The sequence below is a fragment of the Affinundibacterium seohonense genome, assembly GCF_014284305.1.
In the GTDB taxonomy this organism is placed as follows: Bacteria; Pseudomonadota; Gammaproteobacteria; order Burkholderiales; family Burkholderiaceae_D; genus Undibacterium; species Undibacterium seohonense.
In genome coordinates, this window is the sequence record NZ_JACOFW010000008.1 from 1 (window position 1) to 115,343 (window position 115,343).

General features: G+C 46.0%; 92 protein-coding genes, 1 tRNA gene and 2 pseudogenes (1 of these 95 running past the window's edge). 37 read left to right on the forward strand and 58 right to left on the reverse strand.

What is annotated here, in order from left to right:
* Positions 1–168: 168 nt before the first annotated feature.
* The 4 genes from H8K52_RS09040 to H8K52_RS09055 form a co-directional block, all read right to left on the reverse strand.
* Positions 169–984, reverse strand: coding sequence for a ChaN family lipoprotein (locus H8K52_RS09040; protein WP_186922580.1), 816 nt, complete (start codon positions 982–984; stop codon positions 169–171).
* Between the two features lie 484 nt (positions 985–1,468).
* Positions 1,469–1,544: transfer RNA gene (locus H8K52_RS09045), tRNA-His, on the reverse strand.
* 298 nt (positions 1,545–1,842) lie between these two features.
* Positions 1,843–2,862, reverse strand: a complete 1,020-nt coding sequence (gene dusA, locus H8K52_RS09050) for a tRNA dihydrouridine(20/20a) synthase DusA (protein WP_343044167.1) — start codon at positions 2,860–2,862, stop codon at positions 1,843–1,845.
* Between the two features lie 85 nt (positions 2,863–2,947).
* On the reverse strand, positions 2,948–3,535 hold the full coding sequence (locus H8K52_RS09055; RefSeq protein ID WP_186922581.1) for a helix-turn-helix domain-containing protein: 588 nt from the start codon (positions 3,533–3,535) through the stop codon (positions 2,948–2,950).
* 179 nt (positions 3,536–3,714) lie between these two features.
* Between H8K52_RS09055 and kbl the strand changes: the two genes are divergently transcribed.
* From kbl to H8K52_RS09070, 3 genes are all read left to right on the forward strand, one after another.
* Positions 3,715–4,926 carry a glycine C-acetyltransferase gene (gene kbl, locus H8K52_RS09060; protein ID WP_186922582.1) on the forward strand — a complete coding sequence of 404 codons (1,212 nt, stop codon included), beginning with the start codon at positions 3,715–3,717 and terminating at the stop codon, positions 4,924–4,926.
* 132 nt (positions 4,927–5,058) lie between these two features.
* Positions 5,059–6,009 carry an NAD-dependent epimerase/dehydratase family protein gene (locus H8K52_RS09065; RefSeq protein ID WP_186922583.1) on the forward strand — a complete coding sequence of 317 codons (951 nt, stop codon included), beginning with the start codon at positions 5,059–5,061 and terminating at the stop codon, positions 6,007–6,009.
* A 94-nt stretch (positions 6,010–6,103) separates the two neighbouring features.
* Positions 6,104–7,486: an L-serine ammonia-lyase gene (locus H8K52_RS09070; protein WP_186922584.1), complete on the forward strand. Its 1,383-nt coding sequence runs from the start codon at positions 6,104–6,106 to the stop codon at positions 7,484–7,486.
* Positions 7,487–7,602: 116 nt separating this feature from the next.
* Here the strand turns inward: H8K52_RS09070 and H8K52_RS09075 are convergent, their stop codons facing one another.
* Positions 7,603–8,430, reverse strand: coding sequence for a LytR/AlgR family response regulator transcription factor (locus H8K52_RS09075; RefSeq protein WP_186922585.1), 828 nt, complete (start codon positions 8,428–8,430; stop codon positions 7,603–7,605).
* A gap of 6 nt (positions 8,431–8,436) precedes the next feature.
* Positions 8,437–9,474, reverse strand: a complete 1,038-nt coding sequence (locus H8K52_RS09080) for a sensor histidine kinase (protein WP_186922586.1) — start codon at positions 9,472–9,474, stop codon at positions 8,437–8,439.
* Positions 9,475–9,725: 251 nt separating this feature from the next.
* On the opposite strand from H8K52_RS09080, the gene argH reads away from it, so the two are divergent.
* The 3 genes from argH to H8K52_RS09095 all read left to right on the forward strand — a co-directional run bounded on the left by argH (position 9,726) and on the right by H8K52_RS09095 (position 13,623).
* A complete protein-coding gene (argH, locus tag H8K52_RS09085) occupies positions 9,726–11,129 on the forward strand; it encodes an argininosuccinate lyase (RefSeq protein ID WP_186922587.1) in 1,404 nt (467 codons plus the stop codon).
* A gap of 215 nt (positions 11,130–11,344) precedes the next feature.
* Positions 11,345–11,959 carry a TRAP transporter small permease subunit gene (locus H8K52_RS09090; protein ID WP_186922588.1) on the forward strand — a complete coding sequence of 205 codons (615 nt, stop codon included), beginning with the start codon at positions 11,345–11,347 and terminating at the stop codon, positions 11,957–11,959.
* A complete protein-coding gene (locus H8K52_RS09095; protein ID WP_186922589.1) occupies positions 11,959–13,623 on the forward strand; it encodes a TRAP transporter large permease in 1,665 nt (554 codons plus the stop codon). Before H8K52_RS09090 ends, H8K52_RS09095 begins: the two co-directional genes overlap by 1 nt.
* Positions 13,624–13,694: 71 nt before the next feature.
* On the opposite strand, the gene H8K52_RS09100 is transcribed toward H8K52_RS09095, so the two are convergent.
* Positions 13,695–14,795, reverse strand: a complete 1,101-nt coding sequence (locus tag H8K52_RS09100; protein WP_186922590.1) for a TRAP transporter substrate-binding protein — start codon at positions 14,793–14,795, stop codon at positions 13,695–13,697.
* Positions 14,796–14,961: 166 nt separating this feature from the next.
* The gene (gene pmbA, locus H8K52_RS09105) at positions 14,962–16,314 is read right to left on the reverse strand and encodes a metalloprotease PmbA (protein ID WP_186922591.1); all 1,353 of its coding nucleotides are present in this window, start codon (positions 16,312–16,314) and stop codon (positions 14,962–14,964) included.
* A 77-nt stretch (positions 16,315–16,391) separates the two neighbouring features.
* On the opposite strand from pmbA, the gene yjgA reads away from it, so the two are divergent.
* From yjgA to H8K52_RS09120, 3 genes are read left to right on the forward strand one after another with little or no spacing between them, the layout of a single operon-like run.
* Positions 16,392–17,000, forward strand: coding sequence for a ribosome biogenesis factor YjgA (gene yjgA, locus H8K52_RS09110; protein ID WP_186922592.1), 609 nt, complete (start codon positions 16,392–16,394; stop codon positions 16,998–17,000).
* Positions 16,978–17,610: a molybdopterin adenylyltransferase gene (gene mog, locus H8K52_RS09115; protein WP_425507532.1), complete on the forward strand. Its 633-nt coding sequence runs from the start codon at positions 16,978–16,980 to the stop codon at positions 17,608–17,610. The genes yjgA and mog overlap by 23 nt, the downstream gene beginning before the upstream one ends.
* A gap of 17 nt (positions 17,611–17,627) precedes the next feature.
* The gene (locus H8K52_RS09120; RefSeq protein ID WP_186922593.1) at positions 17,628–18,305 is read left to right on the forward strand and encodes an alpha/beta hydrolase; all 678 of its coding nucleotides are present in this window, start codon (positions 17,628–17,630) and stop codon (positions 18,303–18,305) included.
* A gap of 71 nt (positions 18,306–18,376) precedes the next feature.
* On the opposite strand, the gene H8K52_RS09125 is transcribed toward H8K52_RS09120, so the two are convergent.
* The gene (locus H8K52_RS09125) at positions 18,377–20,038 is read right to left on the reverse strand and encodes a DUF418 domain-containing protein (protein ID WP_186922594.1); all 1,662 of its coding nucleotides are present in this window, start codon (positions 20,036–20,038) and stop codon (positions 18,377–18,379) included.
* A 133-nt stretch (positions 20,039–20,171) separates the two neighbouring features.
* Positions 20,172–21,965 (reverse strand): DUF418 domain-containing protein, encoded by a 1,794-nt coding sequence (locus tag H8K52_RS09130; RefSeq protein WP_186922595.1) that lies wholly within the window; start codon positions 21,963–21,965, stop codon positions 20,172–20,174.
* A gap of 272 nt (positions 21,966–22,237) precedes the next feature.
* Between H8K52_RS09130 and H8K52_RS09135 the strand changes: the two genes are divergently transcribed.
* Entirely contained in the window at positions 22,238–24,700 is a 2,463-nt protein-coding gene (locus H8K52_RS09135) for a penicillin acylase family protein (RefSeq protein WP_343044168.1), read from the forward strand.
* A 213-nt stretch (positions 24,701–24,913) separates the two neighbouring features.
* Here the strand turns inward: H8K52_RS09135 and H8K52_RS09140 are convergent, their stop codons facing one another.
* From H8K52_RS09140 to H8K52_RS09155, 4 genes are all read right to left on the reverse strand, one after another.
* Complete coding sequence (locus tag H8K52_RS09140) at positions 24,914–25,384, reverse strand: hypothetical protein (RefSeq protein ID WP_186922596.1); 471 nt, start codon at positions 25,382–25,384, stop codon at positions 24,914–24,916.
* The gene (locus H8K52_RS09145) at positions 25,384–27,114 is read right to left on the reverse strand and encodes a methyl-accepting chemotaxis protein (RefSeq protein ID WP_186922597.1); all 1,731 of its coding nucleotides are present in this window, start codon (positions 27,112–27,114) and stop codon (positions 25,384–25,386) included. The genes H8K52_RS09140 and H8K52_RS09145 overlap by 1 nt, the downstream gene beginning before the upstream one ends.
* 1 nt (position 27,115) lies before the next feature.
* Positions 27,116–27,304, reverse strand: a complete 189-nt coding sequence (locus H8K52_RS09150; RefSeq protein WP_186922598.1) for a hypothetical protein — start codon at positions 27,302–27,304, stop codon at positions 27,116–27,118.
* Between the two features lie 288 nt (positions 27,305–27,592).
* The gene (locus tag H8K52_RS09155) at positions 27,593–28,234 is read right to left on the reverse strand and encodes an ANTAR domain-containing response regulator (protein WP_186922599.1); all 642 of its coding nucleotides are present in this window, start codon (positions 28,232–28,234) and stop codon (positions 27,593–27,595) included.
* A gap of 400 nt (positions 28,235–28,634) precedes the next feature.
* On the opposite strand from H8K52_RS09155, the gene cysK reads away from it, so the two are divergent.
* Positions 28,635–29,618: a cysteine synthase A gene (cysK, locus tag H8K52_RS09160; protein WP_186922600.1), complete on the forward strand. Its 984-nt coding sequence runs from the start codon at positions 28,635–28,637 to the stop codon at positions 29,616–29,618.
* Between the two features lie 22 nt (positions 29,619–29,640).
* Here cysK and H8K52_RS09165 read toward each other — a convergent pair whose 3' ends face one another.
* From H8K52_RS09165 to purU, 3 genes are all read right to left on the reverse strand, one after another.
* Positions 29,641–33,642, reverse strand: a complete 4,002-nt coding sequence (locus H8K52_RS09165) for a two-component regulator propeller domain-containing protein (protein ID WP_186922601.1) — start codon at positions 33,640–33,642, stop codon at positions 29,641–29,643.
* Positions 33,643–33,937: 295 nt separating this feature from the next.
* Entirely contained in the window at positions 33,938–34,480 is a 543-nt protein-coding gene (locus H8K52_RS09170) for a YaeQ family protein (protein WP_186922602.1), read from the reverse strand.
* A 24-nt stretch (positions 34,481–34,504) separates the two neighbouring features.
* Entirely contained in the window at positions 34,505–35,371 is an 867-nt protein-coding gene (purU, locus tag H8K52_RS09175) for a formyltetrahydrofolate deformylase (protein WP_186922603.1), read from the reverse strand.
* 173 nt (positions 35,372–35,544) lie between these two features.
* Between purU and H8K52_RS09180 the strand changes: the two genes are divergently transcribed.
* Positions 35,545–36,579: an NADP-dependent oxidoreductase gene (locus H8K52_RS09180; RefSeq protein ID WP_186922604.1), complete on the forward strand. Its 1,035-nt coding sequence runs from the start codon at positions 35,545–35,547 to the stop codon at positions 36,577–36,579.
* Here the strand turns inward: H8K52_RS09180 and H8K52_RS21575 are convergent.
* Positions 36,553–36,687 carry a hypothetical protein gene (locus H8K52_RS21575; protein ID WP_281387946.1) on the reverse strand — a complete coding sequence of 45 codons (135 nt, stop codon included), beginning with the start codon at positions 36,685–36,687 and terminating at the stop codon, positions 36,553–36,555. The two genes, H8K52_RS09180 and H8K52_RS21575, sit on opposite strands and share 27 nt — an antisense overlap.
* Before the next feature lie 99 nt (positions 36,688–36,786).
* Between H8K52_RS21575 and H8K52_RS09185 the strand changes: the two genes are divergently transcribed.
* The 8 genes from H8K52_RS09185 to H8K52_RS09220 all read left to right on the forward strand — a co-directional run bounded on the left by H8K52_RS09185 (position 36,787) and on the right by H8K52_RS09220 (position 44,184).
* Positions 36,787–38,112 carry a hypothetical protein gene (locus H8K52_RS09185; RefSeq protein WP_186922605.1) on the forward strand — a complete coding sequence of 442 codons (1,326 nt, stop codon included), beginning with the start codon at positions 36,787–36,789 and terminating at the stop codon, positions 38,110–38,112.
* 28 nt (positions 38,113–38,140) lie between these two features.
* The gene (locus H8K52_RS09190) at positions 38,141–38,587 is read left to right on the forward strand and encodes a hypothetical protein (protein ID WP_186922606.1); all 447 of its coding nucleotides are present in this window, start codon (positions 38,141–38,143) and stop codon (positions 38,585–38,587) included.
* Positions 38,588–38,623: 36 nt separating this feature from the next.
* The gene (locus H8K52_RS09195; RefSeq protein ID WP_186922607.1) at positions 38,624–40,237 is read left to right on the forward strand and encodes a sensor domain-containing diguanylate cyclase; all 1,614 of its coding nucleotides are present in this window, start codon (positions 38,624–38,626) and stop codon (positions 40,235–40,237) included.
* A 320-nt stretch (positions 40,238–40,557) separates the two neighbouring features.
* The gene (locus H8K52_RS09200; protein WP_222613742.1) at positions 40,558–41,031 is read left to right on the forward strand and encodes a hypothetical protein; all 474 of its coding nucleotides are present in this window, start codon (positions 40,558–40,560) and stop codon (positions 41,029–41,031) included.
* 94 nt (positions 41,032–41,125) lie between these two features.
* Positions 41,126–41,656, forward strand: coding sequence for a GbsR/MarR family transcriptional regulator (locus H8K52_RS09205; RefSeq protein ID WP_186922609.1), 531 nt, complete (start codon positions 41,126–41,128; stop codon positions 41,654–41,656).
* A gap of 214 nt (positions 41,657–41,870) precedes the next feature.
* Complete coding sequence (locus tag H8K52_RS09210; protein WP_186922610.1) at positions 41,871–42,350, forward strand: thiol-disulfide oxidoreductase DCC family protein; 480 nt, start codon at positions 41,871–41,873, stop codon at positions 42,348–42,350.
* A 29-nt stretch (positions 42,351–42,379) separates the two neighbouring features.
* Positions 42,380–43,711, forward strand: a complete 1,332-nt coding sequence (locus H8K52_RS09215; protein WP_186922611.1) for an SDR family oxidoreductase — start codon at positions 42,380–42,382, stop codon at positions 43,709–43,711.
* Complete coding sequence (locus tag H8K52_RS09220; protein WP_186922612.1) at positions 43,708–44,184, forward strand: DUF2269 family protein; 477 nt, start codon at positions 43,708–43,710, stop codon at positions 44,182–44,184. Before H8K52_RS09215 ends, H8K52_RS09220 begins: the two co-directional genes overlap by 4 nt.
* A 137-nt stretch (positions 44,185–44,321) precedes the next feature.
* Here the strand turns inward: H8K52_RS09220 and H8K52_RS09225 are convergent, their stop codons facing one another.
* From H8K52_RS09225 to H8K52_RS09270, 10 genes are all read right to left on the reverse strand, one after another.
* Positions 44,322–45,788, reverse strand: coding sequence for a DNA recombination protein RmuC (locus H8K52_RS09225; protein WP_186922613.1), 1,467 nt, complete (start codon positions 45,786–45,788; stop codon positions 44,322–44,324).
* A gap of 302 nt (positions 45,789–46,090) precedes the next feature.
* Entirely contained in the window at positions 46,091–46,489 is a 399-nt protein-coding gene (locus tag H8K52_RS09230; protein ID WP_186922614.1) for a group II truncated hemoglobin, read from the reverse strand.
* A 10-nt stretch (positions 46,490–46,499) separates the two neighbouring features.
* The gene (locus H8K52_RS09235; protein ID WP_246464401.1) at positions 46,500–49,010 is read right to left on the reverse strand and encodes an ABC transporter permease; all 2,511 of its coding nucleotides are present in this window, start codon (positions 49,008–49,010) and stop codon (positions 46,500–46,502) included.
* 110 nt (positions 49,011–49,120) lie between these two features.
* Complete coding sequence (locus tag H8K52_RS09240) at positions 49,121–50,365, reverse strand: cystathionine gamma-synthase family protein (protein ID WP_186922615.1); 1,245 nt, start codon at positions 50,363–50,365, stop codon at positions 49,121–49,123.
* Between the two features lie 279 nt (positions 50,366–50,644).
* Positions 50,645–51,874, reverse strand: a complete 1,230-nt coding sequence (locus H8K52_RS09245) for a hypothetical protein (RefSeq protein WP_186922616.1) — start codon at positions 51,872–51,874, stop codon at positions 50,645–50,647.
* Between the two features lie 62 nt (positions 51,875–51,936).
* Entirely contained in the window at positions 51,937–52,428 is a 492-nt protein-coding gene (locus H8K52_RS09250; RefSeq protein ID WP_186922617.1) for a hypothetical protein, read from the reverse strand.
* A 64-nt stretch (positions 52,429–52,492) separates the two neighbouring features.
* On the reverse strand, positions 52,493–53,095 hold the full coding sequence (locus H8K52_RS09255) for an RNA polymerase sigma factor (protein WP_186922618.1): 603 nt from the start codon (positions 53,093–53,095) through the stop codon (positions 52,493–52,495).
* A 200-nt stretch (positions 53,096–53,295) separates the two neighbouring features.
* On the reverse strand, positions 53,296–54,171 hold the full coding sequence (locus H8K52_RS09260; RefSeq protein WP_186922619.1) for an alpha/beta fold hydrolase: 876 nt from the start codon (positions 54,169–54,171) through the stop codon (positions 53,296–53,298).
* A gap of 137 nt (positions 54,172–54,308) precedes the next feature.
* On the reverse strand, positions 54,309–55,289 hold the full coding sequence (locus H8K52_RS09265) for a flagella assembly protein FlgT middle domain-containing protein (RefSeq protein ID WP_186922620.1): 981 nt from the start codon (positions 55,287–55,289) through the stop codon (positions 54,309–54,311).
* A 13-nt stretch (positions 55,290–55,302) separates the two neighbouring features.
* Entirely contained in the window at positions 55,303–56,166 is an 864-nt protein-coding gene (locus H8K52_RS09270; RefSeq protein ID WP_186922621.1) for a ferritin-like domain-containing protein, read from the reverse strand.
* Positions 56,167–56,222: 56 nt separating this feature from the next.
* Between H8K52_RS09270 and H8K52_RS09275 the strand changes: the two genes are divergently transcribed.
* The 7 genes from H8K52_RS09275 (at position 56,223) to H8K52_RS09305 (ending at position 64,573) form a co-directional block, all read left to right on the forward strand.
* On the forward strand, positions 56,223–56,753 hold the full coding sequence (locus H8K52_RS09275) for a gamma carbonic anhydrase family protein (protein WP_186922622.1): 531 nt from the start codon (positions 56,223–56,225) through the stop codon (positions 56,751–56,753).
* Between the two features lie 42 nt (positions 56,754–56,795).
* Positions 56,796–57,722, forward strand: a complete 927-nt coding sequence (gene hslO / locus H8K52_RS09280; protein ID WP_343044170.1) for an Hsp33 family molecular chaperone HslO — start codon at positions 56,796–56,798, stop codon at positions 57,720–57,722.
* A gap of 97 nt (positions 57,723–57,819) precedes the next feature.
* Complete coding sequence (locus tag H8K52_RS09285) at positions 57,820–59,037, forward strand: efflux RND transporter periplasmic adaptor subunit (RefSeq protein WP_186922624.1); 1,218 nt, start codon at positions 57,820–57,822, stop codon at positions 59,035–59,037.
* On the forward strand, positions 59,034–59,768 hold the full coding sequence (locus H8K52_RS09290) for an ABC transporter ATP-binding protein (protein ID WP_186922625.1): 735 nt from the start codon (positions 59,034–59,036) through the stop codon (positions 59,766–59,768). Before H8K52_RS09285 ends, H8K52_RS09290 begins: the two co-directional genes overlap by 4 nt.
* A 26-nt stretch (positions 59,769–59,794) precedes the next feature.
* Positions 59,795–60,952 carry an ABC transporter permease gene (locus H8K52_RS09295; protein ID WP_186922626.1) on the forward strand — a complete coding sequence of 386 codons (1,158 nt, stop codon included), beginning with the start codon at positions 59,795–59,797 and terminating at the stop codon, positions 60,950–60,952.
* On the forward strand, positions 60,949–62,118 hold the full coding sequence (locus tag H8K52_RS09300) for an ABC transporter permease (RefSeq protein ID WP_186922627.1): 1,170 nt from the start codon (positions 60,949–60,951) through the stop codon (positions 62,116–62,118). Before H8K52_RS09295 ends, H8K52_RS09300 begins: the two co-directional genes overlap by 4 nt.
* Positions 62,119–62,311: 193 nt before the next feature.
* Positions 62,312–64,573: a DUF6600 domain-containing protein gene (locus H8K52_RS09305; RefSeq protein WP_186922628.1), complete on the forward strand. Its 2,262-nt coding sequence runs from the start codon at positions 62,312–62,314 to the stop codon at positions 64,571–64,573.
* Positions 64,574–64,660: 87 nt separating this feature from the next.
* On the opposite strand, the gene aceB is transcribed toward H8K52_RS09305, so the two are convergent.
* Positions 64,661–66,247, reverse strand: a complete 1,587-nt coding sequence (aceB, locus tag H8K52_RS09310) for a malate synthase A (RefSeq protein WP_186922629.1) — start codon at positions 66,245–66,247, stop codon at positions 64,661–64,663.
* 421 nt (positions 66,248–66,668) lie between these two features.
* Here aceB and H8K52_RS09315 point away from each other — a divergent pair, with 421 nt between their 5' ends.
* On the forward strand, positions 66,669–67,577 hold the full coding sequence (locus H8K52_RS09315; RefSeq protein WP_186922630.1) for a LysR family transcriptional regulator: 909 nt from the start codon (positions 66,669–66,671) through the stop codon (positions 67,575–67,577).
* A gap of 78 nt (positions 67,578–67,655) precedes the next feature.
* Here the strand turns inward: H8K52_RS09315 and H8K52_RS21580 are convergent, their stop codons facing one another.
* Both H8K52_RS21580 and H8K52_RS09325 read right to left on the reverse strand, forming a co-directional pair.
* Positions 67,656–69,374 carry a methyl-accepting chemotaxis protein gene (locus H8K52_RS21580; protein ID WP_186922631.1) on the reverse strand — a complete coding sequence of 573 codons (1,719 nt, stop codon included), beginning with the start codon at positions 69,372–69,374 and terminating at the stop codon, positions 67,656–67,658.
* Between the two features lie 244 nt (positions 69,375–69,618).
* Entirely contained in the window at positions 69,619–69,822 is a 204-nt protein-coding gene (locus H8K52_RS09325; protein WP_186889194.1) for a cold-shock protein, read from the reverse strand.
* 317 nt (positions 69,823–70,139) lie between these two features.
* Here H8K52_RS09325 and H8K52_RS09330 point away from each other — a divergent pair, with 317 nt between their 5' ends.
* Entirely contained in the window at positions 70,140–70,583 is a 444-nt protein-coding gene (locus H8K52_RS09330; RefSeq protein WP_246464402.1) for a hypothetical protein, read from the forward strand.
* On the forward strand, positions 70,580–71,590 hold the full coding sequence (locus H8K52_RS09335) for a CapA family protein (protein WP_246464403.1): 1,011 nt from the start codon (positions 70,580–70,582) through the stop codon (positions 71,588–71,590). Before H8K52_RS09330 ends, H8K52_RS09335 begins: the two co-directional genes overlap by 4 nt.
* An 89-nt stretch (positions 71,591–71,679) precedes the next feature.
* Here H8K52_RS09335 and H8K52_RS09340 read toward each other — a convergent pair whose 3' ends face one another.
* From H8K52_RS09340 to H8K52_RS09360, 5 genes are all read right to left on the reverse strand, one after another.
* The gene (locus H8K52_RS09340) at positions 71,680–71,988 is read right to left on the reverse strand and encodes a 2Fe-2S iron-sulfur cluster-binding protein (protein WP_343044172.1); all 309 of its coding nucleotides are present in this window, start codon (positions 71,986–71,988) and stop codon (positions 71,680–71,682) included.
* 18 nt (positions 71,989–72,006) lie between these two features.
* Positions 72,007–72,303, reverse strand: coding sequence for an SCP2 sterol-binding domain-containing protein (locus H8K52_RS09345; protein ID WP_186922632.1), 297 nt, complete (start codon positions 72,301–72,303; stop codon positions 72,007–72,009).
* A gap of 13 nt (positions 72,304–72,316) precedes the next feature.
* Positions 72,317–72,970, reverse strand: a complete 654-nt coding sequence (locus tag H8K52_RS09350; protein ID WP_186922633.1) for a class I SAM-dependent methyltransferase — start codon at positions 72,968–72,970, stop codon at positions 72,317–72,319.
* 74 nt (positions 72,971–73,044) lie between these two features.
* The gene (locus H8K52_RS09355) at positions 73,045–73,986 is read right to left on the reverse strand and encodes a CysB family HTH-type transcriptional regulator (protein WP_186922634.1); all 942 of its coding nucleotides are present in this window, start codon (positions 73,984–73,986) and stop codon (positions 73,045–73,047) included.
* A 174-nt stretch (positions 73,987–74,160) separates the two neighbouring features.
* Positions 74,161–75,150, reverse strand: a complete 990-nt coding sequence (locus H8K52_RS09360) for a fumarylacetoacetate hydrolase family protein (protein WP_186922635.1) — start codon at positions 75,148–75,150, stop codon at positions 74,161–74,163.
* Between the two features lie 199 nt (positions 75,151–75,349).
* On the opposite strand from H8K52_RS09360, the gene H8K52_RS09365 reads away from it, so the two are divergent.
* A complete protein-coding gene (locus H8K52_RS09365; RefSeq protein WP_186922636.1) occupies positions 75,350–75,880 on the forward strand; it encodes a GNAT family N-acetyltransferase in 531 nt (176 codons plus the stop codon).
* A 78-nt stretch (positions 75,881–75,958) separates the two neighbouring features.
* On the opposite strand, the gene H8K52_RS09370 is transcribed toward H8K52_RS09365, so the two are convergent.
* Together H8K52_RS09370 and H8K52_RS09375 are read right to left on the reverse strand one after the other, a co-directional pair.
* Positions 75,959–76,426, reverse strand: a complete 468-nt coding sequence (locus H8K52_RS09370) for a cyanophycin metabolism-associated DUF1854 family protein (RefSeq protein ID WP_186922637.1) — start codon at positions 76,424–76,426, stop codon at positions 75,959–75,961.
* A 2-nt stretch (positions 76,427–76,428) separates the two neighbouring features.
* Positions 76,429–78,693 (reverse strand): cyanophycin metabolism-associated ABC transporter, encoded by a 2,265-nt coding sequence (locus H8K52_RS09375; RefSeq protein WP_186922638.1) that lies wholly within the window; start codon positions 78,691–78,693, stop codon positions 76,429–76,431.
* 416 nt (positions 78,694–79,109) lie between these two features.
* Here H8K52_RS09375 and H8K52_RS09380 point away from each other — a divergent pair, with 416 nt between their 5' ends.
* Complete coding sequence (locus H8K52_RS09380; RefSeq protein WP_186922639.1) at positions 79,110–81,290, forward strand: cyanophycin synthetase; 2,181 nt, start codon at positions 79,110–79,112, stop codon at positions 81,288–81,290.
* Between the two features lie 101 nt (positions 81,291–81,391).
* Positions 81,392–83,962: a cyanophycin synthetase gene (gene cphA / locus H8K52_RS09385; RefSeq protein WP_186922640.1), complete on the forward strand. Its 2,571-nt coding sequence runs from the start codon at positions 81,392–81,394 to the stop codon at positions 83,960–83,962.
* A 58-nt stretch (positions 83,963–84,020) separates the two neighbouring features.
* Here cphA and uvrB read toward each other — a convergent pair whose 3' ends face one another.
* The 3 genes from uvrB to H8K52_RS21810 form a co-directional block, all read right to left on the reverse strand.
* Positions 84,021–86,114, reverse strand: coding sequence for an excinuclease ABC subunit UvrB (gene uvrB, locus H8K52_RS09390; protein ID WP_186922641.1), 2,094 nt, complete (start codon positions 86,112–86,114; stop codon positions 84,021–84,023).
* 143 nt (positions 86,115–86,257) lie between these two features.
* On the reverse strand, positions 86,258–86,611 hold the full coding sequence (locus tag H8K52_RS09395; protein WP_186922642.1) for a TFIIB-type zinc ribbon-containing protein: 354 nt from the start codon (positions 86,609–86,611) through the stop codon (positions 86,258–86,260).
* A 577-nt stretch (positions 86,612–87,188) separates the two neighbouring features.
* On the reverse strand, positions 87,189–90,512 hold the full coding sequence (locus H8K52_RS21810; protein ID WP_222613743.1) for a S41 family peptidase: 3,324 nt from the start codon (positions 90,510–90,512) through the stop codon (positions 87,189–87,191).
* A gap of 373 nt (positions 90,513–90,885) precedes the next feature.
* Here H8K52_RS21810 and H8K52_RS09405 point away from each other — a divergent pair, with 373 nt between their 5' ends.
* A complete protein-coding gene (locus tag H8K52_RS09405) occupies positions 90,886–93,312 on the forward strand; it encodes an alpha/beta hydrolase family protein (protein ID WP_186922643.1) in 2,427 nt (808 codons plus the stop codon).
* Between the two features lie 60 nt (positions 93,313–93,372).
* On the opposite strand, the gene H8K52_RS09410 is transcribed toward H8K52_RS09405, so the two are convergent.
* Positions 93,373–94,065, reverse strand: a complete 693-nt coding sequence (locus H8K52_RS09410; protein WP_186922644.1) for a hypothetical protein — start codon at positions 94,063–94,065, stop codon at positions 93,373–93,375.
* A 574-nt stretch (positions 94,066–94,639) separates the two neighbouring features.
* On the opposite strand from H8K52_RS09410, the gene H8K52_RS09415 reads away from it, so the two are divergent.
* On the forward strand, positions 94,640–95,014 hold the full coding sequence (locus H8K52_RS09415) for an energy transducer TonB (RefSeq protein WP_186922645.1): 375 nt from the start codon (positions 94,640–94,642) through the stop codon (positions 95,012–95,014).
* A gap of 106 nt (positions 95,015–95,120) precedes the next feature.
* On the opposite strand, the gene H8K52_RS21065 is transcribed toward H8K52_RS09415, so the two are convergent.
* The 6 genes and pseudogenes from H8K52_RS21065 to H8K52_RS09440 form a co-directional block, all read right to left on the reverse strand.
* Positions 95,121–95,987, reverse strand: coding sequence for a putative bifunctional diguanylate cyclase/phosphodiesterase (locus tag H8K52_RS21065; protein WP_281387949.1), 867 nt, complete (start codon positions 95,985–95,987; stop codon positions 95,121–95,123).
* Positions 95,961–96,341: pseudogene (locus tag H8K52_RS21585) on the reverse strand (diguanylate cyclase domain-containing protein); the annotation flags it as partial. The pseudogene H8K52_RS21585 and the gene H8K52_RS21065, both read right to left, overlap by 27 nt.
* Before the next feature lie 12 nt (positions 96,342–96,353).
* The gene (locus tag H8K52_RS21280; RefSeq protein ID WP_246464407.1) at positions 96,354–98,021 is read right to left on the reverse strand and encodes a GGDEF and EAL domain-containing protein; all 1,668 of its coding nucleotides are present in this window, start codon (positions 98,019–98,021) and stop codon (positions 96,354–96,356) included.
* A gap of 179 nt (positions 98,022–98,200) precedes the next feature.
* A complete protein-coding gene (locus H8K52_RS09430; RefSeq protein ID WP_186922646.1) occupies positions 98,201–99,631 on the reverse strand; it encodes an amidohydrolase family protein in 1,431 nt (476 codons plus the stop codon).
* Entirely contained in the window at positions 99,631–102,789 is a 3,159-nt protein-coding gene (locus tag H8K52_RS09435) for an amidohydrolase family protein (RefSeq protein WP_222613744.1), read from the reverse strand. The genes H8K52_RS09430 and H8K52_RS09435 overlap by 1 nt, the downstream gene beginning before the upstream one ends.
* Before the next feature lie 401 nt (positions 102,790–103,190).
* A complete protein-coding gene (locus tag H8K52_RS09440) occupies positions 103,191–103,964 on the reverse strand; it encodes an AraC family transcriptional regulator (RefSeq protein ID WP_186922648.1) in 774 nt (257 codons plus the stop codon).
* Between the two features lie 434 nt (positions 103,965–104,398).
* Here H8K52_RS09440 and H8K52_RS21965 point away from each other — a divergent pair.
* Together H8K52_RS21965 and H8K52_RS09450 are read left to right on the forward strand one after the other, a co-directional pair.
* Positions 104,399–104,557: pseudogene (locus H8K52_RS21965) on the forward strand (dihydrodipicolinate synthase family protein); the annotation flags it as partial.
* A 466-nt stretch (positions 104,558–105,023) separates the two neighbouring features.
* On the forward strand, positions 105,024–105,686 hold the full coding sequence (locus H8K52_RS09450) for a GntR family transcriptional regulator (protein WP_186922649.1): 663 nt from the start codon (positions 105,024–105,026) through the stop codon (positions 105,684–105,686).
* An 85-nt stretch (positions 105,687–105,771) separates the two neighbouring features.
* Here H8K52_RS09450 and H8K52_RS09455 read toward each other — a convergent pair whose 3' ends face one another.
* From H8K52_RS09455 to H8K52_RS09500, 10 genes are all read right to left on the reverse strand, one after another.
* The gene (locus tag H8K52_RS09455) at positions 105,772–106,317 is read right to left on the reverse strand and encodes a BRO-N domain-containing protein (protein ID WP_186922650.1); all 546 of its coding nucleotides are present in this window, start codon (positions 106,315–106,317) and stop codon (positions 105,772–105,774) included.
* 23 nt (positions 106,318–106,340) lie between these two features.
* The gene (gene ylqF, locus H8K52_RS09460; RefSeq protein WP_186922651.1) at positions 106,341–107,276 is read right to left on the reverse strand and encodes a ribosome biogenesis GTPase YlqF; all 936 of its coding nucleotides are present in this window, start codon (positions 107,274–107,276) and stop codon (positions 106,341–106,343) included.
* Positions 107,277–107,483: 207 nt separating this feature from the next.
* Entirely contained in the window at positions 107,484–108,593 is a 1,110-nt protein-coding gene (locus H8K52_RS09465; protein ID WP_186922652.1) for a tetratricopeptide repeat protein, read from the reverse strand.
* Positions 108,594–108,600: 7 nt separating this feature from the next.
* Positions 108,601–109,524 carry an ExeA family protein gene (locus tag H8K52_RS09470; protein ID WP_186922653.1) on the reverse strand — a complete coding sequence of 308 codons (924 nt, stop codon included), beginning with the start codon at positions 109,522–109,524 and terminating at the stop codon, positions 108,601–108,603.
* A 55-nt stretch (positions 109,525–109,579) separates the two neighbouring features.
* The gene (gene mshL / locus H8K52_RS09475) at positions 109,580–111,310 is read right to left on the reverse strand and encodes a pilus (MSHA type) biogenesis protein MshL (RefSeq protein ID WP_186922654.1); all 1,731 of its coding nucleotides are present in this window, start codon (positions 111,308–111,310) and stop codon (positions 109,580–109,582) included.
* A 71-nt stretch (positions 111,311–111,381) separates the two neighbouring features.
* Entirely contained in the window at positions 111,382–111,750 is a 369-nt protein-coding gene (locus H8K52_RS09480; protein ID WP_246464411.1) for an MSHA biogenesis protein MshK, read from the reverse strand.
* Positions 111,735–112,451 carry a hypothetical protein gene (locus H8K52_RS09485; RefSeq protein WP_186922655.1) on the reverse strand — a complete coding sequence of 239 codons (717 nt, stop codon included), beginning with the start codon at positions 112,449–112,451 and terminating at the stop codon, positions 111,735–111,737. Before H8K52_RS09485 ends, H8K52_RS09480 begins: the two co-directional genes overlap by 16 nt.
* Entirely contained in the window at positions 112,448–113,122 is a 675-nt protein-coding gene (locus tag H8K52_RS09490) for a PilN domain-containing protein (RefSeq protein WP_186922656.1), read from the reverse strand. The genes H8K52_RS09485 and H8K52_RS09490 overlap by 4 nt, the downstream gene beginning before the upstream one ends.
* Positions 113,119–114,069: a type IV pilus biogenesis protein PilM gene (locus H8K52_RS09495; RefSeq protein ID WP_186922657.1), complete on the reverse strand. Its 951-nt coding sequence runs from the start codon at positions 114,067–114,069 to the stop codon at positions 113,119–113,121. The genes H8K52_RS09490 and H8K52_RS09495 overlap by 4 nt, the downstream gene beginning before the upstream one ends.
* Before the next feature lie 143 nt (positions 114,070–114,212).
* A protein-coding gene (locus H8K52_RS09500) for a DUF6701 domain-containing protein (protein WP_186922658.1) crosses the window boundary here: on the reverse strand, positions 114,213–115,343 show its 3' end. The gene runs 1,881 nt beyond the window's last position; 1,131 of the gene's 3,012 nt are visible here — the last part of the coding sequence; its start codon lies beyond the right edge, outside the window — the gene reads right to left on this strand; its stop codon occupies positions 114,213–114,215.

The window sequence follows — 115,343 nt, forward strand, 5'->3', positions numbered from 1 at the left end:
TTGAGTCTTCGTTTGAAAAATACGTGGCGAAGTTCTTTTATTTTTAAAGTGCCTACTAGAGACGCAATCATTACCCAATAAAAAACCCCGCTTTTAATAAAAGACGGGGTTTGTCAGCGATCTGAAATGGCGCTCTGATATGAGCGCCATTTTTTTACCAAGCACAGCTTACTGCGCAGCCTTACCTTTGACATCGGCACAATAGTCTTTCGATTCCGTCGCAGCCGTAAACCAATAAAGATCTGCCTTCCCTGCTTTTTCCATGTAACTCTTCAAATCTTCATTGCCCTCTTGCACCTCGATCATTTGAATAATTAACACATCAGATTCAGGTTTCCCTCTGCGTAAATGCCAGGGCGCACCCGTCTCAGTACGCGCATGTTCACCACCTGCAATTAACATCGCTGCTGAAGTGCGCAACATGGCGCTCGCCATACTCGCATCTTTAGCCAATTGAATATGCAACATGGGCATGAGAGTTTCGCGACTTTGCAGACCACAATGCGACTTAAAAATCTGATCAAGCAAATAGTCCTTCAAAAACAGAGGCGGGTTTAAGGCTGTTGCGAATCGATCATTACCTACAAAACTTTTGTCTCCATTTTTGTATACGTTGGAAATAAACGCCCTATCAATATTGCCAGCCGCAAGTGCCGAATTTTTCAAAGCTTCTTGAAACAAAGGCGCATAAACACGCCAATCCCAACTGCCCTTCTTTGGCCAATTCAAACTAACTTGCATTTGTTCGATCGTGTCGGATGCCTTTAACTGAGAAATCGCCGTCTGATGGCTATCGTCCAACATTTCAAATACCACACGCCCCTGACTACCTAGCGACTCGAATTTAAAACGCTCCTGAATCAGACGTAGTTCAATCTGGTGATGCTCAGGATTATCATGCTTTTCCCCAACAAACACGTACCGATGCTGACGCACCAAATTCATCACTGCGCTTTCACTTAGGAAATTAGATTGAGCATTCACGACTTTCCCCCTTAAGGGATGTGTAGTCGATTTCAATTCTTGTCCAAGCACGAGTCCAGACAACATAGAAATACATAGAAACAACAATGAGCTTAAATACATAATCTTCTCGCACAATTGAAAAGACGAATATATCGCGCCAGATAAATTACAGCAAGACTGTAATAAAAATGCCGACGTTCGGAGAGGAAGGAGATAAAGAAGAAGAGATCTGGTCGGTGAGCTGCCCGGCAAAGCCGAGCAGTACACACCTGTCTACCGTCATACATATCGGTTGTATGTACAGCAGATAGGTCATATTCTATTGACTAAATATGACCTCATAATGACATCGACGAATAAAGCCATGTTCGAGCCATACCTATTCAACACCACCTCGACAGCATAAATCGTCTATCCGAAAATTGATATTCGAGTAGAAGCAACACTATCTTCGAGAAAAAGAAAAAGCCCGCTAAAAAACGGGCTTTTTCTTTGAATTTAGTGGGGTGGACGATGGGGCTCGAACCCACGACAACAGGAATCACAATCCTGGACTCTACCAACTGAGCTACGACCACCACTGAATTTCACTTTTTAACATCGTCATCAAGTGAGCCTCGCATTATACGAGAAATACTCGGTTCAAGCAAACATTTTCAGGGTTGAGAGCTTTTCGTTAATTAAAGCAAGAATCTACTCAAAAAAATGCCCACCAAAACTTGGCGGGCAAATATCCGGTTAAGGACAGGACTACAACATAAACACGAAATACAAGGTGACTATATTCAATCCTGATCTGATCATTTCAAATTATTACAAATTATTACGACTTCGCTAAGAAAGATACAAAATCAAAAAACTTGATCGGTTAAATCGTTAAATCGACATACCTTGATTTGCGTCTTTCACCTTCAATAGAGCTTCTAATAACAAATCCGGATTCCCTACCGCGAGCTTTTTTGTATCTGACAATGTCTGACGAAAGGCGCGGGCACCGACAAGACCAAAAGTCAGTCCCAGCATGTGGCGAGTAATACTATTCAGTTTTAGGCCTTTACCATTGTCCCCAAATCGCTGTAACTGGGCGCGAATATATGGCAACATCGCGATCACGACCTCTTCACGCGTTTTCGCAGGGGAACTATCACCATAATAACGTGCGTCAAAACTCGTCATTAGGTAGGGATTATGATATGCCTCACGCCCCAGCATTACGCCATCGACATGCAACAAATGCAGATCGATTTCCTCGCTTGTTTTGATACCGCCATTAATAATGATTTCTAACGCCGGAAAATCTTTCTTTAATTGATAAGCGTAGTCATATTTGAGCGGTGGCACTTCGCGATTTTCTTTTGGTGACAGTCCTTTCAAAATCGCATTACGGGCATGCACGATAAAAGTGCTGCATCCAGCTTCAGAAATCTGCCCGACGAAATCTCGCACAAAAGCATAAGAATCGACATCATTAATACCAATACGATGTTTGACGGTAACGTCAATATCAACCACGTCCCGCATCGCCTTGACGCAATCGGCAACCAAAACTGGCTCGGCCATAAGGCAAGCACCAAATGCGCCCTTTTGCACCCGTTCAGAAGGACAACCACAATTGAGATTGATTTCATCATAGCCCCATTCTTGGCCACGCTTGGCTGCAAGCGCAAGTTCCGCCGGCTCACTGCCTCCCAACTGCAAAGCAACTGGGTGCTCCTCCTGATTGAAATCCAAATGACGTGCGATATCTCCATACAGAATCGCACCTGTAGTGACCATTTCTGTATAGAGCCAAGTATGGCGAGAAATATAACGGTGAAATAAGCGACAATGGCGGTCAGACCAATCCATCATGGGAGCCACGGACAAGCGGCGCGAAGGCAAAACAGGAGAATTCACAGTAGTAGGGAGCAAAAAATCAAACAGGCCGTATTGTACAACCTGTCTCTTCGATGTGCTCCTTTGACGTATCGAAACGAGAGTTTTATCGATGAATCACTACCATCAAAGCTTTTGCTTCCGTCTTACCAACATTGCGTATCGCATGGGCTCTATCAGCTTCGTAACGTGCAGTGCCACCGATCTTCAACTTCTTTTTACTTCCATCAACTTCCACCTCGACACTTCCGGCGATCAGCGTCAAGTGTTCCGTGGTGCCCGGATCGTGAGCATTTGACACTAAAGCACCGCCCGCGGCTAGCGTCAATTCGTACCATTCAAAGCGCCCCGCCAGCTCCATAGGACCGAGTATCTTTAGAATGTACCCCGAATGCTCACCCGGCAAAGTCGGCGTTTCGTGTGGCTCTAGCATACGAATGAGGTCGACCTTGGGAACTTCGGCAGTGAGCAATTCAGCAATCCCTATCCCAAGTGCGTTCGCTAAGCGCCATGCCACTGCAATAGTTGGGTTGGCCTTTTCTCTTTCGATTTGCGACAACATGGACTTCGACACTCCCGCAGTGCGGGATAAGTCTTCCAAAGTTAAACCTCTTTCCAACCGTAAACGCTGTAGAGTTGCTCCTACCTCTGGTGGTGTGGCGGGCGTTGTCACGGGGGCAATCACTTTTTTCATAGTTTCGCTTGCAAAAGTAAATAAGCATAGATAATATTCGCTATATTGAATTTTAGTTCGATATATCGAATTTTTATAAAAATAAGAAACTGTAAGTATTTCGATATACCTTGAACCAAAAACAAGAGTTCAGCATTTTTTCATCATACCAGAAGCCCCTTTCCTCTCAGGAGATAAATATGAGCACAAGCGTAAGCGCCAAGAAGAATTCTTTTTTCACTGGTTTAGCCAGCAATCTGGACGGATTGCGTGAACAAGGTTTATATAAGCCCGAACGCGTCATTTCATCCCGCCAGGGATCCTTAGTGCAATGCGATGACGGTCGCCACTTGATCAATCTCTGCGCTAATAACTATCTGGGCTTATCTGGTGACGAAGAAACAGTGCAGGCGTCAATCAAAGCGACAGAACAATATGGCTATGGCTTATCATCTGTACGTTTTATCTGTGGCACACAAACTGTACACAAACAATTAGAACGCGCGATTGCGGACTTTCTCGGCATGGAAGACACGATTTTGTATGCCGCTGCTTTTGATGCCAACGGTGGTGTTTTCGAGCCGTTGTTCGATGAAAACGATGCGATTATTTCTGATGCCTTGAATCACGCCTCCATCATTGACGGCATTCGTTTGTGTAAAGCGGCGCGTTTTCGCTATGCACATAACGACATGGCCGATCTGGAAAAACAATTACAGGCCGCAGCGGATAAACGTCATCGCGTGATCGTTACCGACGGCGCATTCTCTATGGATGGCACAATTGCTCAACTCGACAAGATCTGCGATCTGGCAGATAAATATGATGCATTAGTGATGATCGATGAATGTCATGCTTCTGGCTTCCTTGGCAAAACTGGTCGCGGAACACATGAACATCACAATGTCATGGGTCGCATCGACATCATTACTGGAACTTTAGGTAAAGCTCTAGGCGGCGCGATGGGTGGATTTACCGCTGCACGTAAAGAGGTCATCGACACGCTACGTCAAAAATCCCGTCCGTATTTATTCTCAAATACCTTGGCTCCATCCATTGCTGGCGCGTCTTTAGCTGTACTGGAACGCTTATCCAAATCCACAGAATTGCGTGATCGTTTGCACGAGAACACAGCTTTCTTCCGTAAAGAAATTGAAGCGCTTGGTTTCACCATCAAACCTGGCACACACCCTGTCGTTCCTGTGATGTTATTTGATGCGCCTGTCGCACAAAAATTTGCAGCGCGCATGTATGAACTCGGTGTGTTGGTGACAGGCTTCTTCTATCCAGTCGTACCTATGGGACAAGCGCGTGTGCGAGTACAGTTATCTGCTGCACATACTAAAGAACAATTAGAAACAGCACTTGCTGCGTTTGCGCAGGCTGGTCGTGAATTGGGTTTAATTAAGTAAAGAATGAAGTGCTTTAGCCGCAGAGGCGCGGAGTACGCAGAGTTGATTTGTACAAAACTTACTCTGTGATCTCTGCGCCTCTGCGGCAAAAAAATAGAGCAACAACAGTCAATTGAATAGTAAGGAATACAAATGGAACGTATTTTAGTCATCGGTGCAAACGGTCAAATCGGAAGTGAATTAGTCGATGCTTTAGCTGCCAAGCATGGCGCAGAAAACGTCGTTGCTGCCGACATCAGCCATGCGAGCTTGTACGGCGCAAAGATCTACGAAGTGGTCGATGTATTGAATACTGATCGTCTAGCAGAAATTCACGACAAGTATGAGATCACGCAGGTTTACCAACTCGCAGCCTTGTTGTCCGCCACTGGTGAAAAAGCACCATTGAAAGCCTGGACATTGAACATGGATGGTCTGCTGAACATTTTGGAGTTGGCGCGGATCCGCGGCGAAGCTGGCAAGCCTTTGAAAGTTTTCTGGCCATCGTCGATCGCTGCATTTGGCCCAAATACCGAAGCTGTCAACACGCCGCAATACACAGTGATGGATCCAAACACCATTTACGGCATTAGCAAATTAGCTGGCGAACGTCTGTGTGAATACTACTTCCAGAAATACAATGTGGATGTACGCAGCATTCGCTACCCAGGTATTATCAGTTACAAGTCGCCCCCAGGTGGCGGCACTACCGATTATGCGATTGCAATTTTCCATTCAGCATTGAAGGGCGAAACTTATTCATGCTTCTTGGAAGCGCAGCAATCCCTACCAATGATTTACATGCCCGATGCGATTCGTGCCACAATCAGTTTAATGGAAGCGCCAATCGAGAATATCAAGATTCGCTCTTCGTATAACGTCAGTGGTATGAGTTTTAACCCACAAGAACTCACAAGTGAAATTACTAAAAACCTACCAAACTTTCAGGTACACTACGCCCCGGATAGCCGCCAGGCAATCGCTGCAAGTTGGCCTCAGAGTTTGAATGATGAAGCTGCTTACCAAGATTGGGGCTGGAAGGCGGAAATCGATCTCAATGCTTTGGTTACCGACATGCTGAAAAATGTCAGGGTTACCAACTGAGTCGCCAGCTAATCAGCATGCCGACATTCTGATTTAGAGATCGTTTCATCAGCAAAACATTTTTCATTGTGGTCTCGAATTAAGGAATATTGGCATGGATATGCGTGTGTTTGATCTGTTTAAAATTGGTGTTGGTCCTTCTAGTTCTCATACGGTTGGACCGATGATTGCGGCACGTCGTTTTTTGCTGGAATGTCCGAATGTAGATCAAGCACACAAAGTGCAGGTGGCCTTATATGGTTCACTGGCACTGACTGGCTTAGGCCATGCCACTGACAAAGCGGTGCTACTAGGTTTGATGGGTGAAACGCCACAAGACGTCGCCCCCGACACCATCGACGATAAGCTCGCCGAGCTGGCGCAATCTGGCGTCATGAATTTGCTAGGACAAGTCAAAGTCAATTTCGACATATTGGATGATGTACTGTGGCACAAGAAAGAAGTATTGCCGGGTCATCCAAATGGTTTGCGTTTCAGCCTGACACGCGCCGACGGCAGCGTGCACGAACAAACCTTTTATTCGACCGGCGGCGGCTTCATCTACACCGAAGAAGAACTCAACCGCAACGCGAATACGGTAACAACACCATCAGTCAGCGTGCCCTATCCTTTTGGTACGATGGCAGAGTTGCTGGCGCACGGAAAAGCCACAGGCCTATCATTGGCAGCTCTACTGCGTGCGAATGAACTTAGTCATTGCACCGAAGCTGAACTTGACGCAGGCTTAGACAAAATCTGGGCGGTAATGAATTCTTGCATAGAACGCGGTTTAAAAATCACTGGCGAACTACCAGGTGGATTACACGTCCAACGTCGTGCCGCCAAACTCTGGCTAACCGCGAATGAAACACACAATAGCTTGCCACATGATGGCATGCATAAAGTGAGTTTGTATGCGATGGCGGTCAACGAAGAAAACGCAGCAGGTGGACGCGTTGTCACTGCACCAACCAATGGTGCAGCAGGTATTATTCCCGCCATCATCAAATACTATTCACAAGATTGCCGCCCTCTTGATCCGGTCAAAGGCATCCGCGAATTTATGTTGGTCGCGGCAGCGATCGGTATGCTGTGCAAGAAAAATGCGTCGATTTCTGGCGCAGAGATTGGCTGCCAGGGCGAAGTCGGCGTTGCTTGTGCAATGGCCGCCGCAGGCTTAACGGCAGCATTGGGTGGCACGAATGAACAAATCGAATCGGCTGCTGAGATCGGTATCGAACATCATTTAGGCATGACTTGTGATCCTATTGGCGGCTTGGTGCAAATTCCCTGCATCGAGCGTAACGGTATGGGCGCAGTCAAAGCCATCACCGCAGCCTCATTGGCTTTAAAGAGCGATGGAACCCACCATGTCAGTTTGGATCAAGTCATTGAAACGATGCGAGTGACTGGTTTCGATATGCAAGCCAAATACAAAGAAACTTCTCTAGGTGGTTTGGCGATCCATGTGGTCACTGTGAATCACGCTGCTTGCTAGCGCATTTCCAATCCGATCGTCGGCGCTTTGCTGGCGGTCGACTTCATTGCATCGGCAAACCCCGTCCCTGCGCATTTTGCTTGATCACGTCGGAACGACAAACGACCCAAGTCAGACTATCGCACCAGAGCCTTAATAATTGGCCACTGCCGACGCGAGATCGGTAAGCGCTCGTTGGTATCGCGCACAATGACTTGCCAAGTCTCAAGCCCACGCTCGGCATCATGTTTGTCGCTATCATGAGCTGCATCAGTAAATACGGTTGCTTTTTCTACCCCAACAATCGCATCCCGCGCCACCAGCGCGTTCCTATGCGCCCGTACAAACACGTCGCCTAACTCAGACTCGATAGAAACCAAAGACTCTTCTGTGAGGTGTGCGCGAGAGCGGGTTTGTATCGTCACATATTTTTGCTCCGCCTTTAAGAACAAGACCTCACGAACAGGGATCAGTAAAACGCGATTTTTCTCCAACACAGAAAAATTTTGTCGGATTTTCGGTATAGTCTTTAAAGAGTCGAGTAATTTATCTTGTTGAAATTGAGAGCTATTTTGTTGACGGAAAGCCTGAATTCTCAAAATGGCTTCGTGCAAACGACTGGCTCGAACAGGCTTTAATAAATAATCCATGGCATGCACTTCAAACGCCTGCAATGCATACTCATCATAGGCTGTCACAAATACGATCGAGGGATGCCTAGGAAGATCAACAGTGGCGATATGTTGCGCTAACTCGATGCCAGTCATTCCGGGCATCTGCACATCTAATAACAAAATATCTGGCTGCTTTTCAAACAGTAAATCCAAGGCCGTTTGTCCATCTGCCGCTTCGACGATCAACTCGCATGGACAACTATCTTGAATATCGCTCAATAAGGTTTTCATCCGCTCTCTTGCGGGGGCTTCATCATCAACGATCAGGATACGTAGAGACGTCATAGGCATAGGAGTTTATTTATTTTGTGGGAAAACTAATTCAACGATAAATTGATCATCGACTTGTGAAGTCTGTAATTGCGCTTCGATATCGTAGAGAAGACGTAATCGCTGCCGAATATTTTCCAAAGCCATGTGATTTCCTTTCGAAAGCTGTGCATAGGGATGATAAGTATTAATTACCTTCACTTCAATTTTATCTAAGCTTTTTTGTATCGTCACGAAAATAGTCGTTTGCTTCGTTGCTGGTTCCACACCATAGTGAATCGCGTTTTCCAATAAAGGTTGTAACAATAAGGCTGGAATTTTTGTTGTACTGAGTTCCAAAGCCGATAGATTCTGAATAGTCCATTGCGCGTCCAAACGCTCACCTAAGCGAATTTTTTCAATTGCCAGATATTGCTTACATAACGTGATCTCTTCACTAAGTGTTGTCATATCGCGGGTGTCTCGCATCAAAACACGAAACAAATCTGCCAAATCTTCTAAAGCAGTCTCAGCCCGACGTGGCTCAGTACGTATCAGCGACAACACCGCATTTAAACTATTGAACAAAAAATGTGGGCGAATCCTCGCTTGTAGGGCTTGCAAACGTGCCTCTCCTAATGCTGGCGAAAACGCTTTAGTGCGCATCTCAAAATAATGCTGAACACTGAGACCAATCAAAAAACAAAACAACATTGTCAAACTCAAATCGAGATTAGGAAAACTAAATACAAACCACTCCAGCCCACTCATAGTAAATATCACGACAAAACAAATGATCGTGGGCACCGTGCCACACACGATTCTTTGCATCCAGGCGGATGCCATTTCCCTTTCAAGCAAGCGCCGAAATCCACACAGGGACAATAATGACAGCAGGCAAATCAGCTCAACCAACATCGTTGTTTCGATAAACTCTTGGAAATTGTGCTGCCTGCCCTGCCCGCGCGACAACAACACCAGCAAAACAAGCAGATTCACCGCGACCAACACGCGAATAACTATACCTAAATTACAACAATCAGGAATCAAAACCTCAGGTTTTTGTAAGTCGTTTGGTGTTGGCATGGTCATTCAAATTTGAGTTAACTTCGTGTTTTTATGGCTAAAGCGCAATAGCACGAAGTCGTTGATGAGTCGCGGTATAATCACGGCTACTTTTTACACTGCATGAAACGCACAAATGAAATGACTAGCGTGGCGATAAAATCCCAGCGTGCGTCAATTCGCGCCTCCGACAAGTTTTACAGGCATGTCAGATCTGCGAGAAGCTTCAAGCGTTTTTGCGGTTTCACTATTTATCTTAATTTACAGCCACTATGACATCACAATTTTCCAAAAAAAGCGAGGCTTGGTCAGCACGCTTCTCCGAACCTGTCTCCGATTTGGTGAAACGCTACACTGCCTCGGTGTTTTTCGACAATCGTATGGCCACGGTCGATATTCAAGGGTCACTGGCACATGCCGAAATGCTACAAGCACAAAACATTATTACGGCGCAGGATTACGCCGAAATTCAACGCGGCATGGCGCAAATCAGCGCAGAAATTGAATCAGGTAAATTTGAGTGGCTTTTGGACTTAGAAGATGTGCATTTGAACATCGAAAAGCGCCTGACAGAATTAGTCGGTGATGCTGGCAAACGTCTGCACACTGGTCGTTCACGCAATGATCAAGTAGCCACCGACATCCGCTTATACATGCGCTCAGCCATTGACAACATCATCGAATTAATCGCGTCTTTTCGCCTGGCTTTATTGGATCTGGCAGAAAGGCACAGCGACACCATCTTGCCTGGCTTTACTCACATGCAAGTCGCCCAACCAATCACGTTCGGTCATCACATCTTAGCCTACGTAGAAATGTTTGGACGGGATGCCGAACGTATGGCGGATTGCCGCAAGCGTGTAAATCGTTTGCCTTTGGGAGCTGCCGCTTTAGCTGGCACCACGTTCCCTATCGATCGTCAACGCGTGGCACGTACTTTAGGCTTTGATGATGTCTGCCATAATTCATTAGATGCCGTGTCTGATCGTGATTTTGCCATTGAATTCTGCGCCGCGGCGGCATTAGTCATGACGCACATCTCTCGCATGTCGGAAGAATTGATTATCTGGATGAGTCCTCGCGTAGGCTTTATCGATATCGCCGATCGCTTCTGCACCGGCTCTTCCATCATGCCTCAAAAGAAAAATCCTGACGTACCAGAATTAGCACGCGGCAAAACTGGTCGAGTCAATGGTAATTTGATTGCCTTGCTGACTTTGATGAAAGGCCAGCCTTTAGCCTATAACAAAGACAATCAAGAAGATAAGGAACCCTTATTTGATACGGTCGATACTTTGGTCGATACTTTGCGTATTTTCGCTGACATGGCAAGTGGCATTACGGTGAAGCCAGAAGCGATGCGGGCTGCTGCTTTGCAAGGATACGCAACGGCGACGGATCTCGCCGATTATCTGGTCAAAAAAGGCTTGCCGTTCCGCGATGCTCATGAAGCCGTGGCCTTGGCAGTGCGTACCTGCGTGGATAAAGCTTGTGATCTAAGCGATATGCCACTAGCAGAATTACAGTCATTTTCGAGTCTGATTGAGGACGATGTATTCGACGTGTTAACACTAGAAGGCTCAGTGGCAGCACGTGATCATATTGGTGGCACAGCACCAAATCAAGTACGTCTAGCCATTGCCAGATTACGTGAGCAACTAGACGTGAACAACTAGACGTAAATAACTAAGTACGGCGAAATTGATGGATCATGATGTTGAATTTCATTAGTTCAACAAACACGCATGCAATTCATTTATCATAGCAAACAATTAATCCATCCTATTTTATATGCTTTTTGCACAATGAAATAGGATGGCGTTTTTTTAATAGACAGCATAAATAAAAAATCTGAGTCCATCAGAATGGTAACAAAAAGAGGGAGACATCCATGCAGGTTTTAATTGCCCTATCCAAAAAGATAGACGGCTTAAATGAAAAAATTGGTAGCGCAATTAGTTGGGCATTGCTTTTAGCGGTTCTGATATGTACTGGCAATGCCTTGATACGCTATAGCTTTAACAATAGCTCTAATGGGTGGTTGGAAATCCAATGGTATCTATTTGGTGCTGTATTTTTGCTTGCCGCACCTTACACCTTACGACGCAACGAGCATGTCAGGATTGATGTGATCGCGGGTCGTTTTTCTAAACGCACGCAAGTGTGGATAGACCTCTTAGGCTATGTATTTTTCCTCATGCCGATGGCAATGTTGATTCTTTACTTGGGTACGCCGTATGCGATCCATTCATTCACACGCCAAGAAATGTCGAGTAACGCTGGTGGCTTAATCGAGTGGCCAGCCAAACTCTTAATACCATTAGGCTTCGCGCTCTTGGTGCTACAAGGTATCTCAGAAATCATCAAACGTATCGGCTATTTGCGTGGTCTGGTTGATGCCAGTGAATTTGACAAACAAGCCAAGACTGCACAAGACGAAATCGATGCAATCAAACTCGCTAATCAAGATAAATTGGCTGGTCGCGAGTTTGAGGAGCAAAAATAATGGAAGCATTTTTGATCGCCAATTTGGCTCCGATTATGTTCGCCGCCCTAGTTCTTTTTTTACTTTCAGGCTTTCCTGTTGCCTTTGCACTCGCGGCGAACGGACTCTTTTTTGGACTGGTCGGTGTCGAACTAGGTTTATTACGCCCTGAGCTACTACAGGCATTACCAAACCGTATCTACGGCATCATGTCTAACGACACCCTTCTCGCGATTCCCTTCTTTACCTTTATGGGTTTGATTCTGGAACGTTCGGGGATGGCAGAAGACTTGCTCGACACGATAGGTCAGCTGTTTGGCCCCCTACGTGGCGGGGTCGCCTATGCGGTAATCTTCGTTGGCGCATTATTGGCGGCCACCACGGGGGTCGTCGCCGCTTCCGTGATTTCTATGGGACTCATCTCTCTGCCCATCATGCTCAAGTATGGTTACGATAAAAAAGTCGCTTCAGGTGTGATCGCAGCTTCAGGCACCTTGGCACAGATTATTCCACCTTCATTAGTCTTGATCGTCATGGCGGATCAATTAGGTCGCTCTGTTGGCGATATGTATCAGGCTGCTTTTTTACCAGGCTTACTGTTAACCCTAATGTATGCAGGCTATATATTACTGCTGTCGTTTGTTCGTCCTAAATGGGTACCTGCTTTGCCTGTAGAGGCACGCAATTTACGTCAGTCAAATGGAGATAGCGGGGTAAAATCTCTGGTGTTGTTACTGATTGCCAGCACAGCAGTGGCACTTGCCTTCGCCCGTTATTTCAAGAATGGTCACCCTGATGTTGCTGCAGACGCTTTGGGAATTTATGCAGCTAGCGTTGGCATCGGCTTTGCATTTTGCTTCGCCTTTATCAATCGTCGTTTAAAAATTGGTTTGCTGTCGAAGATGGCGGAACAGGTCACTTTTGTTTTAATTCCACCGCTCGCCTTAATTTTCTTGGTACTTGGCACTATTTTCCTCGGCATTGCGACGCCTACTGAAGGTGGTGGCATGGGTGCCTTTGGTGCAATCATACTGGCATTGATGAACCGTCGCTTAAATTGGAAACTCACTAAACAAGCACTAGATTCGACCTCTCGCTTATCAAGTTTTGTTATGTTCATTTTGATTGGCTCCACCGTCTTTTCATTAGTATTCCGTGGGATCAACGGTGATATTTGGGTCGAGCATTTACTGACTGGCTTGCCTGGTGGACAAATCGGCTTCCTGATCGTCGTTAATATTTTATTTTTTATCCTTGCCTTTTTCCTCGACTTCTTTGAATTGGCTTTTATTTTGGTACCCTTAGTTGGCCCAGTCGCCGAAAAACTAGGAATCAATCTAATCTGGTTTGGCGTGTTGTTAGGCGTGAATATGCAAACGTCATTTATGCATCCGCCTTTTGGATTTGCTTTGTTTTACTTACGCTCGGTTGCCCCAAAGGCTGTCAAAACTAGCGATATTTATTGGGGAGCGATTCCTTTTGTGATGGCACAAATTATCATGGTAAGTCTGATTATTGCTTTTCCGAATTTGGTTTCCGTCGATAGTCAGGAAGCAAAGAAGGAAGAGATTCAACTCAACATCAGCGCTCCAGATGACCTGCCTTTGAATCTCGACCCACCAGCGATGGAACCAATGCTAGAGGAACAAAGCGAAACCCAGGCAACTCCTGCACATTCACTTTAAGAATACACCAAATGAAAATGGCCCAACTGCAAAACCAGTTGGGCCATTTTTATTACGCTTTGCTGAAATAATTATTTCAGCTTATGCGTACTATTAAATCGAGAAAAGGTATCTTCGGCAAAGCTAAACCATGTAGTCTGATTCTGTCTGAAAGCGACCCAATCCGTATAAATTTTCTTGAATTTAGGATTGATTTCTGCCTCTTCAGAAAAGACTTCTTGTGCTGCTTTGAAGCACGCTTCCATCACAGGTTGCGGGAATGGTCGTAACAGTATTTTGCTTTGATTTAGGCGGGCTAATGCTGACGGATTTCGCGCGTCATATTTTGCCTGCATATTGACATGCGCTTCTAAACTGGCAGTCTCGATTGCCGCTTGATACAGCTTTGGTAATTTATCCCACTCCTTTTTACCGACATAAAAAGATAACTGGGCACCACCTTCCCACCAGCCTGGATAATGATAAACCTTGGCCACCTTATTGAAGCCAAGCTTTTCATCATCATAAGGTCCCACCCATTCGGCAGCATCAATGGAACCTTTTTCCAATGAGGTATAGATTTCACCGCCAGCCACTTGAACCGGTACAACGCCGAGTTTCGCCAAGACCTTGCCAGCAAAGCCGCCAACTCGGAACTTCAATCCTTTAAGATCATCAACGCTCTTGATCTCTTTACGGAACCAACCACCCATCTGGGTACCTGTGTTACCACCTAAAAAATTCACCACATTATGTTCGGCGAAAAATTCACGCATCAACTTCATGCCATTGCCGTGCATCATCCAAGCAGTTTGTTGGCGTGAATTCAATCCAAATGGCACTGCGCAATCGAATGCAAACGTGGCATCTTTGCCGTAATAATAGTAAGAGGCTGTATGTCCCATCTCTACCGTACCATCTTTGACAGCATCTAAGACGGCATTAAAGGGCACTAACTCCGGTGCGGCATAAGGACGAATATTAAATTTACCTTCGGTCAATTCTTTGACACGATTACAGAACGTCTCTGCAGCGCCATAAATCGTATCCAAATTTTTCGGGAAACTTGAAGCCAGACGCCAATTCAAGCTTGGTAGCGCATCAGCAGCTAAACTCGGTGTCGCAACGCTTGCGGCACCTGCGGCTGCGGTCGCGCCTACAGCGGCTTTTCTCAAAAACGAACGACGTTCCATGCAATCTCCATTTTCAAAATCAAAATAATCAATCGAGTACTCAATCAAGTAATCAGTCAAACAAGGTGCAGTATTCAACCAAGAACCTTGTCCGCTAAAATTCGTAATGCATTCTATTGATAATTTACTACACTAGCAATCTTTCCATATTGTGCATTGCGATGCTTTAGCTGCCAGCAACTGTCATACTTTCAATCAAAATCGAACCGGTGGTTTTATTGCCACGTGTCAGCGTGTCGTTGCCGATCGCGACGATTTGCTGAAACATATCGCGCATATTGCCGGCTATCGTGATCTCTTCTACTGGGTATTGAATCACGCCATTTTCAACCCAAAATCCAGAGGCGCCACGTGAGTAATCACCCGTCACATAATTCACACCCTGCCCCATCAACTCGGTGACAAATAATCCTGTATCAAGCTTCTTGAGCATACGCACCAAGTCGTCACCACGCTTGGTGAGATCGGAGATGAGATTCAAATTATGCGATCCACCTGCATTCCCCGTCGTTTGCATACCAAGCTTTCGAGCGGTATAAGTCGACAAAAAATAGCCTTGCAAAACACCACTTCTTACGACTTCGCGTTTCAAGGTTTTGACACCTTCATCATCGAATGGTGACGAGCCAACCGCACCGGGCACATGCGGATCCTCGAGTACCTGAATATGATTTGGAAAAATACTTTTGCCTAAACTATCAAGTAAGAAGCTCGATTTTCGATATAGCGAACCACCAGAAACAGCTTGCACAAAAGCACCGAGCAAACCAGCTGCCAGTGGTGCCTCAAATAAAACCGGGCATTTGCGAGTATCAATCGTGCGTGCATGCAAACGTGACAAAGCACGCTCCGCTGCGTAACAGCCAATGGCTTCTGGTGAGGATAATTTCTTTGCGTTTCGATGCGAACTATACCAATCGTCACGCTGCATCTTCGCGCCTTTGCCAGCAATTGGTGCTACCGAAATCGTGTGACGTGAGAACGGATATCCGCCTAAAAATCCTCGTGAATTCCCCGCCACAAAATGCGACTGCTGAGCATGTACACTGGCACCTTCACAATTGGTGATGCGCTTGTCGACCGCGTAAGCTGCCGCTTCGGTGCGCCGTGCCAGCTCAATCGCCTCTTCTGCTGTCACCAGCCATGGATAAAATAATTTCAAATCTTGAGGATGCATTTCTAACATCTCAGCATCTGGCAAACCAGCGCAATCGTCCTCGGCGGTAAACCGTGCGATGTTATAAGCCGCCTCGACGGTGTCTTCCAAAGACTTACGTGAAAAATCCGAAGTACTGGCATTTCCGCGCTTCTTGCCGACATAAACCGTGATTCCTATGCCTTTGTCGCGATTCTGTTCAATCGTCTCGACCTTACCTTTACGCACACTAATCGACAAACCACCGCCTTCACTGACTTCTACCGCTGCATCTGTTGCACCTTTGTCACGAGCAATGCGCAGCATATCCTGGGTAATTTGTTTAAATTGATCCTGAGTATGGGTAAAAACTGGTTTAGACATAGCTTCTGTTTCTTTAGCTGAAAGGATAAAGAGAGTATCATAGCAGTCGTTTCAATAAGTTTATAGAAGATTTACCAATGCCAAATCCGAATCGAGGCTCTTGCGGCTATCAGTCCAACGAGTTTGAACCAGAATACGACCGTCCATCCAAATCCGAACTCAAGCGTCAAATGACCGCCCTGCAAAAAATGGGGCAAGAGTTAGTGGATTCCGCACGCGATCGCGTCAAACGCGTTCCTATGCCCGAAGATGTGCGCGACGCCATTCTGGAATGCCAGAACATCACCAACCACGAAGGCCGTCGTCGCCAAATGCAATTTGTTGGCAAAAAGATGCGCACTTTAGATGAAACCGAAGTTGCGCTGATTCAAAAGACCATCGATAGCTGGAAAGGTGCTTCCAAGTCCGAAACTGCTGCAATGCATTCATTAGAACGCAAGCGCGAAAAGTTGTTGGCGAAAGACGAAGCTTTGACGGAGTTGATGGCAGAAAACCCTGAACTCGACGTACAACACTTGCGCACACTAATTCGTAACGCCCGTAAAGAGCAAGCAGAAAACAAACCGCCAAAAGCCTATCGTGAAATCTTCCAGATTCTGAAAGAAATCCAGGCGAAAAATAAAGCCGCGACTGCATCAGACGATGACGCAGAAAACGACGACGATGCAGAAGATGACGACAATTGATTTAGATCGTGCTTTGCGGATCGGCCTAGTGTCGATCTCTGATCGCGCCTCCTCTGGCGTATATCAAGATCAAGGTCTGCCTGCATTACAAGCGTGGTTCGGAGATGCTCTCAGCACGCCGTGGGTAATGGAAACGCGTTTGATTCCCGACGAGCGGACTGCGATAGAAAAAGCATTGATGGACTTAGTCGATCATGCCCACTGTGATCTGGTGATCACCACAGGCGGTACAGGTCCAGCACGACGCGATGTCACGCCCGAAGCCACTCTAGCGGTAGCAACGAAAGAAATGCCAGGATTTGGCGAGCAAATGCGCCAGATCAGTTTGCAATTTGTGCCGACCGCCATCTTATCGCGTCAGGTTGCCGTGATACGTGAAACCACCGATCACGCCGCATTGATTCTCAATTTACCTGGGCAACCTAAGTCGATCAAAGAAACTTTAGAAGGCTTAAAAGACGCCGATGGCAAACAAATTGTCGCCGGCATTTTTGCCGCAATTCCGTACTGCATCGATTTAATCGGCGGTCCTTATGTTGAAACACATGAATCGGTTTGCAAAGTATTTCGCCCTAAATCCGCGCTGCGCGTAAAAACCTCTGAAGTATAATTTTTTCCGAATAAATCATGACGACTGAACTCTTAGAAACGATAGAAATCGAAAGCGGAAACAACCCAACAGCAGCAGTCATTTGGATGCATGGATTGGGTGCCGATGCGAACGACTTTGTGCCTATCGTTAAAGAACTCGACCTGAGTAATTGCCCAGCAATTCGTTTTGTATTCCCAAATGCGCCGCAGATTCCTGTCACCTTGAACGGCGGCTACATCATGCGTGCTTGGTATGACATAGCCGCTGCAGGAACCGATATCAATAAGCGCGAAGATGAAGCTGGCCTGCGTCTATCACAGCAACAAATCGATGCCTTGATCGCACGTGAAAATGCGCGTGGCATTCCGACTGACAAAATCATTTTGGCGGGTTTTTCCCAAGGCTGTGCCATGAGTCTACAAACTGGTCTACGTCATCCACAAAAATTAGCGGGCATCATGGGCTTGTCAGGCTATGTTCCCTTGGCGGATAAAGTTGCAGCTGAACGTCATGCTGCAAATCAAGACACGCCAATTTTCTTGGTACATGGTACGAGTGATCCTGTGATACCCATCCAACGTGCGCAGCAATCACGCGATCTCTTGCTTAGCCTCGGCTATACCATTGAATGGCATGACTACTGGATGCAGCATTCGGTGTCGCCACAAGAAATTATCGATATAGGACATTGGCTGCGAAAAGTTCTCCGCTAAGTTATAGAAAAGCATCCAACAAAAAAGGTTTATTTGAATTCAAATAAACCTTTTTCTTTTACCAAGCTCAACTAAATCTTAAACGCAGGCAGCTTCCAGTACGTAACAGCGCGCCACAACCACTCCATTGGTCCATAACGGAATTTACTCAACCACCAATGGCTAAACGCCAACTGCAAAATCACCACAATCAAAACAAACACCACTTGATGCGCACGCTGCATGCCGTAGTAGCCCAAGCCATAACTATAAAAAACCGCAGAACAAATGATCGATTGCGATAAATAATTCGTCAATGCCATACGCCCATACGGCGCCAATATCTTTATCCTAGAGAATTTGCCTGTACTATTGAGCATCAACACCACCAGACTCACATAGCCAAGACAAGCCGGCAAATTTCCTAAATAAAGCATGCCAGTCGCAGGATAAAATGGATCGCCTTCAAATCCATGAATTTGTGCAGTCGATATAAAACTTCCCGCAATTCCTAGCCCTATTCCCAGCGGTAAGCCATACAGCGCTAACATCTTAAACATCGGCAAATGGTCTTGCGTGTTTTCCATAATACCCGAGCGAACAAACCAAAAGCCAATCAGAAACATACAATTGATCAGCACACTAAAAATCACGACGTGGGCCCAATTTTCCGCAAACTCCTTGGCACGAAATTGTAGTGCATCGACATAACTACCTTGCGTCAAAACTTTCACCTCAAGCAAATTATCAGCCAATTTTTTTTGCTGCTGTTCAACTTCTTTTCGATGGCGTTCCGCAGCAGATTCTGCTTTACGTTTATCCTTTTCACTTACGACTTGCGTCGCTTGTTCTGACTTCGCTGACGTATTCCTTACACTAAAATATTCGGCGCTTGTTCCAGCAATCATCGCGATAAATAGAAGACTGTATAGCAGGCTACCAACTTTCCACGGGCGAGACTCTTTCGATTCACCGATGCGAAAAAATAGATATGCTAAAAACAGAAACAAAATGGCTGATGTAAACGCAAACCGCAAATCTTTAATCGCTGGAATCAACAATCCCGCCACGCTCAACATGCCAGCAAGCACCGCAAATACACATAAAACCGCGCTCACTATCGGCATAGTTCTGCCGAAAAAATTCACCGTTCTGTCAGTACGTAACAAAAAAGCGATGCCCGCAAATAAAACCAAAGCCATCGCTACCGCGCCAATCTGGTTTAAGACTGGTATAGCTGCCAGCGCACCGATAACAATAGCCGCCAGCAAAATCCATCGCAAGTTTCCAAACAAGATGAGCAAAAGACCCGATGCAGCAATCGCATAACTAAAGAGTATGTCACCAGGCCATATCAATATGTGGTGCAGCACGCCAAAGATCGCTAAGGCAGCTAAGCGACGCAGATAGGGTTTGACAAAATCCTGAGATTTTGCTTCAGATCGCGTCAACATTAACGCAAAGCCCATGCCAAATAGAAGTGAAAAAATCGTCCAAAATTTTCCAGCAACCAAATAAGCGATCCCATAACTCGCCAACCAGTTCAGGCCACTTAATCCCGCCGGCATGCCTTCACCCAACTCGCCTACCGGACGATTAAAGAATTCGATGTTCATCAAAAAAATGCCGATCAAAGCAAAACCACGGATCACATCCAATGCAGCAATCCGTTCTGGCGCTGCAACTGGCGCAAGCACCTGACTTCCAGTGCTATCACTGCGGTCAGCAGATAAGAATTCAATTTCGTTTTGCATATTTCCTCTGACTTAAAGACAAAACATCGATCACTAGCTTGACGACAAAAATTAAAAAGCGCCTCGTTTTAAATCGAAGCGCTTTTGTCAATTATGCCTTATCCCGCATCAGGAATGAGCCTAGATGATCAAATTAAGTCGTCTGATGATGATAGGGAAGTCGCTCGATTTTTAATGCAGGGATATGCCAATAAGTGATTGCTCTCCACACCCATTCCATCGGACCATAACGGAAACGTCCCAACCACCAGTGACTAAATAAAATTTGCAAGCCGATGACAGCAATCGCAAATCCTAATTGCTGCGCCCGTCCCATACCAAAATTACCCAAACCCCAACCATAAAAGAAACTCGCTTGAATCAAAGATTGCATTAAATAGTTAGTCAACGCCATACGTCCAAATGGTGCCAAGACCTGAATCTTTGAAAATACCGAGGAGCTATGCACCATCAACACGATAATGCTGACATAAGCTAAACAGGTCGGCAGATTACCCAAATTTAACAGCATTTGCGCCAACTGCCAGCCATCACCTGACATACCGGGCGTATGACTCACAGCAATGCTACTGGCGAATAAACTCAAGCCCCAACCGATCGGTAAGCCAAACAGAGCGATCTGGCGAAACAAGGCTAAGTGTTCAGCAGCTTTGGTGATGATCTTGGCACGGACAAACCACACGCCGATCAAGAATAAAGCAATGGCGCCAAATGCCTGCCCAGCGGCATTGAATGGGCCTTCAAGAAACTCCTCTAAACGATGTTGAACGACATCGGCATAACTACCGGTGCTCAAAATTTGTACGTCTTTAAGTATTTTCTGTTGGTTCTCTTGAATGCGATTAATATTATCTGCATCACGTTCAATTTTCTTTTGTGCTTCGGTCTTCACAACTTTCTTATCGTCTTTTTTCTCTTCTTTCTTTGGCTGTGGTTTACCGCTTGCTTTGGCTAACTTTTCAGCCGCTTCTTCAGCATTCTTGATGACCATTTTTTCTGCCGCCAGCTTCACTGCGTCTGGGGAGTTAAAAACGCTGCTCAGCGGTTTTTGATAAGCAATCACGCCAAATACCACGCCGATAACAAAAGGCAAGCTATAAATCAAAGCGCCTGCACGCCAAAAACGTGCCTCGGCAGGTTGGTGAAACTTGGCGGAGCAAAATGCCATGGTGAAAAATGCGACAGCGCCACCGGTTAAAGGATTACGCCCATCGCTCATCGCTGGCACTACCCAACTTGCGATTGCGGCAAACGACATCAAGACACCCACTACCAGCATGATTGCTGAGAACAAGGGCAATTTCTTACCAAACAGTGAGACGATTTTTTCGTTGCGAATAAACAGGGCAATCATGCCCATAAATCCAGTGCCGCCAACGAGAACCCAAGCGGAATCCATATTTGGCGCAAAACTAATACCTGCTAACACAGCCATACTTGCCAATATCCACTTCCACTTGCCAAACAAGATGATTAACAAACCGGCAGCAGTGAAGGCGTAGCTAAATAAAATATCCCCAGGCCACAGCAGAATAGTATGAAGTAATCCGAAAATTCCTAGCGCGATAATGCGTCGGATGTAAGGTTTAATAAATGCCCGGCCAGTGTCTTCTGAGCGCGTCAGCATCACCGCAAAACCCATACCAAATAAAAGCGAAAAAATAGTCCAGAATTTACCTGCGACAAAAAAATTCACGAAATAGGTAGCAAGCCAATCGATTCCATGAACATTGGCAGGAATCCCAGAACCGAAGTCCAAGAAGGATCGGTTGAACCATTCGATATTCATGAAGAAAATGCCGATTAAAGCGAAACCGCGTATCACGTCTAAGGCCTGAATTCGCTCATTGTCGGCTACAGGTCTAAATTCAGGGATAGCTCCGACGGCTGAGGACAGCGGCCTTGCTGGATCAAGTGAGTGTTCCATTGTTTGTTCATTTTCAGGTTAGGTTGAACAAAAACACGTGAGTACGTTGACTCTTCGCATCAGTAAGCACGAATACTATAGTTATGCAAAAACAGAAACAAACAAGTTGCGACGAAATGCAAAATCAATGGAACGAAATCGGTTTAAATGGACTTATACTACCGACAGTTTTTCTAATCAGTCAACCACCTCCCACCTTGACCATGTTCAGCTATTTACATTCCAACAACAAGAATACCACCAGATCACGGTCAAAAACCGCTCCTTGCAAAGTGCTGGTTCAGCTTAGTCTGGGCTTATGCATACTACAAACATTATCTGTTAGTCAGGCACAAATTACGACGGCAGACAAAACTACCAAGCAAGAATGGCAATTGGTAGGCCTGCAACAACCCGCGCAGATATTGGTCGATCGCTGGGGCGTTCCGCACATTTATGCGAGCAACGAAAGTGATCTGTTTTTCGCACAAGGATTTAACGCTGCGCGTGATCGCTTGTTTCAACTCGATCTATGGCGCCGTCGCGGTTTAGGACAATTGGCAGAAGTTTTTGGGCCTAGCTTTTTAGAACAAGATCGCGCCGCCCGACTTTTTCTGTATCGTGGTGATATGAACAAAGAGTGGGCTGCCTATGGAACTCAGGCAAAACAACTCAGCACCAACTTTGTCGCGGGCATCAACGCCTACATTGACTATCTCAGTAAAAATCCTAGTGCGCTACCAACCGAGTTCAAAGTACTCAAATACTCACCAGCAAAATGGGTAGCCGAAGATGTCGTGCGGATTCGAAGTCACGGTCTGACTCGCAATCTCACTTCGGAGGTCGCACGTGCCAAGCTTGCCTGCATTGGCAAGCTTGAATTAGATGATGTGCGCCAACGCCTATCGCCAGACTGGAAAACGAAAATACCGACTGGGCTCGATCCTTGTTTGCCTGAGGGCGTCTTGCGTCAGTTTACCTTGGCGACACAAAACGTTGAGTTTAACGGCAATAGTATGCGCGTCTCACAAGACCTCGGTTCCAAGCTCAATGACACAGCGAAGTTAGTGCAACAAGACCCAATGGAAACAATTGAGTCTGAACGTATGGAAGGCAGCAACAACTGGGTCATCGCCCCGTCCAAAACGACCACCGGACGCGCCATCATGGCGAACGATCCTCATCGCGCCTACTCCGCACCATCGCTGCGTTACATCACCCACTTAAGCGCACCTGGGCTCAATGTGATCGGTGCTGGCGAACCGGCATTGCCGGGAATATCGATAGGCCACAATGGCACCATCGCTTTTGGCTTAACGATCATGAGTATCGATCAGGAGGACTTGTATGTTTATGAGACAAACCCCGCCAATCCTATGCAATACAAATATCGCGGTCAATGGATCAATTTCAGCAAAATACCCGAGCAATTCAAAGTCAAAGATGCAGACCAGCAAGCCTCAGAACTATTGTTCACACGCCACGGTCCAGTAATTTTTCAAGAACCAGAAAAAAACCGCGCTTATGCAGTTCGTACAGGATGGCTGCAAGCAGGCATGGCCCCCTATTTCGGTAGCATTGACTACATGCGCGCCAAAAATTTTACGCAATTCAAGAAAGCCATGTTGCACTGGGGCGCACCAACTGAGAATCAAGTCTATGCCGACGTTAAGGGCAATATAGGTTGGGTACCAGGTGGTCTAACGCCGATACGCCCAAATTGGGATGGACTGCTGCCTGTGCCGGGTGATGGTCGCTATGAATGGGCAGGCTTCTTGCCGGGAGATAAACTGCCTTCGAGCTACAATCCGAAATCAGCTTGGTTTGCCTCGGCTAATGAACTCAACCTGCCAAAAGACTACCCTTATCAACAAAGGAAAATTGGTTTTGAATGGCCACACCCGGCGCGCTATCAGCGCATTGCCGATGTGCTTTCACAAAACAAAAAGTTCTCCATCGAAGACGCCATGCAGCTACAGAACGATGTGCTCTCACTCCCTGCCAAACGTTTAGTTGGATTATTGAAAACACTCAAAACCAATGAAGAAACGGCATTAAAAGCGCAACAATTACTCAGCAACTGGGACTACGTAGAATCAGCGGACTCTGCCGCCGCAGCCTTATTCCAAGTCTGGTTCACGCAAACCTTAGCACCCGCCTATAAAGATCTCATGTTAGGTCAACAATCGAGTATCGTCGCCACCATGCCAGATATCACCCGAATGCTAGACAATCTGGATAGCTTCAACCATTTCCCCATCCAATTTGGCAGCAATCCACAACAAGGCCGCACCACCCGCGATAGTTTGCTGCTGAGCAGTCTGGCAAATGCTTACAGAAAACTGGAAAGACTTCAAGGCACGGACAGCAAAAACTGGCGCTGGGGAAATATACAAAAAACACTCTTCACCCATCCTTTCTCAAAAATCCTCGATGCCGCTTCCCGGACACAATTTGATATTGGTCCCTTGCCACGCGGCGGCAGCGCCAATACCGTGAATCAATCGACCTATCGCCTAAATGATTTTATCCAACTGAATGGTCCCTCATTCCGTGTCGTCGTTGATGTCGGCAACTGGGACAATTCACGCGCCATCAACGCGCCGGGGCAATCAGGTGACCCGACCAGTCCACACTACCGTGATCTGGCAGAAAAATGGGCCAAGGGTGACTATTTTCCCTTGCTGTATTCGAAGCAAGCCGTCGAAGCGAATACCTTACAGAGATTTAATTTACTGCCGTCAACTGCAAAATAAAACAAACTAACCGACTTTAAATCATCGACAATAGACTTCGATGATTTAAAGTCCTCCACCTCAAAAATAATAAAATAAGAGCGCCTTAATTCGGCAGTCTTCTGTGTCCTTATCAAAAAGTCCGACAGTTTTCTTCCCCGTGTACCCGATAAATACCCTATAAATACCCGACAAAATCCTTTTATATTAAACAAGCGAAGATAATTGGATATTTTAGGTGTTCAATTCCGTATTGGCGTCATCCAAAATATCAAGAACCAGTTCAGGTAGCATTAAGATGTCAACCGGCTTTTGAATTATGCGAATTTCATTTGTCAACTCTACAGCACTCAACAAAATGATCTGCCTGCTGTTCGCAAGACAGATAAGCTCAATAGCTTCCCTTGTATCGGTCGCCAAGATTCCCTGCACTATTTTTTCAGCATCATCACTGTCCTGCAGATCCAGTAGCACAACGTCAGGCACTATTTCCCTAATCAAATTAGAAGCATCTTTGATCTGGTGGCAATAAGACACGCTGAGGTTTGCCATACTTCCCAGAGTCATACCTTGCATGTTGATCTGTTTAGGATTTTCGTTGATGCACAAAATACTGCGCCATTTTTTCTTGGTGATTGACATAAATCCCTCTCGAAGAAAGTCCCGTTGGATGGTTTCACAGCCAAATCCATTTGCCGTCATCATCAGAACTCTTCCCAATCAAGATCGATAGTACCGGTGGATGCTTCCAATCTTTTTGTTGCGACGGTCGCTCTCGGCATAGTGGTACGTGCAGTATTCAATTGTGAAATTGCTCGTTTCGAAATCGAGTTTGCTGCGCGATTGACTCGTTGTACTACGGTCGTCTTTTTTTGCTCGGTTTCAGCATGCATTTTCAACTTAAAAACACTGACCACTTCCGACAGTAAGCGCGCCTGTTCTTGCATGGACTCGGCTGCAGCTGCAGCCTCTTCAACCAAGGATGCATTCTGTTGCGTCACATTATCCATTTGAATGATCGCAACATTAATTTGTTCTATCCCAGAATTTTGCTCGTGACTCGCCGCGCTTATTTCGCTAATGACGTCACTGACACGCTTAACACTAAAAACGATTTCACCCATCGTTGAACCAGCCTCCCCGACCAACTTACTACCTTCCGCCACCTTCGCCACAGAGTCATTAATCAAATGTTTGATTTCTTTAGCGGCCGAGGCAGATCGTTGTGCCAAGGTACGCACTTCAGATGCAACGACAGCAAAACCACGCCCTTGCTCGCCAGCACGAGCGGCCTCAACTGCTGCATTCAGAGCCAAGATATTGGTTTGAAAGGCGATGCCTTCGATAACGCTAATGATGTCAACAATCTTCTTAGCGGATTCGTCAATCGACCCCATGGTATTCACGACTCTATTGACGACTTCACCACCACGAGTTGCCACTTCAGAGGCAGACCTTGCCAATTGATTAGCCTGACGTGCATTGTCGGCATTTTGCTTGACGGTACTGGTTATTTCTTCCATCGAAGCCGCTGTTTCTTCTAACGAGCTGGCTTGTTCTTCGGTACGTGAAGATAAATCCATATTTCCTGCCGCGATCTCGGTCGATGCGGTGGCAATAGTTTCTGTACCCGAACGAACCTGAGACACGATCTTCAAAAGATTTTCATTCATATCTTTAAATGCAGTTAACAATTGACCTGTTTCATCGTTAGAATCGACTACGATGTCCGTGGTCAAGTCGCCCTCAGAAACACGACGAGCAACCTGTACGGCGCGATGTAAAGGTCTGGTAATTGAGCGAGAAATAGTCATCGCCAGCACAATTGATGAAGCAATAGCAAATAATGAGATGGCAATGATGAGCTTAATATCCGTGTCTGCGTGAACCTCTGAGCTTCTCGCAGACGCTTCCATCAAATCATTTTGGTACGTAATCAAATCATCTAAGACCTTAAAATAACTCAGTTGAATATTCGCTGTTTCATTCGACAGCAAATGTAAAGCCTCTTCTTTATGGGCTTCTTTGGTCAACTGCAAAAACTTCGCTCGGGAATCTACAAATTTTTCTCGCACCCCTTGCAACTCCTTGAGCAGAGCCTGGCCTTTAACCGACGTAATGGTCTTTTCCAATTTATTGATCGATATCGTCACAATTTCTGCACTAGTCTCAATAGCTGCATATTCATTACTCAGTGCGCTTGGATCACTCACTAGCAAAAGATTTCGCATGCTTCTTGCGCTCTGATTGAGTGCATCTTTTATGCTATGCACCAACACGGTTTTTGGATAGCGATCTTTATCGGTCAGCTCCATATCCACACGTAACTGTGAAATACTTAGGTAGCTTACGACAGCTATGCTGATCTGCAATAAAACGGTCATCGCAAAAGCCAATGCGAGTTTCTGCCCGACTCTTAAATTATTGAGCTTCATTTCATTTCTCCCATGGTGTTCGTGTTTCACGAGGATCGCTCACTTCATGCATCATGGTCGATGTAGATAGGACAAGCGACGATGCACTAGCGATGTTGATATCGAATCCGCTGCGATCATAAAAATGTTGAAATTGCGAACTGATATGTATCGGTCTTGCGATCAAGATAGTTGTAATGGGTATCGACATGATGTTTCCTTATTGTTCCCAAACGGACAATCGTCACGACACCACTAGGCATGCAGAAAACTTGCATAGCAATCAGTGCACAACGATATGACTAGATGAAAATCGGCGGAATGGGCCGGTGACGTATTCAGACGCGGGGGAATGGCGACTGGGAAAATAATTGACTCGATTACGGTGTGAGAGGTAATGTCGTCTTAAACTAGCTACTTAAAAACAGCGAAGTTTCACAGTATTATAAATCAAAATTGCTACACGGCAATTAAATAGACTGTGAGTTTTTGTTAAATTTTATTTCTTTGAAGTCTTCTGGCGCTCATCAAGCAGAACCTGAAATTGGTTCAATAACTCTGAAGCTTGCAATAATTCGTTGGCGACGTCGTGAATTTTGCTACGCTGCGATCGTGAATACATACGCAAAATTTCAAAACTTGTATCTCGATCAACATTAAACTTCCCCATTAACAAACCCACTGCCATACTGGTCTCGCGAGCAGCATTGAGAGCCGTGGTTAAATCTAACTTAGTCTGACGCAGCCGCTTAATCTCATTCGCACGAGCAAGTCCAGCTAGTACAGTGGGAATAATTTGATGCGGGTCATACGGTTTAACAACATAACCCACGGCACCAAACTCGGCAGCTTGCCGAATTACGTCAATTTCACTTGATCCTGAGATGAACATAAATGGCAACTCGACCAAGAGTTCCAGTTTTTTTGCCAAATCGAGACCCGACATTTCGGGTAAATGCATGTCTAACAAGGCAAGATCAAACGTTTTCTGCTGCGCTAACAATATCGCATCGTGAGCGTTATGTGCTTCTGTGATATTGAACTGGGCATTCTGCAAAATCAAACTAATTGCCGCCAACGCCATGGGGTCATCATCAACGACAAGAATTGCTGGCGGCAATTTCGATTCGGCTGAAGTCATATGATTTTTCCGGTAAAAAGTAATAGCTATACTGGCTTAAAATAGATTACTGCATTTTAGCGTGGCGTTAACATCCTGCTGCTTGCAATCACCAATTTAGTTGTGCAAAATGACCCGCCCTGTCTTTGATTAACAAACGAGAACATTCGATCCTGAAATTCCGCCCCGCGGATATAAGCCCCTGCCGCAGACATCAAACATCCTGCCAACGTGATTAATAAATACCCTCAAGCTTAAAGAGGACTAGCACAAAATCTCTTACAAATTTGATGAGGCTTCTGACGCCCAACCCCATTTACAGCAAATCCATATAAGAATATACCCTTAAATTCTTTTGAATTTACAAGGCTCTCGCTTATGCTCAATGTCCATCTTGGAATCACTTAGCAATGAGGATCTTATGCCAATTTTTCAGAATAATGCCGACTCTATCGGCCGCACGCCCTTAATCAAACTCAATCGTGTTGGTGATGGGGCTGGTGCGACCATCCTCGCGAAAATCGAGGGACGTAATCCTGCGTACTCGGTCAAGTGCCGTATCGGTGCAGCGATGGTGGCGGATGCGGAAGCGCGTGGATTACTTGGACCGGGTAAAGAACTCATCGAACCGACTAGCGGCAATACGGGTATTGCACTAGCGTTTGTGGCCGCGGCAAAAGGCATACCGCTAACATTGACGATGCCAGAGACCATGAGTATCGAACGTCGAAAACTATTGGTCGCCTACGGTGCCAAGTTGATTCTGACCGAAGGTGCGAAAGGGATGAATGGTGCGATTGCCAAAGCGGAGGAAATTCGCGCTAGTGATCCAGAGCGTTATGTCTTGTTACAGCAATTTAAGAATCCTGCCAATCCAGCAATTCATGAAAAAACCACTGGGCCAGAAATTTGGAATGATACTGAGGGCGCGGTCGATATTTTTGTTGCCGGTGTTGGCACTGGTGGCACCATAACCGGCGTATCGCGCTATATCAAACAAACCCAAGGCAAAGCGATCCAAACCGTGGCGGTTGAACCCACGACCAGCCCCGTGTTAACGCAAAAACGCAATGGGCAGGAAATTAAACCAGCGCCACACAAAATTCAAGGTATCGGTGCTGGCTTTGTGCCAGATGTTCTGGATCTGACTTTGGTCGATCAAATTGAACAAGTCAGCAATGAAGAAGCCGTTGAGTATGCGCAGCGACTAGCAAAAGAGGAAGGCATCTTGGCAGGCATCTCTTGCGGTGCAGCTACCGCAGTCGCAGTGCGCCTAGCGAAATTACCTGAGAATGCTGGCAAAACCATCGTCGTAGTTTTACCTGATTCAGGCGAACGCTATTTGAGTTCGATTTTGTTTGATGGTTATTTCGATGCGAACGGTATTGCCATCGCAGGCAATTAATTCCAGCGATTGAGGCCAGCGACTACGTTGTTACCCCTTGATTGCGCTCGGGTGCAATCAAGGGCAATGTGATTTCAAAGCTGGTACCTTCACCAAGCGCACTTTTTACCTGCACGCTTCCACCCAGCACAGAATTGATGATGTTGTAGCAGATATGTAATCCCAAACCACTACCCCCCTGTCCTAAACGCGTGGTAAAAAACGGATCAAAAATACGGCTCAAATTCGCTTCGCTAATGCCGTGTCCATTGTCACTAAAAATTAATCGCACTTGTTTGTCATTTAGGAGATCGGCTTTGAGCCACATCTCACCATGCTTACGTCCATCAAAAGCGTGAACCATCGCATTGATCACTAGATTGCTCAGCACCTGCGCAAACGGCCCTGGAAAACTGTCCATAAAAATAGTCGAGGGTAGCTCGATATGCAAGTGATGTTCTTCTCGTTTTAGACGATTGGAAATTGTTAAAGCGACTTCTTCACTGACGGTTTTCAAGTTAAATTGTCGTCTTTGATCAGACACTTGATCGACGGCGATCTGTTTGAAACCAACAATTAAATCCGATGCGACAGATAAATTTCGCACCAATAATCCAGCCGATGTCTCCGTTGCGCGAGCGAACACATCGAGGTTAGAGCGGCGCACTTTTCCTGTTTCAATTTCAACCAAAAATTTCTCACTCATTTCCTGCATCGTGCTGGCGGTGAGCAAACTATTTCCCAACGGCGTATTGAGTTCATGAGCAACGCCCGCCACCAGAGAACCGAGCGCTGCCAGCTTTTCTTGTTCAACCAGTTTCGCTTGGGTCATTTGCAAATACTGGTAGGCCTCTGCATTATCAAATGCGATTGCTGCATAGGCTGCCAAAGTCCGTAAAATATCGAGATCGTGCGAACGAAACGCCATCACTTGGTCACGTTGGATACCCAGCACACCGATGACTTTTGATTTAATGATCATGGGAACGAAAATGCCAGATCGAGCCGGCTGAGTCTCGCCTCCATCAGCTAGGCGTACTTGCCAGTGATCAGACTCGCCGCGATTAATGCTGTCTCGATCACGACTATCGAATTGATAGTCATCGATCTTGATTTCCATCGCGGATAAAACACATTTCGAAGTCGGCTGCTCTATCGCATCTAGGCTACGTTGATACACTTCAACCAAGCGACCATGTGCCATGACAAAGTTAAATTCGATCTGACGACTTTCCCAATTCACCATTCCAATACCAAATGACATTGCTGGAATCAGTCGATTGACGTGCTGATACAAAACTTGCTGTATGGTCGTGGTATCGAGGCTGGCGATAATCTCGCGTCCGATTTCGCTGAGTAAGGCAATATCTTTTCTCGCTTGTTCGGCAATTTCTCTTTGTTCGATCGCCTCACCTGTTCGTGCTGCGACCTCATTCTGCAAATAGATTTGATTTGCACGAAAACTTCTAACACGCAGTCGGTATACCGCAACGACAATCGCCAACAACAACAGCAATAGACTTAAATACGACCACCAAGTACGCCAAAATGGTGGCAAAACTTCCACTTCTAACAGCATCGTGGTGTCACTCCACACACCATCCGGATTCGCCGCCCTTGCATATAGACGATAATTTCCAGGATTTAAATTGGTGTAAGTCGCTGTCCCCTGGGCCTCTAATCCATAAATCCAATCGGGATCCGATCCTTCCAACTTCCAGGCATAGCGATTCTGGCTCCGATTAAAATACTGCAATGCTGATAATTGAAAACTCACCATGGTATGTTTATGCGTCAATCGTATTTTTTTTGCCGGATGCAGCGCACCAGTAATACCAAGTTCTTCGAGACTAGTATTGTCAACGCTGTCTTTTGTACCGATTCCGAATAAATTGATCCACTCACGATCATTACGATTCGATGCTTTTTGTCGTGAATTGTCGCTGTCCGCTATCGGTTTGGTCTCGTCATGTCGAATCTTGTGAGACGCCTGTACAGATCGGTTAAATAAGAGGATATCGCTAAGTACGACTTTCGGCGGGAGTAAATTATCAGTTAACTCTTCGGGTTTAAAGCGGATTAATCCCTTAGTGCCAAAATAAAGACTTCCATCGGGGCCGCGTGCACTCGCACCAAAATTGATGCCCGCACCGAAATGAGTTAGCGCCGGATAAAATCGAGCGAGATTTTGTTCTGGAAGTAAGCGAGTTAAACCCAAATCACTACCCAACCATATTTCTCCATTGAGTGCATCATGCAAAGAATCAAAACCACCTTGCGGCATATTTTTTGCACCGGACCAAGCTTGCAAATGCCACTCACCATTTTTTTCGCTTAAATCAAACAAACCAAGCTCTGTCGCCAACCAAATGCGGTTTTGCCGATCTTGCCGGATCGCCGCTATGGCAAATTTATCGGGTTGGACGACAACTGAACTTGCCTGAACTACGCTCTGGAACGTAGATAATTCGGGACGCCACAAATATAAGCCACCCTTTGAGCCTACCCATAATCGCCCAACAGAATCAATCAATAAGCTGTCGACGACGTCGTGGCCGAGCGCACCTTTTTGTTGACTATCGGTGCGATACACGGTCACCTCATAATTCGCCGAAACATCACGCCCGACTGCCTGTTTGATTTGATACAAACCCATGGCACTGCCAACCCACAAATTGCCAACCGTATCTAAGGCCATTGAACTGATTGATGCACCTGCGGCGAGTCGATTTTTCAGATTAATCTCTTGACTACGCTGAAGGCGTGGATCGAAGACAAATAATCCACCATCCCCGCCTATCCAAAGTTTGCCGTCTGGCGATAAGAATTGCGATTTTATTTTCGTTAATGGCATTTGGCTTGCAGGAATTTTATGAACGTCCCCATTGTCCAGATTCAGACTTACCAGTCCATCACTATAGGTGCCAATCCAAGCCACGTGTTCAGACACAAAACTCATAGCCATCACGATTGGTGACGTCAGATTTTTTTGATCCACCGATTCATTCAAATACAAGCTAAAACGTTTGCTGCGCAAATCAGCTTGCGATGCACCGCCATCACTAGTCCCAACCCATAAACTACCATTGCTATCCTGTGTCAGGCTTTGCACCACGCCTGCACCTAAACTACTAGTAATGGCTCGACTATGCACATAACGCTCTAATTTCTTACTTTTGTTATTCCACTTGCTAATGCCGTTTTGTCCCCCTTGTGCTATCCAAATAGCATTATCACTATCTCGAAAAATAGAACGTATCAAACCGGAAGGCAAAACAAATTGTTGACGAAGGGGATCTGGCTTTACCATCGCTGTTTCTATCCTCCAAATCTGCAAACCGTTCTCCATACCCACCCAAAGTCTTTGCTCTGCATCCAAAGCCAAGCTACGCACTTGGTAATCGACAGGACTATTGGACATCGGAGCGAGCGCTAATGTACTAAAAATCTGTTGTAATTTGCCGTCCTGGTCAATATGGGCAACCTGATTTCCCTGCCCCAACCAAACTCCCCCACGGGTATCACTGATGACTGCGAACACTCGTCCTTGCAAGCGCGTATCATCTGACTGCCAGGCACTAAATTGACCTGTCCTAGTATCAAACTGATAGAGGCCGCCAAACATTGCTACCCATAGTTTCCCAAGCGGAGCAACGGCAATTCCACTCACCTGCCGGTTCTGCAGACTTAAGGCCGTGGGCATTACTTGCCTCTGAATTGTTTCGGTTTGAAGATCGAGCCGATCAAACCCTGAACGAGTCCCTATCCACAACACACGATCATGATCTTCAAATAAGGCCGTCACTAGAGGGTTACTGATACTGGCCTGATTTTGATCATCAAATTCAAATTTTTTTATTTGTCGCCCATCATATCGAGCTAGGCCATTGACCGTACCCAACCACATAAACCCCTGCGTATCTTGCAGAATGCTCACCACACTACTGCTTGGCAAACCATGCTCTTGGGTGAGATGGCTGAATCGTAAAGATTGAATGGAGTCGGCATGAACATGTGAAGCGAGAAGCAAGGTGAATAAGATCACGATCGCACGGTCACATATCCATCGTAAAGAGTAGGGAAGCCAAGCTACTAGGCGCAAGGACCTGCAAGTAAAGTTGAGCACCGCATTGAATGAGTAAGCATCGCTATTCATTGAACTGCCTTGTCAGTATTACCAATTAGCTATAGGGCTAGGGACTAGGGGCTAAAGACTCTCGACTTCGACATATCAAGACAATAGTCCAACATGTGGCTACTACGATGTAATGCATTGTAGGCGGTATTTAAAATCGATGACATTGTTAAACGGTGGACGTACCGAAATTACGACATTTTGACTATCCAAAATCTTTAAATGTTTCCAAATCAATCTGAACAGACTGATCACCGCCCGACATCCAAATTTGCCCGTCTTGTATGGTGCACTGCAGTTGCATGGTACGTTCAGCTAATTTGGCGAGTTCTTGACTGGTCTCAGACGCGATATTCTTTACACACAAATTCTTTGCCCGTTCAAGACGGCTGTTCATTTGCTTCCACCAAATACTACTCGCATGGGCAAAACTATACACAAAGACTTGTTCGGCTCGTCCACACGCTTTCAACAAGCGACGGTCATCTGGTTGTCCAACTTCACCCCATAACAAAATCGCATCGGTATAGTCTTTTTCCCAAAAGTCAGGTTCTTCGGTATCGGAAATTCCGCGCCCAAACGCCATACGCTCGCTGGCGTGAATAGCAAATGCTAACACTCTGACCATCATGCGTTCATCCGTCTCCGAAGGATGGCGTGCAATAGTCAAATTGTGATCGGCGTAATAGCCACGATCCATGTCAGAAATATTGAGTTCTGCTTTATAAATTGTTGATTTCAGTGCCATTGATATGATTTATGTTTCAAAAAATTATTTAAATACGACGGTCTTATGGCCGTTCAAAAGGATGCGGTGTTCCACGAAATAATTCACTGCCCGAGCTAACACCACACATTCAACATCGCGTCCGATCGCGGTCAGTTTTTCCGGATCCATAGCGTGATCGACACGTTCGACATCCTGCTCGATAATCGGACCTTCGTCCAAATCACCGGTCACAAAATGCGCCGTTGCCCCGATCAATTTAACGCCACGGTCATGCGCCTGATAGTAAGGTTTTGCCCCTTTAAAGCTGGGCAAAAAAGAGTGATGAATATTAATCGCGCGACCATTTAATGCCTGGCACATGGTCGTCGATAAAATCTGCATATAGCGCGCCAACACCACGAGTTCGGCTTGATTGGCGTTAATCACTTCCAAGACCTTCTGTTCTTGTAATTGCTTCGCCTCGGTACTGGCCCCGGCCGCCAAAGGCAAATGATGGAAGGGAATATTGTAACTAGCGGCCAATTGATAAAAATCGGTGTGGTTAGAAATAATTGCCTTGATTTCTACTGGCAATAAGCCACTTTTATAACGGAACAAAAGATCATTCAGGCAATGACCAATTTTCGAAACCATCAATACCACACTGGGCTTATGGTGTGCATCGTGCAATTGCCACACCATCTGCCAGCTTTGGGCAACTTCCGCAAACGAATGACGTAAAGTCGCGTCGTCGATAGCACTATCTTCCAGCGAAAAATGAACCCGCATAAAAAATAGCTTTGAATGGGCATCGCCAAACTGTGCTGAATCAATGATATTGCAAGCATGCGTTGCAAGAAAACCGGAAACGCTGTGAACAATGCCGCGTTGATCTGGGCAAGACAAAGTCAAAATATATTCTGGACGCATAAGGTGTTGAGACTAGCCGGAAAGAAATAGAAAGCAAACTAAGCGAAAAAAACAACCCACATTGTCTCATGCCCACCGTCATATTTGCCTCGCTAAGGCCACGAAATAAAAGCACACTCGTACTTTTTGCGCTATAGTCGTAGAGCATTTCAAACCACTCAGGAGTTCAGCTCATGTCAAACAATATTCTCAATCACCAAATCCGTCTCGCGGCTCGTCCTGTTGGCTTCCCCAAAGACAGCGATTGGCTGCACACAGAGGAGCCCGTGCGCGAACTAAATGAGGGAGAGATTCTGGTAAAAACGCTATTCATTTCCATCGACCCCGCTATGCGTGGCTGGATGAATGGTGGCAAATCCTATATACGTCCTGTGGAAATAAATGAAGTGATGCGCGCTGGTGGGGTTGGTATTGTCATCGCATCGAAATCCGACCAATTTCAGGTAGGTCAACATCTCAGCGGTAGCCTTGGTGTACAAGAATATTGGATCGGCATGGCAAACGACAAGTATGCCGGCTTTTATCCCATTGATCCTCAAGTAGCCCCCTTGCCTAGCTACCTAAATGCCTTGGGCATGCCTGGTATGACTGCTTATTTTGGCCTGCTCGAGGTTGGTCAACCCAAGGCGGGCGAAACAGTGGTCGTGTCTGGCGCCGCGGGCGCGGTTGGACAAACAGTTGGGCAGGTCGCGAAACAACATGGCTGCCGTGTGGTCGGTATTGCGGGCGGTCAGGAGAAATGTGATTTTGTCGTGAATGAGTTGGGTTTTGACGCCTGCATAGACTACAAGGGTGGCTCAGTCAAGGACGGTTTGAAACAGCACTGCCCGAATGGCGTCGATATTTATTTCGACAATGTGGGTGGAGACATTTTGGATACGGTGCTGACCCGCATCAATATGAAAGCGCGAATTATTATTTGTGGTGCCATCTCGCAATACAACAATACGACCGCGATCAAAGGCCCATCCAATTATCTGTCACTCTTGGTGAATCGCGCAAAAATGGAGGGGATTGTGGTGTTTGACTATGTGAAACGCTATCCCGAAGCTGTGCAACAAATGAGTGAATGGATGAAGGCAGGTCAATTTCATACCCGTGAAGATATCATTCAAGGTTTGGACAAATTTCCAGAAGCTTTGATGATGCTGTTTGAGGGTAAAAATTTTGGTAAGCTTATTTTACAAATCAATCCATCCCAAGGCTAACAACAACTCACCGGGATTCAGACCAAAAACGATCACAAAACTTGGCAATGAAATAGCAACATTGCCGAGCACTTGATCGCCAAAAATCTTGACCACTGTCTTATTCATACATGACCTTGAATAAGAGATTGCCATCACAATTTCTACTGTGTAATATGGACTTGGATAAAGTTTGACGCAAAGCAATTGTAGTCAAGGTGAGGTTCTATGAATAGCAATTCTAGTCAGCGTTGCTTATTGTCGCAAAACCTACATGCCGTTGTCTTAAGCAGATCACGGCGTTTGGCCTTTCTCTTTACCATTTGTGTCCTATTGATCTGCTCACCCAAGGTTCTTGCAGCAGAGCTGTCAGAACAAGATTCAAGCGTCAAAGTCAGCGGCTTTGGTACGTTTGGCGTCAGCTACAATAGCAGTGGTGAATTTGATTATCTCAGAGACTTACTACAAACGCGTGGTGTGGGCTATAGTCGCCGACTTGACATAGGTTTGGACTCGCTGGTAGGACTTCAGCTCTCGACTAAACTCAGCGACAGTGTAGAAACCACTGCACAGACCGTTATCCGACGCAGAGAAGGTAATTATCGTCCAGAACTCACTTGGGGTTTCATCAAATATTATCCTAATGATGAATGGGATTTTCGCTTAGGCCGACTTGGCTTTGATGTCTACCCGCTAGCCGACTCCAGAAATGTCGCCTACTCCTATGTTTGGGTTCGGCCTCCAGTCGAATATTTTGGAGGCTTAATTGTCAGCTATATCGACGGCGTGGATGCCGTTTATCAATATAGCGTTGGTAATGGTCAGGCAAAAGCAAAGCTGTTTGCCGGTAAGGCACAAGAACGCTTGCTGGCTGCAAGTCCCGATACGTACTTTTCGCTAAAAAATTCGAAAATTATTGGTGCTCAATTAGAATTCCAATCGCAAAACTGGTTGGCGCGAATTGGTTTGGCCGAGCTTCAATTTAATCATCAATATCCAGGCATACAAGGTTTAATTGATACGCTCAGGTCACCAATGTTTTCGCAACTGAGCCCTGCTGCGAGTGGCCTGGCAGAGAATCTTTCGTTTAAAGACAAGAAGATCCGCTACCTGTCGGCGGGTTTGGTGTATGACAATGGCCCCCTACAAGCGCAACTCATGCTAAGTCGCCTTAATTCACAGACGCTGAGTTTTAATTCAAATGTCGCGGGCTTTTTCACCATCGCTTATCGAGTCAAAGAATGGACGCCTTATTTCACGTATGCCAAAACGCGTCCATCAGGCAACAAAAACATCGTGACAGGACTCCCCTTAACGACCTCTCCCATGGTCGACCAGATTGAAGCTGGTATTCAGAGTTTCTTAAAAGCGACTCGCAATGAACAGCACTCACAGTCTATCGGCCTTCGTTATAGTTTGAATCACACCAGTGACATAAAGATTCAAGTTGACATGATCAGCAACAAAGAACGTCTGATCGTCAGACAAGCGCGAGCCGGTTGGAACGGCAAAGGCACTATCATTAGTTGTAACTACAATTTTATTTTCAACTGAGTTTAATTCTACAAAATACAACCAAGCCATGTGTGCGCGCAAACCATTGATGATGCTGCTGCTGTTGCTAGTAATCGCAAGCTATAGCAGCGCGCTCAAAGCATCGAATGATTTTGTAGTCATCGCCAATCCCCAAGCTGGCATTGATAAAATGAGTAAGGACGAAGTGATCAATGTCTATATGGGGCGCAATCGCAAACTAACTTCAGGCATCACTGCCCAACCTCTAGATATCGCAACGCCTTTAGGAGAGAAGGCTAATTTTTATTTTGTGATGGTGAATAAAGAACTATCCGAAATTAGTTCTTACTGGGCGCGCCTTCTATTTTCTGGCCAAGGATCACCACCAAGACAGGTCAGCACTGCAGAGCAAGCCTTGGAAATCGTCAGCACGAATAAAGGCGCCATTGCTTACATTGATCGAACAAAAATAGACCGACGGGTCAAGATCATATTTGATCCAGCTCGCTCCTAGGCAACATGGATTAAAAAAGAGAGTGAATCCACACAAATGCTAAATATACTCCGTACTAGTATTGTCTATCGCAGCAGCTTCATGGTGCTGGCAATCGCTCTATGTGTAGGTGGTCTATTCGCGGCATTCACTTATTTGTGGGAGTCGACGACTGAACAAGAATTAGCCCGGGCTCGCTTAGGCACTCTGTTAAGTACAGTGGAAAATACGCTCAGTATTGCTTGCTATTTATCTGATGCGAATCTCGCCAAAGAAGTTGGTCAAGGACTATTAAAAAATCAGGAAGTGGCTGGCATCAAAATCTATTCCCCTAAAAGCACTTTAATTGAACTACACAAAGATAAATCCCTAAAGAAAATTAACTCACTTCTGCCCAGTCTCAAAACCAATCCACAAATTCAACGCCCAATTTTTTCGCCATTCAATCATAAAGAATCGGTTTGCCAGATTGAACTGACGCCCGCTATTGATTTCATACGCTCGCAAGTCAATCACAAAGCGCGCTTCACTTCCCTATTACTGATGTTGCAAGCTTTGATTATGGCTGGTGCCGTTGTGTATATCGTGATGTATCTGATCACACGTCCGATCAAAACTATTTCAGACCGGCTGCATCACCTCACCCCAAATGACGATGCAAGTTTGCCGCTGCCAACAGGAAATGAAAGAGATGAAATCGGACAATTGGTACGCGATGTCAACAATTTATTTTCAAAACTATTTCACATCTTAGAAGATGAACGTGAACTGCGCATGCAACATCAGATTGGTGAGAGAAAATTTCGCGCCATCTTTAACAATTCTGAAACGGGTATTTTTCTACTCAAGCCAGATGGCGAAGTCATCTCATGTAACCCGGCATTCCTGCGCTTACTGGCAATTGTGCCAAATGCCAGTCCTGAATTGATACGGCATAGCTTAATCAGCAACCTCAATGACTATGCGCTACGACTACAAGGCATGTTAGAGAATGCACGGCATGACGATCAAATTTCATCCGAGGATTTTGCCATCGAAGTCGGTACACCACCGCAGCAAAAATGGATTAACTTGGTCATCAGTGCCGTAGAAAATGATGTCTTGCAAGGACTAGTCAATGATATTACCGAAAGAAAAATGCTGGAAGAATCGGCAAATCAACTTGCCATTACAGATCACCTCACCGGAATCGCCAATCGTCTGGGCTTTGAAAAAGCCATGTCCAGAATTCAATTTGAAATGCACGCCGGACTAATCAGTAGCTTCTATATTTTAATGATCGACCTCGACGGATTCAAATATGTCAATGATCAATACGGTCACGAAGTCGGCGATAAAGTTCTATGCCATTTCAGCGAGCTATTAAGTAAGATCGTCCGCCGATCAGACTTCATCGCGCGTATCGGTGGCGATGAATTTGTCGTGATACTCAAAGAGATGGACGAAGTTAATCAGGTGGAAAATATCGCCAACAAAATCATCACAGAAACCTCACAAGTGATTCACTTCGGCGATGCGATTCACATCCAGATTGGTGCTAGCATCGGCATCAACTTTATCAACACGGCCGACTACGATATCGCCACCATCTTGCACCATGCCGATGAAGCTATGTACTTGGCAAAAAAAGCTGGCAAGAATCAGTACCACTTATTCCAGCAAAAAAATTGAAAGTGCAGCAGAGAATACCAAAGGTATTCTCCACTACGCCCAAGTAACAATAGAGGAAACAAATTAGGCAAAGCTTGTCATTGCGATTATGCTAGCAACTTTTGTGCCGTTCAGACTTAGTGATAATGCTTACGACCGACTTCCCACAGAATCAGATTTACCTAGCTCGATCACATCGAGAGCGTCTGTTTTCCGCTCTGTTCGCCATCACCATTTCTCTAGTCTTTCTAGCCCAACTAAATAGCGAATTTTTTACCAACATCAATCCCGCAATTACATCGCAACAGAACGTGATGCTTCTCAGTTTCATACAAAAACCAGTGAACACACAGCGACAAATCGACACCGCCGAACCAACACGGCAAAAACCAGAACATGTAGTCAACGTCGTACCGGCACAGTCCAAACAACCAAAGACCAAGAGTACTCCAAGCAACCAGGCCCCTACCAGCAATACCGATCCAGTAGCAAAAACGGAGACCGAATTAATCAATGCTTTTCCAGAATCACCACGTCAAGCCCCCATATCAAATCGAGCCAACGAGCAAACTGCTACATCGACGTTCAAATACGATAGCGCCTCAATAAAACAAGCCTACGACGCAAGTAAGTCGGATATACAAAAAATGGCGGAGAAAGCTGGGACTCCACTGGAAGATCCCAAATTAAGCAAACATGACAAATTCCAACGCGCAGCAGAACGCGCGGTCAAACCTGATTGCCTGCGTCAAGGCGGCAGTATCTTGTCCCTATTCGTCGTCGCCTATCAGGTGGCAACCGATCACTGCAAGTAAAGCGACGAATCAAAACCTTAACTTTAAGAATCTTACTCAACATTTCCTTAATTTCTGTCTTGACAGAAATTAAGGAAATACCTACACTAACGACATGGAACTTACACCTGTCAAACAAAAATTCATACTGCACTGGGGTGAAATGGGCACCATGTGGGGCGTTAATCGCACCGTCAGCCAGATTCACGCCCTGCTCTACATTGCCGGCACACCGCTCACTGCAGAAGAAATCGCCGATACACTAGGCGTCGCACGCTCCAATGTCTCTAATTCACTGAAAGAATTACAGAATTGGAACTTGGTCAAAGTGGCACATGTGATGGGCGACCGTCGTGCGCACTTTGAAACTTCACTGGATGTGTGGGAATTATTCCGCACCGTTGTGCGTGAACGTAAAGAACGTGAATTGAACCCGACGATTGCGACTTTACAAGCCTGCCTAGACAGCCCAGATATCGATCAGGAAGATCGTGCCAGCAAAGCGCGTATCGCGGAAACATTGGCGCTCATGAAAACGCTGACAAGTTGGACAGATGAAATGCTGCGCTTGGAACCCAGCACTTTAATGAAGCTATTAAAGATGGGTGCCAAGGTACAGCAATTTGTGCGCGGTGACGAAAAATAGTTAGTAAATACAGGCGCATCAGGGTTCACCGATGCGCATTTTTTTAAACACATATTTCTGTATAGACAGAAATAACAGAAACAAAGAAATTATTTTAAATATCCGATGTTGCATGTTCACAGACATTACGCATTAATGGCTCGCCCCGAATACCAATTTTCAACTTAACTTTGAACATCAATGTTGACGACCAATTTCAAGCGAAGGAAAGATCATGAACCATAATAATTACCCACTCACCTTGCTCTACGATGAATCATGCCCGCTGTGCAAACTAGAAATCGACAATCTGCGCGCGCGCAACACGCAGGATCTTTTACGCTTTATCGACGTATCGGCACCAGACTTTGACGACAGCAGCTATCCCGCCAGCAAAAAAGACATGATGGAAATCATTCATGCGCTACGCCCTGATGGCAGCATGGTTAAAGGTGTTGAAGTCTTTCGTTTGGCCTATGGTGCAGTCGGCTTGGGCTGGATCACTGCGCCAACCAACTTACCTATTCTCAAACCATTCTTCGATTGGGCATATATCCATGTCGCCCGCAATCGCTATCGTCTGTCAAATCGTTTTTCTGGTGTCCTATTTAAAATTGCTGCGGATCGTGCGTCCAAGCGTGCGCTAAAAAATAGTCGTGGATGTAAAGACGGCATGTGCGCTACCAAAGCAAGCCAAGAACAAAGTGATGCTTGAGTCGCCCGCTCGTTGAAGGAGAATAGATCATGAGAATTCTAGTTTGCGGTGCACACGGCTTTGTGGGTCGGCACATCAGTCATCGCTTACAACAAGCGGGACATGAAATCGTCTATGGCGTACATCAATTCAGCGATGGCGGCACAGCGCAGCACAATGAATTATTAATCGGCTATCACAAAGACACCTCAACCAGCATTTGGGAAAAACGTTTTGCCGCCCTTGCAGCATCAGGCAAAATCGATATCGTCATCAATGCAGTCGGCATCCTCACTGCAAGCAATACTGCATCTTTTGCAGCCATCCACCGCGATACGCCGATCGCCTTATTTCAAGCTGCTAGCGATGCCGGTGTACGAGGCATCTTGCAAATTTCAGCCTTGGGTCCTGATGACAGTACGCTTAGCCAAACTGCGTCGGCATCACAAGAGTTGAGCTCCTATTTGCAAACCAAACGCGATACAGATCAATATTTAAGTCAACTCAATTGCACCAACTTGATCTTAAGGCCATCTCTGATCGTGGGGATGGACGGCGGTAGCAGCCAGCTTTTTCGCAGCCTCGCCAGCATGCCCGTCATCGCATTGCCAGGTAAGGGCGAGCAAGCGCTACAACCCGTGCATATCGATGATCTTTGTCGCTGTGTCGAAAAATGGGTTGAGGAAGTCGCGAATAATACGGCGGCGTGTCATCAGATCATTTGTGCAGTCGGACCAAGTCCGATGACCTATCGCGACATGCTTACAAACTACCGTCAAGCCATGCGTTTAGCACCCAGCTGGTTCATTCCAGTTCCTATGCCGATCATGCGAGTCAGTGCTGAACTTGCGAGATTTCTCCCGCAAAAAGTATTCGCTCCTGAGACGCTACGAATGTTAGAACAAGGTAATACAGCGGATGCAGCACAATTCATCGACTATTTAGGGCAAGCTCCTAAAGGTGCAAAAGACTGGTTTAGCGATAACGATACGGCTAACTTGGCTGCAGCGGCGATCGCCACTTGGTCAACAATCTTGTTTCGACTAGTACTCGCCTTCCTTTGGATTGCGACGGGCATCATTTCATTATGCATTTACCCGCATCAAGAAAGCGCGCATTTACTGTCTCAAGTGGGAATTAGCAGCGTTTACACCATGCCAATTCTATATGCGGCAAGCGGTCTTGATCTAAGCATAGGCATCGCCACCATCACGCATCGAAGTCGGCGCTTATGGCTAGCCCAATTACTCGTGATTTTCATGTATTCCATCATCATCGGGGTTTGTCTGCCTGAATTTCTGATTCATCCCTTCGGCCCGATTTTGAAAAATATCCCCATACTGGCAATTTTGCTTGTCCTGATCGGAGGAGAAAAAAAATGAACACCTATTTACTACTTAAAACCTTGCATATCATTTCATCCGTGCTGTTGGTCGGTACAGGTTTTGGTTCAGCGTTTTATTTGTACTTCACCCATCGCAGCAAGAATGTTGCCGCAATCGCCACGGTGTCGCGTTTAGTTGTCATCGCGGACTGGTGTTTCACCACGCCGGCCGTCATCATTCAACCGATCAGCGGTATCGCGATGGTGTATTTGGCAGGATGGCCACTCGATACACCGTGGATTTTGCTCAGCATCATCTTGTATCTGCTTGCGGGAGCTTGCTGGTTGCCAGTAGTTTGGCTACAAGTCAAAATGAAGAAGATGGCTGAAACTGCCTACGCACAAGGAGAAGATTTAACCGCTTGCTATTGGCAATATGCACGTTACTGGGAACGCTTAGGATATCCGGCATTTATCGCCATGTTAGGAGTGTTTTATTTGATGGTGAATAAGCCGAGTTTGTGGGGTTAAGAGGTCATCAAAATAGTTGATTCTGAATTGATTCTGAAAAATGCTGGGCTTGTCAGCCCAGCCTACCAATCATCAGATTTCCAAGGTAGGTTGGCACTGAACGAAGTGAAGCCCAACATTTTATTGAAACCTGCAACTCAAACTTCCCCATCCTCAATATGATCCTCAATTCCCAACAAACTCTGTGCTGCATCGGTCGGTAAGGCTTCAACCAATTTCAATTTCCGCGTCATTTGACGCGTACGTACTTCGGCCTTATCAATATTGTCCGCCGCCTTAACCAAGGCATTTTTTGTCGCAGCCAACACATCACCGAATTTACTAAACTCGGTCTTCACAGCACCCAATACTTGCCAGACCTCGGATGAGCGTTTCTCTAAGACCAAGGTTCTAAATCCCATCTGCAGACTATTTAATAATGCCGACAGAGTCGATGGTCCCGAAATGGAAACGCGATGAGTGCGTTGCAGTTCATCAGCCAAACCTGGGCGACGCATGACTTCCGCGTAAAGGCCCTCGGTTGGCAAAAACAAAATCGCGAAGTCGGTTGTTAACGGCGGCGACAGATATTTTTCAGCGATGGTTTTAGCTTCATTACGGATCACCCGCTCTAGTTCTTTTCCTGCCTGTGCTACGCCTTCAGCATCGGCGCGTTCGGCCGCATCTAATAAGCGCTCATACTGTTCTTTTGGAAACTTGGCATCGATAGGCATCCATACTGGGGCACGGTCATCTTCTTTGCCGGGCAATTTAATCGCGAACTCAACACGCTCGCCACTATTGGGAATCGTCTCGACGTTCTTTGCATACTGATCTGGTGTGAGCATTTGCTCCAACACCATTTCGAGCTGAACTTCACCCCAGGTACCGCGCGTTTTCACATTGGTGAGTAAACGTTTGAGATCGCCAACACCGATGGCTAACTGCTGCATTTCACCTAAACCTTGATGTACTTTTTCTAGACGTTCGGAGACTTGTTTAAACGATTCACCCAAACGCTGCTCTAAAGTCGCATGCAATTTTTCATCGACGGTCTTACGCATTTCTTCTAGTTTGCTAGCGTTATCGGCTTGCAGCTGCTGAATCTTTTGTTCCAAGGTTGCACGAATCTCTAACATGCGTTGCGCATTTGATTCCGTCATCGTGCTTAAAGTTTGATTAAGCGTGTCGGCGAATCGCTTCAAGCTCAAACCTTGCTCTTCGCGCGCACTTTGCCCTTGCAGAATTAAGGCCTGACGCATCTGCTCTAACTGTTGTGCATTGCTTTCATTGAGCTTGACCAACTGCTGTGAAAACGCGTCGATCTGATTGTTTTGCAAGGTGGCGACGCTAGTCAATTGCGCACTCAAAGTCTGTTGAAATTGCGTAAAATTCGCGCCTAAGTCTTGTCTCGTTGCTTGCGCTGTGGATTGAACTTGTTCACGCAAAACCCGCTCGGTACGCTCTTGTGCTTGCTGTTGTTGTGTGAATGTTTGCTGCAATTGCGATTGCAAAGCGAGCCATTGCGCTTCCTGACTACCAACCTGTTTGCGCACTAAAATCAGTACTTGCAAGAGGACGACCACAGAAATTGCGAGGGTCAAAATGACTTCTATAGTATTCATGGGTGTAGTCTTATGTATGAATTTTGAGGCTTACTCTCCCTTCTCCCGCTAGCGGGAGAAGGGTCGGGGATGAGGGAAGTTCAACAAGCATTACGGCATTAGATCGCAGGAGAAATTTTAATTGAGAAAGTTGTAGGTCTGGTGAAACCGCGCCGCCAACCATCAAGCACTTGCGTAGTGCGGGTTTCAACCTCCCGACCGAGCTTAGCCTAATTGAATTGACTCTACCATTTCTGAACGCCCCTCACCCTAACCCTCTCCCGCTCGCGGGAGAGGGAACAAAAGCGATGTCTATACTCGAATTACCCCGGCGTATTGCGCATCCAATCGGCAGTCTGATAAAACGAGTTCATCAAGTGTTCTTGCAAAGGCTCCGCAATTCCGACATCTTGCATCGCCCACGCCATGCAACGCAACCATTGATCTCGCTCAGCAACGCCTATCGCGTATGGCAAATGTCGAGCGCGCAAACGCGGATGTCCAAATTGTTCTATGTAGAGATTCGGGCCGCCCATCCATCCCGATAAAAACCAAAACAACTTGTCGCGAGAACTGTCATTCGGCTGTGGATGCATTTGATTGATACCTGTAAACTCGGTTTCCAATTGCATCAAATCATAAAAGCGATCGACCATTTCTCGAAGCTTGTCAGCACCACCGATCAATTCATACAAATTGGATTTCTCTTCCTGCTCTTCCATAAAACTCTCTTTAACTATTTCGCAAAGACATGAGAGGCGGTTGACTCAAAACATTACGTAATCCTAACCAACCACCAATCAAAGCGCAGACCGCGCCAACAATGATACCCGCACCGATGACAACAGGTGAAAATGTCCACGCGAATTTGAAGGCAAAGGTAGCGAGTGCCCAGCCGATCGCCAAGGCGCCACAAGCGGCAAGTGCGCCCGCCAAACTACCGACCAATAAAAACTCTACCCATTGTGCATGCGAAAGCTGTTTACGCGTGGCACCTAAGGCGCGAAGCAAAGCAGCTTCACGCATGCGGATGTCTTGCGAACCAGCGAGAGCAGCGTACAAGACCAAGACGCCAGACACCAAAGTGAACAAGAACAGGAACTCAACCGCAGTAATCACTTGATCTAAAATATCTTGCAGTTGTTTCAGAATAGCACCCACATCCATCACCGTCAGATTGGGGAAATCTAAGGTCAGTTGATTGGTGAACTGCTTCTGTTCATCAGGTACACGGAACGCCGTGATGAAAGTCTGGGGCATATCCTGCATCGCTTTGGGATTAATCACCACGAAGAAGTTGACCCGCATGGAACCCCAATCCAATTTACGCAGACTAGTCACTTTAGCTGAAACCTTTTGACCAGCGATGTCAAATACCATTTGATCGCCTAACTTCAATTTCAAAGTTTTCGCTAAGCCTTCTTCGACAGAAGCCTCAGGTTCTGTCGCGCTGCTATCGTTATACCACTCACCCGCCACCACCTTATTCAAAGCAGGCAAATCCGTCATGGTGGAAAGATTAAATTCTCGCTCGACCAAAGAATTGGCACGCTCATCTTGATAAGAATTTGGCTTCAATACCTGATCATTAATCTGAATCAGGCGTCCACGTATCATTGGGTAGATCATAGGCTTGGCGAAATTTTCGACACGCTTGGCGATTTCTTCTTTTTGGTCGGGCTGAATATTAATCACAAAATGATTCGGTGCGTCAGCAGGCGTTGATTGTTTCCATGCGGCGATCAGATCTCCGCGCACCACCGTCAACAATAGCAAGGCCATTAAACCTAAGGACAAAGAAACCACTTGCACCACCGTCGCACCTGGGCGACGCTGTAATGCGGTAATTGCGAAACGCCAAGCTGAAAAATTAAAACTGGTACGCATGCGTTTCAAGACAAAAATACTCAACCAAGCGACAAAAGAAAAAAGGAATAGACCGACAATAAAACCAACCGCCACCATAGATCCCACTTTGACGTCGCCAGTTTGCCACAGCAATAAGGAAATAAAGATACCCAAGCCTAAGGCGTAAGTTGCGAGCGTCATCGCTTTCGGTGCATCTTGCTCGCGACGAATCACTTGATTGTGCGGTACATCGCGCAACTGCAAAATCGGCGGCATCGCAAAACCGATCAACAATAAAATGCCGACAGCAATGCCTTGCCATGCGGGCAAGAAAGTCGCTGCGGGCAGATCGACAGAAACCAAGCTACCCAACCACTCCAACAACAAAAAATGGCTAGCGAAACCGATCATCACACCAGCGATACTGCCGACGATACCTAACATCAAAAACTCTAACAGATACATCGTTGTAACTTGGTTTTGAGTTAAACCAAGGCAGCGCAACATCGCGCAAGCATCAATGTGTCGCAACATAAAACGGCGCGCTGCCATCGCTACCGCCACTGCTGCCAACATGGCGGACAACATACTGACCATGGATAAAAACTGTTCAGCACGATCAAGCGTGGTACGCAGTTGTTCATTGCCATTAGCGATCGTTTCTATGCGTACACCTTTAATACTTTGCTCAGTGAGTTTCTTGTCTAAGTTCACTCTGAAATTTTCTACCGCTTGTTTATCACCTGCCAGCAATAAGCGATAAGTGATGCGGGAACCATCTTGTATCAATTTCGTTGCAGCCAAATCCTGTTCAGAAATCATGACGCGCGGTGAAAAACCGAGGAAGCCCGCACCACGATCAGGCTCTGATGCGATGCTTTGCGTCACGGTGAATTGCTGCTCTCCCACGCTAATCTTGCTACCAATCGCAATGTTCAGACTGCCCAATAAGGCAGGATCAACCCAAGCTGTGCCTGCGACCGGAACCTTATCGACCGCGACTTCTTTATCGCCCTCGAATAATTTCAACTTACCACGTAGAGGATAGCCATCCGTGACTGCTTTCAAGGTCACTAATTTCGCCTTGGCGGCATCGCCTTCGCCAGCAAACGCCATACTAGGAAAAACTACGGTCTCCGCAGTTTTCAAACCATTCTCTTTCGCCAACTGCTTCCACTCCGGCTGTATCGTTCGGGTCGAAACAACCAGCAAATCCGCTCCCAAAACCTGAAGGGCATCGCGCTCCAAACCGCCGCGCATACGATCAACAAAAAAACCGACTGAGGATAATGAAGCGACCGCCACCATGAGTGCGATCAATAAGAATCGAAGTTCACCAGCGCGCCAATCGCGTTGCGTCATGCGAACTGCTATAGGCAAAATGAAAGAGAACATGGTGCTCCTGAGTGGCTATGAAGGATAAAATCGACTAGACAAGTCTAAAACAAAAGCAGCGCATCTTGCTTAGTCGATGCGCCACCGGGAGCTATCACAGAGTAGCGGAATCAATACTGATTCAGTGCGTTGGCAAAGTCTTGCAACAAGTCATCAGTATCTTCAATCCCGACCGAGACGCGAATCAAAGAATCAACGATCCCCATTTCTGCACGACGTTCCGGCCCCATCTCAAAGAAAATCGTATGCGCAACCGGAATCACCAACGTACGAGTATCCCCCAGATGTGTGGCGTTAATCGCCAGTTTCAAGTGGTTCAAATAATCAAAACAATCGATTTCTGGTTTCAGCTCGAAACTCAACAAGGCACCATAAGCGCGGAATAGCTCTGTTGCTATAGCATGCTGGGGATGTGATTCCAAGCCTGGATAATGCACCACTGCCACACGCGGATCCGCTTCAAGTAAGCGAGCCAGCTCCAAGGCATTTTCACTTTCGCGTTGCATGCGAAGTGCCAGCGTTTCCGCACCGACCGCCACTTGATGCGCAGCATCCGGCGAAATCGAGGCGCCAAAATCGCGTAAGGCCTTTGCACGAAGATGAGCGATGCCTTGCTGTGCTGATGCTAATTTACGGAAATTTGGCGCGATATGCGGATAGCTAGCCCAATCAAACAAGCCGGTGTCAGTCAAAGCACCACCTAAGACATTGCCATGACCTGCGATGGATTTAGTCAAAGAATTCACCACCAAACCAGCACCAACCGCCTTGGGGCGGAATAAGTATGGCGAAGTCATGGTGTTATCGACGACATACAAAATGCCGTGCTGCTGACACAGTTCACCGATGCGTTTGAGGTCGGCGATTTGTGTGCGTGGATTAGCGATCGTTTCAACGAAAACCATACGGGTTGCGGGTGTGATCGCCGCTTCGATCTCAGCGACTTTAGTCGCATCAACCAAAGAAAGAGTGATGCCTTGCTCGGCACATGTTTGCCAAACGCTATTCGTATTTCCAAACAAAAAACGCGAGGAAATAATGTGATCGCCCTGACGCAATAAGCCCTGAAATACCGCACCAATTGCGGCCATACCGGTAGCGAAGCACAAGCTCGCGCTGCCATCTTCCATCTTAGTGATCTTGTCCTCTAAAGCCGATACTGTGGGATTGCCCTGACGCCCATAACGATAACCCGGCTGCTTGCCTTGAAATACATCGGCAAGTTCTCTGGCATTTTTGTAGCCATAAGTGACGGAAGTGTGAATCGGCTTGTGTGGCGAACCGTGTTCGATGTCTTTTTGACGGTCGTTATGCAAGATGGTGGTGGTAAATCCGTAAGACTTGGCTGTGCTCATGATAAAAATAGGCGAATGGTTAAATACTGGATAAGTGCTTAATCGAAGCGAAAACAGGAGTTTAACCTAGATTCATGTTCGACTCTCCTCTGCACCAGTAGACTACATAGCCTTTACTTGGTTCGATGCCCAAACAAATAAAAAAAGCGAACCGATTCATAGAATCGATTCGCCATCAGCCTTGCTAGGCAAAAATCTTCACTTGCTCACGCACCTGCAAATTTATCTATTTGTACAAATAATCATTTAGATCAAATATCCAGATTCATAGATTGATACTTACTTCTTTTCAATACGGATTTCTTTTTCGATTCTCTGCATTTTTTCAGCTTTATCAGTTTTGTCGGTCTTGTCATTCGAGTCAAACTTCATCACTTTTCCCATTTCACTCAAATCACTCAATTTATAGTCATTAGGTACGGCGAACATATTGGCGGGAACCTCATCGCGCTTTACATTGCTCAAACGATAAATGCGCTCACCCGAACGTGGATCACTGTGCTTTGAGTACAAGGTGATTTGCAATTCTGGCGAAGTCCAACTTTCGTCGCTGACCAAGATAGGATTGACGTTACCAATTTCACCGGCTGGAATTTCGTAGCTTTGAACCTTACCATCCGCCTTTATACCGTCAAAATCACGACTGCCTAGAACCTTGGTTTGACGCTTAGCTGACCATTTTGCATCACTAAAAATACGCGAGAAGTTTGCATCAAGCCCTGCACTACCTGTTTGCATTTCCATGTTCCGACCAGATTCTGATCCACGTACATCGATGGTCATATTTCTTTCGACATCTCCTGAAATCACTTTGCCGTCTGCCGATTTCACGGCACGACGAATTACCACATGACGTTCACCTTGTTTATCGCCCTCAGCTGCAAGTTTGAGTTCGATAACATCTTTACCGTCAGCGGCCTTAGTAATATTCTCGGTGACGATATTCAGAGCCGGTTTGCCCGCTTTCATTGACGCAATCGGCATCATCTTGAGCGCTGTCTTTGATTTTGGATTCAGGACAATTCGACTGACTTCCGGATCGTTAATAATAATTGTTCGTATTTCCCCTTTAGGATCACGAATTTCCTCTCTGGTACGACCTTGCGAATCACGATAAGTCAACATAGAAACTTTGTTAGCAATGACATTGCCATCTGCCAGTTTCTGCTGATTTTCTGTAATCACCTCCGCACTATATGGCGCATTTTTAATGATTTTTTCACCCATACGAATGCTCTGTGCATGCGTTAACAACGCCCCTCTGGGAGCATGCTTGATAAATACCTCATTGCGCATGACCTCGAGCCGCATATTTTGATCTTTATCTGCAGCATTTGCTGCATTTGTCCCAGATTGTGGTGTCTCTATATCCAAGGTATGAAACTCAAACGCAACCAGTTTTTCTGGTATGGCAGCACTTAACTTTGTTGCATAGACTGGTGCAGTACAAAACAAGGTCGACAGTAAGACTGCGAGCAATGGCTTCTTCGATTTCATCAATGTAAACATCTTTCTCTCCTTCATTGTTAATCTGAACATCTAGCTTCAAAACACCTGTCAACGAAAAATATTCACTCGCCAGGAATAAACCGTACTGCTAAATATTCATCATTCTCACCAACCAACATTTCTGCCCTTGATGTTTCCCCCGCATTTTGTGGATTCATCGGCACACCAAGTGAGGCCAATATCGTATGCGGAACATCAGCGCGCACAATACGCATACTGTCTTGTTTCAAGATATTCTCTCCACTCTCCAGAGCGATGAACGGAATGTCTTCATACAAGTGGTCGTCTTGTGCAAGTACGTTCGCCTCCGTATCAGCTAGCATAGGTTTGTTCAACACGATCAATGCCAACAGCAAACTCATCACTAACACACCACTCCATTGCCAAGGCTCGGCAAACCATTTACGCCACCATGCCTGCGGTGGATGTTGCTTCTTAAAAGCCGCAAGCAAATTTGCCTCAACACTTGCAGGCGCATGAAAGTCATGCATTTCCTGTTTGAGCGCCGCAAATGCAGGCCTCAGTTGCGCATTCACTTGATCGCTATCTAACATACAATTTCTTTCATAATCTCAATTAATCTATTCCACACTGCATTTTTATCCAAAACGGTTTGCACTAAGCAGCTTCGCATCGGTAACTTTGCAAGCGTTCTGCTAAGGCTTGGCGCGCCCGGGACAAACGCGAACGAACTGTACCAACGTTGATTTGACAAATATCAGCAATGTCCAAATAAGACAATTCTTGTAGCTCAAACAAAATCAAGACATCGCGGTAGTGTGGTGAAAGACAAGCAATCGCTGCACGCAACTCCTCCGCCATTTGGTGATGCAATAATCGTTCTAGTGGATTCAATTCTTCACTTGCTACTTCTACAGGCAGGTCCGCTTCATCTGGCTCCTGCTCTGAAAATAATGAGCCCGGCAACTGATTGTTAAAGCGATGCTGCGTTACCTCATCAAACTTCATCGCCACATTCCGCGCTACGCCGAATAAAAAATACAGCAAATTGCCTTTCAACGCGTCATAGTGATATTGATCCGCCATCAGCCCCATAAACACCTCTTGCACTACATCAGCAGCAGCCTGCGTTGAGCCGCAACGCAAAACCGCATAGCGATATAAAGCTGGATGGTGGCGGCGATACAAAGTGACAAAGGCAGATTGATCGCCATTGCGCATTTGTCGTATCAATTCAATATCCGGTATCAAGTCGCCCATTCGTCATTCATGTTGTGTTGGTTAAGCTGCCCTCATACTACTATTCCGATTGAGATAAAGAAAAGTTCCAACAATTATTCGTAATATGGTTGTTTGCTACGTTTTGCCTACGCTTTAACTGTCGATTGTATAAAAACAGGGACGAAAAAAAACCTGCAAGTCAATTAAGACATGCAGGTTTCTGATCCTAGCCAAACAACTTAGCCCAAGAATTCCTCGATCAGCTGCGCCAACACTTCTGGTTGATCATGATGCAACATGTGCCCCGCATCCATTACCACTTCAGTCTGAATCGTGGGAATAAACTTCATGCGACGATCAATTTCTACACGCGCCTCTTCTTTGGAGCCTATCATGCGCCAAATGTCGGTGTCGTTCGCTTCAACCCACAGCACGGGTGCTGCAATATTTTGCCAACATTGCAATACTTCATCGACGTGATATAGCAGCGGGCTAGAATTTTTGTGTGCTGGGTCAGCTAATAATTCCCATTGACCCTGAGCATTTTCTTTGGACCAGTGCTGCGCTAAGAAACTCGCGCGTTGATCGGACAATCGCGGGTTAGTCTTTTGGAGGCGCCCTGCCACTTCTGTCAGATCCGCATAGTGACGCAGGGTCGGTACTTCGCGCAGTTCGTCCAGCCATTTTCGGTACCGCCCCGGCGCTTGCTTGGCTTGCGTCATCGGCATGCCAAAGCCTTCGAGATTAATCAATTTCGCGATACGTTCTGGGCGTACGCCAGCATAAATCATGGCGATATTTCCCCCCATGCTATGGCCTAACAAATTAACCGGTTGCTCAGGTGAGTAATGCTGCAGGATAGCATCCAAATCAGCCACATAGTCAGGAAACCAGTAACTTTCTACTTTAGGATATTCAGTCAAGCCAAAACCACGCCAATCTGGCGCGATCACATGCCAGTCACGCGATAAACAATCAACGACAAATTGAAAAGACGCAGCCACATCCATCCAACCATGTACCATAAACAAGATCGGAGCATCGGGGTTTCCCCAATGACGAATATGCATATTCAGACCACGCAAGGGAATAAATTCGGAGCGACTGGCTTTCATAGTATTAACCTTTAGACAAAAATAGAACGACCGTTCGATAATTATAACCGATCACACGAAAATTGCTGCAGGACACAAAAAAAGCCTTGGAAGATTTTGCTTCACAAGGCGTTTTAGAAATTTCCAACGAATATCAGTCAGGGTTTGACACCATCAAAGCGCACGTAATCACCAACCTTAACTTTCACCGTTCCAATATTCCCTTCCCCCTCCAATTCGCCTAAGGAAAATTGTAGTTGGCTTTGATTGATCGTCAACTTTCCCATGCTCGCTTGTGGCGTTCCATAATAGATAGGGCGAGCCTGTATCGCAGTCATGCCTAACACTGGCAACTCATCGTAGTCAGAAACGACCAAACCAGTATCACCCGCCACCAAACTGGAAGTGGCACCAGCATCGACCATTAAACGCTTGCCATTCACTTGAATAATTTTCACGATCATGGGAAAGCCCGACAAATCTTTACGAATCCACGCGACAGATTCTTCCAGTATCGAGTCTATGGCTTTACCGTAGTTGGTAGCGTAAAAAGCGACACTACCAAATGGTTTGTCTCTACCGACTTTACTATCATCTTCGGAGGGACGATATAAATGATGCCGCTGTAAAAAAGCGCCAGTGATACCGTCATAGATTGCGAATTCGATTTCTATGTGGCGGCTACGACTCTCCCACAGACCAAAATAGCGCTTATCACTGCGCACACCAGCACTACGGATTTCGCCAGCGATCACAAATTGCGCATCATTTTCCGCAGCAACTTGCTTCACCAATTTCGCAGTCGGTGCTTCTTGTTTCAAATCATAAGAGAGTAAATCCTTTGATTGACGCACAATAAAATTACCTGAACGTTCGAGACGACTCAATAGCTCGCGTGGGATACCCTGGGCAATGTCGTCCATATCTTGCACTTGCGCAGGCACATTCACCGCAAACCCCGTCATGACGACTTTTTTCTTGAGTACGCGTTGTTCTGGCAGTGGCGCGGGTGCTGGCTTACCAAACAGTCCACAACCAATTTGGGTCACCCCCGCCAAAACGATCATACTGGCCACAAACGTGCCTTTAAGAGTCGTCAACAATGGCAATGCAAAAACAAATTTTTCCCTTGGCCCCATATTCACGTCCCTCTTATTGTATTTTCATCGCCGACAATTCTTCCGGCGTAAATCCTGCCGCCAATCGTGCCGGCACATTAAATGGGGCACGTAATTGCGGCGCCCTGAACTCTTGTGCCAGCGCAGAAAAACACGCAATCGGCTCCAAACCACGTTGTTCACAAAGATAGGCAAACCAACGATTACCAATTCCGACATGGCCAATTTCATCCCGCAAAATGATGTCCAAAATCTCGGCCGCAGCAAAATCCTTGGCCTGCGCTAACTTGGCCCTAAGTGCTGGTGTTGCATCAAGTCCGCGCGCTTCCATCGTTCGAGGAACCAGCGCCATGCGCGCCAGCACATCACTGCCTGTTCTTTCAGCTAACTCCCACAAACTATTATGCGCAGAAAAATCGCCGTATTGATAGCCCATGGTCAATAAATGATCAGCCAACAAACCAAAGTGATACGCCTCTTCCTGTGCCACTTGTAGCCAATCCACATAATAGGCTTCAGGCATATTTGGAAAGCGCCAAACCGCATCTAGCGCAAGATTGATCGCATTAAATTCAATATGCGCTAAGGCATGAATTAAACTGGCTCGTCCTTCGACGGTATTCATGGCACGACGTTTCACGTCTAACGGGGCGACTAAGTCTGGCTTTTCGGGTCTACCTGGAATTGAATCAGGCGCGACCATCTTGGTATCGCGATCCAATCGAACTTGACCTGACAACCAAGCTTGACGCAATTGCGTGACACTGGTCGCTTTGCGCCGTGCGTCGCTCTCGGCCAGACAACGAAGCGCGAGTTGACGTAATTCGTCAGATTTATGAAGATTACGATTACTTACTAATGCGTCATCAGAAAGTGGACTAAGTGTGGGTGAATTCATGCGTTGAGCGGTAAAATGGCGATAAATTATCAATCCCTCTATTTTACGGAAGAATCATGGCTATTTATCAGTTAGGCGACATTTCTCCTGAAATTGATGCGAGTGCGTACATCACAGACAGTGCAAAAGTCATCGGCAAAGTCAAAATCGATGCAGGGGCCAGCGTTTGGTTCGGCACCGTGATTCGCGGCGACAATGAACTCATTCATGTCGGTGAGAACAGCAATTTGCAAGAATCTTGCACATTACACACTGACCCGGGATATCCCTTAAGCATAGGCAAAAACGTGACCGTAGGCCATCAAGCAATGTTACATGGCTGCAGCATCGGCGAAGGCAGTCTGATTGGCATCCAAGCAGTGATCTTGAATGGTGCAAAAATCGGAAAAAATTGTCTGGTCGGTGCTGGCGCATTAGTCACTGAAGGCAAGGAATTTCCCGACAATTCCCTCATTGTCGGCTCTCCAGCGAAAGTCGTTCGCACCTTGAGTGACGAAGCCATCACGCAAATGCATGCCAACACCCAAAACTATGTAAAACGGGCACAAGAATACAAGACCCAACTCAAGCGCATCGATACCGAATAAGCAAAACATCAAGACTTCATGAATCATTTTCAAGGAAACACCGTGAAAGACAATCTACAAAAATTTATGTTTGAACACGCTGGCGTGCGCGGCGAATTTGTCGAACTGCCAAATACGTGGCAAGCAATTTTGTCACATCAAGATTACCCACAACCCGTCAAAATCATCCTCGGCGAGCTGCTCGCTGCCGCTTCCTTGTTGAGCGCAAACCTAAAATTCAACGGCAGCATGATCATGCAAATTCATGGTGATGGGCCGATTAAATTATTGGTGGTCGAATGCGATTCTGAACTACGTTTGCGCGCCACGGCGAAACTAGCAGCCAATGCCGTGATCGCTGACGATGCGACTCTCAGTGAGTTAGTGCACAGTCGCGGACAAGGGCGATTTGTGATTACCCTCGACCCGAATGACAAAATGCCAGGACAACAAGCCTATCAAGGCATCGTGCCTCTCGATGGCGATTCTATTGCGACCATCATAGAAAATTACATGATGCGCTCAGAGCAGTTGGATACTAAACTCTGGCTGGCAGCCGATGACCAAGTCGCCCGTGGTTTGTTATTGCAAAAGCTACCGAAAATTGGTGGCACAGAATCTAGTGTTGAAGATGAAACTGAAGCATGGAATCGTGCGGTGATCATGGGAAGCACACTGAAGCAAGAAGAGCTTTTGAGTACCGATATTGAAACTCTCATGACACGTTTGTTTTGGGAAGAAACTTTGCGCGTATTCGAGCCTTTGCACCCACAGTTTCATTGCAATTGCACCCGCGAAAAAGTCGGCGATATGCTCAAAATGCTAGGACATGAAGAAGTTAGCACTGCGATTGCGGAATTAAATCAACTCGACATCAATTGCGATTTTTGTGGCAAGCACTATAGTTTCGATCAAGTCGATTGCGCGCAATTGTTTACCGCTACGACCTTAACAGAAGGTATTATCAATCCGAGTCAAAGCTCGCACTAGGCAACAGCAGCAGGCATCGTCGTATTTGATTTCTCTTTGTTTTGTCGTTGCATCAGCAGCGACATGTCAACACCAATTTCATTAGATTGAAAACACCATGACTGATACTACCTCTTCTACGTCAACACTGAAAAAACTCAGCATCGATCGAGGATCACCACAGGCTGGCAAAAAGAAAGCTTGGGGCAAATGGGTAGTGATTCTGGTGGCGATCTGTGTTGTGGCTTTTGTCATATTGCAGCCACGGTCACAAGAGGTCCAAGTGAGCTCGGTTGTCACGACTTATCCTTCTCAGCAATATGCCCAACTCAGTGCCTCTGGCTACGTGGTAGCACAGCGACGCGCTGCTGTCGCCAGTAAGGCCACTGGGCGACTAATCTGGTTGAATGTGCGTGAGGGCAGTAAAGTCAAACAAGGTGAAATCATCGCCAAACTCGATGCCAGTGATGTTCAGGCAGCAATGGCTGCGGTGCAAGCGAGCATTCGTCAAGCCGAGGCTGGCGTCGCACAAGCGAATGTGGAATTGGTTAATGCCGAATCAGACTTACAACGTGCACAAGGACTAAAAGCGCAAGGTTTTTTATCGGCGCAAGCCATGGACGCGGCAGTCAAGCGCGTCAATGCCAGCAAAGCAGCGATGGTGTCTGCCAAAGCGACCGTGGCGGTCGCACAGTCACAATTACGTGTCCAACAAGTCAATCAAGATTTCACCGAAATCCGCGCTCCTTTTGATGGCGTCGTGTTGAACAAGAATGCCAACGTCGGCGATATCATCACGCCCTTCTCTAGCGCGGCCGGTAGTCAAGGTGCGGTCGTCACGATGGCCGACATGAGCACGCTAGAAGTCGAAGCCGATGTCTCAGAAAGTAATCTAGCAAAAGCGAGCATAGGTCAACCCGTTGAAATCACGCTCGATGCCCTACCTGATAGCCGTTTTCGCGGCAGTATCGCGGGTATTGTTCCCACCGTTGATCGCGCGAAAGCAACGGTCATGACCAAGATACGCTTCGAAAAACTCGATCCGCGCATCCTCCCAGAAATGAGTGCCAAGGTCACAATCTTATCCCAGGTCGCCAGCGATGCCGATCAAAAAGCGGTGTTAGCCATCAATCCCAAAACGGTCGTCGATCGTGATGGTAAGAAAGTCGTCTTCCGCGTCAAAGCCGACACGGTGGAAATACTCCCAGTCGCGTTGGGCCGAAAAATTGGCGATAATCAAGAAGTGACTGGTAACTTGCAATCGGGTGACAGATTGGTCTTATCACCGAATGACAAATTAGTCGCTGGTAAAAAAATCGTGGTCACTGGCAAATGAACGGCACCATAAACCCAACCACGAAGCCGCCTATTATTCGCATTCGTGATTTAGATAAATCCTATACGCGCGGCGGGCAACATATACCAGTCTTGGAAGGCGTCAATCTGGATGTCGAGACGGCTGATTTTTTGGCGCTGATGGGCCCTAGTGGGTCGGGTAAAAGTACCTTGCTCAATCTCATCGCTGGTATCGACAAACCGACCGCAGGCACCATCGAAATCGCCGGCGTCAACATTGCTAATCTCAGTGAAGGTGAGCTAGCCGACTGGCGAGCTGCGAATGTGGGATTTATTTTTCAATTTTACAATTTGATGCCTGTTCTCAATGCCTTTGAGAACGTGGAATTGCCGCTATTGCTGACTAATTTATCGCGCTCTCAACGCAAAGCGCACGTGACTGCAGCGCTAGAAATGGTCAGTCTGACCGACCGCATGGATCACTACCCCAATGAATTATCGGGTGGGCAGCAGCAACGGGTCGCTATCGCCCGCGCCTTGGTTACTGACCCGGCCTTGATTGTTGCCGACGAACCCACGGGAGACTTGGATCGAGTCACAGCACGTGAAGTATTAGATTTACTCGATGAATTGCATAGCCAGTTAGGCAAGACAATTATCATGGTAACCCACGACCCGAAGGCCGCATCACGGGCGCATCGTTTAGTCCATTTGGAAAAAGGCGTGCTAGTACCGGATCAAGCAATTGCGAACTCTGAGCATGTGCTCTAACCAATAAGCGCATCGGCAATTAACGCATGTTTATCTTTCGCCTCCTACTCAAAAACGCTTTTCGCCACAAGCTACGCACCCTACTCACGATGGTAGGCTTGGTGGTCGCCATTTGTGCGTTTGGTTTGTTGCGCACCATCATTGATGCTTGGTACGCTGGAGTGGATGGCACCTCCAGCGTACGCTTAATCACCCGCAATTCCATCTCCCTCACCTTCCCGCTTCCACTCAGTTATGCCGAACGCTTGCGCAATGTCGAAGGAGTGACCGGAGTTAGTTGGTCGAACTGGTTTGGCGGAATTTATATTACTGAACGCAATTTCTTTCCACAATTTGCAGTGGAACCAGCCAGCTATCTAGCGCTCTACCCCGAATATGTTTTGAAAGACGAGGAAAAAAAGGCCTTCATCCTTGATCGACAAGGCGCCATCGTGGGGCGCAAATTGGCTGATCAATATGGCTGGAAAATCGGCGATCAAATTCCTTTGCGTGGCACCATCTTTCCGGGCACCTGGACTTTTACCCTTCGCGGCATTTGGGATGGCGTCGATGCTAAAACGGACGAGTCACAATTTCTCTTTCATTGGCAACTATTGGCCGAATCCAATCGTAAGCGTTTCAAACGCGGCGCCGATTATGTGGGCGTGTATGTGGTTCGCATCAACGAACCAGACAATGCACCAGTGGTATCCGAGCGTATTGATGCGCTTTTTAAAAACTCTTTGGGCGAAACACTGACGGAAACAGAGAAAGCCTTCCAACTCGGTTTCGTTTCCATGAGTGAGGCAATTTTAGTCGCCGTCAATGCGGTCAGCTTTGTCATCATCATTATTATCATGGCTGTCATGGCCAATACGATGACCATGACGGCCCGTGAACGATTAGCGGAATATGCGACGCTGAAAGCACTGGGATTTTCCCCAGGTTTTGTGGTCAAGCTCTTATTTGGTGAAAGCTTGGTCATCGCTTTGATTGGTGGAGGTGCGGGACTCTTACTGACTTTGCCGATTGCAGCAGGATTTGCTAAAGCGGTTGGTACACTCTTTCCGGTATTCATGGTGTCGGAAACGACCATGATGTACCAAATCCTTGCCAGTCTCATCGTCGGTGTTGTGGCTGCCGCCTGGCCCGCTTGGAAAATGAGCAGAATAGATATTGTCAACGGTTTGAGGCACGTCGCATGAAGGCCATTCCATTCTCGTATGTCGCACGCAATTTGTGGGTACGCCGTGTGACCACCCTACTAACGGCTGGTGGCATGGCGCTGGTGATTTTCGTCTTTACGGTGGTACTCATGATGAGCGAGGGCATCAAGGCGACCTTGGTTGCTACCGGACAGCCTGATAATATTTTGGTGTTACGCAAAGGCTCTGGTGCTGAGATCAATAGCGGCATTTCCCGCGATCAAGCTGCCATCATCGCCAGCTTACCAGGCATTGCCACCAATCGACTCGGTGAACCTTTAATTAGCAAAGAGCCCGTTGTTCTCAACAATCTCGCTAAACGTAGTAATGGCAAACCGAGTAATGTGACTTTACGCGGTACTTCCGCATTAGGTCTAGAACTACGCCCCCAAGTGAAAATGATAGAAGGAAGAATGTTCCGCCCAGGCACTTCAGAAATCATCGCTGGACGTTCAATTTCACAAGGCTTTCGCGGCACAAGTTTGGGAGAAACCTTGCGTTTTGCGCAAAGAGACTGGCTTGTGGTCGGCATTTTCGATTCAGGCAAAACGGGTTTTGACAGCGAAATCTGGGGCGACAACGAACAAATGATGGCGGCGTTTCGACGCAATGCGTACTCGACCATCGTGTTCCGTTTAAATGATCTTAGCGCTACCGACAACTTGCAAGCGGCAATCAAAAATGATCCTCGTTTACAAATAGATGCTAAGCCTGAAATTCAATTCTATGCGGAACAAAGCGAAGCATTGGCGACTTTCATTCGTATTTTGGGACTCAGCCTATCGATTATCTTCTCGATCGGCGCCATTGTTGGTGCCATGATCACGATGTTTGCGGCGGTAGCGCAGCGCGTGGGTGAAATTGGCGCCTTGCGTGCACTCGGCTTCCGACGCAGTGCGGTCTTGGTCGCATTTTTGTCCGAATCTCTTTTGCTCTCTTTGGTTGGCGGGGTGATCGGTCTATTCGCTGCCTCTTGGATGCAAACTGTCGATATCTCTACAACAAATTTTCAAACTTTCAGCGAATTGGCATTCCAATTCAAGATGACGGGCAACATCATCGCGCAAACCATCGGTTTCTCCCTGATCATGGGTTTTATCGGCGGCTTCATTCCTGCCTGGCGTGCTTCACGTATGAAGATTGTTGACTGTCTGCGTGCATCATAGGCAAGGCGCAGCAATAGAGCATCAAATCACCAACATCCAGTTCACGGCAGAACGAGTTGTTGATCATAGTCAGTTTACATTTTTTACCGGTTTGTGAATTTTTGTGACATCCAAAAGCCTGCCTATCGCGTTATACCCCCACAGGTAACCTCGGGTAGTCTTCCAATTTATTCAAATGTGCGAAAGAAACATCATGAATATGCTTCAATTCTCCAAGAAAATTTGCAGTTTCACAGCCCTTACAGTTAGCGCATGCCTGCCATTTGCTTATGTTGCGGCACAAAGTAGTCCCCCTCCAAATTCCTCCATCAATACACAAAATGAACAAAATGATGAGCCGCCAAGTCGGATTGCACGCGTGGGCTATTCCTTCGGCAATATCAGTTTTGCTGATGCCGGAAGTAACGAATGGGTTCCCCTTTTAAGCAATCGTCCGATTTCTACTGGCGATAGCGTCTCAGTGCCGGACGGTGGTCGCGCGGAACTGCAAGTGGGTGCCAATGCTTTGCGCTTACATGAAAGAACCCGCATTAGTTTTATCAACTTAAACGACGACAGTACACAAATTCAATTGTCCCAAGGAAGCCTAGTTGTCAGGGTAAGAGCTTTACAAGAACGTGAAAACTTCGAAATCAACACACCCAATTTAAGTTTTTCTATACAAGAACCGGGTGAATATCGCATCAATGTCAATGACGATAACACTAGTACCGTGATCATTCGACGTGGCGTTGGTGTGGCACAGGGTGACAGAGACATCATCACTTTGCGCGAAGGCGAGCAAACTCGCTTTTCTGGTACCAATCTCAATCACACACAAATCGTCCGTGTTCCGCCATTCGATACGTTTGACCAGTGGGCAGCGGATCGAGACCGAGCAGAAGACAATTCTATTTCCGCAAGATACGTACCACGCGACATGGTGGGATACCAGCAATTAGACGAATATGGCAATTGGGATACTCACAATGAATATGGTGCGATCTGGTACCCACGTGGTATTTCGGTTGGCTGGGCACCCTACCGTGATGGTAAATGGGTTTGGGTCGCGCCTTGGGGCTGGACTTGGATCGATCGCTCTCCATGGGGTTTTGCCCCATATCACTATGGAAGATGGGCGTATGTGGGCAAGCGCTGGGGCTGGGTACCAGGTCGCTATGAACGTCATCATCGCCCGGTATATGCGCCAGCCTTAGTCGCATGGGTAGGTGTTGGCAGCGGTGGATTAAACGCAGGCATCAACCTTAATACCCGTCATACCCATGGCCCGTCGGTATCGTGGCTGCCATTAGGACCGGGCGAAGTTTATCGCCCACACTACACCCGCAGCAACCGCTATATTCAAAATATGAATCAGACGATCGTGATTAATAATACGACTGTCATTCATAAAAACGATAGGAAGAAACATGATGACAACAACTATCGCGACTATCGAAATCAGCACGTGCAAAATGCCGTGACATCGGTACCCACGCAAACTTTCGTACGCGGTGAACACGTCTTCCCTGCGTCATCAACGCTACGTGGATCTGACATCAAGCACATGCGAATCGACGATGATGTGTCGAGAATTGCACCTGAAAAAAATAACCGCTTCGGTGATGCACGCCCGCGCAACTGGCAAGAGAACGATCAATTCCGTGCGCGCCCTGTCATTACAGGTCCAAATCGCAGTGACGCCATCAAACTAAATGATGGCAATACCGATACACGATACGACGGCAACCGTAACAATAATCGTGATAACTACCGTGACAATCGAGGTCTTAATGCGCCAGTGCAAACGCAAATTCCGTCCCCTAACACTGTACGATCCACAGAGTTAAATAATAGAAATGAATTCAATGGCAATCGTTTTGAACGCCGCCAACAAAATGAAACCCAAGGATTAAATACACCGATTCAAGCGCAACAGCCTCAGCTTGTAGTACCCAACTCAACTGGAATTAAAACTGTGGAGGAAATGAATATTGAAAGGAATAACCATCGTATCCGTGCTGAACGCTTCGATCCAAGCGTACAAACACAACGCGACCGCTTTGATGATTCTAATCGCGCCGTTCTCAATCAGCCGCGACAAGAGCCACCACGTGAAATTCGAACTACACCGCCTATCAATGCCGGAATGCCAGTTAGCCGTCCGGTAGAAACAAGCGATGAGCGGACTGTGGAGAGAAATGGTGAGCGGAATTTTGACCGTATCAACGAGCGCAATGCGGAAAGAAATGAGCGTCGTTTCGAGCGTGGTGCAGAGCGTATGCCTGAGCGCATGTCTGATCGTGCTCAGCCAATACAAAGAGAAATGCCACAAACACCGCGTCCAGAAGCAAGGATGCCAGAGCCTAAATTTGTCGCACCAGAAATCAGACGTGAGACGCCTGTGAAAGCTGAAAAGCAAGAACGAGAGCATGGAAACAAGAGAGAATCTAGCCGTGACATACGTGAACAATAATGGCACTTAGCTAAGATCTGTTGAACCAAGCAAAGCTGCAGTAGCGCAGCTTTGCTTGGTTCTCAAGAGCTAGAATTTCAACACAGATCAAACTTCTTCGTACAATGCCAAAGTCAAGAACTCTGCAAATTCATCGGAAGTCGACATTTGTTCAAAAATCTGTGCAGCCCTATCATAAGTGGCACCATCGCCGACCGATTGTTTTACTTTGAGCAGCTCCTCGGCACTCATCGCTCTTACCATTTCTGCCGTAATTTTACGGCCATCTTCCAACTGACCTTTGGCAGAACGTATCCATTGCCAAACTTGAGAACGGCTAATCTCAGCAGTGGCGGCATCCTCCATCAAATTATGAATTGGCACACATCCATTACCAGCTAACCAGGCACCGAGGTAGTGAATGCCAACATTGATGTTGTAACGCAGACCCGCTTCAGTGATTGGCGTTTCAGGCTGAAAATTTAACAAGTCACTGGCCGTCACTTCCACATCTGGACGTTGCTTACTAATTTGATTTGGCGCGTCGCCCAATACTTTTTTAAATTCAGCCATCGCCAAAGGCACCAGACCAGGATGAGCGACCCAGCCACCATCATAGCCATCGCTCGCATCGCGCGCTTTATCAATGCGCACGCCACTCATAGCAATGTCATTTTTCTCTGGATCGTTCTTAATCGGAATTAACGCCGCCATGCCACCAATTGCCGGCGCATGTCGTTTGTGGCAGGTTTTCAACAGGAGCAATGCGTAAGAGCGCATGAATGGCGCTGTCATGGTGACTTTCGCTCGATCAGCAAGGCAGAAGTCTCGATCATTTTTAAATTTCTTAATGCAAGAGAAAATATAATCCCAACGACCCGCATTCAATCCTGCACTATGCTCGCGCAATTCATACAAAATTTCATCCATCTCAAAAGCTGCGACAATGGTTTCAATCAACACCGTCGCTTTAATCGTGCCTTGTGGCAGACCCAACTCATTTTGCGTCATGACAAAAATGTCATTCCACAAGCGTGCTTCTAAATGGGATTCCATTTTTGGTAAATAGAAGTATGGCCCTGCACCTCGCGCAATTTGTTCTTTGGCATTGTGAAACATGAACAACGCAAAATCGAAAATGCCACCAGAAACGCGCTTGCCATCAACTAGCACGTGTTTTTCGTCTAAATGCCATCCTCGTGGTCGGACGACCAATGTCGCAATCTGATCATTGAGACGATACTGTTTACCATTCTGATCCAGACTAATAGTACGTCGCACAGCATCACGCAGATTGATTTGACCGGTAATCTGATTATCCCAATTTGGTGTATTAGAGTCCTCAAAATCCGTCATATAACTATCGGCACCCGAATTGAGTGCATTGATAATCATCTTGCGCTCGACTGGTCCAGTAATCTCAACCCGGCGACACTCCAATGCTTTTGGTATCGGTGCGATCTTCCAGTCACCCTGTCTGATCTCCGCCGTCTCAGCGAGAAAATCTGGACGTTCACCAGCATCCATACGCGCCGCACGTGCAACGCGCAGCGCTAACAATTCTTGTCGACGAATCTCGAATTGACGGCTGAGTTTAACCACCAAATTCAAAGCTTCCATCGTCAAGATGTCTTCGAACCCCGGTTGCATCGCACCAGTGATTTGCATACCTTCAGGTAATGTCATTTGTGTCATTGCTGCCTCACTATGTAAAATTGTCAAAAAATAAGTAAAAAACCGGTTCAATCATTGCACTGCACAATTTATTCTTTCTTGTTGATATTTGGCAGTAGAAGTGACTGTTTCATTCATAAATTTAAAATTTTTTTAAAAAAATCAAAAAAAACACATCAATATAGAAGTAACTGATTACTAGTTTCCCAGTATATTCAACATTCTTGCATACATAATGCTTCGTTTTATCACAGAATTTTTAACTTTTAGTCACAAATAAATCACAAACATCGCTTTATTGTTATTATTAGTAAAAAGACTTTGAAATTTTTATTACGAGTGGAGCCGTCAACATACGATCCGACATTGAATCGTAGCAAATTCAACAAAGCAGCAAGAACTTTGATTTTCCTAAAAAAAATAGCACTGGCGGAGACTAAACATGGATCAATTCAAACAAATTTCAACTTTTGCAGAAGTCGCGACTCGTGGTAGCCTTTCTGCCGCCGCCCGCGCAGAGGGGGTTGCACCCGCCATGATAGGCCGACGCTTGGATGCGTTAGAGGAAAGACTCGACGTTAAACTATTGCAACGCACCACCCGAAAAATCGCATTAACCATAGAAGGTGCTGCGTTCCTGGAGGATTGTCAGCGCATCTTGGCGGAATTAGAGGAAGCCGAAACATCGGTCTCAGAACGCAGTGCAAAAGCCAGCGGCCAACTGACGATCTCGGCTCCTGCGGGCTTTGGCCGGCAGCACGTGGCACCATTGATCCCGACTTTTTTGGCTGAGCATAAAGAAGTGAAACTCACCTTGAATCTCAATGACCGCGTTGTCGATTTGATTGGTGAAGGTGTTGACGTTGCCATTCGCATCGCCACCCTGTCAGACTCTAATCTCATCGGCGTCAAATTGGCAGACAACAAACGCGTCGTAGTCGCCTCACCTGATTATCTTAAACGACATGGCCGCCCGCAAACTCTAGATGACTTGCATCACCACAATTGCCTGACCTTTAGCAGCGACGGCAGTCAGCGCGGCTGGACATTTAAAGAAAATGGAAAAAATGTCCTGCGTAAAGTCGAGGGCAATATGGTTTGTAATGATGGTGCAGTTTTACACGATTGGGCCTTATCCGGAAAAGGCTTGGCTTGGCGCTCCATGTGGGAAGTTGGCAGTGAAATCGAGACTGGAAAGCTGGTCACGGTACTCGACGACTATAATGCGCCTGGCAATGATATCTACGCAATTTTTGCCCAGCGCCGCCACCTACCATTAAGAATTCGTGCGTTTGTTGATTTCTTGAGAACCGCTTACAGTCGACCAAACTATTGGCAACATAAAATCTAAGCGCAATTCATCTTTAGGTTCCGAGCAACAAAAAGGCGACCTCAAGATCGCCTTTTTTAGGACTACAGAATGGGCGCTTTAAAACTCTTCCCAATCTTGATCTGAAGCATTTTTCTTACTCGCACCTGATGACGCTGCGGGCTGATGCGCTAAGGATTTCATTGTGGATTTTTTCCCTGTTGGCTTAGAAGCTGGTTTTGCTTGCTTCGCTGCTTTTACCGCTGGCGAAGCACCTGAATGTTGTCCACGATCATTCGCATTCAGTTTAAAAATACTGACAGCTTGATTCAGATTATTTGCTTGGTCTTGCATGCTACCGGCTGCTGCAGCGGCCTCTTCAACCAAAGCCGCATTTTGTTGCACAGCTTCATCCATTTTGGAAATCGCAATATTCACCTGCGCAATACCATCGCTCTGTTCAACGCTAGCGGCAGTAATCTCAGCCATAATATCGGCAACACCTTTAATCGACACCACGATTTCATCCATGGTTTGTCCAGCATCGTCGACCAGCTTAGATCCAGCATCGACTTTGTTGACTGAATCATTAATTAATTCTTTGATTTCTTTTGCAGCACTCGCTGAGCGTTGTGCCAAACTACGAACTTCGGAAGCAACCACCGCAAAACCACGACCTTGCTCACCTGCTCGGGCCGCTTCTACCGCCGCATTTAAGGCCAAAATATTCGTCTGAAATGCAATACCATCAATCACGCCAATAATATCGACAATTTTCTTAGAACTGTCCTTAATCGAATTCATGGTGTGCACCACATCGCCCACCACTTGCCCACCCTTACTTGCCACGCCCGATGCTTTCAATGCCAAGGTATTCGCTTGACGTGCATTGTCTGCATTTTGTTGAACGGTAGAAGTGAGTTCTTCCATTGAGGATGCAGTTTCTTCCAAGCTGGCTGCTTGATTTTCGGTACGTGATGACAAATCCATATTGCCACTGGCGATTTCCTCTGATGACACCGCGATCGACGAACTACCTTGACGAACGACCGTGACAGTTTGCACAAGGTTTTGCCGCATGTTTTCTAAGCCAGTTAACAACTGTCCCATCTCATCATTGGATTTCGCTTTTATCTGTGTTGATAAATCACCGTTACCAATAGCCTCAAACTGCGTTAAGACAAACTGCAAAGGGTGTGAAATTGCTGCAAGCAAGAAATAAGCGGATATCGCGACTGCTAACAAACCAGCCAACACGCCAACAATATCGACCCACATAAACACTTTAAATGCTTGCTGACTAGCCTTCAGATGAGCCTCAGCTAACATAAACTGCATCGACTCTAACTTAATTATTTTTTGCGAATAGTTCTCATAGAGTTTGCCCATAGGCCCAGCATTAATTCTGTCGGCTTCTTCAACATTTCCAGCTTTGGTTGCCGCTAATGCTGGCAAGAATCCTTCTTTCAAAAACTTATCTAACAATTCTTTTGCTTCTGCGACCACTGGCTTCTCCCCCTCGGACATCGGGAGCTTCAGGAATTTATTCCAATCTTCAGAGGCATCGACCAAATAGCCATCAATGCGCTTAAGTGTCTCAGCGTTATTAGCCATGTCTGGATGCGCAATCGCCCGATCCAGTAAAACACGAGCGCGTAGGTAGGTTACTCGTGAGTCAGACAGACTTTGCATCGACGGCATTTGGACGGCAAATAATTCGCTGATAATTGCATTGCTGTTTTTAACGCCCCAGATTCCCATCAATCCACCGACGATCAACATGATGCCCATCACGGTCATCGTGGCAATCAATCTGAACTTAATTGTTACGTTAAACATATGTTTATCTCCAAATAAAGGAAGGCGGCCGGATGCCCACCGTAATTCTTGTCAGAATAATGCAGTTGCCAAAAATCAACTTTGATTTAGCATAAATTCAGTATAAATAGCTTTCGTTCAATTCGGAAGAGATATTGCCTAAATTCAATTGAAAAATAATGCAAAATAAAAGAAAGCAACAAAAAAAAACCCGACCATACGGTCGGGTTTTTTATGACTTTAACTAGCCAAACAAATTATCTAATTAGATAGCTTGAATGTTCGATGCTTGTTTGCCTTTAGGGCCTGTAGTCACGTCGAAAGAAACGCGTTGGTTTTCTTTCAAAGACTTGAAGCCTGCTGATACGATTGCTGAGAAATGTGCGAACAAATCTTCGCCGCCTTCGTCAGGAGTAATGAAGCCGAAACCTTTAGAATCATTAAACCATTTTACAATACCTGTTGCCATTACAATTTCCTATTTCAGTTAATGTGGGCATATGCCCGATAAATCGTTTCAACCAAGCAAGAAATGACAGACTGATACTGCACTGCTACCTAGAATCTCAACGATAGCCCTGATTATACGCATAATTTCTAAAGAAAGTAAATTTTAAATTGAAAGCAGGCTATTTCGTGGTGTTTTGATCCTGTTTGCTTTCTATGCGAAATTTAAGCTGACTTTACAAGGCTTTGTTTTTTCAATACGTTAGGCAAGATTTTCAATGCTAGTTTTTTTAGGAGCTGGCCACTACACTAGCGCCTTATTCCACTCCAGTGACGAACATGAAAATTCACCTAATGAATTGCCGCAGCAGAAATACCATGCTTCTATTGGCGACATTAATGACAGGGCTGACATCGCATACAGAAGCATCAACAAAGCTTGCGCAACCACTTTTGCGCTGCGAAGTGACTTATGCAGGTAGCACGCACACAATTGAGACGACAATTACCAGCAATCCCTATCTCGCTCCTTTACATGACATTGGCGGTCGCTTTTATTTCAAAGCGGTGATGGCAGGTAACGGTAGCAAGCTTGACTACATCAAACTCTATGCCTATTTACAAGGGAGCGACGTGGATATTCCAATTCATCAAGCGAGCTATAAGAATCCAATTCACGTCAGTAAAGCGATGAAGGCAATAACACCTATTAACTATCTGTATGCAGGAGAAGTTGAACGTGAGTTGCAATATCAATGCTTTTTAGGATGGAATCAGAAATGAACAAAATAATTCTCAAGCTGATGACCATACTTACATGCAGCCTCTTCTTTCCGGCCTCTGCGCAAACACTGGCCCCAATATCGCAAACCTCAAAGCAGGTCAGTATCTTGTTTGTCGGCGATATGGTTTTAGACGATCTTCCAGGCAAGGCAATCGAGCAAGGAATTGACCCGTTCTCTGCATTTGAAAAAATATTTCATAGCGCGGATATTCGTGTTGGCAATTTAGAGTGTGTAATTGCAACGACGGGCAAAGCAACGGAGAAGAATTTTACGTTTCGTGCACACCCTCGTGTCATTCCTTTATTGAAGAAACACTTCGACGCGATTTCGATAGCCAACAACCATTCAGGTGATTATGGACCCGCAGCTTTTAATGAAATGTTGACACTTCTTACCGAACAAAAAATGCCTTATTTTGGCGGCGGCAATAATCTCAATGAAGCCCATCGCCCACACATCATAGAGAAAAATGGTTTACGTATCGCATTGTTAGGCTACGATGAATTTATGCCACGCAGTTTTGAAGCGAACGTGAATAAAGCTGGCGTAGCCTGGAGCGAAGATGAACAGGTGGTTGCCGACATCAAACGAGCACGTCAACAATATCGCGCCGACATCGTGATTCCTTTCATGCATTGGGGTTGGGAAAATGAAATGACAGCAAATAAGCGCCAACGTGAATTGGCGCGCTTAATGATAGATGCTGGTGCAGATGCCGTTGTTGGTGGTCACCCCCATGTGATTCAAGATACAGAAACTTACCAAGGCAAACCGATTATTTACAGCATCGGCAACTTCATGATTGATGCGGTCGATAACGAAGCGCAAACACTAGGCTGGGCGATTCGCTTGCATATCGATCAGCATGGTGTAAAGGCATGGGACACAAGGATGGCAAAAATAAACACTGAAGGAATTCCCAGCCCAATACCGGAAGCTAATAGCGCATGTTGGAGCAAAAAAACTGGCGTACTTGGCACATGTAAAAATGCTGAACTGAAGTAAGTTTGATCGCAGTTGAAAACCGATAGTCACGTTGATTCGACAATATCTCAATGACTATCGGTACTCGATATTATTTCATTTGAATCTTTCTAGGCTGAACTTAACACGAGTTTGTCTATAATCAGCTCACTCAAAGGGGTGGCAACACAAGGCAAAATATAGCCGTCGGCTTTCTCATCAAAACTAAGCCCCGGCCACTCCACCTGATAATTTACTTGCCCACTTTGCAAATGACACATGCAAGTTCGGCAAGTTCCATTCCGACACGAAGCAGTAATCGCCACACCAGATCGTAATGCGGCATGCAAGACTGTTTCATTTGCCGCACATTGGAACTCAATATCATGCTGCTCGAATCGAATTCGATATTGCGGGCTTGGTGAACTATCGTCGGACACGAGATGCTCAAGAAAAAATTAAAGGACTTTTTGCAAACGCATCGCGATGCTCATGTCACCTGCGAGTTTGAGCTTGCCGCTCATAAACCCATTCACGGGATTTAACTCACCTGCCAATAGGGCAACTAAATCAACGAGCGAAAGGGTGACAGTGCAATCTGCCTCTCCGCTCTGATTATCTACCACATGCGGACGTGCGATCGCATCGACAAATATCACACCATCATCACCGCAATCAAATTTAAGACGTGCATTCAAACTACTATTTTCGCCTAATTTATTTCTGATTTTTTCTGTGCAAATTTCCAGCGTCATCTCTCAACTATCCTTATTTCAATACACACGTCAACATCCAGAAAAATTCATTACGACTAACACGAATATCACGCGCGATCGTGGCGAATTTCTTCTTCAAGTAACTGTCAGTCGGGAAATTCTTAATGACTTCCACTCGCGTACCATCAGGTAGTTCGCGAATTTGATAGGTGTTACCGTCGCTATCGGTGCGGGCTGTAGGCCGCGTAAAGTCCTCAACGACATTATCGTCAATCAACACAACCAAACCGCCAGATCCTGCAGCCTTACGTATATTTTTGAACGCGGAATCATATTCATCACGACGAACATGCGACCACATTCCAGCTGCGAAACAAGCATTAAATTTCTGATCAGCAGGCAACTGCAAATCATGCCAATCAGCAATCGCAAAATTCACTTTATCCTCTGGGTAATCATGATCTTGCGCCAGATCTAGCATCGCCTCATTGATATCAGTTGCCAATACCGATTTGGCTGATTCCGCAATGTGCTGAGTCCAAAAACCAGAACCACATCCAAGCTCTAATACATCACGATCGGCTAGAGCTTCTGCTATATGCTCCGCAGCTGCGTAAGCGTCTTCTTCCAAATCTGGTTCCTGGTACTTTTCATCAAAGCTCTCAGCGCATTGCGCATAATAATCGGCTAGTGCTTCACGCTTCATTTCATTCTTTCGGGTAAAAATTATTCAAAAATTTGATTGTGATCGATGTTTGTTAGAGGAGGACTAATGACGCATTAAAGATCGTAGCTATCTTTACCACCCTGCATGACTTGATCAATCAATTTGCGATTCATCGTCGGTGACAACATCTCAATAAATGTGTACATATACGTACGTAAATAGGCACCCTGCCGAACAGCAACGCGGGATACATTCATACCGAACAAGTGCCCTACTGGAATCGTTCGCAAATTTTGGTCGCGCTCGGCATCAAAGGCCATGCCGGCAATAATGCCCACGCCCATGCCAAGTTCAACATAAGTCTTAATTACGTCAGCATCGATGGCTTCTAATAGAACGTCAGGCTTTAAATGACGCACTTCGAATGCATGATCAATCTTGCTGCGACCAGCAAATGCCGCATCGTAAGTAATCAAAGGGTACTTAGCAATTTCCTCAAGCGTGATCGACTTTAGTTTCATTAATGGATGATCTGGGGGCACGACCACCACATGCTCCCATTGGTAGCAAGGCATGGAAACCAGGCCATCGACACTGGTAATCGCTTCGGTCGCAATTGCGATATCCGCTTGATCGCGCATCACCATTTCTGCAATTTGTTTTGGACTACCTTGCAGCAAGGATAAGCGCACTTTGGGGTACTTTTGCATGAAGGCCTGTACTAACTTTGGCAAGGCATAGCGAGCTTGTGTGTGTGTCGTCGCTATCGTAAAACTACCGCTGTCTTGCGCCGCAAATTCTTTCCCGATGCGCTTTAAGCCATCGATCTCCTGCATGATCATCTCAACTGACTTTAATACTGCACGACCTGGCTCTGTCAAGCCACGAATACGTTTACCGTGGCGGGCAAAAATATCAACACCTAGCTCTTCTTCTAACTCAATAATCGCCTTGGAAACGCCAGGCTGTGAAGTGAACAAGGCTTTTGCAGCCTCGGTTAGATTGAAATTTTGTCTGACGGCTTCGCGAACGAAACGTAATTGATGAAGATTCATGCAGGCATCCTTGAGTCAGAGTAGCGTTAACGATTTCTACTTATCGGACATAAAGACGCATTTCTTTATATGATAAATATTAACTTTACTCAGTTTATATAACTTTAACAGTATATAGACTCAAGGAATGAATTTCTAGGAAAAATCAACTATTCGACAAAAAAACGTGAATCTTCAGCTTTTTGCGTACTCCACCACGCTTTGTTCGATCGCACCAAAAATCGACTTGCCATTTTTATCCAACATTTCGATACGAATTTTGTCACCAAATTTCATAAACTCCGTGGTCGACGCACCATCAGCGATCATCTCTAAAGCACGCTTCTCGGCGATACAACTGTAACCTTTTTTGGGGTCTTTATTAGAAACGGTCCCAGACCCAATAATCGTACCCGCGCGCGCATTGCGCGTTTTACATAGATGGGTGATTAACTGCGGAAAGGAAAACACCATATCCACGCCGGCATTCGGCTGCCCGACCAATGTTTCGTTCCAGGTTGAACGCAAAGCCAAATGGACTTTGCCGTCTTTCCAAGCCTCACCCAATTCATCTGGTGTGACTGCAACTGGTGAAAAACTCGATGCAGGTTTCGATTGAAAAAAACCAAAGCCTTTTGCCAGTTCGGCAGGAATTAAATTACGCAAAGAGACATCATTTACCAACATCAGCAAACGTATGTGTTCACTGGCATGTTGCACTTTCACGCCCATAGGCACATCGCCAGTCACCACCGCGATTTCACTTTCAAAATCGATTCCCCACTCTTCAGACAGCAGCTCAATATCGTCCATTGGACCGATAAAATCATCACTTCCACCTTGATACATCAGAGGATCATGCCAAAAACTTTCGGGCATATCCGCATTGCGGGCCTTCCTCACCAGCTCGACATGATTGACATAAGAAGAACCATCCGCCCATTGAAATGCCCGTGGCAATGGCGCCATACAATTCTTTGCATCAAAGTCAAAACTATTGATGCCACGTCCAGCGTTCAAACGTTCGTAGACTTCGTTCAATTGCGGCGCGATGAAATTCCAATCATCCAGAGCGTGCTGCAGAGTGGCGGCAATCCCATCGGCAACTTGTGCAGTTTTCAAATCACGCGAAACAACTAACAACTGTCCATCACGAGTACCGTCTTTAAGTGTGGCTAATTTCATAGCGAAAGCAATTCAATAAATGTTAATCAAATAATTAGGAATGACGAGTTGGCAAATTACCGACTCTAATTGCAGTATTTTACCGCGTGGAGGATGTTGGTTTTCGGTAAGCATGCAATAAATCGATTTTGGAAACAAATAAGTCTGTGTATGATCTTTTCCAAATATGGAATACCGCAAATAGGAAAAACCAAAATAAATGACACAACACGAGATTCCGACCGAAACTATTTTTGAAACACAACGTTTGCGACTCAGAATGTTAAACGCCGAGGACGCACGTTTCTACTTGCGTTTGGTCAACGACCCCAGCTTTATCGACAATATTCGCGACAAAGGCATACGCACGATCGCTGAAGCAGAAATTGCCATCCAAACTGGTCATCGTGATGTTCAGTTGAGGATGGGCTTCAGTTTGTACCTAGTTGAGCGGAAAGTCGATCAGCGAGCGATTGGCCTGTGTGGATTAGTAAAACGTGACGACTTATCTGGCATTGATATTGGCTATGCCTATCTTCCTGAATTTGGCCGACAAGGCTTTGCATACGAAGCCAATCAGGGTCTGCTTCACTATGCAAAAAATACGCTACATTTGCAGGAACTACTGGCAATCGTCTCGCCACATAATTTGGCATCGTGCCAGCTTTTGGAAAAACTAGAATTTCAATTTCAGAAAAATATTGAATTGAAAGTCGGTGACGTCGTAAAGCTATTCCAGCGTAAGCTATAAAGTATGCACGCTGTCGAGATCAACAAAATCTGATGACGACAGCGACAAATCAACAACACGTAAACAAATCTCGACGAATCAAAGAAATCTGTCCAAAATTTTACGGCTATGTTTATCGATTTCAAACATATTGCGAATCAAAAAATGAATGCCGTGATTGTCTGAGATCAATAATGATTCTTTTCCGATGCGACGAATATCTTCATCGCCTTTCAATACAAAATTAGTATCACCACGATCTGTTTTTACTTGCCAGGTGCAGGGTGTGGAAAAACTTGTAACACTAAGAATTTTAGAAATTTCAGGCATGAATTCTCGCCCTTCCAATTCCTCATCAATTAGTTCACGTATTGCCGATGGCAAATCGGACAAATGATCGATCCATGCGACTTCTGCACCATTTTCTTTGACCAAAGAGATACCATCACTCGGCGACTGAATTGGGAAAGCGCGGACTGGACGCACATCTACATGCTCAATACCATCAACATCTGTCAGTACCAATTGTCGAAAATTGTTACGCTTTAATTGAAATGCAGTCGTCATATTTATTCACCTCCCACAGCCAGCGCGGCAGCATTGCGTGCCTGCGCTTCATACAATTTAAAATATGCGCCCTTTTTCGCCATCAAGTCATCGTGACTGCCAACTTCGACCACTTCACCACGATCCAACACAACCAAACGATCGGCCTTATGCAAAGTCGAAAGACGATGCGCAATCGCAATCGTTGTGCGGCCTTTTACCAAGTTGTCGAGTGCTTTTTGAATTTCTTTTTCGGTCTCGGAATCGACTGACGACGTGGCCTCATCCATGATCAAAATACGCGGATCAATCAACAAAGCTCGTGCAATCGAAATGCGTTGGCGTTCACCACCAGACAAACCTTGTCCGCGCTCACCGACCATAGAATCGTAACCCTGTGGCAAACGCAAAATAAATTCATGGGCATGGGCAGCGCGCGCCGCAGCGATAATTTCCTCACGCGTCGCGTCTGGCTTGCCGTAAGCAATATTGTCAGCGATCGTGCCGAAGAACAAGAAAGGTTCTTGCAAAACTAAGCCGATATTGCTGCGATAGTCGGCGACTGCAAATGAGCGAATATCCACACCATCCAACAAAATCGCACCTTCGGCCACGTCGTAAAAACGGCAAATCAAATTGACCAAAGTACTTTTACCAGAGCCGCTATGTCCAACGAGGCCGATCATCTCACCAGGTTGAATATTCAGATTCACATTACGATTAACAGCACGGTTACCGTAACGGAAGCCGACTTCTCGCAATTCGATCTGTCCTTTCACTTCGTTGATCTTCACCGGATTTTGCGGTTCTGGGACACTGGAAACATGATCAAGAATATCAAAGATACGTTTGGCGGCAGAAGCCGATTTTTGCGTCACGGAAACGATACGACTCATAGAGTCAATGCGCCCGTAAAAGTTGCTAATAAACGCAACGGCAGAAACCAAAGCACCGACAGTAATTTCACTATGCGACACTTGCCAGATACCAAATCCCCACACCACCAAAATACCAATATCAGTTAGAAAAGACACAATCGGTGAAAACAAAGACCAAACTTTGTTCAACTTATCATTGACCGCCAGATTATGTTTATTCGCCTCACGGAAACGCGAAGCCTCACGCTTTTCCTGGGCGAAGGCTTTGACAACCCGGATACCCGGAATGGTATCTGCCAGGACATTGGTCACCTCGCCCCAAACCCGGTCGATCTTTTCAAACCCTGTACGTAAACGATCGCGAACCAGATGGATCGCCCAAGCAATCAAAGGTAATGGCAGCAAGGTGACCAGAGCCAGTTTGGTATTGATTTGCAATAAGAAGATTGCCGTCATAATAAACATCAAGACGTCAGTGGCAAAATCTAATAGGTGTAAAGACAAATAAACACAGATTCGATCACTTTCACTACCAATACGCGACATCAAATCGCCCGTACGCTTGCTACCAAAATATTCTAAAGAAAGTTTCAGCAAATGTTCATAGGTGGCGGTACGCAAATCCGCACCGATGCGCTCAGATACTAAGGCCAAAATATAGGTTTTACCCCAGCTCAATAACCAGGCCAACACCGCAGCACCAAATAAACCACCAATATAAGTGGCGACCAGCGTGGGGTCGACATGTTGTCCATTCTGGTACGGAATTAATACTTCATCCGTTAGTGGCTTGGTTAAGTAGCGCGGAATCATATGTGCGGCTGTACCTAATAGCATCAGGGTAAACCCGATAGCCAATGGCACTTTATAGGGGCGAGCAAATCGCCACAGGCGAAACAAAGTCCAAGTTGACGGCGGTGTGTGAATCACCTTGGTGCAGACTGGGCACTCTTCCTGATCGGGTTCCAAAATCGCTTTACAACTAGGACAAACATTTTGTTCTATTTTTTCCGCAGATTTTCCAGTCAAATGCTCTTGCTGTTTTTCACGAAAAGCATCCATGAATCGAATGACCAATAGATTCTGACCCAGAGTGAAACGCCAATGCGCTAGAAGTTGAGCATCATCGAATAATTCGAGATGACCAACGCCAGCATGATCGTGATGCCGCATTTGCAGACCTGGTGCAAAGTTCCAACTTTGCCACCGAGTATCATCCGGCGCTTTAGACAATACGCGCTGACTAGTCACGACGATCAAGCCTTGCTCAAAACGCAGCTTGGCATTGAGATCTATTTCAACCACGTTGATTACAATTTCATCTTGCACTAATTGCAAAGTCAATTCATGGCGCCATGCCTCAGGCAAATTCGACAATGAATTCGCGATCGCTACTGGTGATGTTGTCATCGTAAACTGAACTCCAAAGGTGAGTATTCTGAGTAAGACCAGAAACTCCACAAAAATTAAAAAAACCGCTTTTTTTCAATACCGACGGGTAAATTAGAAGCGTAATCGCCAATAAACTTTCACAAAACGCTAGGAGATTGCATCAAGCTATATCACTGTAACGATAATTTACGGTATTCTGTCGACAGGGAAACAAGATCATGGAGATTATCTGTTTTTGTCATTGGTAAGAAGTATACCAGCAAGACTATTTGAGATATTTTCAATTTTGCTGAATTTAACAATGCCTTTGTCAGCCTGCGGCGCGTTCTTGGCGTTAAACAGCAACAACGCATACTAGCGGATATAAGCAGATTTAATCCCAACAAAAATTGAAGCGAATAGATACTTCACTATTCAATAATAAATTGACATTCATGACTACAAAAAAGAAAGACATCACGCCGCTCCGTATCTCGCATCTTCGCGGACCGAATATTTGGACGTATCGTCCGGTGATTGAAGTTTGGCTAGACATCGGCGAATTCGAACAACTCCCTTCCAATAAACTACCTGGCTTATACGAACGTCTAACAGCACGTTTGCCTGGCTTATTACAACATCGTTGTGGTGTTGGTGAAATTGGCGGTTTTCTTGAACGTTTAAAAGAAGGCACGTGGGTTGGTCATGTCCTTGAACATGTTGTTCTCGAATTACAGAGTATGGCCGGTATGCGTACCGGTTTTGGCCAGACCAGATCAACCTGTGTCGAAGGCGTGTATAAGATGGCCTTTCGTACCCGTCAAGAGCAAGTTGGGCGTGCCGCACTGACAATGGGACGCGATTTGTTGATGGCTTTAATTGAAGATCAAGCTTACGATTTTGACGCTGAGCTCGAAAAATTATGTGATATGGTGGACTCATTATGCCTCGGCCCAAGTACCGCGCACATCGTTGATGCAGCCACCGATCGCAATATTCCATCCATTCGCTTAACCGAAGGCAATTTAGTTCAACTCGGTCATGGTGCAAGCCAGCGACGCATCTGGACCGCGGAAACTGATCGCACCAGCGCAATTGCGGAAAGCATTGCCAGCGACAAAGATATGACGAAATCTCTGCTGAAAGCTTGCGGCGTTCCAGTTCCTGAAGGCAGCTTAGTCCGCAGTGCAGAAGAAGCATGGGAAGAAGCACAAGATATCGGATTACCAGTTGTGATTAAGCCCTATGATGGCAACCACGGTCGTGGTGTCACCTTGAATTTGATGACTCAAGAAGATGTCATCGCTGCCTATGATATTGCAGCGCATCAAGGTGATAGCAAAAGCGTCATCGTCGAACGCTATATTGTCGGAGATGAACATCGCTTATTAGTCGTTGGTAATAAAATGGTCGCCGCAGCCAAAGGAGAATCTTTGTGGGTTGTTGGCGATGGCAAATCCACTGTCAAGGAATTGGTTGAACAACAAATCAATACCGATCCAAGACGCGGTGAGACAGAAGAATTTCCATTAGGATTGGTAAAGCCAGACCAAAGTGCTGAGATTATCTTAGATTTAAAACGCCAGGGCATGACTTCTGATTCAATCCCAGCTGCGGAACAAAAAGTCTTGATTCAGCCAAATGGCAACGTCGCAATTGACGTGACAGACGAGGTTCATCCTGAAAATGCCCGCCTAGTGGCGTTGGCGACTCGAATTATTGGTTTAGATATCGCTGGTATCGATTTAGTCTGTGAGGACATTTCGCGACCATTGCAAGAGCAAGGTGGCGCGATCATCGAAGTCAACGCTAGCCCTGGTTTGCTTTCTCATTTAAAACCAGCGGTTGGTACACCACGCGATATCGGTGGCGCGATTATTGAACACTTGTTTGGTACAGAAGATAACGGCCGTATGCCGATTATCGGTATTGCTGGTAGTAAAGGCACGAGCTTAATCGCCCGCTTGGTCGGAAGTATGCTTAGCATGGAAGGACACTATTCTGGTGTCGCCTGTGCAGATGGTCTCTACCTGGACTTACGTCAAGTTGTCAAAACCGACTGCACCGCCTGGAATGCTGGCCAACGACTGCTTTTGAATCGCAATGTGCAAGCCGCAGTTTTTGAGACCAATGCCAAACGCATTTTGAGTGATGGTCTAGCGTATGACAAATGCACTATCGGTGTCGTAACTGACCTAGAGGGTCACGGTGAACTGACCGACTTTTACATTACCGAAGCAGAACAGATGTTCAAAGTAATGCGGACGCAAATTGATGTTGTTCTACCGCACGGCTGCGCAGTCATTAATGCAGCCATTTCAGAAGCAGACTCCTTGGCAGAGCTATCTGATGGCGAAGTCATTTTCTATGGCACATCTACCCATAACGCGGCGATCTGCAAACATTTGCAATTAGGAAAACGTGCGGTCTTTCTGCGCGATGATGACATCATTCTCGCAACGGGCAACGACGAACAGAAATTACTCGCGTTGTCTGCACTAAAGGCGTCTAAAGCAGAACAGCCGGAAACGATTATGGCTGCCGTTGCTGCGGCGTGGGCATTGAATGTTTCACCAGACATCATTGCCGCGGCCTTAAGAAATTTTGATTCTAATCCACCAAAAAAACACTATTAAAACCCTGGCTCAGACCGCTGCTGACATGACTCACGTAGTTTTGTTCAACTGATCGTCACAGACATTTTGGGCGGAATCGCCACTAGATAGGATAAAGGTTTATGGAAGTTTCACGAATCAGGGCTTTACGCGGCCCTAACCTCTGGAGTCACCACACAGCGGTAGAGGCAATCGTACGTTGCACACCAGAAGAATTATCAATTAGCGAAATTTCTAATTTTGAATCGCGCTTACGCGCGCTATTTCCGGAAATTGGACCGTTACAAGCCACCGGACACGATGATGCTATTCCGCTAGCAAGAGTATTTGAATTAGCAACGCTTGCATTGCAAGCCCAAGCCGGTTGCCCTGTCACATTCAGTCGCACGACACCAACTTTAGAGGATGGAATTTTTCAAGTCGTGGTCGAATATTCGGAAGAAGACGTTGGTCGCTTAGCATTCGATTTCGCTGAAAAACTTTGTAATGCTGCGCTCACCGACACTAGCTTTGATTTAAGTTCAGCCTTGCATGATTTACGCGAACTCGACGAAGATTTACGTTTGGGACCATCGACAGGCTCCATCGTTTATGCCGCAGTTGCCCGTAACATTCCTTATCGCCGCTTGACCAGCGGTAGCCTAGTGACGTTTGGATGGGGCAGCAAGCAACGCAAAATTCAAGCGGCTGAAATGGATGGCACTAGCGCCATCGCCGAAGCCATCGCACAAGATAAAGAACTCACCAAAACTTTGCTCGACGCCGCAGGCGTGCCAGTCCCTCTGGGTCGTACTGCGATCGATGTGGAAGACGCTTGGAATATTGCTTTAGAAATTGGCTTACCAGTAGTCGTTAAGCCTAAAGATGGCAATCAGGGTAAAGGCGTCACCGTCAATGTCACGACGCGTGAACAATTAGAAGCTGGCTATGCTGCGGCTTGTGAGTTCCGCGATGACATTTTGGTCGAGCGCTACTTACCCGGCAATGATTTCCGTCTGCTGGTCGTTGGGAATAAATTGGTCGCTGCGGCACGCCGTGATCCGCCACAAGTCGTTGGCGATGGCACACATTCAGTGCGCGAATTGGTTGAACAAGTCAACAAAGATCCACGTCGCGGCAGCGGCCATGCAACGTCTTTGACCAAAATCAGATTTGATGATATTGCTTTGGCAAGCTTGGCTAAACAAGGTTACGACGCCGACTCAGTGCCAACTAAAGGCACACGCGTCGTCTTACGTAACAATGCCAACCTGTCGACCGGTGGCTCGGCCACCGATGTCACCGACGACGTCCATCCAGAAGTCGCCGCTAGGGCGGTCGCTGCGGCACAAATGGTGGGTCTTGACATTTGCGGCGTTGACGTCGTGTGCGATAGTGTCTTAAAACCGATCGAAGAGCAAAATGGCGGCGTGGTTGAAGTCAATGCCGCACCTGGTTTGCGTATGCATCTCTCGCCTTCATTCGGCAAAGGTCGTGCCGTCGGCGAAGCAATTGTCTCTGCCATGTTCGCTGATGGTGACGATGGCCGTATTCCTATCATTGCGGTAACGGGTACCAATGGCAAAACGACGACTGTCCGTCTAATCGCGCATTTATTGACCGCCAGTGGTTTGCGCACTGGCATGACCAACACCGATGGCGTGTATGTCGAAGGTCGTCAAATTGACAGTGGCGATTGTAGTGGCCCACGCAGTGCACGTAATGTTTTGTCGCATCCAGATGTCGATGCAGCCGTGTTTGAAACTGCCCGTGGCGGAGTCCTTCGCGAAGGTTTGGCTTATGATCGCTGCAAAGTGGCTGTGGTCACCAACATTGGCTCTGGCGATCATTTAGGTTTGAATTACATCACCACAGTAGAAGATCTAGCCGTATTAAAACGGGTAATCGTACAAAATGTCGCCGAGAATGGTGTTGCTGTCTTAAATGCCGCCGATCCTATCGTCGCTGGCATGGCTAGCAATTGCACTGGTTCTGTCACCTTCTTTGCAGTCGACAGCCACTTACCCATCATGGCAGCACACCGCGTCAAAGGTCATCGCGTCGTCTACATTGAAAACAATGAACTAGTTGCGGTAGAAGGTAAGCTGACACAGAGAATTCCACTGTCAGAGGTTCCAATTACTCGCAACGGAACAATCGGCTTCCAGGTCGAAAACGTTATGGCTTCAGTGGCTGCCGCTTGGGCCAATAATATTAGTTGGGATGCGATTCGTACTGGTTTAAAAACTTTTATGAATGATAGCGACAATGCGCCAGGACGCTTCAATGTCTTCAATTATCGCGGTGCGACTTTGATAGCCGACTACGGTCACAATCCAGATGCGATCACCGCTTTAGTTCAGGCCGTCGAAAGCATGCCTGGAAATCGTCGCTCAGTCGTTATCAGTGGCGCGGGTGACAGGCGTGATCAGGATATTCGTCAGCAAACGGAGATACTCGGCAATGCCTTCGATCAGGTCATTTTGTACCAAGATCAATGTCAGCGCGGTCGTGCTGATGGCGAAGTTGTAGCCTTGCTGCGCTCAGGATTAGCGAATGCTAAACGTACTACCGACATCCAAGAAATCAATGGCGAATTTATCGCAATTGATACAGCATTATCAACTTTGGGTGAAGGTGACCTGTGTTTGATCTTGATCGATCAAGTGGAAGAAGCTTTAGCGCATATTGCCAAGCGAATCGCTGAAGGCTAAATTTTTCACTCTATAAAAAAAGCCGGAGTTTTCCGGCTTTTTTTATTCGCAATGCGTTTCAACGCCCAAGAATAGAAGCCACATTATCATGGCCACCCGCACCAAATAATTGTTCCTTCAATACCGCTAATTGATCACGCACTTTTGCAGCCTGCTCAAACTCCAAATTCTTTGCATGATCGAGCATCAGTTTTTCTAAACGCTTAATTTCTTTACTGATCTGCTTCTCGCTCATCGCTTCGTACTTCGCCTGCTCTTGCGCTACCATCAAATCATCCCGTGCACCCTGTGGATTGTAGACGCCATCGATGATGTCCTTAATCTTCTTATTGATTCCTGTCGGTGTAATATTATTTGCCGTATTAAAAGCGATTTGCTTAGTGCGGCGACGCTCGGTTTCATCGATAGCACGCCGCATAGAATCCGTGACACGATCCGCATACAAAATTGCAGTGCCGTTTAAGTTACGCGCAGCACGACCGATCGTTTGAATCAAGCTACGTTCAGAGCGCAAAAAGCCTTCTTTGTCAGCATCTAAAATCGCCACCAAAGACACTTCAGGCAAATCCAGACCTTCACGCAGCAAGTTAATCCCCACAAGTACATCAAATGCACCGAGACGCAAATCGCGCAGAATTTCGACCCGCTCCACGGTATCAATATCGCTATGTAAATAACGAACCTTCACGCCGTTATCACTCAAAAATTCGGTTAATTGCTCAGACATACGCTTGGTTAAAGTCGTCACTAAAACCCGTTCATTCAATTTCACACGCAAGGTAATTTCATTCATCAAATCGTCAACTTGCGTCATGGCTGGACGCACTTCGATGCGTGGGTCCACTAGGCCTGTTGGGCGCACCACCTGCTCCACTACTTGATCCGCGTGCTGTTTTTCGTATTCCGCTGGGGTGGCGGAAACGAAGATAGTCTGGCGCATCTTGCTTTCAAATTCCTCGAACTTAAGTGGGCGATTATCCAAAGCAGAAGGCAGACGAAAACCGTAGTCAACCAAGTTCGTTTTGCGTGAGCGGTCACCGTTATACATGGCATTGAGCTGCCCTGTCAGCACATGCGATTCATCTAGGAACATCAGGGCATCAGAAGGCAAATAATCAACCAAAGTCGGTGGTGGATCGCCAGGTTTAGCGCCGCTCAAATGGCGTGAGTAATTTTCGATACCTTTGGTAAAGCCAATCTCCGCCATCATTTCTAAATCAAAGCGCGTGCGTTGTTCTATGCGCTGTTCTTCGATTAATTTATTTTCACGGCGATAGAATTCGAGACGCTCGCGTAGCTCAATCTTAATTGTCTCGATTGCGCGTAAAACAGTCTCGCGCGGCGTTACATAATGCGAACCCGGATACACGGTAAAGCGTGGAATTTTTTGTTTAACGCGTCCAGTCAAAGGATCAAATAAAGCAATACTTTCAACTTCATCATCGAACATTTCCAAACGTACTGCTAACTCCGCATGCTCGGCAGGAAAGATATCAATCGTATCGCCGCGCACGCGGAAAGTACCCCGTCCAAAATCGACTTCATTACGTGTATATTGCATTTGAATCAAACGGGCAATCACATCGCGCTGACTAAGTTTATCCTTGGCACGCAAGGTCAAGATCATTTTATGATATTCGTTAGGATTACCAATACCGTAAATCGCCGAGACGGTCGCGACGATAATCACATCGCGTCGTTCCATCAAGGATTTGGTGCAAGATAATCGCATTTGCTCTATGTGTTCATTGATCGCTGAATCTTTTTCAATAAACAAATCGCGCTGCGGCACATAAGCTTCGGGCTGATAGTAGTCGTAGTAGCTGACGAAATACTCTACCGCATTGCGCGGGAAAAATTCTTTGAACTCACTGTAAAGCTGTGCCGCTAAGGTTTTATTCGGCGCAAAAATAATCGCAGGTCGTCCAGTGCGTGCGATAACATTCGCCATCGTGTAAGTTTTACCAGAACCGGTGACGCCCAATAGGGTTTGAAAAAATAAACCATCATTGATTCCCTCAACCAATTGCGCGATCGCTGCCGGCTGATCACCCGCGGGTTCAAATATTTGACATAGCTGGAAAGGCGAATCGGGAAAAGTCACGAACTTCGCTTCAACTTCGTCGGGAACAACAGAGATTAAGTCACTCATGGAAAACCTTAGGGAATGTCGATGCAATCAAGATGCAATGTATAACTTATCTTAACACGACCAGAAAAGTCTAATCATTATCAGCACCAAATCACACCTTACCCCCCAAGTACGGCTCATGTATTTTTAACGACTGACAAATCTCAGTCAAAGTCGAACAGCTCGGACAAGAAACCTTCTTTTTTCTTCTTGTAATGCCCACTATGTGAGTGTTGAGGTTGACTATAGCCAGAATGCTGTCTTTGCTGCTGTGGATAATGCGTTTGCGTTTGATGTTGTGGCTGCGCCTGTGGTTGTGGATAAGCGGGCGCTTGAACCTGCACCGCACTCTGCGTCTCAGTTTTAGGCAGCGGTGCGACCACACCAGAACGTTCGATGATTTTATCTAGCTCACCTCTATCTAACCAGACACCGCGACATTGCGGACAATAATCAATCTCAATGCCTTGCCGTTCAGACATCAACAAGTTTGAATTTTCACATACAGGACATTTCATAATAGGCTCTCTCGCTGCGTAGTTAATCTCGAAAACCACAAGCCTCGACAAATCGACATTGATATCACGCCAAATTCATCGACTTAGGGGTGGCAGCATTTTATGCGTTTTAAGGTCTAACACATCACTGTTTGCGTGGTAAAAATTAAGCTGATTTACCGTGAGAAAAACAAAGTCTCAGGAAACATAGCTTAGGTTCAGCCAGCGTCAATCACCGTTTGGCCAAGTCGCCACCACTGAATAAACCAGACCCTGCGCCGGATCTTGTAGCCTGCGAGTGTGAATATTGACAAATCCAATATCACACAACAGAGGTTCGACTTCATCAGCATCGCACAAAGTAAAGCCGTGTACATGACCTAGCCATTGCTATTTTTTCTAACCATCGTGCAGTAAAAAAAACGCCCAAACCAACCGGATGGGCGTGCCAACTAATGTGATAAAATTTTTACAACAATTAGTTTTCTCTCAAATATTTTCTTAAATTGACGTTAAAAAATAGAAAACTTTAACTCTCTTCAAATGCGGTTAGGTCATATTGACAATCTAAGAGTACAAACTTACAAATTTCTGAAAATCACTGCCCCAACTTTTTAGGCATAGGCGGCGCGACTCGCAATTTACGATCCTGGTAAGTTTTTAGTCTTTCCGTCACATCCTTAATCGCTGCATCGAGTTGTGGATCTTTACCTTGATTGACTTCGAGTGGGTCGAGGTCAACATCGATATCTGGTGCGACGCCTTCATTTTCTATGCGCCATTCATTGTCTGGCGTAAAAAAGCGGAAGAACGGGACGACCAAATTACCGCCATCAATTAGATTGGGATTCGCAGAAATGCCGATTAATCCACCCCATGTACGTTTGCCGATCAGCGTACCTAGTTGTAGGCGTTTAAATGCATACGGTAAAAAATCACCTCCTGACCCCGCATCCTGATCGATTAACATCGCTTTCGGACCGTAGATCGCAGCACCTGGCGTTTCGTAAATCATGCCGTCACGATCTTTCCAGCCTGCCAGATAGGGACGACTGAGTACGTCGGTGATGTAGTTAGCGGCTTGCCCACCGCCGTTACGACGCTCGTCCACGATCAGCGCAGATTTCTCGGCTTGTGCGTAGAACATACGATTGAAGTATTGATAGCCTTCGCCACCGGTATTTGGCAAATACACGTAAGCGACTTTACCGTCAGTTTTCTTTTGCACATAGTCGCGGTTTTTTTCTACCCAATGCCACTGACGCAAATCAGCTTCACTGGCGATCGGTTGCACGATCACTTGATGGGTCGCTTTCGTATTCAGATCACGCATCACTGTCAGGCTCACTTGCTTGCCCACGGTATTTTCTAAGAGTGAATACAGATTCGTTTTCGCATCTAAGGTTTTGCCATCTATTGCGACAAGATAGTCGCCCTCTTTCACATCTAAGCCTGGCACTGCTAATGGTGCTGGTGAAAATGGACTCCATCGATCGCCTTTGAAAATCGTTTTGATTCGTATACGACCATTTTCAAAACTAAAATCTGCACCTAATAAACCGACAGCGACCGGCGTTTCTTGATGGACATCACCACCACCTACACGATTGTGACCGACTTGTAATTCACCAATCATTTCCACCATTAAATCATTCAAATCTTCCCGACGTTGCACATGTTTAAGCAAGGCGTGATAGCGTTGATAAATGCCGTCCCAATCAATGCCATGCAGATTGGCGTCATAGAAAAACTCTTTCTGCATCCACCAGGTTTCATTAAAAATTTGCTCCCATTCGGCGCGTGAATCAACCCGCATTTTAAGGCCGCCTAAGTTAATCGCTTTTGGTTCAATCTTTTCTGAAGCATCCGCGATTTCTAATTTGGCACCTGAAGATTGCAACAGCAGTTTTTTTCCGTCTGCACTTAAGTTGTAATTGTTAATCCCCGCCTTAACTAGCTTGGCCTTCTTTTCTTCCGCATTAAAACGCATCAAATTCGCGTTGTTAGGACTACGCTCTGCAGGTGGTTCATTGCTGATGCCTGGTTGTGGACGCTCTAAGAAAAATAAACCGCCGTCATTGGCTACGCTTAAGGAACCGTTATTCCGTTCTGCGATCGGCAGAGCGACGATACGTTGCTGTATGCCCGCCAGATCAATTTTGGTCGCCTTCACAGGCTTAGCTACTTCATCTTTTTTACTCTCATCTTTTTTGGCATCCGTAGTCGCCACATCGGGTTTTGCATCTGCCTTCGTCTCCTTTTTGATGTCTTCATCACCGTTTTTTGGCAAGAGCGGTGACTTGCCGTCAGCCGACAGCACGACCGCATAAATACCATTACGCAAAGGGCGTTCTTGGCTAGACATATCGAGGCCAACATGAGTCGGACCAGCATTGGTCGAGGCGGTGAAATACAGATAGTCGCTAGGCGCAAAGGCAGGATTGCCTGCATCGCTTAAGCCATCGGTGATCATCGTGGCTTTGCCTGAATTCATGTCGTAGAGCTTGATCTGCGAAAAGTGATTGGCACCGCTCACGGTATAAGCTAGCCAACGACTATCACTGGAGAAGGATGTATTGAATTCTGCGCGGCGCTGGCTTTCATCAATCTTAGTGATTTTTCCTTGCCCAATATGTAAAGAAAATAGTTGTAAATGATTGTCTTGAAACACAATGATCTGGCTATTGGGCGACCAATCTAACAACGTAAAGTAGCCCGTTTTACCTAAAGAAAAAATCTTCGGCGTCTCGTTTCCAAGCTGATCACGTATGACGATCTTGTGTTCCAGCCCGGCATCCGACACATAGGCAATGCTTTTCCCATCTGGACTCCAGATCGCATCTTTCTCACGCACACCCGAAGTTTCCGTCAAATTACGAATCGAGCCATCCTTAACCGGCACCGTAAACACCTCACCGCGCGCGGTAACAAGGACGCGCTTTCCGGTCGGTGACAGACTAGCCGATGTCATCTGCGGCGCCGTATCTTTCCACTGCGGGCGGACTTGATTAGCTTGACTAGTTTGACTGCTCAAATCAATAGACAAAGTCTTAGTTTTACCGCTGACGCTATCATATTCTTTCAACACACCACCAGCTTCGTAGACCACACTCTTATCGTGTGCACTCATGCTACGAATATCCCACAGATTTTCTTTGCTTATCTGCTTAAGGCCTTTGCTTTTACGATCGTAGCGAAACAGATTGGCAGCGCCATCATTACGATCAGAAATGAAGAACACATCATCGCCAACCCACACTGGTGATTTGTCACTGGCGTTCTCGTGCGGGATTTTTTCTAATTTCTTGCCTGCCAGATCGATGATCCAAATTGGTGGCGTCGTTCCGCCGCGATGTTGACGCCAACCACTGGTTCCCGCATACGCCTGCGGAAAAGGTCGATAGGCCAGCAGTTTGCCATCCGCCGACCAATTGCCTTCAAAGGCAATGGCGTCCATCACTTTTTGTTCATGCCCACCGTCGACACTCACCTCATACAAATGGGTACTGCGACTAACGCCAATTTCACGACCAGATGAGAACAATACACGCTTACTATCAGGACTCCACCCAACAACAACATCAGCGCCCGGATGCCAACTTAAGCGACGTGCCTCACCGCCCTTCGCTGGCATCACATACACATCGGTATTGCGATCATACGATGCAGAAAATGCCAGCCATTTTCCATCTGGTGAAAAGGTCGGAGCAAACTCTGCTGCTGGATGTTGGGTTAAGCGTGCAGGATTTTTGCCATCGCGATCCGCCAACCAGATGTCGCCGCCGTACACGAATGCTAGGTGATCACGCGAGACACTGGGTTGGCGTAGTAATTGAGTTTCGGCATAAGCCGCACTTGTGATAAAAAAACTACTTAATATCATGCTGATGCTTGTTTTTTGAAGCAGAGAAAAAATAGGCACAAAACTCTCCTTGGAGGATAGAAAGTAAATTAGGACATAGTATTAATCAATACTGCTATTCATCGACGAACGCACCATAACAGAACTACACAGATACGCGAGTCATACGGTCACTTCACCAGTTAGTTTTTGACTCTTATTTTTATTTTTGGTTCCGAAACTAGTCGTAGAAATTGGATCAGCATTTCCTACAAACCGCCACAATAAAAAAGCCCATCACTTGTCGAACCGATGATACAAAACTCCACCTTAAGCTTGGAACTATTGTTACACTCCGAGGTCTAATTCGCAAAAATATGACAAATAATTTCCATATTTTCATTTCAGCACATTTGCTCACTACTTACTAATCAAGTCATCAACAGGGAAAAGAATGAAACTACGTTTACAACTACTAGTCATCGCCAGCAGCATTGCCAGCATAGGCATGAGTACAAGCGCAATTGCACAAGAAAATCTGCCCTATCAAAAGCCACCACAATCAATTTTGGAATTGGCCGATGTAGTACGTGCGCCAGCGGTCAGCATGGATTCAAAAAAACAAATGATGTTGCTGACCTACCGCAGCACATTCAAGACCTTAGCTGAATTAAATCAAACTGAATTGCGTTTAGGTGGTCTGCGTATCAACCCAATTACGAATATCTCCAGCACCGTCAACTACATCAATAACCTGAAAATCCGTAAAGTTAGCGGCACTGAAGAACAACAAGTTAAAGGCTTACCAAAAGATCCTTTGATCGCCAATATCAGCTGGTCGCCGAATGAAAAGAAAATCGCCTTCACTCACACTACCGACAAGGGCGTGGAACTGTGGGTAATTGACGTCGCTAGCGCACAAGCAAAAAAAATCAGCGGCGCGAACTTGAATGCCAATCTGGATAGCCCTTTTATCTGGTTTAAAGACAGCGATAATCTCTTAGTGAAATTCCTACCAAAAAATCGTGCACCGCTGCTGGACGCAAGCAAAGACTTGCCGACTGGGGCGATCATTTCGAATGCAGATGGAAAAGCGGCACAAAACCGTACTTACCCAGATTTGCTGAAGAACCGCAACGACGAAATCAATTTTGAAAATATCGCCAGTTCCGAGTTATATAAGGTAAGTGTGAATGGCACAAGCAGCTTGTGGAAAAAGGCAGAGATGTTTGCTGGAGAGAGCTTTTCTCCTGACGGTAAGCTCATCATGATCACCAGCATACAAAAGCCTTTCTCTTACGTCGTTCCTGCCAGTCGTTTTCCGAGCAAAACCGTGGTCATGGATCTGACCGGTAAAGTGATTAAGACGGTCAACGAAGTGCCTTTAACTGAGATTGTTCCTAAAGGTTTTAGCGCGGTGCGTGAAGGTAAACGTAACATGAACTGGCGTGCAGATAAGCCTGCCAGTTTGTCCTATGTGGTCGCATTAGACGGCGGCGATCCTGCGAAAAAAGTCGATTTCCGAGATGAAGTATTTCAGTGGGATGCGCCCTTTGATCAAGCGCCAAAATCGCTGGTAAAAACCGCGCAACGTTTCGGCGGTATTGTATGGGGTAACGATAAGTTGGCGGTCATTAGCGATAGCTGGTATGACACGCGAAATGAAAAAACCTATTTCTTCAACCCATCCAATCCTGCAGAAACACCACGTTTGGTATTCGACCGGAACGCTCAGGATTTGTATGCCAATCCTGGTCGCTTCGAAACCAAGCGCAATCAGTATGACCGACGCGTATTGGCTATTGAAGATAACAAAGCCTACTTAATTGGTGCCGGACATACCAAGAAAGGTCAATTCCCATTTATTGATGCGATGAATGTGGATAGCTTAGAAAAAACTCGCGTTTACCAATCGACGTATACCGACAAGATTGAAAATATCCAATCCATTGAAGACTTTACCAAGGGCGACGTGTTGGTGCAAATACAGTCTAAAACGGATTTCCCAAATTTCTACTTCCGCAATATCAAAGATGCTAAGTTAACACCGATTACGCAATTTAAAAACCCGTATGAAGGTTTGAAAAACGTCTCCAAAGAAGTGATCAAATACCAGCGTAAAGACGGCGTGCAGTTATCAGGCACTTTATATTTGCCTGCAGGCTACGACAAAACCAAGAAAGAGAAATTACCGCTCTTGATCTGGGCTTATCCGGCAGAATTTAAAGATAAAGACTCTGCGGGCCAAAGCACGCACAACCCAAATGCGTTCACTGCGCCTAGCTATGGTTCTTTCATCTACTGGGCAACCCGTGGTTATGCGGTCTTGGATGATGCCGCCTTCCCTATCATTGGCGAAGGTAAAACAGAACCGAATGATAATTTTGTTCCACAGTTAGTCGACAATGCTGAAGCTGCCATTGATGCTGTCGATGCGCTTGGTTATATCGACCGGAAAAAAGTCGCGGTTGGTGGTCATTCCTACGGTGCATTTATGACGGCCAATTTATTGACCTACTCTAAATTATTTGCCTGCGGTATCGCACGTAGCGGCGCTTACAACCGTACCTTGACACCTTTTGGTTTCCAAAGTGAACAACGCAATTATTGGGAAACACCTGAGGTGTATACCAAAATGTCGCCGTTCATGAACGCAGACAAAATGAAAACGCCGATCTTGTTAGTACACGGTGAAGCGGACAATAATCCAGGCACCTTCACGCTGCAAACTGAGCGCTATTTCCAAGCATTAAAAGGCTTGGGCGCCCCAGCCCGCATGGTGATCTTGCCAAAAGAAAGTCATGGCTACGCAGCACGTGAAAACATTTTGCATCTGTTGTGGGAGCAAGATCAATTCTTGGAAAAATGTTTGAAGAAATAAGCACCGAACCATCTTAAGACGAAAACCGATGTGATGATCAAATCGATCCACATCGGTTTTTTATTGCGCCACATTGATTCCCAAACTCTGCGGAGTCAAGCCTGGTACAGCTTCACATTCACTGATTAATCGATGCGGTTTCCCATCACACACAAACACATGATGCTGGCCCTGTGGTGTCCTTTGCGGACTACGATAAACATAGATCTCACCATCCCCCGTTCCTTGTTTATCGTCGAACATGCGATTCAACAATTTCAGCGGAAACTTCCCCAAACTTTTACTCGAAATTTTTTTATTAATTGCTTCAGTCTTTCCGTAATTGACTTCACGAGTTTTATGATTACGTATCGTGTGCAACATCAAAAACGTGGGCGTGCCATCGGTAGTCGGTAATAAACTTCGAGTGGTTCCTAATAAAAAAGCGGCAGCACAAGCCGAAGCGCAGCGCCCGATGGCCTCCGTTCGCAACTGGTGGCGATTAATCAATATCTCAATTTTTTCCAAAATAATGGTGGCGGCGGCACCTGAACCTGGCGAGTCCTCAAACTGCAAGGTATTGAAAGCGGATTTGTGAGTGGACATTGCCAATTCAATTTGCGCAACACTGTCTAGACTTAATTCGCCCTGCAAAGAGATGCGACTATGGTCTGTCACCACCCGATAGGATTTGATTGCGATGGTCCCAAAAGTCAGCGTGATGATAAGTAATTCGGCGACCCAAACGCGCCAAGGATTTGTTTGTTTTTGCAATTCTGTTTCTCAATCCAATCTTCAATCTAATTTTCAATCTGATTCTAAATCTGATTCTAAATCTGATTCTCAATCTGACTTTTCTTATGAGGTAAATTTGCTTTTCGCCCTCTATACCCGCCGCGCTGGCACGCTGTCGGTCGCAAGGTCTTTTCATTTTAGCTAGTAAATTCACGTCATGGACAGCTATTTCATGATTCTGGCTTGAACTGTAAACAGATCGATCGCGGGCTAGTGCCAGATTCGGTGAGTTTGTTCCCAAAAACCCACAGAAGTCGAAAAAAACTCGAAAAATACACACGCACCAAAAGAGCTCGTCCCTCATTTATCCAATGCACAAATAAGCTAGTATTGCACCAGAGTTGGGAATTTGATCGACGAGAAAGTCATTCCCGCACCAATAAAATGCAATCGCAAAAAGTCTGACAGACTTATACGATTTAGAAATAATCCACATATGAAATCGCAATTTCGCGACTAGAAAATCAATCCGTATATTGTCTCCATCGGCTTCGCATTTTGAATCACAAGTTCCCGCGAAGCCGTCCTATTTCTCAACCTAAATGGAGCTGCTATGACAAACTCAAAATTCTACACTCGCGCTGTATTTGCTTTCATCTTAAGTACAACATCTTTCATGGCCAGCGCGACTGAATCCATCAATCCGTGGAATAACAACACCTGCAACATGCCTGAATACGACAGTAAAATGTTGCGCGGCGAAGAGAAAGGCGTCGTCAAATTGCGTTTTACAACGGACACCAATGGGAATGTCATCGACGCTGCCATCGAAGAGTCGAGTGGATTCAGCAATCTTGATCGCGCATCCATGTCGGCACTAAAGGGTTGCCGGTTCACGATGGCAAATCACAACAGCAAACCAGAAACAACTGGCACACCAGAGAAACGTGAGTCCCGACTAATCAGTTTTAATTGGGCGATCAAGTAATCAACTCGTCTAAGAGCGGATCATCGATATTTTCTCACTCACTACACTCAACAAAAAACGGGCAGTGCGGCAAGTCCGACTGCCTGTTTTTCAACGACAATGCAAATCAAAAATCTGAAATTTTAAAAGCCGGACGCCATTGTTGTATCCACTCTGGTATCAATGCCGCAGGCATCGGGCGTGCGATGCCATAACCTTGCGCATGATCACATCCGATCGACAGTAACTTCTCGCCGTGTTCTATTGTTTCGACACCTTCCGCAATCACACTGCGATGAAACGCCGCAGCCAAGCCTATCACCCCTTTGATAATAGCCAAGTCACCTTCGTCTTCTAACATATCACGTACGAAGCTTTGATCAATCTTTAAGATTTCTGCGGGGAGACGTTTTAAATACCGCAGTGAAGAATAGCCGGTACCAAAGTCATCGAGGGCAAAGCGAATACCTAATTCTTGGCAACACTGTATGACCTGCGAGACTTTCTCAATATCGTCAAGTGCACTGCTCTCTAAGATTTCTAGCTCTAGCATAGGATACAGTGACGGAGGATATGCCTCTAAAATTTTCCGCAGACGCTGCGTAAAATCGGCTTGCTGCAATTGCAAACCACCGACATTAACACTGATAGATAGTTGCAGTCCCTGCTCCCGCCATTGCATCATTTGCGCCAACGCCGTGCCAATTACCCATTCCCCTAATTCGATACTAAATAAATGATTTTCTACTGCTGGCAAAAAATTAGCGGGCGCCAATAAACCTTTGGTCGGATGCTGCCAACGAATTAATGCTTCAGTACCGAATACGACACCAGTGCGCATATTCACTTTAGGTTGGTAATACAAAACAAACTCACGATGCATCAATGCATGTTGTATACGCGTGAGGTCATCGCGCTGTATTTTTACCGCGGCGTCTTGTGCTACATCGAACAGATGGAAACAATTTTTTCCTGCCTGTTTAGACAAATACATGGCTTGATCAGCATGACGCAACAACTGCTCTGCATCAACGCCATCTTGCGGATAGATCGTGACGCCTATGCTGGCACTGACCTGTAACTCAACATGATGTAAGGTAATTGGCTCGGCAGCCGCACTCAACAAACGTCCCAATACAGGTTCACAGTCTTTACTGTCTTCGAGATCACTTAGGATGGCTACAAATTCATCACCACCAATTCGCGCCAAGGTATCACCTTCTCGCAAGGCCGAACGCAAGCGTGCCGCCACCGTAATGAGGAGCTCATCGCCCATACTATGCCCATACATATCATTGACGGTTTTGAACCCATCCAAATCTAAGAAGGCAACGGCTAGAGAATTACCACGGCGTTGACATTAATGCATCGCTTGTTGCATGCGATCAGCCAGTAGTACTCGATTAGGCAAATGCGTTAACGCATCATAGTGGGCAATATGCTCCAACATACTATTGGATCTCTCCAATTCGGCATAAGCATTTTTCAAAGCTACCTGGGCTATTTTCTGCTCCGAAATATCTTGAAAAATACCAGTCAGGCGAATTGCCTTGCCATTTTGCATCGTGACGTGACAAGTGGTTCTGACAGTGATCTTTCTACCCTTCACGGTCAATTTTTCCAGCTCCAAATCATATTCCTCACCAAACTCTGTGGCTCGTGCCAGTGCAGCTTGTAACTGAACTCTAGATTCTGGCAAAAAGTAGCCAATTCCAGCGTCAATCGAAGGATTAAATTCTTCACGAGTGGTATCGTGAATTCGGTATGTTTCATCGGTCCAGTTTAAGGTATTCGTACGTAAATCAATTTCCCAGCCACCAATTTGGGCAATTGCCTGACACTCGGTCAACAATTGCGTGGAACTGGCCAAAGCCTGTTCAGTTCGTTTGCGGTCAGTGATGTCCTGCGCAGTTCCAGTCAAAGCCACCGCTTTACCGGCATCATCGAAAAATGGTTCACTCTTGGCCTCGATCCATAAAAAATCACCGTTCGCCAATGGGTAGCGAAAATCCAATTGTTGACTGCCTTCGGCCTGTAAATATTGTGCATGTATGCGGATGAACTCTGCCTGATCCTCTGGATGAACTCGCGCAATAATTTTGTCTATTGAAGGCGGTGGTAACTGTGGATCGAAATCAAAAATTCGATACATTTCGTCGGACCAGACTGAAACATTGTTGATGAGATCTCGCTGCCAACTACCAATTTTTGCCCGAGCCTGTGCTGCCACCAAGTTTTTTTCACTGAGACGTAAAGCGGTCTCATTGTCTTTGCTAGCCGAAATATCTGTGCTCGAACCTATCCACTGCACAATATGACCCTGCTGATCACGTAGAGGCATCGCTAAACTCACATGCCATCGATAAACACCATCAGCTCTTCGCAGACGACATTCCGCCTCGTACTGCGTACCAGTGGTGATCGCTTGATACCAACGTTCACGTGCCCGTATCAAATCGTCTGGGTGTACTAATGTCTCCCAACCCGCGCCGTAAATACTCTCAACAGAAACACCAAAATAATCAAGGGTGTGTTGATTCACGAAACTTAAGCTGCCATCGGCGTTGGCTATCCAGACTTGCTGAGGAATCACCTCAATCAAAGAGCGAAAGCGCAATTCACTGTCGAACAAAGATTGCTCAATATTTTTTCTCGAACTGATATCGTGGGCGATACCGAAGATCGCAACAATGTCACCCGTTGGTTGGCGTAACGGACTGAGTCTTAACTCTAGCCATGGAGACCCACCTTTTAGTCCAAGTATCTTGACCTCAAGGCAAACTTGTTCGCCCGCGCTAACTCGACGAAGTAAGTTCTCAACATCCGCAAAAAATGCGGGATCAATAAACCTGGTTAAAGAAACACCATCAAGCTCTTGAAAACTGTCCGCTTCAAACAGCGCCAACCCTGCCGAATTAATTTGCGAGAAGCAACCGTCTAATGAAATTAACTGTAGACATCCTTGGAAAACAGGGTGCGCGCTGCGGTCATTAATAATCTGCGTGAGATTATGAAGTGGATTTGTCATCGTTACCGTTCTTCAAAATTAGTGTTACAGAATGACTCAGATTAATCTCGAAAAATTCTAACAACAGTTTCTCACAGGTAAGAGATTGATGCTACGTCTAAGAAGAAATTCGGACAATCTTGAGGTGTTGTGCGAAGAACACCTCAAGTTTTTCTATACAAACAAAAAAATTGACGTGCTTAAGGTTGCGTTTTCTGCAAATATTTCTGTTGATATTTTTCAGTCAGACGCGATTGTTTGGTACTAATATCGACTGCTCTGCCTTGAATATAAACTTGTTCAATTTGGCTGGTCGTTTCAAGTGGATCACCATTCGAGACAAAAAAATTCGCCATTTTGCCCAACTCCAAAGAGCCGAGTTTGTCTGCCACACCAAGAATCTGCGCTGGATACAAAGTAATCGCCTTAAGTGCTTCATTGGGCGGCAAGCCAAAAGTCGCTGCGACTGCGGCCTCATACGGTAAGTTACGTTCGTTCGGCGCATCATCATCAGTACCTGCACGGGCTATGCAAAACTGCACACCAGCTTGTGCCAACTTTGCGGCCACTGTGTAGTAGTCATCGTAATTTGCTCCGCGACGCATCGGTAATTTATGAATACCCGTGACGATCACTGCGACTTGTTGCTGCTTCAATACCTCAGCTAATAAGGGCGCATCAGCACCGCCGACGATCACCGCCTTCAAGTTATATCGCTTCGCAAAATTCAACGCAAATCGGATCTGGTTGATATCTTGCGCGTGGAAAAATACTGTGCGCTTGCCAGCTAAGGCAGGTAACATGGCTTCCCAACGGACATCAATTTTCGTAGCCTCTAGTTGTCCAACTTGGTTCTGAGCGCGGGCATCGCGATAAGAGATAGCGGACTCAAACGCCTCTTCCAGCATCTTTAAGCGCTGGGCACTCACTTTACGCATATCTTCCAAACGTGCATCAAACGGTGCTGGAAACAACTCAGGATTGAAGCGCAAGTTCGGCAAGGTAATGTGCAAACCCACCTCAGCCTGGATCGCCATATCCTCCCAAGTCCAACCATCCATTTGTATCAAAGCGGAAGTCCCATTAATTAAGCCCGCTGGCGAGTTAGGCACTGACAAGGTCGCCAGTACGCCGTTAGCACGCGCGGTCGTGATCAGCTCACTATCAGGATTGACGGCGACCAGAGCACGCGCATTTGGATTGATTGCACCAGCTTCAGCATAGTCCAGCGTCGCCCGCACTGATTGCACTTCCGCCAAACCCATCACGGTATTTGCTGCAATCATGCCAGGATAAATATGCTTACCACCGACATCAACAACTTTGGTATTTGGCGGAACATCGATCTGATTTCCAATAGCAACAATGCGTCCTTTATCGACCAGCATACTACCGTTAACGACATTCTCGCCACTCACAGTGTGGATAGTCGCGCCCTTGAAGAGCAGAGGTGTTTTTTGCGCGGCAGCGGGAACATTGTCAGTGGCGAATGCTATGCTACTCAAACTCAAAACGCTTACCATGCCGGCACCCAACATCAACTTGACGCTGCGAGTTAAAGAATTTGCTGTCATCATCAATCGTGCATTCAAAGTGGTGGTTGAAAAAATAATTTGTGGAGATGTCGTCATTATTCTTCCCCTGTACATTCGTGTTCTTCTGCGCCCATCCAATACCCTGTCCTATGTTTGCTAAGCATATGCATCCAATGTTGAAGTTCCAAATAGGCGCGATTCACTTCTAACATCTCTGCCGGGGTTTTGGGCGCGTTGACTTTCTCACTAACAGCATCTTTTGCTCTAACGATCGTGGCTGGTGCGCGATTCGCGATGACACTAGCGCTAATACGCTGACGTTCCGCTTGTGCCTCTTTACGCAGAGCTGCCTCGCTTGCCAGATCAAAGTAACGCCGTCCTTCGATCCAGGTCTGTTCAGCACGACTGAAAGTTGACAATGGACTGGTATTCCAGATCACGAAATCGGCATCTTTCCCCACCTCTAATGAACCTGTTCTGGCATCGATCTGCAATTGTTTCGCTGGATTTAAGGTCACGAATTTCAAAGCTTCGGTTTCAGACAAACCACCGTATTTCACCGCCTTCGCCGCCTCTGTATTCAAGTGACGCGCCAACTCATCGCTATCGGAATTAAAACTCGTGACGACGCCCGCCTTATGCATCAAGGCGCCATTAAACGGCACGGAATCACTGACTTCCATTTTGTATCCCCACCAATCTGAAAAGGTCGAGCCACCAGCACCAAGTGCGGCAATTTCATCAGCCACTTTGTAGCCCTCCATCACATGCTGAAAAGTCCCAACCAACAAATTGAATTCTTTCGCAACGCGTGTGAACATCAAAATCTCATCTTGACGATAAGAGTGAATGTGGATCATACGTTTGCGATCTAAAAGCTCGACCAGCGTGTCCATCTGCAAATCGCGGCGTGGTTCCACCATCGTACTTGGTGCTTTACGCCAAGCTTCGCGCTCTTCTTTGTAAGCTCGAGCGGCCAAAAATCCGCTGCGCAAAATCTGCTCAACGCCCATACGTGTTTGTGGATAACGACCGGTCGAGTCATTACCCCAATTTGACTGCTTCACATTTTCACCGAGTGCAAACTTAATCCCAGGAAAAGCACCGTCGAGTTTCAATCCTTCAGCATCTGAGCCCCAACGCATTTTAATAACTTGATTTTGCCCACCGATGGTATTCGCAGAACCGTGCAAAATATTCGCGGTCGTCACACCACCAGCCAACTGACGGTAAATATTGATGCTACTGGCATCGATCACATCGCCAACCCTAACTTCAGCAGTGATAGAGCTAGTACCTTCATTGATACCCTGCATCATCGCCGTATGGGAATGCGCGTCAATCATGCCTGGGCTTAAGTGTTTGCCAGTCGCGTCAATTGTTTCAGCACCAGCGGGAGCTTTCAAGTTGCTCCCAATCGCGCTGATTTTGCCATCGATCACCAACATATCCGCCTGCTCAAGCTTACCGGCTTTTGCACTGGTCCAAATGGTCGCATTCTTGATCAAAATTGAAGCTGGACGCATTGGATTTGAACTCGCAAAGGGACCAGCTGGATATTGATGGCTCCAAGCGACAACTGCCTTTTCGCTCTTTGTTGGCGCAAGGTCTGGCGCGATTGTTTTGCTTCGACTCGCAGTCCAAACTAGCGCGGCCTCTTGCGCTTGTTGTTGTGTCCCGATTAAAGTATCAGCACGTCCCTCTGCGACGATCACGATATCGCCATAACGCGCCAATAATTGATTATCACGCAGCGTCAACTCAACATTCACACCATCGATTGTCAAGCTCGGCTTAGCTGTCGTACCGGTGATGTTCCAAGTTTGACTCTTGCCGCCAACACTGACATTCCAGGTACCACGCAATTCAAAACGTCCAAAGTGTTCAGTAACAAATGGCTTGCCATCGACAAAACTCACTTCGATATTTGCCTTGTCATCGCTAAACAAATCACCGCTAGCAACGACAATATTGGCTAGATGTCCCGGTGCCAAGCTACCTAGCCGATTTTGCTCCCCCAAGAGTTTTGCGGGGGTAGTGGTGAGTCCGGCCAAAGCTTGTTCTACACTCAATCCACGTCGTACTGCTTGGCGTATGCGCATCCAAAAGTCCTTCTTCGCCTCCTTCAGACCAGCCGGGGTAATCGCAAATTCTACCCCTGCTTTCTCTAACATCGCTAAATTAGAGGGTGCTTGTTCCCAGTGCTGCAATGTCTCTAGAGAAGTGTCGAGAGCCATGTCAGGATTATCAACTTCAGGAGCATTCGGATAGAGCAAGGGAACAATCACGGGCATACCACCAGCTTTCAAATGGTTGATACGGCGATACTCAAAACCGTTGCCTTGTAAGATCACCTTTAATTTAAACTCATCGCGGATTTTCGCTATACGTTGGTAGGCCTGTTCATTATCTGTCGCATAAATAACGGACTGGCGTCCCGCCAATACTGGTTTTAGGGCTTCTAAAGACGCGTTCAATTGTGGGCGCTCTTGTTTGAATTTCGAATTCGTTGCACGCTGATACCATTGTGCATCGTAAAAAGTCTGACGAACTTGGGCAATTACCCCCATTAAAGAACTGGGATACCCTACACCTCGTCCAAACTCCAATTCATTGGCTAAATGCTGAGCAACGCGGGCGTTCAACACCAAAGATTTTGCGTTGTCACTGCCATTCAAATTCAATAAAGCACTTTGCCCGCGAAAGATTCCCGCCGCTGGTGTAGCCAAAATGCTGGTAAAACCTAATTCACGAACCGCTTTAACTTCGTCGGTACGAATTTCCAATTGATCAGAAACATCTTGTTCAGGACGTATGCGAGGATTTTCACTGGCCAATGCGCGTCCGTTAACTATACGTGGAGCCATAGGGCGTGCCGCGTTTGCCGGACCCGTTACCATTGGTGCCGGCATGAGTCCCGCAGGGATTGCAAGATGACTCGCCATATCAATGAAACCTGGATATACCGTGCGACCGTCCATTTTCCAAATCTTTGCTCCAGCAGGGACGGGAACATTTGTTCCTACCGCTACGATCACGCCATCTCGCATCACCAAAGTGCCATTTTCAAGAACTTTCCCTGGTGCCAGCACCAATCTCGCTCCCGTCAAGACATGCCAATTGGGACTACTTTCACGCAATCCTTCCACCCTCGCTGTTGCCGTCTGCGCCTGCGCGCAAAGAGACATTGAACAAGAAGCGCTAAAAACAATTAGGGAAAGGAAAAGTGACTTTGATCGCCAGCGAATTTGCATAGTATCTCCTGAATATGAAGCAACGACGTCTAGGATCGCTATCGACAATAGACGACCTGACCGCGTGCTTTTCTCTCTGTATTGATATAAATTTGGGTAAAACGGCTTGAAGCAAGATTTTCATAAGGCACACCAGCAGCGCTATGCATGGGCTGACGACGCATGTTCTTGATTGCAATAACATTGCATCAAATAGTGCATCGTGCCAGCTCTCAATAAAAAATCTGAGTTGAATGTCGAGTCGTCGTCTTTCTCGAAACACCATCTCGTGTGCTTGGACATGAAAACAGGGAATAAATTCCCTGCTTCAATAATTACTTTCAAGCAAAACCTGTAGATTGTATGCGACTACTCTAATGCCGAAGAACATCAGCATACTGGTGGGATAAAAAACAACAAGACTACAACGCTGGCTGCGTCAATAAGACGTCGCGGTATTCACTAGGTGTCATGCCAACCGTTGCTTTAAACATACGTGAAAATGCGCTGTGATCTTGATATCCACAAGTCGCCGCAATCTCCGTGATGCTGCGCTGCTTATCGGCAAGCATAGCGGTCGCAGCATCCAGCTTAACTTTGATCATAAACTGCCGTGGAGTAAGAGAAAATATCTTCTGAAAGTACCGCTCAATCTGTGCCACGGACAAATTTGTAATTTGCTCCAACTCAATCATTGGCACATTTTCGCCAAAGTGGGTATGGATATGACGTACCGCTGCAGCTATCCTATGATAAACAGGATGCCGCTGATCTGGCATTCCTAAGTCGCGCGACGTGCCGCACAGCCCAATGATGCGATGATTCTTATCCCGCAGAGCCATTTTATTAGTTAAACACCAACCTGGGTCACGATCTGGATATAGATGCAGTTCTAATTGATCTTTGACCTCATGCCCCTGCTGCAAAACCAAGTCATCTTGTGCTTGGTAACTGGCAGCCAAAGTAGCAGGAAATACTGCTTCGGCGATTTGCCCAATTAACTGATCCTTATTTTTAAAGCCACAGCGCAATGCTAAAGTTTGATTAACGACAACATATCGACCAGCCAAATCCTTCACAAAGAACACTAAGTCTGGCATCGCATCAAAAAGGGCTTCGGTAAAAAAAACATCCGCGATACTTTCGGCAAGTTGTTGTTTGCTATTATTGTCGATCAAACTAAGTTTGGTTCGCATAGAGTTTTGTGACATAAGAATGAGGTAACGAGAAAAAACGCATTATAAAATCAATTAGCCAGGCATTATGATTAAATAATTAATTATTTAAATTTTAACAAATATTATCCTAAATTCATTGCATTGAATATACTGTTTTGTCGATATTCAACCATAATATTCAGTAATTTTTGTAACAGATTGATGAAATAGGCCGTAAAGTTGAGATATCTTCCTAAAACAAGGTAAAAATACATCAAATATATTTGACTAGTATTGCACTAGCTTCTGTACTTTGTTCATACATATTTTCAAAAAAGGTTGCGACATAAATCTCCCTAAGTCGCACGGCATATTCCCTGCAGTAACAACTAAATGCAAAGAATACGAAAATCTCGCTCCAACGGCAATGGAGAAACACTTTGCATTTTAAATCGATGCAGGTGTGCACGTACGGCATGGTCACCGGCGGTTCCTTAGGTGAAGCAAGTACTCTCTCTTTCGATGAGAAATTGGAAGTCACTCGTATTGCCCTCAATGTGGCCAACAATCGTATTCCGGTTTTAGCAAATGTTTCGAAAACCCGCACAACGAATGCACTTCGCTTCGTAGAGCAAGTAGCCCAAATGGTTCAAAACTTAAAGTTAGTTGAACCCATGGTCGGTGTGGGGAATGAATTTGTCCGTCGCCCGAGTCAACCTTTAGTCGGTGCAGAACGCGAACGCGTCAGCGCCAATCTGATATCTGCATTTATCCCCTGCCTGGATTTCTGTAAAAATACTTATCAAATACCAACAATCCACGCCCATTTGACTATCTGATCCTACGTCCAATCGGTTCCAATTCACCTTGGAATTCTATATCAAGGTAAAAAAACTCCCTACCTCGCTTAAATTGCATGAATTTCCGACATTGGTAGCAAAACCACATGCAAACTACTTAAAAACCTTCACCAATCTGCAGCCAAAATCAACTTGGCCGCCTTTTTTGTATGAAAAAAGGGGCAAAAATCGAAAGAAAATTGAGTAAAATGGCCTGAATAACTTATAATCCAATGATAATTATCACAACAATCATTGTATGCAATCCACTAGAGTCTCAACACCGACCAAACTGCGAGCAGCTGACATCGCTTACGATGCGATAGAAAGTATGATCGTCACTCTACAGCTCAAACCCGGAGCGCCTATTGTCGAATCAGAACTCATAGACATCACGGGTCTGGGTCGAACACCATTAAGAGAAGCCTTGATGCGTATGTCTTCAAATGGTTTAATCGTGCAATTGCCCCGCCGTGGTTTGATCGTCAAAGACATCGAAGCAGCGGAACATGTCACTTTGATTGAGACCCGCAGAGTCATCGAGAAACTGATTGCTAGCAGCGCAGCGCGACGTGCAACGCCACAATTTCGCCAAGATATTTTTGCTTGCGGTGAAAAAATGGTTGTGGCTGCCAATAATGGCAAACTCGATGAGTTTATGGCGGCAGATCAAGCTTTAGATCATGTAGTCCACGAAGCCTGTCGCAATCCCTCTGCTGTTGCCGCAGTGATACCACTGATCATTAAATGTCGTCGTTTTTGGTACGCTTATCAGCACGAAGGCGACATGCACGAAGCGGCACGTTGCCATATGTTACTAGCCAAAGGAATCGCTGAAGGCAACGAAGAGGAAGCGGCAAGAGGCGCGGATAATTTGATGGATTATTTAGAGTCCTACACTCACAAAGTGATTAATGGTTAGTCAATCCGCTTTGGTCCAAAATACAAAAAGCTGCGCAATGACTTCGCAGCTTTTTTATTAGTTACCACAACTTTACCTAGCACTTTTACCGAACATTGTTGATAGCAGATTTAGGTAATCGTTTCACATTCTCCAAAGCACTCGTCAATAGCCACCGCTTAAATCGTATCATTTTATAGTTGGTATGACCGCCCTCAGTACGCGTTTTCAATAAACGCATAAGACCTTCCTCCGTCACTCCTTGCATAGAATGTTCCGGAATTTTGCCATACTGCTGAGCTAGCATCGTGAGCTCATGTTTCACAACTTTAGGTTCCACGATGCGCTCAATGTCAGCAAATGGAATCCAAACTATATTTTCAACTAAATAGAAACGAATCTGACGTCCATCAAAACTATAGTATTTACCATGCCAGCGAAATACTGCCGCATATTGTGCTTGATTTTTGATAAATGAAAATAGATTGAGAATATCTCGCGGAAACAGCCGTACCCATATCATGCTTGTTAACATCAAGCCTATAGGGCCGTAGCCAGAACCAATTTTTTCGAATAGTTTCCAGCCCAGATAAGAAATTCCTACGCTGAAAACATTCTTGGCAAAAAAACGTAAGGCGTGATTTTCTTCCATATTTCAATGGTCAAGTAAGACAACTATTCTTCGTCATCCAATGCATCTTCCATCATACCGGTATCGACACTCTTACCTTGCCCTAACAAAACGGGCGGAACATAGGTCGCTAATAAATGTTCACGGCTCTGTGGCGTCTCTAAACTGACCCGCCCCAAAGACCCACTTCGGTAATCAAGCAGCAGAGTATGAGCCGCTTTTTCAAAATCCCAGTCTCCACCTTTTAAACGATATGCGCGTTTTTTTGCCACCGCCTCGATCACGCTGACGGCATCAATACCTTCTGTGCTAAAACCATAGCGAGTCGATAAGAATTGTGGGTAACGTTCTAGTAAAATTTCGGCCAAAAACGTAGCAACTTCCTCTTCAATCAAGGCATTGACACCAATTGCATGACTCGCTGCCAACATCAAACCGTCGGTAGGATGCTGGATTTTTGGCCACAACATACCTGGCGTATCCGTCAAAATCATATTTTTGCCGAGGTATAAGCGCTGCTGTACTTTGGTCACGGCAGGTTCATCACCGACGTTGGCAACCCGCTTCTTCAGCAAAGCATTCATTAAAGTTGATTTGCCCACGTTAGGAATCCCCATGATCATCATACGTAAAGGCTTAGTTGGAACCCCGCGATGTGGCGCCATCTCTAAAGCGAATCCAGGCACTTTTGCAACATCTGCTGGCTTTTTACAGCTCATGGCAACAGCTTTGACGCCCTTTTGCGCATTATAGAAATCCAACCACGCTTTAGTCGCATGCGGATCGGCCAAATCACTTTTGTTCAATATCTTCAGGCATGGACGTTGTCGAAAGTTTCGCAACTGTTCGACCATAGGATTGCAACTCGCTTGTGGAATGCGGGCATCAAGAACTTCAATGACCAGATCTGTGTTTTCCATGGTTTCGGCCGCTTTTTTGCGCGCCGCATTCATGTGACCAGGGAACCATTGTATAGACATGCTTATTCTTCTTTGGTGAAAATGAGATAAAGCGCTATTTTACGGACTTGCAGCCGGGTCTATTCAAATAGTTTGCAAAATTCCGCACTTTTCCGCCCTTTTCGGGAAAATTCAGAGCAATTACATCGACTATTTAATAATCACTAAAGAAATTAACAAGAATAATCTGCAATTGACAACATTCCAGCAATGCCGCAATTCAACATCCTATTTTTGCAATTGCGCAATTCTTTGATCAATAAATGCATGTAATTCCGCACTTAAGCCTGATTGCAATTTGGCCTGTTGAAAAGCATCAATGGCTTCATTTAATTTGGCGTCAGCCTGTAATGAAATGGCTAAACCCATCCACCACACGCCATTTTGTGGCTGTTTTTTAACCGCTTGCCGATAAAGTTGTATCGCCTCTTGGTGGTGACCCGTCTTTTGCTGCAAAGCAGCCAAGAAGGCGAGATAGTCAGGTCGGTCTTGCGCCAGACTTAAATTTTTCTGCAATATCTCGATCGCTTCACTAAGCTTAGCTCGTTCAAGCAGTAATCTCGCCAACATCATGGAAAAATTCAAATGGGTAGGCTCAATATTCAAGCCTAATTTCAACTCACGGATCGCGTCTTCATGACGCTTACTTTCTAGCAGCAAAGAAATTAACAATTGACGAGCCGGTGCATGCAGTCCATCTAATTGCAAGGAACGTTCTAATGCAAGTATGGCTTCATTTAAACGTCCTTGTTGCTGATAGATGGTCGCTTGCCGAAATTCGGATTCCGCTCGCTGCTGCAGCGACACTTCTTTGATCATCAGCGTTGGCACGGCAACTGACTTATCATTCACTGCCGTTTGATTTTGTCTAAGTTCTACATCTGATACCGGTGCAATCGTGCGACTATCTTTTGCCGTAACGATAGGTGCGATTGGCTTTCCGGCGGTCTGCGCCAACGGTGAAATCTGTTTTGGAGGTTCAGTTTGTGCGATGCTCCCTTCCTTAGATTTGTGCTCTATTCCCTCGGTATCGACCTTGGTACTCAAACGCAATCGCAAACCCTGTTCATGCAAACTTAAATTCTGATCTTGCAGCATAGGCGCGGTCACAGGACTAACCGGAGTCGAGGTAAGTTGAACATCAGGGCTAGCTTTTTTCCAACGCCACAATGCAATGCTAGCGATGGCGGCAATGACAATAATCATTACCCACATAAGTTTATAGGGCGATGTTCTTGAAGCGCTTACGCCTGCTTGGATATAGCGAGTGCTTGCGTGACCATCATCAGTTTCACCACGCTTCTCAAGATCCTGCAGCATTTGATTGATTACACTCATCGTGCGCCTACACTCCACTCTGCCAACGGAACGCTAATATCAAGCTCGTACCAAGCAAGGTCAGCACGATCGACATTGTCAACATTCGCCGCATTATTTTTACCAATGGTGTGGCCTCAGTATCACGAATTGCCGCAATCACTTGCTTGATACCTATCTGGTGTCGCGCTTCGCCAAAGGCGAGCATCATGGCTTTATTTGCCAAAATATTTAACATCCTGGGCACGCCCGCACTGGCTAGCCATAAGACAAATATCGCATTCGATGAGAACAAACGGATCTCGCTATAACCCGCTACGCGTAAGCGATGTTGTATGTAAAAACGTGCTTCATCTAGGCTGAGGCTGCGTAAGCGATAATGAAAACTAATTCTCTGCGCCAATTGGCGAATATCATTGCGTGCTAAACGATGATCCAATTCCGGCTGTCCAAACAACACGATTTGCAATAGTTTTCTTTTCTCAGTTTCAAGATTACTTAACAGCCGAATTGCCTCCAGCGTTTCTATCGGTAAAGCTTGCGCTTCGTCTATGCATAGTAGAACACGTTTATCTGACTTAGCCAGTTCCAATAAATGCTGATTAATCGCCTTCAAGACCTCATGTTGTTCACTATTTTTTTCTTGTGGAATACCGAGATCGTCTGCCAATACCAACAATAAAGTGTGCGGATCGAGCAAAGGATTAGGAATATAGGCCGTAACAAAACTATCGTCCAACATCTTCAAAAACTGACGACATAAAAGCGTCTTCCCAGTCCCGACTTCTCCCGTAATTTTGATAAAGCCTTCGCCACTCTCAGCGGCAACTAATAATGTATTTAGCGCTTCCAAGTGACTACCACAGGAAAAGAAAAAACTCGTGTCAGGTGTAATACCAAATGGCGAGTCATGCAATCCAAAATGGGATTGGTATCGGCTGATTTTCACCATAATTCAAACTCTGTGCGGTTGACCAGCTCAAACGTGAATCGCAATTGCACATCGCTCACTGATTCTTCTTTTCTAAGCGGCTACGTGGGGTCATTTCCTCTATGCGCTTTTGACTTTCCAATAAATCCTGATCCCAGGCAGCGTCGCCCTCGACGATCGTTGGACGAATCAAAATGACTAACTCACGTTTTTGCGAAATTTGATTGGTATTTCTAAACAGACCACCAAGAAATGGAACTTCGCCAGCTCCCGGAACTTGTGAACGATCATCAGAATTTGATTGACGCATCAAACCACCAATCGCAACGATACGGCCATTCTGGCCACGCACTATGCTATCGGTTTCAGAAACCACACTAGAAGCCAACGGCAACACGACGGAGCCAGCGCTACCGGCATTCACCGTTTTTTCTATGGTACTGACCTTACTCACCGATGGATGAACATGCAAAATAATATTGCCACTATCATCAATCTGCGGTGTCACATCCAATGCCACACCAGAAAAAAATGGTTGCACTTCTACGCTCACAGTGGGTGCTGTATTGCCAGCCGAACTCACCACGCCAGGTGTGGTCTTGAGACTAGTCACGAAGAACTCGTCCTTGCCGACTTTCAAAACCGCTTTTTGATTGTTCAAAGTCGCAATGCGCGGACTAGATAAAACATGGACGCTACCTTGCGATTCCAGAAACGATAATAGAGCAGAGAAGTTAGCCGTTTGGAAGGCTAACCCAAACAAAGATCCCGCCGCACGCGACGCTGCACCGAGATTCAGTCCTGTTACGGCGTTAATCCCGGTGCCATCGGTCGTTAGACGAGTGGTACTCAATGTCGTTCCTGGCGTTACAAAACCCAATGAAGCCGCGCTATTAGGCGAAGATTTGAGCGAGGCAAACGAGGCCCAATTAATCCCAGTTTGATACTGATCGTTTAATTCAACTTCCAAGATTTTAGCTTCGAGGATCACCTGACGATCAACCGACAACTGAGTCGCTTTCAGATAGGCTGAGATGTTTCGTATTTCATCCGACATCGCCCTCACCACCACCACGCCAGACTGCGGATTAATCACCACCTGGCGTCCATCTTGACCGCTGCCTGCCAAAATATCTAAAGAGGCTTTTAACTCTGCCCAAAAATCATTATTCGAACTTGTATTAATTTTGCTGGAACTCACCGACTGTGTGCTATTCGCGGTGGGGGCGTTGCCTGAGTTATTCTGCTGCCCTGTCTGATTATTACCATTGGAATTACTCATGATGGCATCGGCAACGGAACCTGAAGTCACGCGAATATCCGAGCTGCCTTTGCGCACAGAAGACAGATAATTAATCTGGAAAACTCTGGTCTGCAAAGTCAAAGGTTTTACATAAATTCGACTTCCCTCTATTTTATATTCGTAACCATATAATTCGCGGATCGCATCGAGGGCTTCAAATAAAGTCACATCCTTGAGATTGGCTGAGATATTCCCGGAGACATCCGGATGTACTAGCATGTTATACGGCGTACCAGCCACGATCCCCATAAAAAATTGTGCCGCTGGCGCATTGCTAAAACTCAGATTAAATCTTTCTTCCAAAGGCTTACGAACAGGTGGCAACTCAGACTGCAAAGACGGCAGCAAAGACGCCGACACGACCTCTGGTTCGGCTGCTTTGACTTTACTGGCAGCTGCTTTATTCATTTCACTTTTGATCAAATCATAGGTTTCCTGACGTGAAGGTGGCATGGCGCATCCAACGACACTCAGCAGCAAAATTGATAGCCCGATTTTTTTCATTTTTTAGCCTTCTTGGTCCAACTCACTTACTCGATTATGTAGACTGCGGTTTGATTATTCTGCAGTCAGCATCAATTCATTTTCGCACTTGCCCGATTTTTCTTTTTTATCAAGTCGGGATGTAAGCTCAAAGTTTGCAATTGTTTTCCACTTTTCAACACGACCTCAGTTTCACTTATGTTTACCAAAGTTTGATTACCGACTTTGCCATTCAATTTAACGGTCTGCCCGTCGATGATGGCGATCTTACGTTGTGGCGATATCAAAATCGATTGCAATATTGGACCAGTTGGCACGACCACACCAGCATCGCTTTGTAGAAGACTCACCGGCGGTCGTGTTGGGTCTGGCAAATTTTGCGCAAACACTGACACTGGCAAAACAAATAGCAAACTCCAACACAACACAGGACGCCAATAGGTTTTTAAAGATTGAGCCATTTTTTCTCCAGACTCAATGTAAATAAATTCAAGCGTAAACTCGCTTTTGGATATTCCAAAACTTGCAAACTGCTACGGCTCCAATAAACTCGTTCTGGCAAGGCCTCCAGTTCTTGCATGTAGGCCAGCATATCGAGATAATTACCCTCTAGCGTCAATTCCACCTCGTGCTTGAAAATGCTCTGCTCATTTTGAATGCTGACCGCATTGCCCGACATTGTTGACAGTGGTGCTTCCGCTTGCGTGGTCGCGGTATCCTTCACGTTGGTTGTTGCAACCAAATTCACCACTGGCAAACTTTTTAAAGAAATAAGCTGTAGCGATTTGTTACGTTTAAGAATTCCCGCTAACAATAGGTCGATTTTTTCGGCTGGCACTAAATTTTTTTGTAGTGATAGCAAATCCTGATCCATCGCTAACAAGCGCACTTTGGCTTCTTCGATCTTTGCGCGTAATTCAATGTCTGGGTCTCTGTTCAAAACCGCGCTACGTTGCTGCATTTCTTCTTGCAAAAGTGTAATCTGTGTTTGATTTGCCTGATGCTGCGTCAACAAATTGTTACGCAACTTCATTTGTGGTTCTAGCCAAAAAGTAAAACCCAATAACAACACGCCGATACTACACAACACGAATAAAATCCCACGCTCACGTTCGCTGAGCGCATCGATTTTTTGCAGTAAACTGTGGAATTGCTTTTTCACGGTTGCATCACTCCATCTGCTTGCGCCTTTGACTTAAATTCTGAGGAATGAAGTTGAAACGCCAAATAGGGCGCTGGCTCTGGTTTTTTGCGTGGTTGACCAGCGCTGGTATCGATCTGCAATAGTGGACGTTCTAACTGCAGGGTTGAAAAGCTCTTCCCTTGCATAATTTTTTCCTGCTTTAATTGCGACACATACTGCGGTACCAACTCACCTCGTAGAGTCCGTCCAGACAGCACTAAGTCATAGCCAGCACCTTCGACGCTAAAGCCGGTCAACCAAAGATTCTCAGGTATTCGTCGAGCGAACGCTATGAGATAAGCGGAGTAACCATCAGTGTTACCGAATTCACTATTTTGTAAAATCTGTGCAATTTGATGCCGTCGCAACATTAAGGCGTCGATCGTACGCAATTCCTGCTCCAATACTGGACTCTTAAGTTTAGTCGAATGCGCCTTACGTGAAATTGCCGCTTGATCGCTTAGTTCTTTTAATTGCAAACTGGATTGTGCTGCGCTTTTTTGCATCTCCGCTGTTCGCATCCGTAACACCACTGACGCCGTCGCCAATGTAGCAATGCTCAGTCCAAACACGATCAACAAATTCGTCGCCGATAAAACACTTTTGCGTTTCAGTAAACTGCCGTTGTAGAGGTTAATTTGCTGACTCATACTGCACCCAACTTTTGACGCAGAGCTGCCCCAATGACAGGCAAAAATGCTTGCTGACGAGCCGCACTTTTTAAGTCCGGAATATGATCAATTTGTATCAAACTCGCGAGATTCAACACTTCTACTGGCAAATACATATTGGTTGATAAGTAGTGCCGCAATGACTCAGCATCTTCAGCTAATGGCGCCAACACTAATTTCGCAGTCGTTATGTAATTATGCTGTCGATCAAAATGATCTAAGGAACGCTGCAATTCGAGAGAAATACGTTCATAGCTGGCGTTCCGCTCTGGCAAATCAGGCTTAGAGAGATCTTGTGAACGCACATCAAAACGGCGCGACAAATATAATTCGCCAGCATAAGTCACGGTCAACAATCCACCATCACTATCAAATGACAACATCGCTAGGCCGCGTCCTTCCTGCTCCAATAAAGCCGAGATATTCCTCTGCGCCATTTCAGGCACATCAATGAAAGTCAAAGGTAATTTGGCGTTGGCAAACCAGGTTTGGTTTTGCAGTAGATGCGTATTTGTCGCAACGATAGCGATCAAAGATTGATTGCGTCCGCCATTGTTGATATCACCTGGTACACGCAAGATATCAAAGCTCGCTGATTCGATTGGATAATCGACTAGCTCCTTTAAACGCCAACGAATCGCGTTTTTTAATTCATCGTCTGGAACATTCATCGCATCAAGCGCAAACCATTGATATTCGGCGGGATTTAATTGCAGCAGGCATTGATTTTGTCTGGCAGGAGTCTCGCGTGCCAGACGCTCTAACAAGCTTGGCCAAGTTTGCTTCGCCATTGGATAGAAGGATAAAAATTCCAATTTTGGCAAATTATTTGCGACGTGACGAATTGATGCCGAATACAGACCATCGTATCCTAGGCGAATTGCCATGATATCGGCATTTTTCTTGTTATTTGAGAATAATCCCATGCAATCGATCCAGTTCAGCAATATTGCTTGACGTTAAGATAATAAGAGCTTGTTGTCAATCTTTGATCTTGTTTTGTTGTCGAAAAGCTGTGTCGCGCTTGACTTGAACTGTGCAGCCTCACTATGGATTGACAACCAAACGCCTAATGCACTTCGCGCAAATAAATAAATTGATTGGATTTCTTGTAGCTGCCAAATTTCAATTTAGCCGCCGGATTGATCGGAGTCAGTCCACCGCGCCAAGGAAACTTCAACCATGGGCTAACTGGGATATCTAAATCAAGATGTCCGTCATTTCCTAAGCCAGGTTTAGAGAACTTCAGCTTAGCATCACCAGCAACTAGCTTTCCGGTGGCGCTGACACTTGCCACGGTTTCTCCGGCAATTAAATGATTCGTCGCGCTATCGGGATAAAAAATAACACCACTGCCAACATTAGGCGCCACAATCGCGCTACAACTATCATCCGTATTTTTTAGCCACAAATTGTTGTTACGGTATTCAGCAAAGTAAGGCACTGGCAAGTCCAACATTTCTGATCCATAAGCGTTTTGCAGTCTCATTCGTCCATAGCGCTGAGTACTAGTAGCGATCGTGAAAGGTACCGATGCCATAACTTCACCATCACTAGGTGCGGCTAAGATGCCAATACTAGTTTGATTCTCCAAAGCTGTTGGACGAGAAATCTGATGCTTGACCGAGATTGTCGCCTCACCACCAAACCAGCTCCCTGTAGGTGTTGTGCTGCTAACGGCTAAGACACTTCCGACAGGCGCACCGGACATACTGAAATTATAGCTGGCATAGTTACTCACATTGAATTTAACAAAGCTCGCACTATAGTTTCGGGTTGGTAAATTCGAGATATTCTCAGCGGTCAATTTAAAGTTCGTCACAAAACCATCTTGCCCAAAATAGGAAAACGTCGTGTTGGGCAGTGGCGCAGGACAAGCCTCTTGCAAGGTGTTTGCGCTGATCGTGAAGTGATGGGGTATGAAACGACCAAAATGATTAGAGACTGCAGGATTGCCAATATTGCAGCCGAACCTGCCTTTCAATAGGGGATTGCTAGATGCGTCGGCTATATTCGCAAAACTAGAGGCGATACAATCACCATTGACAACATCTGCCGAATTCGAATTTGCAATAAAGGTATCATCGTAAATACCATTTTGCAGAAATCTAAAATAGCCGACTTCGCCATATTGAAATGCGGTTCCACTAGCACCGTTACCATTTGTGACATTGGCTGCGAGCGAAAATGAACCACTCAA

Excerpts from the sequence above, each read along its gene's own strand:
- H8K52_RS09055 (WP_186922581.1), bottom strand. The coding sequence starts at position 3,535 with ATGAAAAAAGTGATTGCCCCCGTGACAACGCCCGCCACACCACCAGAG.
- kbl (WP_186922582.1), top strand. The coding sequence starts at position 3,715 with ATGAGCACAAGCGTAAGCGCCAAGAAGAATTCTTTTTTCACTGGTTTA.
- H8K52_RS09065 (WP_186922583.1), top strand. The coding sequence starts at position 5,059 with ATGGAACGTATTTTAGTCATCGGTGCAAACGGTCAAATCGGAAGTGAA.
- H8K52_RS09070 (WP_186922584.1), top strand. The coding sequence starts at position 6,104 with ATGGATATGCGTGTGTTTGATCTGTTTAAAATTGGTGTTGGTCCTTCT.
- H8K52_RS09075 (WP_186922585.1), bottom strand. The coding sequence starts at position 8,430 with ATGCCTATGACGTCTCTACGTATCCTGATCGTTGATGATGAAGCCCCC.
- H8K52_RS09080 (WP_186922586.1), bottom strand. The coding sequence starts at position 9,474 with ATGCCAACACCAAACGACTTACAAAAACCTGAGGTTTTGATTCCTGAT.
- argH (WP_186922587.1), top strand. The coding sequence starts at position 9,726 with ATGACATCACAATTTTCCAAAAAAAGCGAGGCTTGGTCAGCACGCTTC.
- H8K52_RS09090 (WP_186922588.1), top strand. The coding sequence starts at position 11,345 with ATGCAGGTTTTAATTGCCCTATCCAAAAAGATAGACGGCTTAAATGAA.
- H8K52_RS09095 (WP_186922589.1), top strand. The coding sequence starts at position 11,959 with ATGGAAGCATTTTTGATCGCCAATTTGGCTCCGATTATGTTCGCCGCC.
- H8K52_RS09100 (WP_186922590.1), bottom strand. The coding sequence starts at position 14,795 with ATGGAACGTCGTTCGTTTTTGAGAAAAGCCGCTGTAGGCGCGACCGCA.
- pmbA (WP_186922591.1), bottom strand. The coding sequence starts at position 16,314 with ATGTCTAAACCAGTTTTTACCCATACTCAGGATCAATTTAAACAAATT.
- yjgA (WP_186922592.1), top strand. The coding sequence starts at position 16,392 with ATGCCAAATCCGAATCGAGGCTCTTGCGGCTATCAGTCCAACGAGTTT.
- mog (WP_425507532.1), top strand. The coding sequence starts at position 16,978 with ATGCAGAAGATGACGACAATTGATTTAGATCGTGCTTTGCGGATCGGC.
- H8K52_RS09120 (WP_186922593.1), top strand. The coding sequence starts at position 17,628 with ATGACGACTGAACTCTTAGAAACGATAGAAATCGAAAGCGGAAACAAC.
- H8K52_RS09125 (WP_186922594.1), bottom strand. The coding sequence starts at position 20,038 with ATGCAAAACGAAATTGAATTCTTATCTGCTGACCGCAGTGATAGCACT.
- H8K52_RS09130 (WP_186922595.1), bottom strand. The coding sequence starts at position 21,965 with ATGGAACACTCACTTGATCCAGCAAGGCCGCTGTCCTCAGCCGTCGGA.
- H8K52_RS09140 (WP_186922596.1), bottom strand. The coding sequence starts at position 25,384 with ATGATGACGGCAAATGGATTTGGCTGTGAAACCATCCAACGGGACTTT.
- H8K52_RS09145 (WP_186922597.1), bottom strand. The coding sequence starts at position 27,114 with ATGAAGCTCAATAATTTAAGAGTCGGGCAGAAACTCGCATTGGCTTTT.
- H8K52_RS09150 (WP_186922598.1), bottom strand. The coding sequence starts at position 27,304 with ATGTCGATACCCATTACAACTATCTTGATCGCAAGACCGATACATATC.
- H8K52_RS09155 (WP_186922599.1), bottom strand. The coding sequence starts at position 28,234 with ATGACTTCAGCCGAATCGAAATTGCCGCCAGCAATTCTTGTCGTTGAT.
- cysK (WP_186922600.1), top strand. The coding sequence starts at position 28,635 with ATGCCAATTTTTCAGAATAATGCCGACTCTATCGGCCGCACGCCCTTA.
- H8K52_RS09170 (WP_186922602.1), bottom strand. The coding sequence starts at position 34,480 with ATGGCACTGAAATCAACAATTTATAAAGCAGAACTCAATATTTCTGAC.
- purU (WP_186922603.1), bottom strand. The coding sequence starts at position 35,371 with ATGCGTCCAGAATATATTTTGACTTTGTCTTGCCCAGATCAACGCGGC.
- H8K52_RS09180 (WP_186922604.1), top strand. The coding sequence starts at position 35,545 with ATGTCAAACAATATTCTCAATCACCAAATCCGTCTCGCGGCTCGTCCT.
- H8K52_RS21575 (WP_281387946.1), bottom strand. The coding sequence starts at position 36,687 with ATGAATAAGACAGTGGTCAAGATTTTTGGCGATCAAGTGCTCGGCAAT.
- H8K52_RS09185 (WP_186922605.1), top strand. The coding sequence starts at position 36,787 with ATGAATAGCAATTCTAGTCAGCGTTGCTTATTGTCGCAAAACCTACAT.
- H8K52_RS09190 (WP_186922606.1), top strand. The coding sequence starts at position 38,141 with ATGTGTGCGCGCAAACCATTGATGATGCTGCTGCTGTTGCTAGTAATC.
- H8K52_RS09195 (WP_186922607.1), top strand. The coding sequence starts at position 38,624 with ATGCTAAATATACTCCGTACTAGTATTGTCTATCGCAGCAGCTTCATG.
- H8K52_RS09205 (WP_186922609.1), top strand. The coding sequence starts at position 41,126 with ATGGAACTTACACCTGTCAAACAAAAATTCATACTGCACTGGGGTGAA.
- H8K52_RS09210 (WP_186922610.1), top strand. The coding sequence starts at position 41,871 with ATGAACCATAATAATTACCCACTCACCTTGCTCTACGATGAATCATGC.
- H8K52_RS09215 (WP_186922611.1), top strand. The coding sequence starts at position 42,380 with ATGAGAATTCTAGTTTGCGGTGCACACGGCTTTGTGGGTCGGCACATC.
- H8K52_RS09220 (WP_186922612.1), top strand. The coding sequence starts at position 43,708 with ATGAACACCTATTTACTACTTAAAACCTTGCATATCATTTCATCCGTG.
- H8K52_RS09225 (WP_186922613.1), bottom strand. The coding sequence starts at position 45,788 with ATGAATACTATAGAAGTCATTTTGACCCTCGCAATTTCTGTGGTCGTC.
- H8K52_RS09230 (WP_186922614.1), bottom strand. The coding sequence starts at position 46,489 with ATGGAAGAGCAGGAAGAGAAATCCAATTTGTATGAATTGATCGGTGGT.
- H8K52_RS09235 (WP_246464401.1), bottom strand. The coding sequence starts at position 49,010 with ATGTTCTCTTTCATTTTGCCTATAGCAGTTCGCATGACGCAACGCGAT.
- H8K52_RS09240 (WP_186922615.1), bottom strand. The coding sequence starts at position 50,365 with ATGAGCACAGCCAAGTCTTACGGATTTACCACCACCATCTTGCATAAC.
- H8K52_RS09245 (WP_186922616.1), bottom strand. The coding sequence starts at position 51,874 with ATGTTTACATTGATGAAATCGAAGAAGCCATTGCTCGCAGTCTTACTG.
- H8K52_RS09250 (WP_186922617.1), bottom strand. The coding sequence starts at position 52,428 with ATGTTAGATAGCGATCAAGTGAATGCGCAACTGAGGCCTGCATTTGCG.
- H8K52_RS09255 (WP_186922618.1), bottom strand. The coding sequence starts at position 53,095 with ATGGGCGACTTGATACCGGATATTGAATTGATACGACAAATGCGCAAT.
- H8K52_RS09260 (WP_186922619.1), bottom strand. The coding sequence starts at position 54,171 with ATGAAAGCCAGTCGCTCCGAATTTATTCCCTTGCGTGGTCTGAATATG.
- H8K52_RS09265 (WP_186922620.1), bottom strand. The coding sequence starts at position 55,289 with ATGGGGCCAAGGGAAAAATTTGTTTTTGCATTGCCATTGTTGACGACT.
- H8K52_RS09270 (WP_186922621.1), bottom strand. The coding sequence starts at position 56,166 with ATGAATTCACCCACACTTAGTCCACTTTCTGATGACGCATTAGTAAGT.
- H8K52_RS09275 (WP_186922622.1), top strand. The coding sequence starts at position 56,223 with ATGGCTATTTATCAGTTAGGCGACATTTCTCCTGAAATTGATGCGAGT.
- H8K52_RS09285 (WP_186922624.1), top strand. The coding sequence starts at position 57,820 with ATGACTGATACTACCTCTTCTACGTCAACACTGAAAAAACTCAGCATC.
- H8K52_RS09290 (WP_186922625.1), top strand. The coding sequence starts at position 59,034 with ATGAACGGCACCATAAACCCAACCACGAAGCCGCCTATTATTCGCATT.
- H8K52_RS09295 (WP_186922626.1), top strand. The coding sequence starts at position 59,795 with ATGTTTATCTTTCGCCTCCTACTCAAAAACGCTTTTCGCCACAAGCTA.
- H8K52_RS09300 (WP_186922627.1), top strand. The coding sequence starts at position 60,949 with ATGAAGGCCATTCCATTCTCGTATGTCGCACGCAATTTGTGGGTACGC.
- H8K52_RS09305 (WP_186922628.1), top strand. The coding sequence starts at position 62,312 with ATGAATATGCTTCAATTCTCCAAGAAAATTTGCAGTTTCACAGCCCTT.
- aceB (WP_186922629.1), bottom strand. The coding sequence starts at position 66,247 with ATGACACAAATGACATTACCTGAAGGTATGCAAATCACTGGTGCGATG.
- H8K52_RS09315 (WP_186922630.1), top strand. The coding sequence starts at position 66,669 with ATGGATCAATTCAAACAAATTTCAACTTTTGCAGAAGTCGCGACTCGT.
- H8K52_RS21580 (WP_186922631.1), bottom strand. The coding sequence starts at position 69,374 with ATGTTTAACGTAACAATTAAGTTCAGATTGATTGCCACGATGACCGTG.
- H8K52_RS09325 (WP_186889194.1), bottom strand. The coding sequence starts at position 69,822 with ATGGCAACAGGTATTGTAAAATGGTTTAATGATTCTAAAGGTTTCGGC.
- H8K52_RS09330 (WP_246464402.1), top strand. The coding sequence starts at position 70,140 with ATGAAAATTCACCTAATGAATTGCCGCAGCAGAAATACCATGCTTCTA.
- H8K52_RS09335 (WP_246464403.1), top strand. The coding sequence starts at position 70,580 with ATGAACAAAATAATTCTCAAGCTGATGACCATACTTACATGCAGCCTC.
- H8K52_RS09345 (WP_186922632.1), bottom strand. The coding sequence starts at position 72,303 with ATGACGCTGGAAATTTGCACAGAAAAAATCAGAAATAAATTAGGCGAA.
- H8K52_RS09350 (WP_186922633.1), bottom strand. The coding sequence starts at position 72,970 with ATGAAGCGTGAAGCACTAGCCGATTATTATGCGCAATGCGCTGAGAGC.
- H8K52_RS09355 (WP_186922634.1), bottom strand. The coding sequence starts at position 73,986 with ATGAATCTTCATCAATTACGTTTCGTTCGCGAAGCCGTCAGACAAAAT.
- H8K52_RS09360 (WP_186922635.1), bottom strand. The coding sequence starts at position 75,150 with ATGAAATTAGCCACACTTAAAGACGGTACTCGTGATGGACAGTTGTTA.
- H8K52_RS09365 (WP_186922636.1), top strand. The coding sequence starts at position 75,350 with ATGACACAACACGAGATTCCGACCGAAACTATTTTTGAAACACAACGT.
- H8K52_RS09370 (WP_186922637.1), bottom strand. The coding sequence starts at position 76,426 with ATGACGACTGCATTTCAATTAAAGCGTAACAATTTTCGACAATTGGTA.
- H8K52_RS09375 (WP_186922638.1), bottom strand. The coding sequence starts at position 78,693 with ATGACAACATCACCAGTAGCGATCGCGAATTCATTGTCGAATTTGCCT.
- H8K52_RS09380 (WP_186922639.1), top strand. The coding sequence starts at position 79,110 with ATGACTACAAAAAAGAAAGACATCACGCCGCTCCGTATCTCGCATCTT.
- cphA (WP_186922640.1), top strand. The coding sequence starts at position 81,392 with ATGGAAGTTTCACGAATCAGGGCTTTACGCGGCCCTAACCTCTGGAGT.
- uvrB (WP_186922641.1), bottom strand. The coding sequence starts at position 86,114 with ATGAGTGACTTAATCTCTGTTGTTCCCGACGAAGTTGAAGCGAAGTTC.
- H8K52_RS09395 (WP_186922642.1), bottom strand. The coding sequence starts at position 86,611 with ATGAAATGTCCTGTATGTGAAAATTCAAACTTGTTGATGTCTGAACGG.
- H8K52_RS09405 (WP_186922643.1), top strand. The coding sequence starts at position 90,886 with ATGAAACTACGTTTACAACTACTAGTCATCGCCAGCAGCATTGCCAGC.
- H8K52_RS09415 (WP_186922645.1), top strand. The coding sequence starts at position 94,640 with ATGACAAACTCAAAATTCTACACTCGCGCTGTATTTGCTTTCATCTTA.
- H8K52_RS21065 (WP_281387949.1), bottom strand. The coding sequence starts at position 95,987 with ATGTATTTGTCTAAACAGGCAGGAAAAAATTGTTTCCATCTGTTCGAT.
- H8K52_RS21280 (WP_246464407.1), bottom strand. The coding sequence starts at position 98,021 with ATGACAAATCCACTTCATAATCTCACGCAGATTATTAATGACCGCAGC.
- H8K52_RS09430 (WP_186922646.1), bottom strand. The coding sequence starts at position 99,631 with ATGACGACATCTCCACAAATTATTTTTTCAACCACCACTTTGAATGCA.
- H8K52_RS09435 (WP_222613744.1), bottom strand. The coding sequence starts at position 102,789 with ATGCAAATTCGCTGGCGATCAAAGTCACTTTTCCTTTCCCTAATTGTT.
- H8K52_RS09440 (WP_186922648.1), bottom strand. The coding sequence starts at position 103,964 with ATGCGAACCAAACTTAGTTTGATCGACAATAATAGCAAACAACAACTT.
- H8K52_RS09450 (WP_186922649.1), top strand. The coding sequence starts at position 105,024 with ATGCAATCCACTAGAGTCTCAACACCGACCAAACTGCGAGCAGCTGAC.
- H8K52_RS09455 (WP_186922650.1), bottom strand. The coding sequence starts at position 106,317 with ATGGAAGAAAATCACGCCTTACGTTTTTTTGCCAAGAATGTTTTCAGC.
- ylqF (WP_186922651.1), bottom strand. The coding sequence starts at position 107,276 with ATGTCTATACAATGGTTCCCTGGTCACATGAATGCGGCGCGCAAAAAA.
- H8K52_RS09465 (WP_186922652.1), bottom strand. The coding sequence starts at position 108,593 with ATGAGTGTAATCAATCAAATGCTGCAGGATCTTGAGAAGCGTGGTGAA.
- H8K52_RS09470 (WP_186922653.1), bottom strand. The coding sequence starts at position 109,524 with ATGGTGAAAATCAGCCGATACCAATCCCATTTTGGATTGCATGACTCG.
- mshL (WP_186922654.1), bottom strand. The coding sequence starts at position 111,310 with ATGAAAAAAATCGGGCTATCAATTTTGCTGCTGAGTGTCGTTGGATGC.
- H8K52_RS09480 (WP_246464411.1), bottom strand. The coding sequence starts at position 111,750 with ATGGCTCAATCTTTAAAAACCTATTGGCGTCCTGTGTTGTGTTGGAGT.
- H8K52_RS09490 (WP_186922656.1), bottom strand. The coding sequence starts at position 113,122 with ATGAGTCAGCAAATTAACCTCTACAACGGCAGTTTACTGAAACGCAAA.
- H8K52_RS09495 (WP_186922657.1), bottom strand. The coding sequence starts at position 114,069 with ATGGGATTATTCTCAAATAACAAGAAAAATGCCGATATCATGGCAATT.